We start from the raw sequence: 115,343 nt of genomic DNA, 5'->3' as shown, positions 1-115,343 counted from the left end.
ATCAAAAAATCAGCAGCATAGACCATGCGATAAGTAGTCGCTCACTTCGCCTCAAATTCAAGCTGCATATGGTAGCAAGCCTACTTCTACTCAATCGCATTACTGCGGCCAGCGATTTACTCAATGAGTGCGAAGAACTGAGTATTTTGGTGAGTGACAAGTTGCTCACAGCTCAAATATTGCTTTACCAAGCGAAAGTTCTGCGCGCTAAGAAAAAATACCATGAAGCGCTACGCTGTCTGTCTAAGGTTCAATACCCAGCCAACAGCACTCAAGCAAGCTGGCTTGCGACCATGACTCGTCTAGAGCTCGCACATTGCCTAAGTGCAACCGGCAAGCAAGACTACGCGAGCATGATTTTGTCTAGTACAGACAAACGCGTGAAAGCCTACTCGTCGCCAGTACTTGCGAAGCGATTCTACGACTCTCTGAGTGATGTGTGTATGAATCAAGGGCGTTTTCAAGAAGCGCTAAGCTATGAGAAAAAAGGCTACCGAATTGAAACCGATCTGATGAAGCAGATCCCGATCAGTGAACTCGGTGCAAGCCAGCTACGCCGCCTGTCCCGTTTTGAGTTACAACTCAAACTCATTCTCTCTGAACAAGAGAACAAAGAGCTCAAAGAGACAACTGAACAACACAAGAATGCGGTGGCTCAGCTTCAACAAGACGTGTTCACTGATCCATTGACAGGGTTACACAACCGTCGCTGGTTAGATGTAAAACTGAAGGACATGCTGCTGCACGATACCTCTTTCGCACTGATGGTTATCGATATTGACCACTTCAAGTCTATCAATGATGAACTGAGTCACTTAGTGGGTGATAAAGCGATTGTTAGTGTGTCTCAAGAGCTACGTTCATACTTTAAGTTTAGAGGTGCATCGTGTGTCAGATTTGGTGGAGAAGAGTTCCTCGTCATTCTAGAGAACACTGATCTTCCTAAAGCAGAAATGCATTCTGAAAATTATCGAGAGCGTATCTTCCAATTCGGTTGGCATGATATACTTGGGGAGCGCGGTTTGACCGTGAGTATCGGTATCACTTTGCATCGTGACGGAGAGAATACTCAACGTACCTTCTACCGTGCCGATAAAGCGCTATACCGAGCTAAAGCCAACGGCCGTAACCAAGTGTGTACAGAGTAATGGCATGTCACTCTGTAGCTCTGTAGCTCTGTAGCTCTGTAGCTCTGTAGCTAAAGCCAACATCTTATTGATAAAAGAACAAAGAAATTCCCGCAAGGGCGGCAAGCGTGCCGATGATACTTTGCTTTGACACCTTCTCCCCTTTCAGCGCATAAATCACCAAAATAAAGACCGGGCTGGTCGCTATCAACGTTTGTGCAATCGCAGGGTTAGCATTTTTCAGCGCCACTTGTTGAAGCCATAGAGCGAGAAACGTCCCGACAAAGATTGCCCCTAATAACCAAAGTTTATCGAGCTTGGTCATTTCCCATAAATCTCTTTTTATCGATGAATACGGCTTCTTTTCAACGAAAGGGATAATCAGCATCACGGCAAACACGCCGATCGTCAGGCGAATCAGTGCACCTAACAATGGTGGAATGTCGCCCGCCACTAACGCGTAATGAGAAATAACCACACCAGATGCCTGACAGACACTCGCCACAAGTCCATAACCAATGCCACCCCACTGTGCTTGGTCATTCGATTCACCGCTCGCCGATTTTGATGGCTGGAAGACAACGAAGGTCACCGCCAATGTTGTAATCACGACACCGAGCCAGCTTTGCACTGTCAATACAGCACCAAGGAACATTAATGCCAGCACACCAGAAAGAGGCGGTGCTAAAGACTCCAGTAACAGCGTCTTATTGGCGCCGATTCTTTTCAACGCCGCAAAATAGGCGCTATCTCCAATCGCAATGCCAATCACACCTGAAATTGCCAATATCAGAAAATGGTTGGTACTCAGTTCAAACTCCGGCATCGGGATAAGAGGCATCACCAGCAACATCATCCCTGACGCCACCACACCCTTAACAATGTTCAATTGCATCGCAGAGAAGCGATGTCCAAATTGCCCATAGATCCATGTCGCACATGCCCACACAATTGCAGCGCCAATGGCCGCCAATTCACCTATATACATCCGTATTTGTCCCTTGTGGTTATGCCCGTCATTTAGAATCGTAGCTGCCATCATTTCAGCTTAAATACCAACCAGAAAGCCGAAATAGCCTCTTCAAACGCGATGAGAATTTATAAGATTCATCAATGCTTTTATTCGCATTAGAAGCGACAACACATTATTTTCAACTCGGTAAATCATTTTTATAACAATTACTTGGATGATAGCGTAGTATATTTATAACTAATATCTAACATTACAAGGATCTGTTATGTTTTTAGACTACTTTGCACTCGGTCTACTGATTTTCGTAGCATTGGTTATCTTTTACGGCATCATCGTTATTCATGATATTCCCTATGAAATTGCTAAAGAACGCAACCACCCTCATCAAGATGCTATTCACGTCTCAGGCTGGGTTAGCCTATTCACCTTACACGCTATCTGGCCCTTCCTTTGGATCTGGGCAACGCTGTGGCGTAAAGATCGTGGTTGGGGCTTCGCTAAATTAGAAGAAGAACAACACGATATTCATCATCGCGTCGATATTCTCATCGATCAAGTGAGTACCCTTCAGGAAGAAATCGCACAGCTCAAGCAAGCTGGTGCTGGACAAAACAGTCCAGAGAAAGAGACAAACAACGTTCAAGATCAGGAGGCTAAGTAATGGATTTACTGCTGATAATGACCTACGCGGCACTTTGTATCACCATCTTCAAAGTATTTAATATCCCGCTCAATAAATGGACAGTACCTACCGCCGTTCTTGGTGGTGTCGTCATCATAGGTACTTTGATCCTACTGATGAACTACAACCACCCTTTCACGCAAATTGGTAATCAAGTTTACTCAACAACGCCAGTCGTTTCAGGCGTTAGGGGTAAAGTTATCGAAGTGCCAGTAGAGGCAAACAAACCTCTGAAGGAAGGGGATATTCTTTTCAAAATCGACCCAGTTCCATTCGAAGCTGAAGTTGCAAGATTAGAAGCTAAAGTAAAGGAAGCAAGCCAAGGTGCGCTTGGAATGGAATCTGAAGTGGCTGAAGCTGAGGCTGCAAAAATCAAAGCCATCGCAGAGAGAGATAAAGCCCAACGTGAATTCTCTCGTTACAAGCGCGGTTATGACAGCGGAGCCTTTACCGAGCAACAATTAGATACTCGCAGACAAGCTTACAAGGCATCAGAAGCTGCCGTAAAAGTGGCAGATGCTAATCTAGAACAAGCAAAAATCGCCTTAGAGTCTGAAATTGGTGGCGAGAATACAGCCGTTTTAAGCTTACTGGCTGAATTGCGTAAAGCTCAGTTTGATTTAGAGCAAACCGTGGTTCGAGCTCCCACTGACGGATACGTTACGCAACTAGCATTGCGCCCAGGCGTTATGGCAGTGCCGCTTCCTTTAGCTCCTGTGATGACCTTTGTTCACACAGAAGAACAATTCTATACCGCTGCGTTCAGACAAAACTCCTTACAACGCCTGCAACCGGGTTACGAAGCTGAGTTCTTGTTTAGAGCATTGCCAGGGAAGATATTCAAAGGACGTATTGATGAAGTGATTCCAGCTATTGGTGAGAGCCAATTCCAAGCTAGAGGCGCGCTTCTAGGTACTGATGCGTTGCGTACCAGTGGTCGTGTGTTTGTTAAATTGAGCATCACAGATGATCTGTCTGACTACCATTTACCTATGGGCACCGCGGTTGAAGTTGCCGTTTATTCTGACAGCTTCACTCACGTGTCTATCATGCGTAAGGTCCTTATTCGCATGAAGAGTTGGCAAAACTATCTATACCTAGACCACTAAACGGTCGTAGATATGTGACGAACCCGCTTAACACATTGTTAAGACGAATGAAAAAGCTAGACTCGCTCTGGCTTTTTTGTTGCTTGATTAACCGTAAAATTGCACTTTTTACACGATATTTCGGTGTTCAGATGGAATTTTAGACATCTAGACACTTACCTTCCCTTATGGAAGGGTTCTACTGTATAATGCGCGCCTTATTTTTTATATTTGCCCAAAAAACGTTCTCGTTGAGACGCATATTAATAATGGCGAATATTCGTTCTTTATTAAGCTTTATCTTTCAGTATTCGAGGTTATCTATGAACTTTTCAGCTAAAACAGTGGTCGTTATTGCCATTGGCGCGGCACTGTACGGCATTGGTGGTTTACCTATGTTTGGTGTCCCAGTGTTTGCGAACACGACATTGAAACCAGCGATGGCAGTCCTAGCACTGTTTTCTGTTTTGTTCGGCCCAATGGTTGGCTTCTTAGTTGGCTTTATCGGTCACTGGGTAACGGATCTGTTCGCAGGCTGGGGCGTGTGGTTAACTTGGGTACTAGGCTCAGGCATCGTAGGTATGGTTATCGGCTTATTCCCTATGATGACTAAGAACCGTCTTCAACAAGGCGAACTGCCAATGAAAGATTTTGTATTGTTCGTGATACTGGCCCTTGCAGGTAACGTTGTAGGCTATGGCTGCTCTGCGTTCCTCGACACCATCCTATACGCAGAACCGTTTACTAAAGTATTCACTCAACTGTCTATCATCGCAGCGGGTAACACCGTTCTGATCGCTGTTGTGGGCTTCCTGATCCTAAAATCAGTCGCTAAACGCAATAAACAAAGCCGCAACCTAACTGAGGCATAAGCGATAATGACTATAGCATTTTCGAACTTCTCTTTTAGATATGAGTCGCTGGACAAACCGACGCTAAAAAATATCAATCTAAGGATAGAGAAAGGAGAGAAAATCGTCATTATTGGACCAAGTGGTAGTGGTAAATCTACCCTAGGTCAGTGTCTCAATGGTTTGATACCTCATGCAATCAAAGGTGAGGTAACAGGCTCTTTAGAGATAAACGGCAAGAATATCTCTGAGTTTTCGATGCACGATTATACCGAGCAAGTCGGCACCGTATTACAAGATACTGACAGCCAGTTTGTCGGTTTGAGTATCGGTGAAGATATCGCTTTCGCACTCGAAAACCAGTTGATGTCGAACATTGACATGTACCCGTTAGTTAAGTCGACGGCAAAAATGGTCGACCTAGCAGACATGCTTGAGCGTTCACCTCATGACCTTTCTGGTGGTCAAAAACAGCGAGTATCGTTAGCGGGCATCTTAGTTGATGATGTTGATATATTGCTGTTTGATGAGCCTCTAGCGAGCCTTGACCCTAAAACCGGCAAGGCAACGATTGAGATCATCGATCAGCTGCATAAAGAAACCAACAAGACAATCGTGATTATCGAGCACCGCCTCGAGGATGTCCTACATCGCGATATCGACCGCGTGATCTTAATGGAACGTGGTGAAATCGTTGCTGACACGACACCCGATGAAATCTTGGCTTCTGAATTACTTGATACACACGGTATTCGCGAACCGCTTTACTTGTCGGCGCTTAAGGCGGCAAAAGCCCCACTAACCAGCGAAGACAAACTGTCAAATCTCAAGGCTTTAGACTACAAAAGGTTCCGTCCTGCTGTTCAAGCATGGTTTGCTGAGCGCCCTGCCCCGGTAGCAGAGAAGCAGTACCCACCTTTACTCGAAGTTCATGGTCTAACTTATTCTTACGACGGCGAGAAGAACGCTCTCGAAGATGTCAGCTTCAAGATTGGCAAAGGTGAGTTCGTTTCGATTCTAGGCAAAAACGGTTCGGGTAAATCAACCATCACTAAACTCATCATGGGTGTGATCGATGCCGATTCAGGCTCTTCCTATCTAAATGGTGAAGACCTATCTGAACTTTCTATCTTTGAAAGAAGCCAGAAAGTCGGTGTCGTGATGCAGAACCCTAATCATATGATCTCGCATCATATGATTTTTGACGAGATTGCTTTTGGTCTTCGTAACCGCAATATTGCAGAAGAGCGGATCACAGAAAAAGTAGAGCATGTTCTTGAGCTGTGTGGGCTGAGCAAGTTCCGCCACTGGCCGATCGAAGCCCTGAGCTACGGCCAGAAAAAACGTGTAACCATCGCTTCTATCTTAGTGCTGGAACCTGAGCTTCTTATCTTGGATGAACCGACTGCAGGTCAAGACTACCGTAACTACACATCCATGCTGGCATTCATCCAAAAGCTTAACCGTGATTTGGGTATTACCGTTGTGATTATCTCACACGACATGCACCTCGTTCTCGAGTACACCACACGTTCAATCGTAATCGCAGACAGCAAGTTGATTGCCAATGCAGCGATGACGGAAGTATTTAGTCAACCATCACTTCTAGAACGTGCAAATCTTTGTACCACCAGCATTTATGAACTCGCGACTATGATGAAAATCGACGACACCAATGCGTTCATGCAGTACTTCATCGACTACGAGAGAAGCGCTCAATGAACGCATCAAAAGTAAAATTCGGCATCAATTACATTGATACAAAATCACCGCTTCATGCACTTAACGGCATCACCAAATTTGCGCTCTTCTTAGCTTGGGTAACCGTGGTCTTAACTACGTTCGACCTAAGATTGATTGCACTGCTTATTGTGAGTGGTTTATACCTGCTAAAGCTGACCAATGTGCCTGTACGCGTATATAAGCCTTTGTTATTAGGAACGGCGAGTGTATTAAGCCTAAATGCTCTGTTCATGTATCTACTGGCTCCACAACAGGGTCCTGAACTCATCGGCAGTGAAACGTTATTGTTGACGCTTCCTGGCAATTATTCATTGAGCCAAGAGACACTGTTTTACTTGGTGACCGTGACGCTCAAATACATGAGTATGTTCCCGATAGCGCTGATCTTTGTCTTCACAACGCACCCAACTGAGTTCGCAGCAAGCCTCAACCGTATCGGAGTTCCTTACAAAATTGCTTATGCGGTGAGTCTAACCCTGCGTTACTTGCCTGAGGTTAAGAAAGACTTCATCAATATCATGCACGCCCAACAGGCTCGTGGTGTAGAGCTTTCAAAGAAGGCTCCCCTAATTACTCGAATCAAAAATGTGGCTAAGGTTCTAGGCCCGCTCATTTTCTCTAGTTTGGACCGCGCAGACGAGATCTCTAACGCAATGACGCTACGAGGTTTTGGTCGACACAAAGCACGCACTTGGTATAGCTATGCACCTTTGAAACGTATCGATTTTGTTTGTTTAAGTGTCATCGCTTTTATCGTGGTGTTAGCCATTGCGAAACGCATTCTAGAGCCGCAGTTATTTTGGTATCCGCTCTAATCATCTGAATTAGCAAAGATAAACAAAGACTTTAAATAACACACCGCTCAACAGGGCGGTGTTTTTGTTTATGCCAAAATCTGATTGATAATTGAACCAATGACACAATACTGACTATATTTAACGATAAATTGACTAGTTATTTACCCTTGGAGTTTGAGATTTAATTCAGAAGCTCTTAATATACTGTGTTTACAGAATGTTACACTCAATAGAGATTTGTAATGGCTCGAATAACTCAAGTACAGAAATTAGAAAATCAAAAAAACTACGATAACATCGTACTAAACCTTTTTCTGGCTGAAGGACATGAAGCACTAACTTATGCAAGGATTGCTCAAGAAATTGGCATTAGTTTAACGACGCTTCAGGGCTATTATCCGTCGACCCGCGCTATTCGTTCAGTACTTCACGAACACATGCTATCGATCGTTATAGACAGTCTAGACTTTTCATCAGAAGCGCTCTTTATCCAATCTTGGCAAACCGCTCTAGATAATGAGCAGTTTCGATACGTGATTAAATTGATGTTTTTCCATGCTTCGCAAATAAAGAACCCTGAGCAATTTAATCTCAGCTCAAGCGGTGAATTTCGTGAAAAGATGTTTGATAGTTTTGGCAACGACTCAGTTCGAATCCTTGAAATGGTAGTCGGACGCTCAATGTTCTATCTCACCAACTTCAAGTAACACTAGCCAGCTTACTGAAATAGAAAAAGGGAACCCTAGGGTTCCTTTTTTAGACTTTCAGAAAAGTGAGCAGCGATGACCTGCTCAACTTATAGACCTAATTTAGCTTGTAAAAAACGGTCGATAACGGCGGTAAGCGTAGCTCAATCGAAGTGTCTAATCCTTCGCTTTCTACTGATTCAATCTCAGCTGTCTGCTTCACTTCAAAACCGCTGCCTGCATAATCCACAGAGTCTGTGTTCAACAGCAGTGAGTACTCACCTTTTGCAGGAACACCTAAACGGAAATGCTCATGAGGCACTGGTGTAAAGTTAGAGACAATTAATACACGCTCACCAGACTCACTGATGCGCTCATGCGCTAAGATACTCGCTTCTGCAGAATCCTGTAGACGCCATTCGAACCCTTTCGGATCAAAATCAAGATCGTGCATTGCAGCTTCAGAGCGATACAGGTTATTCAGGTCTTTCGTTAAACGTTGAACACCTTGATGACGTTCGTAATCCAGCAAGAACCATTGCAGTTGGTCGTCATGATTCCATTCGGCCGTCTGACCAAATTCTGCGCCCATGAAGTTCAGCTTCTTACCCGGCTGCGCATACATGTAACCCATATAAGCACGTAGATTTGCCGTTTGCTGCCATTCATCACCCGGCATCTTGTTGTGGATAGAGCCCTTACCGTAAACCACCTCATCGTGAGACAGAGACAATACATAGTTCTCACTGTGTGCGTAAACCAGTGGGAAGGTAATCGTATCGTGGTGATATTTACGGTTGATTGGATCTTCTTGGATGTAAGACAAGCTATCGTGCATCCAACCCATGTTCCACTTAAAGCCAAAGCCCAAACCACCCATGAAAGTGGGTGCAGAAACACCTGGGAAAGCGGTCGACTCTTCGGCAATCGTCATCGCATTCGGGAAGTGCTTGTACACTTCTTCATTCATCCACTTAAGGGTTGCGATTGCGTCATAGTTTTCGTTGCCGCCGTCGGCGTTCGGAATCCATTGATCATGGCTGCGCGAGTAATCGAGGTACAGCATCGAAGCGACTGCATCAACACGAATGCCATCAATGTGGAATTGCTCGAACCAGTAGAGTGCATTAGAAACTAAGAAACGACGAACATGCTCTTTGCCTAAATCGTAAATGTACGAGTTCCAATCTTGATGCCAACCGCGACGCGGATCTGGATCATGGAACAATGGTGTACCATCGAAGTTTGCTAGGCCGTGATCATCACTTGGGAAGTGAGCTGGAACCCAATCCAGAACAACGCCAAGACCTGCTTGGTGACATTGATCGACGAAGTATTTGAAATCATCCGGAGAACCAAAACGACTAGTCGGTGCAAATAGACCAACAGGCTGATAGCCCCAAGAACCGTAGAATGGGTGCTCTGAAACTGGCATTAGCTCAACGTGCGTGTAGCCAAGGTCCGTTAAGTATGGGATCAGCTCTGCCGCAAGCTCGCGATAATTTAAGAACTCACCTTCAGCGTTACGCTTCCAAGAACCCGCGTGCAATTCATAGAACGAAAGCGCTTCTTTACGCTTTTGCGTTACAGGGCGATTTTGCCATTGAGTATCTTGCCACTCGTAACGAGCGTGATCGTAAGTCACGGATGAGAACGATGGGTATTGCTCAGAGTAGAAACCCCATGGGTCAGCTTTGTGTGGTAAGCCTTCGCCATTGGGTCCTTTTAATTCAAACTTGTATTGAGCGCCTTCTTCCAGTTCAGGAATGAATAGGCCCCACATACCATAATCTAGGCGTTGCATTGGGTGGCGACGACCATCCCAAGCATTGAAGTTACCCACCAAGCTTGCCGCAGTTGCATGCGGTGCGTACACCAAGAAACGCGTACCTGAAATCGTCTGTCCATCACGCTCTAGTGTAATAAACTGAGCCCCCATGTGATGATACATATCTTTCGGTGTATGAAGATCTTCATAACTCGCGTACAGATCGTGGTATTGGTACGGATCATCGATGATCTGTTCTACGCCAGCCCAATCAACCGCAAGCTTATAGTGAGTGAAACGTAAGTCTCTGTCTTGCTTAAGAATGAAACCACTTTCACCCTCTCGCGCTAACTCAATACGAGGTTCCTTTCCAACAATCAATTCGACTTTATCTGCCCCAGGAATCCACACACGTAATGCACCTTGCTCAGAAGGTAGGTATGGCCCTAAAAACGCGAATGGGTCTGTGAAACAAGCCTGTGATAGTTGGGTATATATTTGTTTTTGCTTTGAAATCGAACTTAGTTCCAAAACGTTTCTCCCTAACCAAACATCCAAAAAACATAATACAAAAATGCCCGCTATTAGTGCGGGCAATATAACGACGGTTTATTCTACCAGATGAGCATTCATTATTGAGTGACCGAGGTTGTAGTTTCGTACGGCGTAAGCAAAAAACCACCTAATTTCAAGTCACTCAACGTCATTACTTACCTGCTTTTTCTCGAACGTCAGTCAGCTTAGAAGCGATACGATTAACGCCTTCGTGAGCAAATATTTCGTCCAAGTTCATTGATAGTTTACGACGCCAGTTAGGGTACTCATCAACCGTGCCAGGAATGTTTACTGGCTTATCCATCTCTAGCCAATCTTCTAGCTGAACGCTCAGTAGTGTTGAACCACCAGCCGCCACGTGCAGTTGAAGTGCCTCAGCAAGGTAAGAGTCCATCGGTACTTGGCTCGCATCGCGGCCCACACCTTCTGGTAGGAAACCATGCCACGCTACAGAATCTAAGATACCTTGCTTGCACTCTAGACGGTCATCGAACAAGGTTTCTAGTTGTTCTGCATCTGGGTATAAGCCAATATCTTGGCCCATTTTCAGGTCATCACAGTGCCAGAAGCCACGAAGCGTTGGCATATCGTGGGTACACAGTGCCGCCATCGATTGTGATGCATAGTGTTTTGGTGAGATGAAACCACCGTCGTCTTCTGATGTTTCGAAGAAGAACACTTTGTAAGAATGCACGCCAGCATCTGCAAGGATGTCGACGATTTCATCCGGCACCGTACCTAAATCTTCACCGATAACGCTACATTGGTAACGGTGAGATTCAAGCGCCAGAATAGACAGCATATCTTGTACTGGGTAGTAGATGTACGCGCCCTTAGTTGCGTTCTCACCCTTTGGAATCCACCACAAACGCAGTAGACCTAAAACGTGGTCAATACGCAGTGCACCACAGTGCTTCATGTTTGCACGAAGTAGCTTGATGTAAGCGTCGTAGCTTGTTTCTTGAAGCACTTCTGGGTTTAACGGAGGTAGACCCCAGTTCTGCCCCAAAGGACCAAGAATATCAGGTGGAGCACCAATGCTCGCATCCATCACTAGGTTGCCTTCGTCAGCCCAAGTCTCGCTGCCTGAATCTGCAACACCTACTGCTAAGTCACGGTACAGGCCAACAGCCATGCCCTTCTCTTCAGCAAGAGACTGTGCATCGTTGATCTGGCAATCTGCTAGCCATTGCAGGTACATGTACAGATGAACGTTTTCTAGGTTCTCTTTGATGTACTTTTGTGTCGCTGGGCTGTCGAATGTACGGTACTTCTCAGGGAATACTGGCCATCCCCACATGCCAGAATCTTCTGCATGCAGTTCACCATGCAGAGCATCAAACGCCGCTTGATGCATCAGGCTATCGCCACCCTCTTCTACGAAGGCTAAGAACGCTTGTGCACGGTCGCTGTTTTTGTCTAGATGACGAGTCTTAAATTCTGCGAATAACAGAGGCAAGATGCTCATCTTAAGCTCAGACACTTCGGTGTAGTTTACCCAGTGAGCTTCACGCGCTTTTTGTAGACGCTGTTGGAACTCTGCGCTGCCTACCGTTTGTTGTGCTTCAGCACTTAATGCAAATTCAGGTACTGAACTCACATCAATGTATAGGATATTCAACCAGCGACGAGAAGACGGGCTGTATGGGCTCGCACCTTCAGGGTTCGCAGGGAACAATGAGTGAATCGGGTTTAAACCGACAAAGTCACCGCCGCGAGACGCGATATCAGCAACCAACTGTTTTAGGTCACCGAAATCACCAATACCCCAGTTGTGCTGAGTTCTTAGTGTGTAAAGCTGAACACTTGGTCCCCAAAGCTTTTTGCCTTGCTCAATTGGAGACTGCTTGAAACACGCTTTTGGCGTAATGATCAGAGTCATCTCGTAAGGCTTTTTACGGCGCTTACGGCTCACAATTAGCTTGTGATAACCCCATGCCAAATCACTTGGCAATGCAAACACTAAAGGGCCACCCTCGGCACGCTCATCACGAACGACTTGAGATTGAAGATAGCCTTCGAGTACCTCTCCTTGCTCGGTTTCTAAGCGCCAGCTGAACTCACTTTCACGAGCACTTACACCTAAATTAAGCGCCACTTCTACTGGCTCACCGTCACGCAAGACAAGAACTGGGTCTAGTACATCTTTTTTGTGTTTTCTTTCTGCTGACTTAAGCAGTGCATCATCGCTGCTTGTATCGTAGCCCAACGAAGCCAATAGAGACGTGATCGTCTCGTCTGATACTTGTGCTTCATCGCCCCACGCACTAACGTAACTGTCGGCAATGTTTGCCATTTCTGCGACTTGTTTTAATACGGTCTGTTCTTTCATCGCTCTCTCCGAAAACGTTCTGACGCTTTCTATTTTGTAGGGTTGTTAATTTAATTTTTACTAATCAATTAGCTTGTGACAATCGGTTTGTAAGCAGCTTGTTTATAAACGAAACCTTTAAGCCTTTCGTTTGCTCACAAGCTAATTGAGCCAAGGCAGAAACTGCCTTGGCTACTTTGGAAGTATTAACGGTTAACCGCTTCAAGTTTCCAGATGTTGTTCACGTAGTCGCGGATAGAGCGGTCTGATGTGAACTTACCAACCAATGCTGTGTTAAGAATTGCTTTCTTAGCCCAACCTGCTTGGTCTTTGTATTGCGTGCCCATGTCTTCGTGCGCTTTCACGTAAGATGCGAAGTCAGCAAGACATAGGTAAGGGTCACCACCGTCTAGCAGGCTATCAAACGTTGCACGTAGAAGACCTGGTTGACCTGGAGTGAACTCATCGCCAGTCAGTAGGTCTAGAGATGCTTTCAGTAGTGGGTCTGCATTGTAGTAGTCGTATGGGTTGTAGCCTTGAGCTTTCAGTGCTTGAACACCATCAACGTCTAGGCCGAAGATGTAGATGTTTTCATCACCCACTTCTTCACGAATCTCAACGTTTGCACCATCCATCGTACCGATAGTTAGCGCGCCGTTTAGAGCCATCTTCATGTTGCCCGTACCTGATGCTTCTTTACCAGCCAATGAGATTTGCTGAGAAACGTCTGCTGCAGGGATAATGATTTCAGCCATGCTTACACGGTAGTCAGGGATGAATACCACTTTAAGCTTGTTGCCGATGCGAGGATCGTTGTTGATCTTCTCTGCAATCTTGTTAACTGCGAAGATGATTTCTTTCGCTAGATGGTAACCCGGTGCTGCTTTCGCTGCGAAGAAACATACGCGAGGCTCACACTCGAAACCAGGTTCGTTAAGAATACGGTGGTACAGAGATAGAATGTGTAGCAAATCTAGGTGCTGACGCTTGTATTCGTGAAGACGCTTGATTTGAACATCAAAGATAGCGTTAGTATCTAGCTCGATACCCATGTTCTCTTGAACCCAATCAGCGAGGCGCTGTTTGTTTTCTTTCTTAACAGCCATGAACTCTTTTTGGAATTTCGCGTCTGTTGCAAACTTAGCGATGCCTTCTAGCTGCTCAAGTTTTGCAGGCCACTCAGTACCGATCTTGCCAGTAATTAGCGCAGATAGACCTGGGTTACAGAACTTCAACCAACGACGTGGCGTGATGCCGTTCGTTACGTTAGTCAGTTTACCTGGGAAGATTTCGTTGAACTCAGGGAACAAGTCTTTCTTAACCAGTTGAGAGTGAAGCGCAGCTACACCGTTTACTTTGTAAGAACCAATCACACATAGGTTTGCCATGCGAACCATACGGTGGAAACCTTCTTGGATGATAGAAAGCTTCGCTTGCTTCTCACCGTCACCAGGCCACATCTTGCGAACTTCCTGCATGAAGCGGTGGTTGATTTCAAAAATGATTTCCATGTGACGTGGAAGAAGACGGTTGATAAGTGATTCAGACCAAGTCTCTAGTGCTTCAGGAAGTAGTGTGTGGTTCGTGTATGCGAACGTGTGAGCACTGATTTCCCATGCTTGATCCCAAGATAGACCTTTCTCGTCAATCAGGATGCGCATTAGCTCAGGAATCGCGATTGTTGGGTGCGTATCGTTAAGCTGAATCGTTTCTTGCTTAGGCAGATCTTCTAGAGAGAAACCTGCTGCTTCGTGGCGACGTAGAATATCGCGAACCGATGCTGCTGAATGGAAGTACTGCTGCATTAGACGCAGTGTCTTACCTTTCTCGTGGTTATCGTTCGGGTAAAGAACCTTAGTGATGTTACCTGCATCGATTAGCGAGTGTTGCGCTTCGAAGTAATCACCGTTGTTGAAGCTCGCTAGTGAGAATGGTGCAATTGCCTGACATTCCCAAAGACGCAGCGGGTAAACCGTGCTTGACTCGTAACCTACGATTGGTAGATCCCAAGGCATTGCTTTTACTTCCATACCTGGAACCCAAGTACGAACTTCTTTACCGTCGATGAATTCAACGTCTACATGACCGTAAAAACCAATGTGTTGTGCTAGTTCTGGACGAGCAACTTCCCATGGGTAACCTTCAACACCGCGCCATGCGTCAGGTGCTTCTTGTTGGCGACCGTCTTGGAAAGACTGTTTGAATAGACCGTACTCGTAGTGAAGACCGTAGCCTACTGTTGGGTATTCTTGAGCGGCACAAGAATCCATGAAACAAGCAGCTAGACGACCAAGACCACCATTACCTAGTGATGGGTCGCGTTCTTCTTCTAGAAGGTCAGTTAGGTTTTGACCTAGCTCTTCCATTGCATGAGTGATCTGTTCGTAAAGACCCATGCTGATCAGGTTGTTACCTGTTAGACGACCAATCAAAAACTCAAGTGATAGGTAGTTAACGCTCTTCGCGTTCTTAATTTTTTCATCATTTTCAGTTTCTAGCAGGTCAAAAGTCGTTAGCTCTGCAAGAGCACGACCCATTGCTAGATACCATGAACGGCTGTCTGCTGTTTCAACGGTTGTTGCGTAGGTTGCAGATAAATGTTTCTTAACACTCTCTTGGAATGACACTTTATCGAAAGTTTTTTGCTGAGTTGGTTTCATTTCAGAAATCTCGCTTTTAATAGTTCTAATTCATCTGTGACATATCGTGCATGGTCACCATAAACTAAACATCCTCCCGCTAATGCAACTGACTAGGAGTAGATGGGAGGGCGTAGGGGGCGTACCGACTTAGGGTTAGTGATCTGACTCTCATGTTCTGACTACGAACAAAAACTTGGAGTGACTAAGATCACAAGCTCCCGTTCGATAACTTAACTTCAATTGATGTGACTTTTATTTAACCAGATTAAAGTCATTGTCAAATCTGATATTCAGATCACGAAAATAATTTCCAACTCTCATCTTTTGCATAGATTCCCGTGTAGAGATGAACGAAGTCACATTCACAAACCAACCCGCAACGTGAGCAAAGTCTCAAATAAAGGGCGTAGACACCCAAAAACATGCAGGAGCGCAAGGTTTCTGAGGAGGATCATAGTCGGTAACGTTTGGCTTCACGTAATATGAGTAAAGACTTAAGTAATTAGGCTAATGTCATTGGAGTGCACTCAACGATAGATTGGGATATTCCAGAACATAGCCACGGAATAGGTGTAAAACTTCGATATGTGGATCCCTTCGAAACTGACTCGTCCCGGCCGCTTACATAATGCAATCCTACGACCTAGGGTTCTCGATCTGCTTCACAATGCAGATTGCTATAAGCTAGTACTGTTCCGCTCTCCAGCTGGATACGGCAAAACCACCATGGCTGCCCAATGGCTGGTAGAAAAACCTAATGTAGGTTGGTACAGCATCGATGATAGTGATAACGATGCCTTCCGTTTTATCAACTACCTACTTCAATCCCTTAATAAAGCGACGCAAAACGCCTGCCCGAATGCCCAAAAGCTGGCAGAGAAACGACAGTTTTCATCGTTGCATTCTTTATTAAGTGAAGTGTTTGCTGAGATGTCTGAATTCCACCACGAGTGTTTTCTGGTGTTGGATGACTATCATTTGGTCAACAATGACGACATCCACGAAGCCATGCGCTTCTTCCTCAAACACATGCCCGACAACCTAACGTTGGTAGTCACCAGTCGTGGTACGCCACCACTTGGTACAGCAAACCTGCGCGTTCGTGACTTAATGATCGAATTAGGTAATGACTCGTTGGCGTTTGATACCGAAGAAACCACACGCTTTTTCAACCAACGCGTAGCCGACGGCATTGATGACACGACCGCAGACAGTATTTGTAGTTATGTAGAAGGTTGGCCTTCTGCATTGCAACTTATCGCGCTACAAGCACAACACCAAAAACGCACTCTTGCACAGTCAGCAGAGTCGTTCTCTCACTTTAACCACGCTCATCTTTGGGACTACTTGGTTGAAGAAGTATTCGACCTGCTAGACAAAGAAACCCGACAGTTCTTGATGCAATGCTCTGTGCTTGATCACTTCAACGATGAGCTTGTGTGTGCACTTACACAGCGTGAAGATGCGTTAGGTATGATCGAATCACTCAACCGTTTTGGTTTGTTCATCTACCCTCTTGAAGGTGAAAAGAACTGGTATCGCTTCCATAACTTGTTTGGTGAGTTCCTCGCACATGAGCGCCAAGCTCGAATTCCTCAGCAAGAAGCAGAACTGCATCGAAGTGCTGCAAAAGCGTGGATCAAGCAAAACACACCACACCAAGCACTACGTCACGCACAGCGCGCTGAAGATCCAGAACTTATCATTCAAATCCTGACTGAACATGGTTGGCCGATGTTCAACCAAGGTGAGCTTTCATCTTTAGAGATGGCGATCAAGCAACTGACCACCGATCAACTTTACAGTGAGCCAAAGCTTTCGATGTTGCGTGCTTGGCTTGCACAAAGTCAGCACCGTTATGACCAAGTGGGTACTTTGTTGGAAGAGGCTGAGACTCAATATCAAGCTCGAAATATTGAACTCGATACTCAACAGCAAGGCCAATACAACGCCTTACGCGCACAAGTTGCCATCAACAGCAATGAGCCTGAGAAAGCATTGGAATTGGCTGAGCTTTCTTTGAGTCAGTTGAACACCACCGTTTATCGTAGCCGCATTGTCGCCACCTCGGTTGTAGGCGAAGTGAATCACGTAATGGGTAACCTAAGCCGTGCGCTACCGATGATGCAACAAACTGAAAAACTGGCACGTCAGTATCAGGTTTATCATCAGGCTCTGTGGGCGATTCTGCAACAAAGCGAAATCTTGATTGCTCAAGGTTATGTTCAAGCTGCATTTGAGCTACAAGACAGTGCATTCAAATTGATTGAAGAACATCAGCTTCAATACGTGCCGCTGCATGAATTTTTGCTACGTGTTCGCGCTCAGATCTTCTGGTGTTGGAACCGACTAGATGAAGCGGAAGAGTGTTGCTACAAAGGCTTAGATATCCTTGGTCACCACTCTCCGAGTAAACATCTGCACAGTTACTCTATGCTGGCTCGTATTTCATTGAGCCGCGGTGAGATTGATAAAGCGTCGAAATTTATCGACCAGATTCAGCACTTATTGCGTCAATCGACTTACCACGTAGATTGGACAGCGAACGCTTCTCTATCTTTGATTCTGTTCTGGCAAGTAAAAGGCGATAAAGAAGCAATACGTGATTGGCTGAGTGTGGCGGTTCGACCTGAATCGGCAAGCAACCACTTCTGCCAACTTCAGTGGCGAAACATCGTTCGTGCTCACATCATCCTTGAGCAATACGAAGAAGCCGAAGAAGCGCTGACTTTCCTTAAGAGTGAAGCCCAGCGTTCGCACCTGATTACCGACACCAACCGCAACTTGATAGTTGAAGCCGTGTTACGTACACAAATTAACGATGAAGACAGCGCACGAGTACTACTTGAAGAAGCGCTTCATATGACTAACCAAACCGGTATGGTCGGTAACTTCTTAGTAGACGGTGGGACAATCGGGCATATCTTGGATAAGTTGAGCAACAAACCTGGCTTAGGTGATTTAGAGCGTCATCGTGCACAACAAATCATGAAGGATATCTCCACCACCCAGCGCAGTCGCTCGGTGCACTTCGATGAAGACTTTGTTGAGAACTTGGTTAATCACCCGAACATTCCTGAGCTTGTGCGCACTAGCCCACTCACTCAGCGTGAATGGCAAGTACTTGGTCTGATCTATTCAGGATTCAGTAATGAGCAGATCGCTCAAGAACTCGATGTAGCGGGTACTACGATCAAGACTCACATCCGTAACCTTTACCAAAAGCTCAACATTGCTAACCGTAAAGAAGCAATCAGCACAGCGGAGAACTTGCTGCAGTTGATGGGGTACTAAAACGGATTCGAGATTGATTCGAGATAACATAAGCTAGTCACCGATGGTGGCTGGCTTTTTTTTCATCTGAAATTCAGAGCCTAAAAGTATCGGGGCGGGAATAGAAAAAGGAGAACACCAAACGACAGGCAAAAAAATAGCCAACCGCAATAATCGCGATTGGCTCTATATATTTGTGAACAAATCATAAGTTCACTAACAACGTCAGTTGGCTAGGTGACCCTCGGCTTAAGAAGGGTCAATGTACATAATGCAGTTAGCGTGCCAACTTTTATTCGACGTTTTATAAGCCCTGCATCGCATAAAAACCATGAATTTATCATGCGAATTGCAAAGTGCATTTGCATAATGCAACCAAGATGCAATATCGATAAGAGATCAGTTTCATCGCTGCTCTTAATGACAAATCACTAAGTGGTTGTTATCTAAATGTTAGGCAAATATTCACTTCAACTTATTGCCTTACAATTAATAGAGTAATAAAAGCCCTTCCCCAAAAGCATATTCATACTTTTTTTACACTAAAGTTTGTATACTGCACAAAATCATCCTCAACTCTATGAAGCAATGAACTACTTAAGTACTTTTTTCAAAGGCATGGCAATGGGCGCAGCAGACGTTGTTCCTGGCGTGTCGGGCGGAACCATCGCATTCATCACTGGTATCTACGATACGCTGCTAGAAAGCATTCGAAGAATTAACCCTAGCGTACTTGGCTTATGGAAACGCGAAGGCTTCAAAGCCGCGTTTAATCACATCAATGGTTTCTTCCTAATTTCACTGTTCGCAGGCGTATTCACGAGCATTGCAACATTTGCAAAATTGATTTCTTGGTTATTAGTCACCCACCCCGTTCCACTGTGGTCTTTCTTCTTTGGCCTGATCTTGGTCTCGGTTTTCCACATTCTTAAGCAAGTAGAAAAGCGCGATATGATTCGTTTCGTGTTTTTGCTGCTTGGCGTTGCTTTCGCTTACAGCATTACCGTGCTTAAGCCGCTGCAAATGGAACCGACCAGCATCAACGTTCTCATTGCGGGTGCGATTGCTATCTGTGCGATGATTTTACCCGGTATCTCTGGAAGCTTCATTTTGCTATTGATTGGTATGTATGGCCCCGTGCTTGGTGCAGTTAAAGAGTTCCAAATCGATGTGCTTGCGCTATTCCTTAGTGGCTGTGTGATCGGCCTACTGACTTTCTCGCACGTACTCTCTTGGTTACTGCGTTCATTCCGCGATTTCACATTAGTGTTCTTAACCGGTTTGATGATCGGTACGCTGCCTAAGATCTGGCCTTGGAAAGAGACCATCAGCTGGCGCACAAACTCAAAAGGTGAACAAGTTCCTCTGATTCAAGAAAACCTATCTCCGTTTGATTTTGAAGCGGTAACCTCTCAGCCTTCTCAGTTAGTCATGGCGATTGTGATGATGTTTGCTGCGATAGCCTTAGTTTTAGGACTAGAGAAGTTCGCAGAACGTAACGCTGACTAATCATTCAGCCAACTTCTGGAAAGCGTCTAGAACGGATAATGCTTAGAAATACTAAGCTCACTTCTCGATTAAACAGACAAAAGCGAAGCCAATGGCTTCGCTTTTTTAGTTCTACCATACGCACAAAATTGCTTTTTGATACAAGCACGTATTGAGGGGTATGATAACATCGCCGCTCTTATAAAATTAGATGAGAACACGACATGCACTCTGCATTAAAGGTTGCTGCTCTTGGGATCGCTCTCGTGGCAGGCTTTTATGGACCGCAAGCAATTCAGCAGTTTAAATCAGCGATGGAGCACTCAACTGCCGACGTCAACTTGGATGACTACTGCATGCTTTCAACCACATCATGTGAGCAAAATGCGGTGGCTATGACACTCGATAGTGAGACGGCTCAACCTCTGGTCCCAACAAAAATCAAAGTGGTGTGGGAAGACTCAGCCTCTGACACATTAATGCTGTCGCTTACTGGCTTGGAGATGGAAATGGGCTCGGCACGTTTTCAATTAAAGCATATTGGCAACAATACCTATGAAGGTGACGTGATTTTACCTGTGTGCACCATGGATAAGATGACTTGGCTTGGTGAACTCACCGATGGTGTTGAAACCGTAAACCCTGCAATAAGGATGGCAAGATGAGTAAGAATTGGTCGTTAGCATTAGTGGTAGCGTTTGTACTTGGCTTTGGTGTCAAAAGCTATCTTGATGGGCAAAACGAAGCTCAAGAGCAACACGCTGCAAAGCAAGAATTCTCTGCAACAACCCTTTTTGGTAAAGATAACCAACCAACGGAAATCTTTGACCAGGCCGATGACAGAATTCGCATCGTTTACTTCGGTTTCACACGCTGTCCAGATGTGTGCCCTACCTCACTAGCAATGTTAGCCGGAGCGCTTAACCAGGTTTCTGATGAAGCAAAAGCCAAGATTCGTCCGATGTTTGTTTCTCTCGATCCTGAACGTGATGCCGCTGAAGCCTCGTATGAATACGCGCAATACTTCCACCCGATGATGGAAGGACTAAGTGGTCCATTGGATGTCACAACCACGCTTGCACACAACTACGGTGTTATTTTCAGAAAGACCAAGCTTGAAGGTTCAGAGTTGGAATACACCCTAGACCACAGCTCATATTTTTATTTTTTAAAGCCCGACGGCACCTTGATTACCAAAGTGCCGCACACGTTGACGCCAGCGCCAATTGTTGAGGCTATCAACAAGCTGACGCAGTAAAACGTAAAAACAAAGAACTTACTCAATAAAGTTCAAAAAAAGTCAGGTCCCAGACCAAAAACATAAAAATTAAGGACAACAACATGAAGTTAAAAGCACTTGCTCTAGCAGGCTTATTGCTCACCCCTTTTGCTCAGGCTAGTAGCGATATTATGGTTCATGACGCGTACGCTCGTGCAACACCGCCTTCAGCAGTGAACAGCGCGGTATTCACCACTCTGATGAACCATAGCGATAAAGATCGCGCTATTGTTTCTGCAACAACACCTGCAGCAGGTAAAGTAGAACTTCATGATGTAATCATGGATGGCGATGTTATGAAGATGCGCCAAGTTCAAGAGATCACAATCCCTGCAAACGGTGAAGCGGTACTTAAACCTGGTAGCCTACACATCATGTTGTTCGACCTAGCAAGCAGCCTAAAAGAAGGTGAGAAAATCGAGATGACACTGACTTTCGCTAATGGTGAAACGCAGACCTTCGACGCACCAGTGAAGAAAGTGATGAGCGGCATGAAAAAGATGAACCACGACCATCATTAATCGTATTCACAATTGAGAAAATAATTTAAGCCACGATGACTTCTCGCCATCGTGGCTTTTTGTTAAACTGAGCGCGATTTTTATTCAAAGCCTGAACACATTAATAAACCAAGGAGAATAGAAGATGATTGTAATGAACACACTAAAACTGGCAGTAAAAGTAACGCGTTAATTTGTTTGGTTAATCAAACTTAAACACCGACATACCAACTTATCGTCATCCATTGACGACCGCACACTTTTACCCGGTTTACTGTTGATCGTAAGTGATCAATATCTGCATGCCTGTAAGCATGACTCAATCCGGGGTCCTATCTATTTGAATTCGACCCAAGCTCAAACATTTTTGACGTCTCGACGCTTTTTGATCTGACCAACGCTTTTCGATCTCATCAACAATCTGAGGTCTTACAAGACGTTAATGCTCTCATGAGAAAAGAAAGCTCGCACGTCTGGGTAAATAGACATGAATTCACAAACTGCATTTTCTCATCCAATGTCACTTCAACAACTTGGATGGCAACCTGTATTCCAACAACAACTGACACTCGAAGACTATGACCATTCCGTCATTGCTCGTATCGTCGCACATCACCGCAGTGGCTATACCTTAGCGTCAGAGCAAGGTGAAATTGTTCTACCCATCCATCAAAACCAACCGGCAATGACCGTTGGAGACTGGGTGATTTTAAACTCTGATCTACAATTCGACCGTTTACTAGACCGTCAATCGCTCTTCCGCCGTAAAGCAGCAGGCAGTCGCGTCGCAGAACAATATATTTCAGCCAACATCGACACGGTTTTTATCGTGGTTTCGTTAAATAACGACTTTAATCTAAGCCGCATCGAGCGTTATCTCGCTCTCGCTAATAAAGCGCAAGTTGAAGCCGTTATCGTACTCACCAAGAAAGACTTGTGTGACGACTACCAAGACAAAGTACAGCAAGTGCAAAGCTTAGATCCGATGCTGATGATCGAAGCCGTTAATAGCCTAGACCAAGACTCGACTCAAGTATTAGCACCTTGGTGTAAAACGGGCAAAACGGTGGCTTTGATGGGGTCGTCTGGTGTTGGGAAATCTACACTGGTCAACTCGCTGCTTGGGGAGACTCAGCAAGCCACGGGAGGCATTCGTGAAGACGACAGCAAAGGCCGACACACAACGACGTCACGCTCACTGCATTTACTGACATCGGGCGGCTTACTGCTTGATACTCCAGGAATGCGAGAGCTGCAACTTGCAGACTGCGCCGAGGGGGTAAGTGAAACCTTTTCTGATGTCGAAGAGTTAGCCATGCACTGTCGTTTCTCTGATTGCCATCATGAATCAGAACCTGGATGCAAAATACGCAAAGCCATTGAGAGTGGTGAGTTGTCTGAAAGACGATTTAATAACTATCAAAAGCTATTGCGAGAGCAAGCCAGAAATGGTGCCTCATTGGCAGAGCAACGTGCTAACAGTAAGCAGCTTTCGAAGATGTACAAAACCGTACAATCAGAAAACCGAAACATTAAAAAAGCGACTGACTAAACCAATCAGGTTAATCACAATACGCTTTATTTAAACGACTAAGCCCCACCGTGTTAAACACGTGGGGCTTTTTGTTTCAATTTGGTCTTAGTGTGACTATTTAAGCACACAATGTTCTTACCAATAGTCGTTTACATTTCCAAATTTACAGTATATTGAGTCTATTAAATGTCACTTTGTAGATTTATAGCTCAATCAAAACACATTAATTTAACATTTAGCTCTAAAAACACCACGTAGCGCAAACAATCACCCTAAAAGTAAACTATTCCTAGACACCCACTTAGATCCCGCTAATATGACCGCCCATTCCACTAGTGTATAGTCGGATTTGGTACAACTTTATAAAAAGATACATCACTATAATAAATTAACAATTGCAGGTATTTTATGCAAAATCACAACATGCTCGCCCGCATCGCTCGTGGAAATCTCGTTCTACAGATCCTTGCTGGTATTGTTTTCGGTGTCGTTCTCGCCATGGTTTCTCCTTCAGCAGCTCAAGACGCAGGCCTACTAGGTAGTCTGTTTGTTGGTGCTCTGAAAGCTGTTGCCCCAATTTTAGTATTCATTCTTGTTGCAGCTTCTATCGCAAACCAAAAGAAAGGTCAGCATACTCATATGCGTCCAATCATTGTGCTTTACCTGATTGGTACGTTCTCTGCTGCACTGACTGCTGTAGTACTGAGCTTCATGTTCCCAACCACTTTGACACTGGTTGCTGGCGCTGAAGGTGCTAACCCTCCTCAAGGTATCGCGGAAGTTCTTCATACCCTTCTATTCAAGCTTGTAGATAACCCAGTTAGCGCGCTAATGAACGCGAACTACATCGGTATTCTTGCTTGGGCAATCGGTCTTGGTCTTGCACTGCACCACGCATCTGCAACAACCAAAGCGGTTTTCGAAGACCTTAGCCACAGTGTTTCACACATTGTTCGCTTCATTATCCGTCTTGCGCCATTTGGTATCTTCGGCCTTGTTTCGACAACATTCGCAACAACGGGCTTCGATGCACTAGCAAGCTACGGTCAACTGCTAGCGGTTCTACTAAGCTCAATGCTGATCATTGCACTTGTGGTTAACCCACTGCTTGTATTTGCAAAAACAAAACAGAACCCATACCCACTTGTACTGCAATGTATTCGTGAATCTGGTGTAACGGCATTCTTCACTCGTTCAAGTGCTGCAAACATCCCAGTGAACATGAACCTTTGTAAAAAGCTAAACCTAGACGAAGATACTTACTCTGTATCTATTCCTCTAGGCGCAACGATCAACATGGCGGGGGCTGCAATCACTATCACTGTGTTAACACTTGCTGCTGTCCACACAATGGGTATTGAGATTGATATCTTCACTGCAATTCTACTAAGCCTTGTTGCTGCAATTTCAGCATGTGGCGCATCGGGTGTTGCTGGCGGTTCACTACTGCTTATCCCACTAGCATGTGGTCTATTCGGTATTTCTAACGATGTAGCGATGCAGGTTGTAGCGGTTGGTTTCATTATCGGTGTGATTCAAGATTCAGCTGAAACAGCGCTTAACAGCTCAACAGACGTCGTGTTCACTGCGGCTGTATGTAAAGCTGAGCAAAACAAAGCTTAATAAGCTCTTAGGCTTAGATATTAGCTTTACTTTAGCTCTAAGCTCTAAGCTCTAAGCTCTAAGCTCTTAAAGCAAATAGCACATAAATAAAAAGGGAAGCATCAGCTTCCCTTTTTGTTGTCTTGAGTATCTCGATTAGAGCTAAAACGACCTATCAACCGTACACAACCAATGAGTGCAATTTACTGGTTTCTGTTCCAGTTAGACTGACTGAAATCTAGAGGATCGCTATTTGGTGTCGCTTGTCTCTCTGTTGATGCTTGCTCGGTATTAGGTTGCTGGCTGTAATCAACATTCGTATCTTGAGCACTCGCCGTTTGTGTATCTAAATGGCTCGCATCTACATTTAGCGCCTCACCTTCTTCATCAGACGCTTCTTTCACTTTCTTCGGAATCGGTATATTACGCTTGTAGAGCTTATTGAGCGCTTTAATGATTGAGTGCTTAGTGATTGCTTCTTGGGTCAGCTTAGTCATTATCGGCTTAGTCAGAGCCTGTAAGCCCACGACGGCATCCACACCAAGCTCCCCGCCTACTTTATCTCTCAAATGTTTGGCTTCTGAGTAACCAAAATGAGCTGATAGGAATAACCAGATATAAGCGATGGCGTTGCCGTGTTCACCATGGTCGATCCAAGCTTCGCCTGCTCTAAACATCGCTTCTGCACTGTTCTTTTCTGCGGCTGTCTCAAACCAGTAAACAGCCTCACCATGGTTAGGCTCAACACCCACACCGTTCAAATAACTCATACCGAGTTTGATCTTGCCATCTAGGTTATTTTTTTCAGCAGCCTTTTGGTACCACTCGACAGAGCTTTCAGCTGAGTAGTCTGGGTTTTCTTTATCGAGACACCAGTCACCGATAAACAGCATCGCTTCGGTATTACCACCAGCCGCAGACTCTTCAATATAGGTATAACCCTTAGGGATGTTCTTATCGGTTCCACGACCAAAGACGAGCGCTTTGCCCATCTCGAATTTCGCCGATACGTCATTGTCTAAAGCAGAGATTGCTAACTGCCAAAAGTTGGCTTTCTCTCTTAAAATCAGGTCTTCTTTACGCTTCATACTTAGGCGCACAATGCCGTACATGCCATTGATATTATCGAGTTGCGCCGCTTTGTCGTACCAATACAGAGCTTCCTTAATATTGTTACGTTCCGCTTCTTTTGCCAAATACAGAATCGACGGTACATGGCCGGTTTCGGCTTTGAAGTGACGCTCTTTTTGCTCTTGTATGCGCGCTTTTTCAATCGCTTTTCGGTAAGCGACAGCACGAGCCTTACGTTCTTGTTCCAAGCGCTGCTTTCTTAGCGATAAAGAGATCAGCCACACGGCGACAAGTATTAACGAAAGAGCCGTCGCACCAATTGCGATTCCCATTGTACTCATAAAATATTTTAACCTAACTCGGTTGATACCAGCCTCGGTGTCGAGGAGTTATCAACCTATAGTGAATGTTTCGAATTACAGGGAAAAGCGCCGTTATTAAAACGTTCCGCCCTAAAATGAACTCAGTTCAGTATCTCAGGAATACATAACGATAAAAAGTCTACTTAGACCTCTCCGTATGCACTCCATAAATGGTGTGATCTTGCTTCAATATCGATTGCTTATGAAGACTACCTTTCACCATAAAATCAGTAGTAAAGGGAATGATTTTCCACTCTCTCTTACATTTATGGTTAGGTAAGCTGCCCATAAATGTATGCCAACTCAGCGACCGTTTTCGCAGAAAACTTCTTCATCAAACTCGCTCGGTGGACTTCCACAGTTCTCATTGCGATGCACAACTCATCTGCTATTTTCTGGTTACGCTTACCGTCGATAATTTGTTTGAGAATGCCTATCTCACGCTCGGTTAACGACGCGTACGCTTGGCGATACACGTTCATGTGTAAGTGCTTTTCTGAAGCGTCCAAACCTTGTTTGATCGCCTCAGCTAACTCATTACCTTTAACTGGCTTTTGAAAAAAATTCACCGCGCCGGCTTGTAAGGCTTCAACCGCCATTGGCACATCACCATGCCCCGTCAGGTAAATCACCGACAGTGGGCTCTGCGCTTTCACCATCAACTCATGAACTTGCTGCCCTCTCATCTCTGGCATTCGGCTGTCTAATACCACACAACCCGGTGCACTCAAATCCACCGAGTCCAAAAAGCTGAGCCCATCTTCAAAAGCTGACACAGTGAAATCATGCTCTTCTAATAGGAACACCAACGAGTCGCGCATTGACTCATCGTCATCAACCACATAGACAGGAAGCCTTTGATGAAGTTCAGACATAACAAGATTCCTTATGAATCGTTTGAAAGAGAGAAAGGCAATGTCACCGCAACATGACATCCATGTGGGCTAAGTGAGGTGATCGTCATTTGACCACTGTGATCTTCAATAACATCTTGGCAAATCGCGAGCCCAAGCCCCAAGCCATTTTCTTTGCTGCTCACAAAGGCTTGAGTCACTTCTTGTTCAGTGAAATCTAAGCCCGTTCCGTTATCGATAATCGACAACATTATTTTATCCGGTTGATACTCGGTAATCACTTTAATTGTCGCTGGCTCACTGTTTTTGTTATCAATATCAGACGCAGCGCTTTGTTCGCGATGCTGCTGTGCATTACACGCGTCCGTTGCATTGTTGATCAGGTTGACAATCACCTGTTGCAAACCCACAGGGTCAATATTTAGTTTAATAGGCTTACCTACGGCATAGCGTTCAATGGTTATCTTGTGCTTCTGTAATCGGAATTGCAGTAACTCAATGGTGTCTGTAAGCAGCTGCTCGATATCGGTCTGAGACTTCTCTGATGAGCGTTTTTTGATCATGTTTCTCAATCGCTGGATGATTGCATCTGCACGGTCCACTTGTGACTGGATCTTCTCAAATACAGGCTCTATATCAGTCAGCGGTTTGTTCTTCGAAATCCGCAGTAAACCACCTTCACTATAGTTACGAATCGCTGCCAAAGGCTGATTGATCTCGTGTGCTAAGCTGCTTCCAAGTTCACCAACCACAGCTATGCGCTGTGAATGTTCTAACTGTTCGCTCTTAGTTTTCAGCTTGTGTAGCGTGGCTTCTAACTGCTTTTTGCTTCGGCTGAATTTGTATTCCAACCAAAAGTGGTAAGCATTCAGTAACACCACCAGAATAAAGAACGCCCATGCCCACTGCTGATTGTACTTGAGCCAGATTAACGCTTCTTTCCACCAAGGTTGTTGCAGTGGGTGCATGTCGAGTTGTTGATAAAGCTTGTCTATCGAGAGCAAACTTTGCGGTGACGTCCAACCCGATGCATTCGCTGCAATGGCCGGTGCACTGCTCTTAGGCATCGCAAATAACACCTGACTCATCTGCTTAGCCAGTGCCGAAGAAGCCCGCTCTGTTTTAGCGAACGACCAATTGGGGTACAACGGCGTAGACACTTGGCATCGGAATCCTTCTGGTGCTTGATTCTCGATAATTCGATATTGTCCCGCCACCAGCAAACCTTCACTGATCATGTTCTCAACTAAACAGCTTGGTACGACAGCCGCTTCAATATGTCCTTCACGCAGTTGATACAAACTGGCGTCGATCGGGAAACCTAAAAATTGGGTGTTAGAGAAAAAGTGGTTGGGATTAAGCCCTTGTTGCATCACTTGATAACGCATTGTTAGATAGCCACCGAATGCATTTTCAGATACTGCCGCAATCGGCTTACCGCTTAATTGTTCGAGCGAGATATAGGGTGACATTCTTCTTACCACCAAGGCAGAACCAATACTTCGGGAATTACTGATGCTTCGATCTTCGAAGTTATGGCTGGTCATGGTCGCCATCCAAGACAGGTCATATTGACGACCTAATCGAACCGCCTGACCCGGGTTGGTGATGACAAAGTCGACCTCAACACCTTTTACCGCATCAGCCATCTCTTCTAAGTTGAAAGGCTTGAGAACAAAGTGTTTGCCGGGAATGCGCTCCGACAACCAATCCATCGTCGGCTGCCAACGCTGCTGCGCGGAAAGCTTGCCTCGAATAGCCAATACACCGACCTCAATAACCTGCTCCGACTCAACAGTGCTTGTCGTTGTAATCTCTTGATCCGTTTGAGCGGCTAAACACATTCCTGCGGTTAAGCTCAACCAACAAAGGCTAACGATTGATATTAGGTTTCGGACTGTCACTAAAATCTCTTTCTCCACACTGACGGCATGTCCACACTGACGGCATGTCCACACTCAAATAACGCATTGACGACACGTTAAATAGAGCCTTTAAACAAAGCATAACAGCTAGATTGGTAAAACCACATTTGTTCTAGATCAACTTTGATCTAGGTATGTGGAAATCCACAATACCCCACGTACGCACAAAATCTGACAATGAGCCCAACAGATAGAATACCCATTTATAGGTACCAACATGGACTCATTGAAAAGACGGTTTCTCAGCCAATTCGGCAAGGTTTCCGCTGGTGCTGCGCTCATTCCCATCACCGGAATCAACACCGCAGTCGCAAGCACAGACATTCGAAATAACAACCAACCTGACCGCAAAGGCGAAGTAGGTAAACGCTACGCCATGGCGGTTGATTTACGTAAATGTGTTGGCTGTCAGGCGTGCACTGTTGGCTGTAGCGTTGAAAACCAAGCGCCAATTGGCCAGTTCAGAACCACCGTAAAACAGTATGAAGTCTCCCTTGATGATGGTTCGACAGCTCAACAAGACGTGAAGTCATTCATGTTGCCTCGTCTGTGTAACCACTGCGACAACGCTCCCTGCATCAAGGTTTGTCCTGTTCAAGCGACCTTCCAACGTGAAGACGGCATTGTGATAGTCGATAACGAACGTTGCGTAGCCTGTGCTTACTGTGTTCAAGCCTGCCCTTACGACGCTCGATTCATCAACAATGACACCCTTACCGCAGACAAATGTACCTTCTGTGCACACCGCCTTGAAGACGGCTTATTGCCCGCTTGTGTCGAAACCTGTGTTGGTGGCGCGCGCGTTATTGGTGACCTCAAAGATCCAAACAGCGAGATCAACCGCCTGCTTAATGAAAACCAAAACGACATCAAGGTGCTTAAGCCAGAGCAAAATACCAACCCACATGTTTTCTATATCGGCATGAACGAGCGTTTCGTTAGCCATATCGAAGGTCAACCTGCGATTTATGATCCAGCCGCCATCGATAACTCATCCTCTAGCAAACAAGAATTGGCAATAGCGACACAAGGCAAACAAGGAGAGACAGCATGAATATCACTGAGGTGTTAGTTCCCGCTCAAGAGATCGCTTGGCTACCGTGGGCGGTTCAGTATTTCTTCTACATAGGTTCAGCTTACGCGGCGGCTATTCTGTTTTTGATTGCACTTATCTTCAAAAACTCTACCAGTCACCAATTCCGTTCTGCCCTTGTGCTTGTGATGGCCATTGGCGCGATTGTTGGACCATTAGCCCTCACTGGTGACTTACACCAACCGGGACGTGCGTGGCACTTCTACGCTCACATCACACCTTGGTCATGGATGTCATTGGGCTCTCTGTTTCTTCCTCTGTTTTCTGGTCTGGCTGTAGCGACTGCTTGGGTTTACCTACGTGATGACATCGCACAGCTCAAAGAGAGTGAAAACCCACTTCTAAAACGCTTGTCTTGGTTAACACTGGAGCAATGGCAAGTATCGACAAAAGTGATGATTGCATTAGCCACTGCAACTGCATTATCAGGTCTAAGCATCGCACTTTATACCGGTGCAGAGATTGCGATTTTGGCGAGCCGACCACTTTGGCATCAACCGGCTTCTCCGTTGCTTTGGTTTACGACAGCGTTCTTTGCTGCAACGGGTTTAACGCTGTTGATTTGGGCTCTACTGCCTTCAAGCAAGCCAAGCTTAAAACCAACAGATCTCGCTCTGGTACAAAGAACTATTACCTTAACGGGTGGCCTTGCGATCATTCTTACGTCGATTTGGGCATCTAACCATGGTCATTTCAACCTGTATGAGAACGACGCTTGGGGTATCAACCTAGGCATCATGACCACCAGCATTTTGCTGTGCATGATCTTAGTGCTGCCACTACAACGCCTATCGCAAAGTAAGCTAGGAATTATCGGTGTTGCGCTTGCGACTATAGTTTCTGCATGGGCGGTACGTTGGGTCACCATGATGGAAGTTCAAACCATTCCACGTTTTGATGTGGGTGCATTCCCTTATGAATTGCCAATGGGTAGCTCAGGTCTACTTGGCATTATTGGTATGTGTGGTCTTTGGTTAGCACTTGCGTTGTTTGCTTCTGAAATCGTGTCTGCTGGATCGACAAGAACAACTGGCTCTGCGACAAAAACAGAATCTAAGCCAAACCAAAAAACATCATCACCACTTAACCGCTCACATAGCTTGTAGTCTGAGGAATCATCATGGATAACAAACGTCGTCAATTTTTGAAAACAGGCCTTGCTGCCGGTGGTGTTGGAGCTTTTGCTGCAGGTTATGCGACAACCACAAAGCACATGGTTCACGGTGCTATCGACGGCACCGCAGGTAAGAAAACCAATCACATCCATCACGGTAATTCGTTAGAGACGGAATACAGTGTCGATGAGCAAGGTAAGATCTCGCCGAATCCAAACCAACGCGTTGCACCATCAATGTGTTTTGGTTGCTGGACACTGTGTGGCTTGCGTGTACGAATCGATAATCGCAATGACGAGATCTTACGTATCTCAGGTAACCCGTATCACCCGCTATCAAGTGACCAACAGATCCCATTCAAAACGCCTGTAAAAGATGCCTACATTGGCTTGTCTGGTGAATCTGGTATCAATAACCGCTCGACTGCCTGCGCCCGTGGTAATGGTATGTTAGAGATCCAAAACAGCCCATACCGAATCACTCAACCGCTCAAACGTGTCGGTAAACGTGGTGAGGGAAAATGGGAACCGATCAGCTACGAACAACTTATCTCTGAGATCACCGAGGGTGGTGACTTGTTCGGAGAAGGCGAAGTTGAAGGCTTGCGATCGATTCGCGACATCGAAACACCACTTGACCCAAACAACCCTGAATACGGTCCAAAAGCGAACCAGTTATTGGTGACTAATGCCGGAAATGAAGGCCGTGACGATATCTTGAAGCGCTTTGCATTTAACAGCTACGGCACACGCAACTTTGGTCACCATGGATCTTACTGTGGCTACGCGTTCCGCGCGGGTTCTGGCGCGATCATGAACGATCTGGACAAGTTCTCGCATTTAAAGCCAGATTTCAACAACGCAGAGTTCATTCTTTTCATCGGTATGTCTCCGGCTCAAGCGGGTAACCCGTTTAAGCGTCAAGCAAGACAGCTGGCTGAGGCTCGTACTAACGGAAAACTCAGCTACACCATTGTCACTCCAAGCCTTCCGGCAGGATCTTCAAGCCTTGCAGCGGGCGATCGCAACAACTGGCTGCCGATCAAGCCGGGCACTGACTCAGCATTAGTTCTGGGTATGATCCAGTGGATCATCGAAAACCAGCGCTACAATCACGACTTCTTGTCTCGCCCAAGTGCGCAAGCGATGAAGAAAGCAGGCACCACACACTGGTGTAATGCATCACACCTTGTGATCAGCGACGAATCGCACCCACAAAATGGGCGTATGCTTCGCGCATCGGATATGGGTTTGCTAGAAACAGGCGAACCGATGTCTGACGATGACGGATTTATCGCCCTAGATGTGACAACGTCACTATTAACATCACATATTCAGGTGAATGAAGCGGCTCTGTTCGTCGATCAAGATGTAGAAATCGATGGTCAGACTGTTCGCGTTAAATCTTCTCTGCAAAGATTGAAAGAAGAAGCCTTCAAATATGACCTTGCTTACTACAGTGAGCAGTGTGAAATCCCTCAAGATCAAATTATTGCACTTGCGAAACGCTTCACGAGTTACGGGACAAAAGCCGTCGTCGATACTCACGGTGGCAACATGCACACCAACGGCTTCTACAACTCGTTCTCTATCCTAATGCTGAACGCGCTGATCGGTAACATCAATGCAAAAGGCGGGGCGATGGCGAAAGCAGGCGGCTACCCGACTTCGGTTGCAGGCCCACGCTACGACTTTACTAAGTTTAAAGGTAAGACTAAGCCTCAAGGTGTGTTCTTGTCCCGCAGCAAGTTCCCGTACCAAAAAACCAGCGAATACAAACGTCGCGTTGCCGCAGGCGAGTCACCTTACCCGACACGTGCGCCGTGGTACCCAATCTCAGCACCGCTTTTAACTGAGCACTTATCAGCTGCGATTGATGGCTACCCTTACCGAGCAAAGGCATGGATTAACCACATGGCGAACCCACTTTATGGTGTTCCGGGTTTAGACAACTTGCTGGGTGAAAAGCTTAAGGATCCAAAACAGCTTGGTTTGATCGTCTCTATCGATGCCTTCATCAATGAGACCACAGCGTTATCGGATTACCTCGTGCCAGACACAGTGACCTACGAAAGCTGGGGCATGGCAACACCTTGGCATGGCGTTGCAACTAAAGCGATCACCGCTCGCTGGCCGATTGTCGAACCTAAAACCTCACGCACTCAAGACGGACGTGCCATCAACCTAGAGAACTTCTTTATTGATCTAGCGAAAACGCTTGGCCTAGGTGGCTTCGGCGACAACGTAATCAAAGACAGCCAAGGCAACTGGCACGGTATCCACAGTGCGGAAGATTTCTACCTACGCTCTGCGGCTAACTTAGCATTTGCAAAAGGCGGCGTGCCGAATGTCGATGCGGAAGATATTGTTTGGTCTGGTCTAGAACGCCTAGTGCCTGTGATGAACAAAACGCTCAAGCCTGAAGAGATGCTCAAAGTAGCGTATATCTTTGCGCGTGGCGGTCGTTTCGAAGACGCAACCAATGCCTACACCAATGAAACCATGAAGTACAAATGGATCAAACCATTGGCTATCTGGAATGAAAAGCTCGGTACTTCTCGCAACACCATCAGTGGCGAGCAATACATGGGGTGCCCGACATGGTATCCACAAAAACTGGCAGACGGCACACCTTTGGCAGAGCAGTTCCCAGCAAAAGAGTGGCCGTTCACCCTGACTAACTTTAAGTCCAATATTCACAGTGCGGTCTCTAATTTGTCACCACGCTTGGAATCGATTAAAGGAGTAAATCCGGTTTACATCCACCCGCAAGACGCTTCTTCTGTGGGTATCAAAACCGGTGATGTATTTGCGATTGAAACACCGAGCTCAACCACACATGCGTTGGCGATGGTGATTGATGGTATCAAACCGGGAACATTAGGCTTTGAACACGGCTTTGGTCATAAAGAACTCGGTGAGCGTGCGCACTGGATCGGTGACACACAACAACCTGTGAAGATGAAGTCAAACGATGGCGTTAACATCAATGATATAGGCTTGATCGACCCGACCAGAGAAGGAAAAGGCGTGATGTTGGATTGGGTTGTGGGCGCAGCAGCAAGACAAGCGCTTCCGGCTAAAATCTACAAAGTCTAGACGTTCAAACCTCCCCTATTTCAGTCAAATCAAGACTGAGCACAGTAGAGCAACTTTGTCATTCGAGGTTGCTCTTCTTTTTTAAGCTATTCAACGCCCGACCATCAATTCTTTACATCACTTCCCTGCAAGTTTCTCACCTAGCCCCATCAAGCGTCTATGCTTATACAATCGGTGCCATAAAGAGCCTTAACAAGCAGTAACACCGAGGCGAACATGGCAGTTCCCTTGCACTTCGTTAACGGCAGTTGGATTCGCTTATCGAAATCCACATCAATACCACCATGGTGATTAAGGTTATTAATGTGAGACTTACCTCAAGTTCCCAGTGAATTAATGTGGAAATCCACAATAGCGCGAACAACCAATTATGTCGAAAATGCGTGCATTACAACCAATAGCGACGCCTCATGATTAAGCTGAACATAAAAACTCAAACTCTAACGCTTTGCATCGCTGCTCTGGGAAGCCTTTCTTTATCCGGTTTTGCACAAGCAGCACCCAATCCAATGCCAGAAGCCGCAGAAACCTGTAGCGGCTGCCACCAAGCCGACGGGAAAGGTATGCCCAACATCGCCCCTATGCTTGCAGGGCTCAATGCTGATTACCTCGAACATCAGCTTGTTCTGTTCTCAAGTGGTGAGCGTCAAAGCGCGATCATGAAGGGCATGGCTGATGGTGTGTCTGATCCTGCGATTCGTCGTGAAGTTGCAGAATACTTCGCTTCACTACCTTCGTACGACTTCACCGATTTAGAACAGCGCGGCTCACAAGCCGATATCGATAACCCGTATCGTAAACTTGTATTCCAAGGCGATTGGGATCGAAACATTCCTGCTTGTGCAACCTGTCATGGACCAAGTGGTATGGGCGTTGACAAATTCCCTCGCCTAGCGAGTCAGCACGCCGACTACATTCAGACTCAGCTCAACGCTTGGAAAAACGGCACTCGTAAGGGTGATGATTTAAACATGATGGGCAATATCGCCGGCAAGTTAACCGACGATGAGATCAAAAACCTCTCTTACTATTTCGCATCTTTCCGATACTAAAGGGCTCGCATGAAAACATTACTTCTAATTACCGCAACCCTTGCCTCTGGAATCGCTTATGCCGAAGGTGAGTTGCCCGATCGCCAAACCGAACTGCCCGCCGTTGAAAAAACACAAGATAATAAATATCTGGTGCCACGCGACTTGGTAGATATTCCTGATGGGGAATTTGGCGACAAAGTAAAACTCGGCTATTCCCTGTTTGTCGATTCACAACAGATGCGTGGTACATTCGTCGGCAACGAACAAAACTGTGTAAACTGCCACATGCAAGCGGGCATGAAGCCTAACGCAGCACCTCTTTGGGGTGCGTACATGGCCTACCCTGCGTATCGTTCCAAGAACGACAAGGTAAACAGCTACGCAGAACGTATCCAAGGTTGCTTCACCTACTCAATGAATGGCCTGCCACCGGCCGAGGGTTCGAAAGAGATGGTCGCACTAACGGCTTATTCATACTGGCTGGCGATGGGCGGAATCTTGGATAAGAACGGTATGCAAGATACACCCGTTCCTGAGATTAGCGATGCCGACTTACAAGTCGGTGGTAAAGCAGAAAGCTTCCCTCTTCCTGAAGAGCTGTTAAGCAAATACCCGATCGATGATCGCAGTAAATTGGCAGGGCGTGGCTACCCTAAGATTGATAACCCTGAACAAGAGCCGTCAATAGCGCGTGGTGAAAAGGTTTACCAAACCAGCTGCCAAACCTGTCATGGTCAAAATGGTGAAGGCATTAAAGGAGCAGACGGACGTTCATACTTTCCACCATTGTGGGGTGAAAACGCGTATAACTGGGGTGCAGGTATGCACCGCGTGAACACCGCAGCCTACTTCATCTATGAAAACATGCCGCTCGGAAAGAGCCAGCAGCTTTCGATTCAGGATGCATGGGATGTGGCTGCATTTGTGAATAGTCATGAACGCCCGCAAGATCCTCGATACAAAGGTGATGTTGCCGGAAATTCTAAGCGTTACCACAACCACCAAGGCTACTATGGCAAAGAAGTTGATGGTCATGTACTAGGTACCAAAGCTTATCCGAGTGGTAAAGAAGTGATTCATGAGCATTAATAAGTATTAGTGAACATGAGCCGTTCACGCTAGCTATAGCTAAGCTTTACATTGTAAATCAGTTATAGTCGGAACAATAAAAAAGGAGCCAGATCGTGTGACGATCTGGCTCCTTTTTTATGTTTGAACGATTATAAATCTAGCTAACCTTGCTGCATCTTCTCCCAAATGGTCGGAGAGCCGATATAGTCTTGAACCGTAGTAATGAACTCTTTAACCAGTTTGGTCTGCTTACGGTGCGGATACACAGCGTAGATTGCGGTATCAATCGTCGAAATCGGGTAATCCGGAAGCAAAGTAACCAAGCCCAGCTCTTTCATTGAGGCATACAGATTTGATTGATCTAGGAAGCCATAACCTAAGCCATCTTTTACGCAAGAGACCATGGTACGTACATCACTCACCTTATAGTTGCCACGAATCGTCAGACTCTGGAAAGTGTTGCCATGCGGCTCTTCACTGATACGCAGATGATCAACCGTCATATCACCATTGGTATAAATCACAGCAGGTAACGCGAGCAAATCTTGTGGCGTTTTAGGTTCACCATGCTGCTTCACAAAGTCGTTCGAGGCGACCAACATAAAGTTACTGTCGGCAATCTTCTTCGCAATCAAGTTCGATTCCACCAGCTTGCTAAAGCGGAACGCGATATCAAACTGCCCGGCAATGATATTGGCGATCTTATCGTCTAAGGAAAGTACGATCTGAACATCTGGGTACTTTCTCATGAACTGAGTGATGATAGGTTGCAAATATTGCTGCCCAAAATAGATCGGTGAGGTAATTCGCAGCACACCTTTGGGTTCTGACTGGTATGAATCTGCAATGCCTTGGATCTGATTGATGGTGTCTTTCAGCACATAGGTTTGTGCGAGAATATCTTCTCCCGCCGACGTCAACGAAAACGAGCGTGTAGAGCGGTTCAGCAACTGAACACCTAAATCTTGCTCGAGCTTTTTGATCTGTTTAGAGAGCGATGAGTTGTCCATATCGTGCAAGGTTGCCGCTTTGGTAAACGACCCTTGTTGAACCACATCTAAAAACAATAACAACTGATTGGTATTTGGCACTGCGCCTCTCCTGAAATAAAACTCGACTAGCGTTCGTCTTTGGGGGTGTCCATCACAACCATAGTCGTAATAGATTGCACCTGAGCACATTCCCCAAGCACATCGGCATGAAACTTCTTATAGCCCGGTAGATCTTTGGTTTCTACCCTTAGCAAGTACTCATTAGCACCGGTAATGTTGTGGCACTCCACTACCTCTTTTTCCATACTGACGTGTTGTTCAAACTCCAGCTGAGCCGCTTTGCTGTGGCTTGATAAACCAATCGAAACATAAGCAATAAAACCGACCCCCATCAGCCCATTATCCAGAACCGCACGGTAACCTTGAATTATTCCTTTACGCTCAAGATCCTGGACGCGTCTTAAGGTCGCAGAAGCCGACAAACCAATTCGTTCTGACAGCTCAATGTTGGAGATTCTGCCGTCCAATTTAAGCTCTTGCAATATCCTTTCGTCAAATCTATCCATAAGTACTTATTATTGTGCAATTAGTGATAATAGATGAAATAAAAGCACATAATTGCCTCACTTTCCACCTACTATGTTTCTCAACACGTGAAAGTCATGACCGGTCAGTCACTTCGTCCATTTTTTTGCTGGAGAACCATAATGCCTTTAGAACAACTTAGCGCACTTGCCTTGTTTGCGTTCGTCTCAACCTTCACGCCGGGTCCAAATAACATTATGCTCATGACATCAGGAGCAAATGTTGGCTTTGCCCGCACTATTCCGCACATGCTTGGCATTGCTCTAGGGTTTGCTGCCATGTTGCTGCTGGTTGGTTTCGGCTTGATGGGCGTTTTCAACGCATACCCAGTGACGCACCAAATATTGAAATACCTAAGCCTTGCTTACCTCGTGTACCTTGCAATCAAGATAGCATTGAGCGGCAAAGCCAAAAGCAGCGAGGCTTATAAGCCAATGACCTTCATCGGCGCAGCAAGTTTTCAGTGGGTGAACCCTAAAGGTTGGTCGATGGCGCTGACGGCGATATCCGTTTATAGCAGCGGCAGTTCATGGTGGGAACTTGCGATCATCGCCGCTATATTCACGCTAGCGAACCTACCTTCAGTGACATTCTGGACAGCGGCAGGTAAACAACTGCAACACTGGTTAACAACACCAGTCCGTATCAAAAGCTTCAACTACGGTATGGCCGGCTTGCTTCTAGCCTCAACGATTCCGATGTTGTAACCAGATAATTTCCCTATGATGGTTAGTAAGTGATTACTAGCCATCAATTTACAAGTATCCAATAACCTCGCTAAGCCAACGCCCAAATGTCGCCTGCCCGCTCGGGGTTAACGTCCACGCAAACGCTGCTACATTAATTACCACTGTCAGCCAATAGATAAATCTGAACGGCTGCTTTTGCGTTTTATGACGCAGCTTATCTTGAGCGATCAACGCCCCTAACCAACCACCAGCAACAGAAAAAGTATGCAGGGTTTTCTCTGGCACGCGCCAATTGCCATTGATTGCTGCTCGCTTGTCCTTCGCGTACACAAAAAACGTCATCAATCCGACGACTAAATACCACATAAATAGTACTTTCGAACTTTCCGTAAACAACACAGACACCGCTACCAGAACAAGATAAGTGATAACGATTTGAATAGATGAAGACAACATCAACTCCTTTTGGGCAACAGCTCACATACTGTAGCAATTACGCCCTGTAGATTTTGATAAGGATGAGTAAGGCATATTGTAATTCGGTTAGCCTGCAAAGAATAAACAAGCCCTTTCATCCCTACATAACATGATGGAAGTTAAAGGAATTATAAATATGTACAACCAAAAGTACGCCATCTACCAAGTTTTTACGCGTTTATTTGGCAATAAAAACACCCAACATGTTCCGTGGGGCACAATCGAGCAAAATGGCGTCGGTAAGTTCAGTGATTTTACCGACAAAGCGCTGTCTGAAATCCGCAAACTCGGTATGACTCATATTTGGTATACCGGAGTGCCACATCACGCCATCATCAATGATTACAAACATATCGGGATTTCAGACGATCACCCGAGCGTAGTGAAAGGCCGCGCAGGCTCACCTTATGCGGTAAAAGATTACTACTCAGTCAATCCAGACCTCGCTGAGAATCCTGATCGCCGTTTGGAAGAGTTCGAGGCACTAATCAAGAGAAGTCACGGCAATGGTTTAAAAGTGATCTTCGATATCGTACCGAATCACGTTGCGCGTCATTATAGAGGCTTAAATAACCCGCAAGGCGTCAGTGACTTCGGCGCTCAAGATGACACAACGCTGGAATACCACAGAGACAATAACTTCTACTACATTCCTAACAGCACCTTTGAATTACCAGACATAGAGCCCGCCTTTACGCCGCTAGGTGGTGAACAGCACCCTAGCCTAAGCTCCCCGTTTATCGAAACACCAGCCAAATGGACGGGTAATGGCTCACGCTTAGCTAAACCTAATTTCGACGATTGGTATGAAACCGTAAAGATTAATTACGGTGTGCGCCCTGACGGTTCAAAAGATTTTCCTGAGCTACCCAAAGACTATGTACAGCGTGACCACCTAGACCATTACCACTTCTGGAAAGGCGTGGATGTGCCAGACTCTTGGATTAAATTCCGAGACATCGCCTTGTTCTGGTTAGACAAAGGCGTTGATGGATTCCGTTACGATATGGCTGAAATGGTGCCAGTTGAGTTTTGGAGCTACCTCAACTCATCAATAAAGATGAAAAACCAAGATGCCTTTTTAATGGCTGAGGTGTACCAACCTCATTTGTACCGCGACTATATTCACCTAGGAAAAATGGACTACCTGTACGATAAGGTTGATCTTTATGACGCCCTCAAAGCCATCATGCAAGGTAAGGCTTCAACGGCAATCATCCCTGAAATCCAACATCAACTGATGGATATTGAACATCACATGCTGCACTTCTTGGACAATCACGATGAGCAACGCATCGCTTCTCCCGAGTTCGTTGGCAATCCACATGTCGCAAAGCCTGCGATGCTAGTCAGCGCGTTATTGAGCAGTTCTCCAACCATGATCTACTGTGGGCAAGAAGTCGGAGAACCCGGTGCAGAGAGTGCAGGCTTTGGACTGCCCTCGCGTACATCAATCTTTGACTACATCGGCGTCCCACAACACCAGAAATGGGTGAACAACGGTGCCTTCGATGGCGGGCTATTAAACGATAACGAAAGGCAACTGCGCCATTTCTATCAGAAGGTCATGAACTTTTCGCTTGAGCACTCTTCAATGATGGGGCTGTACCTAGACTTACACCAGAGCAATAATTTGAGTGATTCGGTTTACGCATTTCTGCGCTATAACGAACAAGAGCTGACCATCGTTGCTGCAAATTTCAACCAACATGCCACCGAGAATATTCACCTAGAGATTTCACATGACGTCATTCAAAAACTCAAATTAGTTGATGGGCGTTACATACTCAATGAACACATTGAAGGCATAGCGCAACAAGTGTTGGACATTAAGAACAGTGTTGGCAATTTTAATATTGAATTGAAACCGCTGGCGTCTTTGGCTTGGGTATTAAAAACTGAATAATATAGAGAGGGTAACACCCGAAGTTAGTCAAAATATATAATTACTTCGGGTGTTGGGGGTCTGTTGCTACTTTTTATTGACTGCTTTTACAAAAACTTCTTGTGCGCCTTCAATACCCAATGCTTTTGCTTCATCTAGTAGGCTCAGAGCTTTTGGAATATTGTCTGCGTCTACGGCTGCTTGAATTGCATTATGGTAGTAAGTTTGTGTTTCTGGTTGAATTGTCTCAACCTTAGCAACTGCTGCTGGTTTAGCGTTAGATTCACTGCTGGAACCAAATGAGAAGAAGCTCGCTTTATCAATCGTAACTTCTATTTTGCCCACGTTAGCATTTGGAATTGGGATATCTTTTACTTCTGGTAAATAGTTACCACGGCCTTCTGCGTCTAAACGAGCAGGATGGATCACATCAGTAAAACCGCCAACCTCTTGCTGGTCAGTGTAAACCACTAAGAAAACCGAATCTTCTGTACGTGGTGGGAAAAACTCTTTTTCGGCAACAAGTCTATTGCCCAAATGCATTCTAGGCCTCTTATATTCAAAGTCGCTTTGGCCGTAGCTTTCTAACTCTTTACCATTTTTATCGTAGATTACTGCACGTGGGACAAAGGCTGTATCTCCAATCAAACTAGAAATTGTCAATGAATACTCGCCGCGATTCGCTGGAAGCTCAACTGCAACCACAGGGCTATTAATCGATTGATAGTTCAGGTATTGGCTTTCTGGCGTAACATCAAAAATTACAGAACTCGGTAATTTCATTGCTGCAAACTGAAGTCCAGCAATAGAATTTACTTGTTCAGCCTGCGCCACTTGCACTTGTTCGACTACTTGTGCAGATTGACAACCGGCCAACGCAACACAGCCGCTCAACATTAGAGCTTTAAAATACATAACCCTTCCTTCTTGTTATTTTTTTAAGAAATTTACTAACTTTAATTACCACAAAGAGAACTATTCACCTAGGGAACGATCAATTTATTTGTACATTCCTTAAAAAAATAGCCGACGCGAGCCGGCTATGAATTAGGACAGTTTAGGATTTGTTAAGCTAAGTGTTTACCACCAAGCTTCTACTTGGATACCAGCTACGTATTCAGTATCTTCATTTGTACCAAATGCGTTGTCATTTTCAGTATCTAGGATGTAAGAACCGTAAACACGGATTTCAGGACGAGCCCAGAAGCTGTCACCCATAGCCCAAGCTTGAGCTACTGTGAATTTAGCGTTACCAAAGTCTTCTACACCAGTACCAGCGCTGTTGATTTTCTCACCAGCATTGTAACCAGCTTCAAATACTGTGCGCATTGTGTCGTTCCACTTGTACATTGGACGAGCCACTACAGAGTACTGATCGATGTCTTGCTTAGAAGCACCAATTTCAGAACCAGCTAGGTAAGCAAGTTGGTGACCCATTTCCCATGATTCGCCTAGGTTCATAACACCCCAGTTGATCAAACGGTAACCTGTTGCATCATTTTGGTCGCCTGAACGGTCGTAGTATGCGCCAGCACCCCAGAAGTTAGCCGCTTGTACGCCGTAACCGTTGGTACCGTACTGTAATACAGTTTGGTTAAAGCCATTATCCATACCTTGGTGGATAATACCTGTAACTAATAGACCATCATCACCTTTCACTGATTGGCCATCAGTAGAAGTAGCGAAGTTGTATGCCATTGCAACTTCTAGAGAAGCGTCAGACCAAAGGCCAATGTTAGCTAAACGAACATCAGCAATGTAACCAGTTACATCTTCAGATTCTTTACCAATTACACCCCAAGTAGGCGCATCGCCTGGATTCGTACCAGCGACCCAACCGTACTTGTCTGTGTCAGATGCTTGAGAACCATTATCTTGAATCAATGCTACAGATAGTTTCTGGTCACCAAGTGATAGGTTTTCAATACCGCCACCTGTTCCTGAAGTATTCAAGAAGTAGAAGTCAGTGATGTGGATATCTTTACGTTGGTAGTATGTTTTACCAGCCCAAAGCGTTGCTTCTTTGTCAGAAGAAATTAGGCCCTTAGCCTTAACAGCGAACTGAGCGACGTTGAAGTCGGCATCTTCCCAACCATTTTCGCCTGGAGCACCAGAAGCAATCATTGATTCAAGGCGCCAAGTTTGCTCACCTGTTTTTAGCTCTTCAGAAAAACCAAACTCAGAGTAGTTGTCGTTTTCATTACCCAGACGACCAATACCATTTTTATTAACAGATACGTCACCTGAACCACTAGCACTAATACCAGTACCAGCACGCATGTAACCATTAAAATCTACAGCGAACGCAGAGCCAGCAGCTAATGTAGTTGCCACTGCAGCAGCAATCAAACTTACTTTTTTCATTCTTAACTCCATTAAGGACGATTTATTTTAGGTTTTTATATTTTTGCTCTCTTGCGGCAACCAAAGGCAGTAATGGTAGTCGTAAGATAGAGAGGTTTAGGGTTTCCCCTGATTCGTTTCAACGGAGCCAATATTAAGAGGGGATGACAAGTTTGACTTCCTCCACCCCTAAGTTAATTAAGGGGGACTAGAGGGGAGTAGAAAATATACAGAACGGTGTTTTAAAGAGGTAGATCACTTAATCTAGGAGGAGTAGACAGCACACAGATCTAATTATTCAGCATAAGTGAGATCTACTTCAAATATATAATTTGAACTTCATCGATGAATTATTTTTTTAACCGTAATTATTCTGTGAAGTTGCTTGACCTTACTGTGACAAAGCTTTTTACTTATAGTTCACTGATGTCGATAAACGAACAAGAAATCAAGCAATGACTAGAACGCTCGCTCGCCCTTATCCACTAGGCGCAACGCTAGGTAACACTGGCTGTAACTTTTCAATTTATTCTCCTGACTGTAAATCTCTCTCTCTCGCTCTTTTTGACGAGAACGACGAATTCACCACTTATAAATTGGAAAATGAATACGCTGATATCAGATATGTCTTTATTGATGGTATTAAAGCTGGACAAAAATACGGTTTCATTGCAGCAACGGACAATGGCCCTATCCTGCTTTCAGACCCGTATGCCAAGGCAATAAGCGAACCGCTCGATTACGTCACGCCATATACCAATGAAAAAAGCTTTGCGATGGCGAAATGTGTTGTTGTTGATGACACCTTCGATTGGCAAGATGTAGAAAAGCCACGCATTAGCCGTGAAGATACTGTTCTTTTTGAAACGCATGTAAAAGGCCTATCTCAACTCCACCCAGAAGTGGCTGCCAATACTAAAGGACGCTACTTGGGGTTAGTGAGCCCTGAAATGCTTGCGTTCTACAAACAACAAAATATCAACTCTCTACAGCTTCTACCCGTTGCTGCGTGCATGCATGAGCCTCATCTCTTGGACATGGATAAAGTGAACTATTGGGGTTACAACCCATACTTGTTCATGGTGCCAGACCCACGCTACGCAGAAAAAGACGCCGTCAATGAACTCAAAACCGCAATTCGTGAACTTCACCGAAATGGCATCGAAGTCATTCTAGACGTGGTGTACAACCACACGGCAGAAGGTGGCGAAGGTGGCACTACCTTCAACCTCAAAGCGCTAGATAGCCGCTACTACATTAAACATGGCTGCCATTACGCGAACTTTACGGGTTGTGGTAACACAGTTGACCTCACCCACCAGCCTGCACTCAACTTAGTGATGGATACGCTTCGCTACTGGGTGAGTGAGTTCCAAGTCGACGGCTTCCGTTTTGATTTGGCTGCAACACTGGGGCGCGAAGGTGACAACTACAACCCTGAGGCTGCATTCTTTAAAGCTGTGGCTCAAGACCCTGTACTTAAAGAAACAAAGTTGATTGCAGAACCTTGGGACATCGGCCCGAATGGCTACCAAGTGGGTAATTTCCCGCTAGGCTGGAATGAGTGTAACGACAAACTACGAGACATCACTCGTAGCTTCTGGCGTGGTGACCAAGGCTACCTAAAAGAGTTTGCAACCCGTTTGATGGGGTCACGTGACATCTACAGTGCAGCGCACTGGCCTTACAAATTAACCGTCAACTACATCACTTACCATGATGGCTTCACCATGCAGGATCTTGTGTCTTACAAGCATAAGCATAACGAAGAGAATGGTGAGAACAACCGCGATGGACACGGTGACAACCGTTCTGAAAACTACGGTGTTGAAGGTGAAATCGAAAACCTGTTAGTGATCGCGACGCGTGAAAAGCAGAAACGAAACTTCATGGCGAGCCTGCTGTTTGCTTTTGGTATTCCTCATATTTTGACGGCCGATGTGTTATCTCATACTCAAAAAGGTAACAATAACGCATACTGCCAAGATGGCGTGACCAGCTGGCTTAACTGGGAAGATTCAGAGCGAAAGACTTACTTCAAGACTTGGTTATCTGAAATGATCTCTGCTCGTCAGCAATACATGGTGCCTTTTATTAAGGCATTCAGTGGCGAAAAGCGTAACTCGAACCGCATCTTCTGGAGCCGTGTCGATGGCACACTTATGGAACATGATGATTGGAACCGCTTAAGCTCAGTAGCTTTGCATTTAGGTATTGGTAAAAATGGCGACGAGTTGATTTATCTGATCAACCAAACCAATGCGCCAGCACGTTTCTCGTTACCTAATGATCGTGAACAAAACTGGGTAACCATCTGTGATACCAACTCGCGAAACGTCAAACCCGGTCATGCTGAAGGTGAAATGTTGTTGTCGCCTACTTCGATGGCAATTTTGCACTACTCGCCAGATAAGACTGATTTGATTAAAGCAAAAGCTAAGTCAGCTTAATAAAACGCCGAAAACCATAGAAGCCAGTTATATTTGTAGCTGGCTTTTTTGTTAGCTGAATATCACAAAACTCATTTATCCATATGGAATCATTTGCATTGATGTGGTTAATGAAACTGTTTAGTATTGCCGTACTATAAAAATGAATCTATAACGTCTTTGGATATCATGGCTTTACCTAAAACATTAATTCGGCTTTTTAAACCATACATTATTTTATTAACTGGAGGGATGCTCTATCTTGCTGTGGCTCAGCTTGAAAAAGTAGAAACAGCAGCAACAGAACAATCATCATCAAACATTCGTATCGCAAGCTCTACCATTCGTTCCAACATCGAAGCCACATTCGGCAAACTCTATTTTTTAGAAACCAGTCTAGGCTTACCTAAAGCGGCACCAATCGGTGACAAAAAATTCAGAGAATTGAGTGATAATATTCTAAAAAGAACGCCAAACTTCTCCGATATCGTTCGATACCAACCACAATCCCAACAATATATATCAAGTCGTGGATTACCTCTTTCCCATGAACAAATCGACTCCATAAAATGGAACTCAATAGACAGTGTGGTTGAGGATTTCTACATCTCTTCGATTTACCAAAAAGCAGATGGTCGTTGGGTATTCGCAGTTAAACACACGGCGGAAAGATTAAATGAAGAAATATGGATTGAGTTTGACCTTTTGCATACAACACAAGGATTAAGAGACTTAAAAACGCTTAATCATGGCTATGTGTTTGTGGTAGACCGAGCAACAGAGCGACTGGTCTTCCACCCAGATCCAAAACGTATCGGAACTAAATCAGTCAGCTATCACGCAGGTATCAGCCATCAACTCTCACAAGGTGAAACCGTCGGTAAGCACGAATACTACTATCAAGATAACTTCAAAATATCGGTGTTTGACGCTGACAACAGCTTGAACTGGGTATTCATCGCAGGCACCGATCGCCACGACATCTTAACCAGCTCACACCAATTTACGCTAACTGGCTTGGTACTTGGTTCACTGCTTCTATTGTGGATTGGCGCAAACTATTTGGCTTATCGTTTGAACGTGTCCTTGTCACAACTGAATAAAGTCGATGACCTTGTAAGCTTTAAGCGAGAGTTAAAATCCATACTGGATAGCTTTACCTACCAAAAAGGCATTCAATTCTGTCTCTATCAACCTGAGAACCACTCATTCAGTACCATCGACTATCACGGAAACAAGTCAACGGTACATTGTGACAAAGCCCTTGCAGAGCGATTTACACCGGACACCATGGCTTACCGAAGCGGAAAGTACGCAGACCCATTAGCGTGTAAACTCAAAATACACCAACGCCATTACTGTATTCCTTTGCACTCTCGTCAGCAGTTGATCGCAGTGCTCTATGTGAACGCAAACTTGCCGATCAGCCAGAGTATTCTGCGAATGATCCGAGATTACACTGAGGTATCTTTGTCTAACTTACTGCTTCAACATCAATTGAGTAGCAAAGACCTGATGACGCAGTTAGACAATAAAAGCAGTTTCAGCATCGCCATCGAAAACTACGCGAGCGAGTCCGACACCTATGTCGCACTGCTTGATATCGATAACTTCGACCACGTAAACCGTGCCTACGGTGAAGCCGTAGGCGACAAGATGATCAAGCTGACTGCAGAATCGATACGCTGTTACTTCCCCAAGCCAAAGGGACTTTGCTTGGCACGTGTTGGAGGAAAGGAGTTCGCGGTATTATTCAAAGCCAATGATGTGAAAGATGCAAAATTCCAGCTAGACCAGTGCAGAGTCGGAATCGCGGAGAAAACCATCGTCACTCCAGATATCACCTTATCACTAGGGGTTAGTGTGGGGTACTCGCAAATAGAAGGCGAAACAAACTCAGCTTTAGCGCTGGCGGAACAGGCAAAGCTTATAGCGCAACAGCTTGGTAAGAACCGAGTGGAAGGCCATATCAGAGCCGTTGCCAAAGCATCGTAAACCTATACTTACATTTCTGTAGCCACTACAAAGCACCTAGGATTCACACCCGAGGTGCTTTTGTTTTTCTAGAAAGTCATTACAATGCGCCTTCGATAAGACAACATCCCTTTTCTAACGACGCGAACCTTATGAAGCTAAGTAACCGACTGCAAACTCTCCACTCCCTTGTCAGCAATGACTACCAGCATATTTGGGACTGTTGCTGTGATCACGGCTTTTTGGGTGTTCAACTATTGTCGGATAATAAAGCGCCTCAGATTCACTTTGTCGATATTGTCCCGTCTTTGATGAGTGAGCTTGAAGGAAAGCTAGCGCGCTACTTTCCACAAAATAACATAGCCGAACAAACGGTTAGCAGCCAATGGCAAGTCTACTGCATGGATGTCGCCGCTATCCCGCTTGAGAAACATACAGGCAAACACCTAGTTATTATTGCGGGCGTCGGTGGCGATCTTACTCAAAAACTCGTTGATGATATTCATCGTCAACACCCAGACAAAGCGATCGACTTCTTGCTTTGTCCGGTGCATCAGCAATTCGAATTGAGAAGCCATTTAAAGGCGCTCAATTTTGGTCTTATTGATGAAGTGTTGATTGAAGAGAACCGTCGTTATTACGAGATTTTATTGGTGAGTAATAGCCGCGGTGGTTCAGAAAAGAGCAAAGCCGTTAGCGAGATATCAAACGTCGGTGACAAGATCTGGACACCAAGTTGTGATGAACAAGTGAAGGTATCACAGCAATACAAAGCCAAAACATTGCAGCACTACTTGCGCATCCATCAAGGACAAGAGAAGCAAGGGAAACCGAGCCAAGTGAAGCATATCATTGAAGCATACCAAGCTATTTAACAGTAGTAAGCACTAACTTTATCGCTTACCTTTAATACCGCCAATTCAATAAAAAAGCCGACAGTTCAATGAACTATCGGCTTTTTTGATGCTATTGTTTGGTTTGATCTTACTGCTCTTGCTTCTTATTAATCGTATCAAGCCCATCCATCGTTTCAGCCTCACGGAGCGTTTCAACCCCATAAACCGTATCAAGATAGGCGTCTTTCTCTTTCCACGTGTTATTCAACCAACTGTGGAAACGGCGCTTAAACGCTTTATCTTCAAAGTAATTACCGTTTACGTTCTCGTCCATCGGATGCAGTTTAATACGCACCACGACCTTGGTCATTTTGCCTTTTAGCATGTCTTCAAACGGAGAAGTCTGGTTTTCTGGATAAGCCAGAGTGACATCAACAATGCCATCTAAGATTGGTCCCATTGCCGATAATGCAAATGCTACACCACCAGTTTTAGGCTTCAATAGGTGTCGGTAAGGTGTTTTCGCGGTCGCCAGTTTCTCGTGATTGGCACGCGTCCCTTCAACGAAGTTAACCAAGGTTGTCGGCGCTAGCTTGAACTTAGTACACGCTTTGTTGATTGCATCGAAGTCATCATTACGACGCTCTGGGTTACGCAGCAAAAACTCACGCGAGTGACGTCTCATGAAGGGCATATCTAACCCCCAACATGCCAACCCAACAAAAGGGACATACAGCAGTTCGTACTTAAGGAAGAACTTAGTCATCGGCATCTTGTCTTTCAAGATAGAAGACAAAATCACGATATCCGCCCAGCTCAGATGATTCGACATCATCAAATACCACTGTTTGGTCGAGATATCTTCCCCGCCTTCCACTTGCCACTCGATGTCATTGTTCACGTTCAACATCCAAAGGTTGAGCGAAGCCCAACACCAAAATGTGAAGTTAGCTAAACGAGTACACGACTTCTGCACAACAGAGATTGGCAGAATCAGTTTGATGAGGCCAAAGAAGCTCACGGTAAACGCAGTCATTGCGGTATTGATGGTCACGAACAATACGTTCAAGGCCATACGAAGATTATCAAGCATAAAACACGGCTATATTGAGATCGAAAGCCGCCATTATACTCATCTGCAAAATATTCTCTTTAGTAATTGGTTGAATACCCTAGGGGTCAAACCACTGCACTAATTTTGCTTGTATCTAAAGACCAATTCATCGTTCTTAATCAACAAAATCAACATCAAAAAACACCACCAGAGTCATTTGGACTCGAATTTAAATAAGTCCATTTGACATGATTCCAAATTATTTTCACCACAAACCCAGTATTGATAAGCATTCTCATTATTGGCATGGTACATGCAACTCCAAAATGTAAATAGTTGAGTATCCTTAATGAGATAACTTCTCTACGTAAAGGTGATGATATGACAGATATTCCTCATGGTTTGGTAACCGGCAAAGTCTTAAACAAGACGGAATGGACAGATCAACTGTTCTCACTTCAAGTCAGTGCTCCTGTCTCTCCCTATCAGGCGGGTCAGTTTACGAAACTTGGCTTGCTTAACAATGAGGATGAGTTCGTAAGACGCGCCTATTCGATGGTGAACGCGCCAGAGCACGAACAAGGTCATCAACATCTGGAGTTTTTGATTATTAAGGATCAGAACGGTCAGCTTTCACCTCAACTTCATGAGTTGAAGGTTGGCGATGACATCTTCGTCGGCAAAGACCCAAGTGGCTTTATGACCTTAGATGAGATCCCAGAGATCGTCGACGATCTATGGATGCTTTCAACCGGGACCGCGGTTGGGCCTTTTATCTCAATGCTCGAAAGCATGCAGATACAGCAGCAAAACGGATCTGAATCTGAAAAAGTCGCCTCGTTCAAAAACCTTGTACTGGTTCATGCCGTAAGAACAGAACAAGACCTGACTTATCGAGACCGTATCGCTCAACTCGTTCATCACTTCCAAGGGAAACTACAATATGTTCCAATTATTTCTAGAGAATCAGTCACCGGAACTTTGCGCGGACGAATCCCAAGCTTGTTACTTGGAGGCGACCTTGAGCAAACCGCGTCTGTCGCTTTCAATCAAACCCGCAGTTTTTTCTACCTTTGTGGCAATCCGCAAATGGTTCGTGACACGAGCGAAGCGCTAACTAGTTTAGGTTTCGAGAAGCACTTACGCCGAAAACCCGGCCAATTCAGCAGCGAGAACTACTGGTAAATAATAACCACCACCCGTTAGAAAGAAGCACAGAAATACAGAAATACAACTTTCAAAGAACAGTTAGAGAAGAGGTTTTATATGAGTCATTTACGTATTCCGTCACACTGGAAAATTCAACGTTCCACACCATTTTTCACCAAAGACAACATACCGGCAGCGCTTCTCAATCATCACAACACCGCTGAGGGTGTATTCGGTCAGATTTGTGTAATGGAAGGCACGGTCACCTTCTACGGTTTTGCCGATGCAGAAGCGACAGAACCAGAAAGTGTTATCACAATCGAAGCTGGGCAATTTGCCACAAGCCCACCTCAATATTGGCATCGAATAGAGCTTAGCGACGACGCACAATTCAACATTAACTTCTGGTCTGAAAAAGAGACCAAGAAGATGTTCAACACCCGAAAGTAAGATCCAATCAATATTGATGAACTTATAAGCAAGCTGCCTCGTACTGTGATTTTTAATGTTCAAGAAGTGAAGATAAAAGACCAAATAACCATAGTAATTACAATGACTAATGGTGATAGACAAGAGAAAAAAACTCTAGCACACTGAGCAGAGTTGTAGGGCATGTTGACCTATCGAGCTGATTTTTGCAGCCGTTTGTGGGTTATTTATACAAGGCAGAGAATTCGACGTGTAGCTCGCCTACATGAGAATTCGATAACGCTGTAGAAAGGAACCACAAACACTGCCCGAAGGGTTCGGCTAAAATCGTTTTACTCTTTGTTGAGAGGGTTTTGCTTAGAATGACTAGGCGGCAAACCTCTCGTCGCGATTAAAACGATTTTATCTCGAACAAAACTTAACCGCGAAAGGTCAACATGCCCTTGTTTTAATCCCGTTTCAGAGAATGAATCAGTGGGTTATTTATATTTTAGGTAAGAGAGGAAGCCATGCTCAACATTGCTTTTTTTAGCTCAAAATCATACGACGAAAAATCATTCGAACTGGCAAAAGGCGAACTCAACGCTGAGTTTCATTTTCACGATTTTCGACTCACCACAACAACAGCAAAAATGGCGCACGACAACGAAGTGGTTTGTGCGTTTGTAAACGATGACCTATCGCAAGACGTGTTCGAGATTCTTGCTCAAGGCGGCACCAAGCTGATCGCGATGCGCTGTGCGGGCTTTGACAAGGTCGACCTAGACGCAGCCAAAGAGTTTGGTCTGCAAGTGGTTCGCGTTCCGGCTTACTCACCAGAATCGGTAGCAGAACACACTGTTGGCATGATGATGTGTTTGAACCGTAAACTACACAAGGCATACCAACGCACTCGTGATGCGAACTTCTCTCTTGAGGGGTTAGTTGGCTTTAACTTCCACGGAAAAACAGTCGGTGTGATTGGTTCAGGTAAGATTGGCCTAGCGACAATGCGAATTCTGAAAGGTTTAGGCATGAACATCCTATGCTACGACCCATACCCAAACCCGTTAGCTGTTGAATTAGGCGCTAAATACGTTGAACTCGACAAGCTTTACCAAGAGTCTGATGTGATTTCTCTGCACTGCCCGATGAGTAAAGAGAACTACCACTTATTGGATGCAACGGCATTTGAGAAGATGAAAGATGGCGTGATGATCGTCAACACCAGCCGTGGTGAACTACTGGATTCAACCGCTGCGATTGAAGCGCTTAAACAGAGTAAGATCGGTGCGCTTGGTCTTGATGTTTACGACAACGAGAAAGAGTTGTTCTTCCAAGACAAATCTAACGATGTGATTGTCGATGACGTATTCCGTCGCCTCTCTGCTTGTCACAATGTATTGTTCACAGGTCACCAAGCTTTCTTGACCAAAGATGCGCTGTTCAACATCGCCAATACAACGCTCACCAGTGTCGATGCTTTCTTTGCTGGCAACACCAGCGGCAACGAACTTGTTTAATAACAGATTGAGTTAACAGCAGGCTGAGTTCAAAACAAACTAGGTCTACAAATACAAAGCCACGCTATTCCTAAGTGAACAGCGTGGCTTTGTCGTTTATCCAGTATTCTAAAAACGTTCCTAGACGCAGAAATGACAATCTTCGGTATCTAAACCATACACGCCTTTTCGAATGGCAAGGTGCTCTTGACCGGCTTTTACGCCCATCTCGTAACCTGCATTAAGAGTACTTTGATCCATAGTTAAACGCTTAACCGCGAAGGCTTCCGGTGGCGCTATCACTTTAATGGTCGCATCTTTGGGTGGATTACGAATGAACTCCAAAGACTGGTTGTAGTTTTCAGCACGCACCGCCATCGATTCTGCAATGTTAGGGAATTTCTTTAATAGCTTTTTCAGCATCCATTGGTGCTTTTGAGGCTTCATTCGGTAACTTAAAGGATGAGAAAGAATCACGGTGATGTCTCGCGCACCGCGACGGTATGCTTCGCGAACCGGAATCGAATCCGCGACACCACCATCGGTATAACAGCCACCAGAGAAACACGGTGTCTCGCGGTAAGCGATAGGTAAAGCGGTTGTTGCTTCAACCACATTAGAAAGGTTCTCTGGCTTAATGTGATAGTAATCAGCACTGCCCGTATCCACATTAGTCACAGCAGCAATCAGTGGGATACTTGAAAAAAGCTCACCACAATCGAGCGGATAACGTTGATTGGATTCGTTCCATAACCATTTAACGTCCACTAAATTACCACCTTTGGCAAAGCGAGCAGGATTAAAGAAAGTTTTATCCGTCGCCATTGTGGTGATCACATCATAACTACGTTTTGGTGCATGAGATAAGTAACCAACCAGATTCGACACACCTGCAGATACGCCGATGGCAAAGTCATAAGGACGGAAATCGTCTTGCATGAAGGCGTCTAAAACTCCGGCAGCAAAAATGCCTCTCATTGCTCCACCTTCAACGATTAATGCGCTCTTATTCATCTCAAACTCTTCTACTTTATAAACTGATAGTCGTAGAATAATCCGATCACTCTTACAAAGATAATGGGATAGATTTATCAATTCGATAGGTAAAAACTATCAATGTGGATTGTTTTATTTTTCAATGATTTAGGGTTGCTTGATATTCAGCGAGATCAAAAAAGGCCATCGAGTAATTCACTCAACGGCCTTTCAATTAACGAATCAAGATGATTGATTACGACTTAAATTCGCTCACATCGATTTCAAGCAGTTTACCAATGCCTTCACCGTATGCAGGGTCGGCTTTGTAACAGTGTCTTAGGTGACGCAATTGAATCTCTTTTGGTACGCCGCCTAGGTTACGAGCAGTGTTATCAAACAGAATCGCTTGCTTCTCTGGTGTCATTAGGCGGAACAAGTCACCCGGTTGCGAGAAGTAATCTTCATCTTCGCGGTGATCCCAGTGTGCTGCTGCGCCATCTAGGTTCAGTGCTGGTTCAGCGAAATCTGGCTGCTCTGCCCACTGACCTTCGTTGTTTGGCTCATAACCTAATGTGCCACCGAAGTTACCATCGACACGCATCGCACCATCACGGTGGTAGCTATGTACAGGGCAACGAGGCGCATTCACTGGAATGTGCTGATGGTTAACACCCAAACGGTAACGTTGTGCATCACCGTAAGCAAACAGACGACCTTGCAGCATCTTGTCTGGAGAGAAGCTGATACCTGGAACTACGTTCGCCGGGTTGAATGCCGACTGCTCAACTTCTGCGAAGAAGTTTTGTGGGTTACGGTTTAGCTCGAATTCACCCACTTCAATCAACGGGTAATCTGCATGAGGCCAGATCTTAGTCAAATCGAACGGGTTGTATGGAACCTTCGCTGCATCTGCTTCTGGCATCACTTGTACTTTCAACGTCCATTTCGGGAAGTCTTGGTTATCGATGCTGTCTAGCAAATCACGTTGGTGGCTTTCGCGATCATCACCGATCACTTGTGCCGCTTCTGCATCAGAAAGGTTCTTAATACCTTGCTGAGATTTGAAGTGGAATTTAACCCAGAAACGTTCGTTATCAGCGTTGATGAAGCTGAACGTGTGGCTACCAAAGCCGTGCATGTGTCGGTAAGTAGCCGGGATACCACGGTCACTCATTACGATAGTAATTTGGTGCAGAGCTTCCGGAAGAGAAGTCCAGAAATCCCAGTTGTTTTTCGCGCTACGCATGTTGGTGCGTGGATCACGTTTCACCGCGTGGTTTAAGTCAGGGAACTTAAGAGGATCACGAAGGAAGAATACTGGCGTGTTGTTACCCACCATATCCCAGTTGCCTTCTTCAGTATAAAACTTCAATGCAAAGCCACGGATATCACGCTCGGCATCGGCAGCACCACGCTCACCCGCTACTGTTGTGAAACGTGCAAACAAGTCGGTTTTTTTACCTACTTCAGAGAACAATTTTGCCTTGGTGTATTTTGTGATGTCGTGTGTAACGGTAAATGTGCCGTAAGCACCTGAGCCTTTCGCGTGCATACGACGCTCTGGAATCACTTCACGATCAAAATGGGCCAATTTCTCCAAGAACCAAACATCTTGAAGAAGTTGAGGACCACGTTTGCCCGCAGTTTGAACATTCTGGTTATGAGCAACAGGACAACCCGCAGCTGTAGTTAGTTTTTTACTCATCATCAATTCCTTATTACCTTTTAGGTGCAGCATCTTTGTTGCACCGCCACTTCTGTATGGTAGTTATTCATCACACAAAACCACGCAGTAACTAAGGATATAGAATAAGCTTGAATCAAAGTAAAATATAATCGTTTGTAATTATCGTTATCATGGACAAAACCTATCAATTTAATGATCTAAATCATAATCATAATCATAATCATAATCATAATCATTCAATATTGATAGTAATATTTACAACATAACAATCAATAAGTTACATGGCATTACAAGTTAATCCCACGATTGTTCGAGTCTTATCAAAAATCGCTATTTTTGTGATATTTTGTGACCTAACCGTAAAGTCGCTGCAATATTTCTTGCCGTTCTCGTCAAGTTGATATCAGCCTCTTGTAGTACTTTTTCTAAAGTTTGAGGTGATCTTACCGTCCCAAACAAGCTGTTCATCTCACCATACAAGGCTTCGACTTCTATTCCTAAAGAACCTGCAATCCCTATGGTCGGAATACCTTGTAAACTCGCACGTTTAGCAATCCCATAAGGCGTTTTTCCTTGCAGAGTTTGGTTATCCATTTGCCCTTCACCGGTAATTACAAGATCTGCGCCTTTCAATACTTCATCAGCTTGTAAAACATCAAGCACCATCTCGATACCCGGTTTAATCTGCATGTTAAACAACAATCCAAGCCCCATTGGAGCACCACCCGCCGCGCCATAACCCTTACGCTTGTGAACAGAGTCATCACCACGAGTACAACCTTGAGATTCAGCTACTTGAGCAAAATTCTCAAGCGCCGTATCAAGCATCACAACTTGTTCTGGGCTTGCGCCTTTCTGTGGGCCGAATATATGGCTGGCGCCGTTATCACCACACAATGGATTATCAACATCGCACGCCACAATCAATTCGATATCAGCACAGCGCGAATCTAAGCCGGTAAGATCTATTGATGCGAGCTCTGCAAGTGCAGCACCACCTCGGCCAAGCTCTTGTCCATTCCTATCGATTAATCGACCACCTAGAGCTTGAACAATACCCGCACCACCATCATTAGTCGCACTGCCACCCAATCCAAGAATAATCGTTTGAGCGCCCTGTTCTATCGCTTCCAAAATCAATTGCCCAGTACCAAATGAAGAAGCCAACAAAGGGTTACGCTGCTCTGGCGCTAACAAATCCAAACCTGATGCCGCAGCAATTTCAATCAATGCCGTTTTGTTCGGGTTGCTATCGGATGGCTCAAGCATCGCCCATTCAGCATTAACCAATGCGCCCAACGGACCTTCCACTTGATGTGTTCGCTTCTGCCCCGCTAATCCTTGCAGTAACACATCCACAGTCCCTTCGCCGCCATCGGCCAGGGGTAAAGTCACATAGTCAGCGTCAGGGAAGATTTCACGAAAGCCCTTTTCAATACACGCCGCCACCGATACAGCCGATAAAGATTCTTTAAACGAGTCTGGTGCAATAACAATTTTCATACTGATAGATCCAAAAGATTAGTAATTTTGATGAGTGTCCGATCCAAAAATGCCCCTATTGAAGATCAGCAAGCTAATCAATTAATAGGGGCAGTATATAAAGGTAAGTAGTATTAGTTAGTAACGGCTGTCTTTACTTGTGATTTCTCTTTGCTTTTTAGCCATACAAATACAGCGCCTAGGACCGCAATTGGAATAAGTGGGTCGATCAACGTACCGCCTTTACCAAACACTAAGTTTAGAATCATGATGATGCTTGCACCAATCGCCCATGCGATGGTTGAAGACACAGACCAGATCTTAATTTGGTCAGCTAGTTCAGTAATACCTAACGTACGGTTGATGATGTGGAAGTATGAATCGTTCAAATGAGAGAAGCCAACCGGACCTACCGCACATGCAAGTGCTACGAATACTGGGTCTAGACCTAACGTTTCAACCAATGGCAGCGTCATCGTTGCTGCAACCATCATTGATGCCGTTGCTGAACCTTGGATTAGACGAAGCATTGAAGCAATTGCTAGTGGTACAAGTAGAGGTGGAATACCGCTGCTCGCAATAGCTTCGGCTACTTGAGGGCCAGCACCTGATGCTTTAAGTACTGCACCCATTGCGCCACCACAGCCAGTTACCACAAGAATTAGACCTGTAGTAGACAGAGCATCATCCATAGAGCTAACCATGTCTTTGCGCTCAATATGACGAGTAAGACCGTATAGCGCCATAAGAACACCGATACCAACAGCAACCACTGGGTTACCAATCAACGAAATAACGTTGTGCATTGCAGTGTCACCTTGACCAACAAGCGTGTTGATTAGGATGAATGCGATTGGCAGCAGAATTGGACCGAATGATAAAAAGTTACTTGGTAGCTCTCTGTCATCTGTTTCTTTCACTTTCTCAAGGTTTGCCCAATCAGCTTGGTTAGTAATCCATGTCTCACCGTTTGGTACGCGGTAGTACTCGTTACCTACTCGACGAATATAAATCATAGAAAGAAGCATCATAGGGATAGAAACCATCAAACCCCATAACATGTATTCACCTAGATCTACACCCAGAATTCCAGCCACAGCAACTGGACCCGGTGTTGGTGGCACAAGTGCGTGAGTGATAAGCAAGCCAAGCGCTAGAGTCACACCTAGGCCAACCGCTGACTTCCCCGTATCACGTGAAATTGCGCGAACAAGAGAATGCAAAATGATGTACGCAGAGTCACAGAAAACTGGTATAGCGACAAGCACCCCTGTAAAACCTAGCGCTAAGTCTTCACGACCTTTACCACACAGCTTTACAAACGTTTTTGCCATTCGAACAGCGGCTCCAGAGCGTTCGAAACACGCGCCCATGATAACGCCGAACGCGATGATCAAACCAATACCACCAAGCACGCCACCAAAACCAGCTTTAATTGCATCAATCAACTCTGTTGGCGCCATACCCGCAAAAAGACCCATGATGATACTTGCAATAACCATAGCAAGTGCGACTGGGATTCTCGTTTTAATAATCATACCCATCATGGCTAAGATGCCAATTACGATGCCTATCAGTGCTCCATCCATTTTTATATTCCTTTTGTCTCTTTCTTCATTTTTATGAAAATTGTAGGGTGGTGCATATAGGTGATATCGGGATCACCTATTGCACTTTATCGTTATGTGTTGGCTTACCTGTAAGCCGTGTTATCTAAATCAGTTTTTACTTTTATGGTTCGTTACATATAAACGCCATTCACACCGCGCTATAAATAACTTTTTACCCAGCCAAGCCCCTCTTCTGTCGTGCCTCTTGGGTTATATTCACAACCAATCCAACCTTGGTAACCTGAATCATCCAAAACACTAAACAAGTGTGGGTAGTTCAGTTCGCCTTCCGATGGTTCATGCCTTTCTGGTACAGAAGCAATTTGGATATGACCGGTATAAGCAGCCACTTCACGAATCAAAGTACTTAAATCACCATCCATGATTTGCGCGTGATAAAGGTCGAGTTGCAGCTTCACATTTGGCCTATCGACTAACTTAATCAGTTCGACAGCGTCACGTTGGTGAGCAACGAAGTAATTAGGAACATCACGGCTATTTAGCGGTTCAATAATCAATTCGATGTTATGCTCAGCAAACTTATCTGCGGCAAAACGAATATTTGAGATAAAGGTTTCAACGTGTTGCTGCCTCGTGAAATTCGCATCATGTAGACCCGACATCGCGTGAACTTTCTTGCAATTCAGCGCTTTAGCGTACATAAGTGCCGTATCAACGCTGGTTTTAAACTCTTCTTCACGGCCAGGAATCGCTGCGAAGCCACGCTCGCCTGCGTCCCAATCACCTGGAGGCATGTTGAACAGCGCCTGTTCAAAACCAAATCTCTGCATTTTTGCTGCAAGCTCTTCGGCCTCAAATGCATAAGGGAATAGGTATTCAACAGCTTTGAAACCGGCTTGGTGTGCTTTTTCAAAACGCTCTAGAAATGGTACTTCTGTGAATAACATCGTTAAGTTTGCTGCGAACTTAGCCATTATTTGCCTCTCCCTTTTAAATCCATCACTTCTTCGTCCGTTAGGTAACGGATATCATTCCCTTTCAATAAGAATGCTAATTTGGCGGTCTCTTCTAGCTCTTCAGCGTTATCAACGGCATCAACAAAGTCAGTGCCTGTTACTACTGGGCCGTGGTTTGCTAACAAAAATGCTCGATAATCACCTGCTCGTTTTGCCAACTCTTCAGCGATTTGTGGGTCACCCGGACGTAGGTAAGGAATGACTGGTAACTCGCCAATTCGCATCACGAAATACGGTGTGAAAGCCTTAATCGCGTTGTTACGATCCAACCCTTCAAGGCAAGACAACGCGGTAAGGTAAGTAGAATGCAAATGAACAATGGCATTGCATACAGGATTATTACGGTAAATCGCTAGGTGGAATGCCGCTTCTTTAGAAGGCTTCTTACCTGAGATGTGGTTGCCATCGATATCGACAACCGACAATTCCTCAGCGACAAGGCGACCAAATGAAGAGCCTGTTGGTGTTGCTAGAAAATGCCCATTAGGTAATTTGATAGACAGGTTACCTGCACCACCAGTGGCGTAACCTCGTTCGAACATTGAACGAGCGAGCGTGACCATTTGCTCTCTTAACTGCTGCTCGTTCATCAAAACTTTACTCATTTGAATCTCGCTTATGAAAAGAATGATTGAGCTTTAGCGAAGAAGTTTTCATCACCAAAATTGCCCGATTTTAGCGCTAGTGATAGCTCACCTTCGACCGATTTAACCCAAGGCACACCTGGTGCGATTTGAGGACCAATATGAAAACCTTTCACGGCTAGGCTTTGCGTCACGACGCCTGATGTTTCACCACCAGCAACGATGAAGTTTTTCACGCCATGTTGTTGTAGTTTGATAGCGAGTTGACTAAAAAATTGTTCAACGGCGTGGCTTGAAGCTTGTGCGCCGTACTCTTCTTGAATTGCTTTTAGTGCGGCAGCATCTGCGGTTGCATAAACCAAAGGAGCAAACTCGCCTTGGTTATTGGTCATCACCCAATCGAACACTTCATTGGCGTATTGATCATTGGTTAAGCAAGCCTTCACATCGATAGCAAAGTGAGGAGCAAGCTGCTTGTATACCGCAACTTGTTGGTTAGTCATCACTGAACAAGAACCAGAGAACACAACGGTTGGTGCTTTGACTGGGCTACCGGCATGTTTTGCATCACTTTGATCAGCAAGATGTTCTGTCCAGTTTTTAGCGATACCAGCAGCTAGGCCTGAACCACCTGTGATTAGTTTCAAAGATTTAGCCGCTTGACCTAACGTCACCAAGTGCTCTGCATTAAATGCGTCTACCACGGCGTAGCGACTACCTTGAGCTTTGAGTTCGTTAAAACGAGCGGTAACCGCATCAGCGCCCTGTTCAATCGTTTGAAAGTTAACTAAACCGGAAACACCTTCTGATTGTGCGTCCATCATTCGAACCACACTTGAATCCGTCATTGGTGTAACAGGGTGATTACGCATACCTGAATCACTCAATAACTCACCAAAAACAAACAAGTGACCGTTGTAAACCGTGCGACCATTTACTGGCAATGCAGGGCAAACCATAGTGAAAGATTCTCCAAGTTCAGCCAAAAGTGCATCTGTTACGGGACCAATATTGCCCTCAGCGGTACTGTCGAACGTTGAGCAGTATTTAAAGTAAAACTGTTGGCAGCCTTGAGATTGAAGCCATTTAAGCGCAGTAACCGAATCCGTCACCGCTTCGTCAACTGGGCAAGAGCGAGATTTAAGGCTGATCACCACAGCATCTGCTGATGTGTCAAACTCTCCCGTTGGAATCCCATTCAGTTGAACAGTGCGCATACCGTTTTCAACCAAGAAACCAGCAATGTCTGTTGCACCTGTAAAGTCGTCTGCAATAACACCTAATAACATGATTATTTCTCCGCCTTTGACGTATTTACACCTGGTAGATCAATACCTTGGAATACTTTAATCACTGCGCTGTCATCTTCTTGACCAAAGCCAGCATTGCTCGCGCTAACGAACATGTTCAGTGCAGCACTTGATAGCGGGAGTGGGAATTTCAGGTCTTGAGCGGTATCTGATACCAAGTTCAAATCCTTCACAAAGATATCAACCATAGATTTTGGAGAGTAATCACCATCGACTACGTGCTTCATGCGGTTCTCGAACATCCAAGAGTTGCCCGCTGCATTCGTAACAACGTCGTACATCAAATCAAGCGGAATGTTTGCGCGTGCGGCTAGTGCCATCGCTTCAGCGCCCGCAGCAATATGAACACCTGCTAGTAACTGGTGGATAATCTTAACGGTCGCACCAAGGCCGATGGCCTCACCGATGTTGTAGACTTTAGCTGCAGTTGCATCGAGTACAGGAGCCAATACTTCGAATGTACTTGTCGAACCTGAAGCCATGATGGTCATTTCACCGACTTCTGCTTTTACTGCACCGCCGGACACTGGCGCATCCAGCATCACAAGATCATGTTCAGCAAGCTGAGCTTCGATTTGTTTCGCGTCTTCTGCTGAGATCGTTGCCGAGACCATAACTGGCGTGTTAGATCTTAGTGCCGCCGCAAGACCAGTCTTAAACAGTACCGTGTTAACTTGAGCTGCATTCACAACCAATACCAAAACTGAATCAAGTTTGTCGGCAAACTCAACCGCACTTGTCGAGACCGCTTTTGCGCCATATTCACCCAAGGTTTCAAGCGCTTGCGGATTCAAATCGAAACCATATACATCAAGCCCTGCACGCACGCATGACTTCGCTGCGCCCATGCCCATAGAACCTAAACCGATAACACCAACAGATTGAACTTCATTCATAGCAAGATGCCTTTCACGTAATTATTGAATTCTAGATTTGTTAATTCTTGTTTATGTTTGTGATTATATGTTAAGCAATCGAATGCGACTTAGTGATAAGTCACATTTTTAACAAAAGTTAACACAGTTGAGTAATTTAACCCTTTCGAGGCATTAGATAAGGGTAATTTCGGCAGCAATCACAGTTCTAATTGCTATTTCACAACAGATATTCACAGATATTCACAAAACAGCTAAAGATTGATAGGATGATGAAAAATAAGAACATAGAAGAAGAATCATGATTCCAGCGGAACGTCAGAGAACCATTTTGTCACTATTATCACACCAAGAAGTGATCAGTATTTCTGAGCTTGTTGAGCACTTAGAGGTGTCTCATATGACCATTCGTCGAGATATCGTAAAGCTAGAGACATCAGGGAAAGTGATTTCAGTTTCGGGTGGCGTTCAGCTGACTAAAGCACTTCACAGCGAATTGTCACACGACATCAAGGTAGAACAGCAAGCAAGCGAAAAAGCTCAAATAGGTCAACTAGCTGCTCAATTGGTTCCTGAGTATTCGACTATCTACTTAGACGCTGGAACAACCTCTTTGGAGATCGCTCACCAACTTGCAGGGCGAGATGATCTGCTTATCATCACCAATGACTTCGCGATTGCCGCATACCTAATGAACAGCACACAATCTGAGATTTACCATACTGGTGGCAAGATTGACCGTGAAAATCAATCGAGTATTGGGGGAAAAGTAGCTGAGTTCTTGGCAGGGATGAATATTGATATTGCGTTTATCTCTTCTTCATCTTGGAATCTAAAAGGGCTCTCGACACCTTGTGAAAATAAGGTATTAGTCAAACAAGCCATTGTTCAAGCAGCTCATTCAAACTATCTGATTTCAGACTCAACCAAATACGGGCGTATCGCTACTTTCCACGCCTTAGATTTAAGTGCGCTTGATGGCGTGATCACCGACATTGATCTTTCGAGTAGTGTGATTGATGAGCTTCAAGACAAAGGCATCAAGGTCATTAATTCGTAACGGATCCCTCATCAAATTTCAGGCTCACCAACCAAACATTCAGAACCTGAATACCACAACTCCAAAACCATCTATTTATCTACTCGATAAAAATAATTCTTACAATTAAGCGTTTATATTCATTAATAATATTGGCGGCGGGCGGCATAATAGCCGCGAATCCTTTTAACGAGTTTGGTTATGTTCTACAAGCGTCTTTTGGTATTGGCTTTACCGCTTACTTTTGTGTTTTCCACCCATGCTGAAACGTTTGGTGAGCGAATGGCGCGCATCGAACAAGAGAATGTACTGGCGAAAACCATGAGTGAAGAACAAGTTGAATTGATACAAAAAGTCGTACAGACCAACCACTGCGCTAAAGTGGCGTTAACTCATCACCAACGTATTTTGGGCCAATATAAGGTTGAGACGTCTTCTTCTGAGTTATTCGTAAAATGGCGTCAACTCGGTAAGCAGTTAGACGCTCAATACGAGACAGATTACCCCGGCTACCCTAAGCACGCTTTTCAAGAATATCCTGCGGCGTCAGGCAAAGTCGATGGCTACCTTTTTGCTCTAATCGACAATGGTTTAAACGAGCAATCGTGGATCGCCAAAGAGTTTAAGCAGTGTAAAAAGAATAAGCTGATATCCCGAACCTAAGCTCTAGTCTACTCTGGTTCGAGAGTACTCACTCACATTGGCTCTAATAAAGTAAGAAAAAACCTTCATAACCGCCAATTTCTATTTCACTCACATAGTCACCAACGTTACCGTTAGCATCAACAGGTTTCATTGGAACATCCAACGCAATGGTGAGTTTTGACGTTTCATAAAAGCTCGGATTCTTACCGTGGAAATCCGTACGATACAACACACGACCATTGCTAAACTCTCTCGCTAACACCATGTCCTCAGGACCACCAGCAACCACCTGATTTTCAGATTGATACATAAAGTACGTGAACGTCGGTAGAACGTGCGTCATACCGTTGGGCAGATCAGCATGCACCATTTCGTTCATCGAGGCATCGCCAACGACGGTGTAGTCAGCGGGCTGAGGTGTCGTTGTCGAAAGCATCAAAGGAATCGGCGCAAAGCCTTGTGGGATCTGATGACTCGGCTCTCCCAAATCAACGGCCAATAACGAACTTGGTTGGTAGGCGATGTTTTTAGGGACACCTCTTTGCCAGAAAGTGTCAGCCGTCGTATTGCCACTTCCATAGACGTAACCATTGTTCCACTGATTAAAGTAGCTATGTTGAGCGTGTCGATTGAGGTGGTAGATCGCTAGCGTCGAGTATTGGTCTTGCTTCCAATTCTCTTCACTATTTCCAAGATACTGAACTCGCCCATAACGCGTTGTCGCCTGAAAAATAACACTTTGTCCATTATAGGCGAGCGCAGAATTATCCCAGAATTTAGAGATCCCCGAGTAACCACTAAACCCAGTAGACGGAAAAATGTAGTGCTCGCGTAAATATAGAGATCCCGCTTCGCTAAGATGAGACTGTCCATTTCGACCCAGCAAGTTCGCGGTTCCGATATTCAACCCAATCGACGCATCACTTTCTAAAGCTGATAGATTTTTCAGAAACGCTGAAAATTGTTGCTTGTAGAGATCATCCGCTTGATTCGAACCCGCAACAGCTCCTAACTCTTGAACATGCCCGCCAGAGTGAACATAGAACTGATTCGCACCAATAAGCTTATTTGTGTCGTCGTTGTACGCACCATTCAAACCTTGGCTTGCCCAGCTTTGCTTGTAGTAGCGATGAATAGCAGATAGATAATCCGCGTTTGCGACGTTCGTTAGCGACCAAGATGAGTTAGCGCTCCACATTCGACCAAATGGCACCACTCTTGATTCCCAACGAAAACGCGCTGTCGCGTTCCTATTAGTTCGATTTCGATACTCGCTTGGCGACAAGTAGTTATCGCCATCTAGGTCTGCAGACACATCAAAACCGCGGATTTTTCGCCATTGGCTGATAGCATTGCCGTCTAGCGTTGTAGTCGGAGCGTCGGTTAATTTGACGGTTGGAAAACTGTTCTTGAGTTTGACTTCTTTTAAACGCGGCCTGTCGCCGGCGTTCTCACTTTGCCAACGAACTCTTACAACGTATAAGCGCCCACCATCTCTCAAAAAGGTGGAGCCAAAATACTGGCCGCCGCCATAACTCGCACCACTGCCATCATGAGTCGTGGCTCTTACCCAGTTATCCGGAAGGTTCCAGATCACCGATTGGTTTTTGGTCATATTGAGCGTTTTGTCTTTCTTTACGTCGAGCCTTTCCCACTGTGAAACCCTTCCCTGAGAATCAATAGCTGTTGGATATTCAATCCAAAATTCTCCGCTGCCAGCAAACTGTGAGAACTTAAAGGTCAGCCGTTCGAACTGCTCAGCATGATAGACATACAAAGCCCCACCCTGTTCGAAATTCTCAAACACATCGGCATCCCACGGAGGCTCTTGATACAGCCAAAAGCCAGCATGGTCTTCACTGGCTGTATAACCCAAGATCATAGGTTTTCGGTTTAAAAGGGTCTTTTCGCCGTGAGTTTTATCAACTTCGGCAATGACAGTATCTTCAGAAAAGTGCAGGAAATAGTCTTCGAAATTGAGGCCTTCTAACTCAGCTTGGTTACGGAGATCGTTCTCCAACCAACCCGAGTTCATCGCCATGACTTGGTTGTACATATAACCAATTGTCGTAGCCCGCTCATTGTCGGCTTTGTCGGCATAAGCTCCGAACACAATATCACTGTTGGAAATTTCCCAATCAATGACGGCATTCGCAGATAGTGGGGAGCCCGAAAGATCGACACCCGCTTCATGTTGCCCTGGCAGCACAACTGCTGTACCAACAGCAAAAGCGTAGCCAGCGATTAAACATGACGGTATGAGTGCGAGCAGCCCAGAAATGTAGGTTTTCATGATTCAAATTTCCTAATCGATACTGTCATGCCTTAAATCGCAAGACGAAAAGTCAGCCAACTTACGTGTCAATTTAGGAATCAAAATACGAAAAAAGTATCGACTACATGGCAGCATTGTTCAAGTGCTCGTCTGTCTTGTTTCATCGGTGGCAAGTAAAACGAGCAAATGCCGATTCAAAATCAATCCATTAAGGAAAAGATAAATTTTTATGATTTTAATTTTATTTGGAAACCAAGTTTATCCGGCTAACGAGAAATCAGCTCAGATTTTCTCAAAATGAGAATAATACGGTTTGGAAGATGGGAAGTTATCAGAGCCTAGAACTCAGAGCATGACTTGGATTTGCTGTATCGAATCTCAGTTTGAGCGCCACAATGTTGAAACTCAATTTGGATAGGCTGTCTAAACAAGAACGATGACAACGCTCCTTAAAGCCTCTTGTTCCACTTCCCTTGATGGTCACGGTCGCAGTTTTCTTGCGTATCGTAGCTCACATACTTATCGATATTCTTCAGTTGAATTCCAACTTGATTGAACGCTTGTTGGATAGCCCCTGAGACACTTTGCTTGCCTTCGCCACTTAAGAAGTTCGTTCTATCCTGATTGGTATCGAATACACAGACAATTTTCAAACTTTGCGGAAAAGAGGAGAAGTTGACCGAGTGAATCACCCACAAAAAACCATCGAAGCCTTTCAGCGTGTCTTCACAAACGTCAGTTAACACGTCTCTGATTTGATTCTCGATTTTCTTATCTGATTTACGCATGCGGCAAAGGTCCTATTTAACACCTTAAAAAATAAGGTTTTTCGGTCAGTTTAGTACTACCTGATATTGGACACTGTGGCGGTTTCAAATGCAAAGTATTTATTGGGGAGAGTCGACTGGAAGATATAGGAAAACACCTCATGTTTGATAGCTTACGAGGCGATCAAACATGAGGCGAATATAGAATTTACGAAGATGTTAGCTCGCCGCTTGTTCCCAATCAGTCAGTAACTTCATGATCACGCGAGAGTCTTGGTGGGTTGCCATTGGCGCAGCAAGTTGTGTGTCACCTCGCTCGACTGCTTGGCGGATATTACGCACTTGATAATGGAAGCCATCGCCTTGCGCTTCAACTTTCACTTCACGTGTCGACGTCTCATAGATCTCTACCGTAAACGTATTTTCTGCAGTCGGTAACCAAGGGTTAGTATCTAGCGTAATACAGCCTTTGCTGCCTAGGATCGTGAAGCCATGCTTTAAGCCGTGATCTTCAGCAGTATGGATTTGCGCGGTAAAACGGTCATTGAAACGCATCATCGCCGACGATTCACAGATATTGCCATCTTCGCCTCGTCGACCGATTGCTGATATCTGCACACCATCGAACACACTCTCGCCAAATTGCTGCTGCGCGACAGAGTGAATCAGCGACATTGGGTAGCAGCCAAGGTTGTACAACGCGCCTTTACTTGCAGGGTTCACGAACTGATCAATCGCCGCAACGTAGGAACCTTGAATTGAGCGCACTCCGCCAATCTCACCTGTCGCTAATTCCTGATGAAGTTTTGCAATCAGTGGATGGTTTAGATACATCAAACCTTCAGCAAAGAATACGCCCGCTCCTTTCACGGCTTGTAAAGCTTGCTCGGTTTTTTCCATATCTACCGACAGAGACTTCTCACACAAGATCGCTTTGCCTTTTTGAGCCGCTTTAATCACATACTCATGATGGACATGGTTTGGCAGAGCAATGTAGATAATGTCGACCGACTCATCTTCAATCAAGGCTTCATAGCTGTTGAAGGTTCGTGTTGGTTGGTATTGGGCAGCAAACTCGTTAAGTGTTTTTTCAGTACGACCAGCAACGGCATACAACTCGCTTTGAGCATCGCCTTTAATCGCATCCGCCATTACGCCTGAGATAAAGCTAGTTCCTAGGATTCCCCATTTCATGTCTTAGATCTCCTGCTCTTGTGTTTTGATAGGCCCACGCTGTGTTTCAAATGCTTGCACTAATTCCGTAATATCACGCTCAATAAACGCTTGGGTATGAGGCATACCAAAGTGCTGATTAATCGCTTCACGGTTTGCGTATTGCTCAAGCAAGATCACACGATCGCTTTGGTTTTTATCATAAGTTGCAATTGCTTGTAGACAGCCCGGCTCGCTTTGCATGTCTAAACAAAACTGTTCGATAGCTTCGATCGCAGCAGCTCGTTCTATGTTGGTTTTGATCTTAAGTTCGGCAGTAACAAGGATGGTTTCATTCGTTTGAGGCATTTCACGCTCTTATTTTAGTTAATTATCGGTTTGCCATTAATATAATTAACCCCTAATAATTGATAAACTCACGTTTTGTTTATTGTTTATCAACCAAGAGTGTTCAATGGATAAGTTAACCAGCATGAAAGTCTTCGTCTACGTAGTGGAACAAGGCAGCTTTCGTAGCGCCGCAAACCACTTCAACCTGTCGGCAACCATGATAAGCAAACATGTCCATTCCTTAGAAGCCAGTTTGAAGTCTCAGCTGATCCACCGTACCACGCGTAAGCAATCGTTAACCGATTCAGGACAACTTTACTATCGTGAGTGTAAGCGAATTCTCGAAGACATCAGCAATGCAGAGAACCTGATTCAAACCTTGGAAAACCAACCGCAAGGCACGGTAAAAATTAACTGCCCAGTTACCTATGGAAACAAGGTGCTTGCTCCTATCGTAGCCAAATTCCTTGCACAACACCCAACCATCAACGTTGAGCTGATGTTGAATAATGACCTTGTCGACCCTTATTCATCCGACATTGACCTGATTGTGCGAATTGGCGACCTGTCCGATTCAAGCTTGGTCGCAAGGTATTTAGGGGATTATGAGATGTGTTATTGCGCCACACCCGCATACCTAAACCAACATGCTGAAATCAGAGTATTGGAAGACTTGGCGCAGCATCCATCGCTTGGGTTCAGTTACAGCAGCCAAGCCCCTCACGCCACACCGAATAAAGAACGTGTGCGCTTGATGTCGAATAATGGGGATGTGTTGCGATATGCCGCTCTACAGGGCGTAGGCGTGTTATTGCAACCGACTATCTTGGTCGCAGAAGAGATTAAACGTGGCGCGCTATTGGAAATCCTACCCGGCATGGCGCCGTTACCAAAGCCGATTCACTTGCTCTACAAAACCAAGCAACTGTCCTTGAAGAACCGAACCTTTGTCGAGTTTTTGTTAGCCGCTCTTTCTGAGTAGCTAAGCGCTTTCTAAACAACAAAGACCGCTAGACTGTTTGCCAATGGCTCATCAAGCGTTTACCAAGATCAAAAGGTGTGGAGTTATGGACGATCATCTCATCACATTGGTTAAACACCATAAAGTGCTTTAGTTCTTCGCATAAAGCGTGAATCAATGACTCATGGGTTTTAACTCTGTCTTCAACAACCAAGTTACGAATATTGAGTAAACGGGTCTTCCTGTCGACCTTGCAATCCATTCGCGCCACCAGCTTACCTTGCCACAGAATCGGTAAACTAAAGTAACCAAACTGGCGCTTGGCCTCAGGCACATAGCACTCTAGGAGGTAGTCAAAGTTGAACAATGATTGCATTCGCTTTCGTTGAATCAGCAGGTTATCAAACGGAGACAGTATCTTAAGCTTGGTTCTGGAAAGAGGTTGATTCAGCAGATCAAAAGCACCTGGCAGGACATAGTAATCAGAGCCTTGAATATCTACTTTCAGAACCTGTTTATCTTCAAGCATCTGTTGGAGTGTTTTCTGAATCAGAGGCTTTGTGTTCTTGAGCAGGTAGCTCATTTCCGACGCTATTCCAACTCCGTTAGCCTCTAAGTAACGTGTTATCAGATGCTCGATGTACTCTTGTTCAGTCGGCTCAGAGGTATCAATTCCGCTCGGCAAAACTCGCTCGGTAAGGTCATAGACCTTATGAAAGTTCACTCGGTTTGGCACCATTAAATCGCCTTGCATGAACAAGGTTTCTAATGCTTGCTTGGCCGGTTTACCGCCCCACCCTCCGGGGTTTGGCCTATCCCCTTCAAAATCTTTCGCCATCAACGGCCCTTCATTCTCAATACGTTTGAGAACATGAGCCATCAGTGCGTCATCCTTTTTATACCAATGCTTGAGCTTACCGCTCGCAAAGCCATTCTTGCGATGTAGGCTGAAACGGTAGTCTCGCATGGGTAAATACGCGGCGGCATGCGACCAATACTCAAACACCTCTCGACGCTCTAACAACTTATCAAGATGGTTAAGTTGGTAGTCTTGATTGCGATTCCACAACGTATGATGGTGGGCTCGCTGAATCACGGAAATGGTATCAATTTGCACATAGCCAAGGTTTTCAATCGCAGACAACGTGTTCGCCAAAGCACACCCATTGCGTTGCTTTTTAGGGGGTAATTTCTTAGGCGGAAGCTTTTGCGAAAGCAATACCAGTTTTTGCGCTTGAGTGAGTGACAACGATTCCATGTAATTCAGACTCTAATTGATACCAATGATTGGCTTATGATTCAGCAATAAGCTCTTGAAGGATCTGCTTGTAGGTTTCTAGTCTGCGCGCCTGTCACAGCACTCTTACGATTGAACACCACAGTAGGAACTGCAGAGATCCCCATGCGTTGCCATTCAAACTCTTGCGCTTCAATTTGCTTCAAGTTGTCGGTGTTCTTTAGGCGCTTCAGTGCCTTCGTTGCATCTAAACCAACAGCTTCAAGCTCTTGTGCGATAACCTCAAGATCAGACAGATCTTTCTGCTCTGAAAAGTGAGCCGTAAAGAAGCGTAGCTTTAACTCAGTCTGTTTACCGTGCGCTAGAGCAAAATCGAGCAGCACATGTAAGTGGCGTGAATTCACCATTCTCATGCTGTCATAGAAATTGAAATCGAACCCAACCGCTTTGCCACGAGCCGCAAGCTGTTCACGTGAACGTTGGCTCTCTTCCGCACTAGAACCGTATTTTCTCATGATATGGTCACGCAGGTTTTCGCCCTCTTGCGGCATGTCAGGGTTAAGCTCAAACGGCTGCCATTCAAGTTCAATCTGGTCTTCTAAACCAAGTTCCGTAACGGCTTGCTCTAAGTTTTTGTAGCCGACCACGCACCAAGGGCACATCACGTCAGAAATAATATCAAGTTGAAGTTTCTTGCTCATCATCATTCCAAATATCGTTGCTAAGGCGTATCCAATTCAAACTGAATACCCATCTTTCTGATTAGACTACAACATGCTGAACACTCGTTCAAATTTAACTCGATGAACCAGTAGCCAACAAAAAAGCCAACTCATATTCACGAGTTGGCTTTGATAAAAATCGGATTGAGCTTAACCGCGTTACGCTAGCAGTTTCTCAAGTACTTGGAATACACCCGCATCGACGTTACTTGGCGCGCTAAAACGAGCGATCTCTTTCAACTTAGGGTGTGCGTTTTCCATCGCGTAAGAGTGGTAGCTCTCTTTAAGCATTTCGTAGTCATTAAGGTAATCACCAAAGCTCATGGTCTGCTCGTAAGTGAAGCCTAATGTGTTTTGTAGATGTTTAATCGCCGCGCCTTTTGACGCCTCAGCGTTCATCACATCCAACCAAATTTTCGCACTCACAACCACTTGGTAGTTCTCACCAAACTTGGCATTAATGCTTGGGTTCACTTTCTCTTGTGAACCGTCGAAGTGACAGATAGCGACCTTGATGAAATCGTCTTCTACCGCCAGTAAGTCTTCTACTTGCTCACGGCGGTGGTAGTACTTAGAGATCTCCGCTAGAGCACGCTCATCTTTGGTTTCGATGTACGCCGATTTCTTACCACATAGCACCACATGCGCGCCTTCAATAGCTCGAGCTTCTTTAATGATCTCTTTGATGGCAACGGTATCAAGCAAGCAACTGTAAAGCTCTTGGCCTTTGTGCATCACCAATGTGCCGTTTTCAGCAACGAACATCATGCGATCTTTTAGCGGAGCAAAGGTTTCCATCAGGCTGTAGTACTGACGACCCGATGCCGCAGCAAAAATAATATTTTGAGCTTCTAGTCGCTCATAAAGATTGAAGAATTCTGGGTCTAACTTTCCGTGTTCATTAAGCAGAGTGCCGTCCATATCAGCAGCGATAAATTTGATGTTCTGTTGTGGCATTTCAGGGCTTACCTATAAGTAAAAATTAAAGTGACAATTAAAGTGACAATTAAAGTGACAATTATGATTTTTCGTTATCTTGTGTAACGGTTCTGCGTTCGATTATATCGTTAGAGTAGTCAATGAATGCAACGCTTTTCGGTCGATTTCTTTGTTTAAATCTAAGATCTTGTTTATGCGCAATAAGGGGGTGAAAACAGATAAGAAAGCGAGTATCAGCTTAACTAAAACGAATAATTTAATATGCCAATTTAGGCCGACTTTTAAATTTCGCGTTGACCAATAAAAGAAATAGGCTTACTATCAATCGTCTTTTAACGATTAGTAGTAAGTGAGTCCACTAAGTATGACTGCAACATGCCAAGCAACAGATAGCTGTTCTCTACCTCTTCCGCCGAGTAATGCTGAAGCAGAAAAAGAGATGGCTGTGTTAGCAAAAGCACTCGCTCATCCAGCGAGAATTCGCATACTTAGTATCTTGTCCGCTTTAGAAAAATCGGGCGGCTGCTTGAACAGTGACCTGGTAAGTGAATTGGGTTTAGCTCAATCAACGGTATCAGAGCACTTAAGAATATTGAAAGCCTCAGGTTTTATTACGGCTGAGTCGATTCCGCCGAAGATGTGTTACCGCATCGACCGCGACAATATTCAACGCTTCGAATCGGTATTTAACAGTATTTTAAAATAGAAGTTCACGCTTGAATGATTGGCTTTGATGGCCTTTACTTTTAAGCGTGTTTTTTTGCCACAACCAATCGTTTTTCGACGATTTACGATATCAACAAAGAGAGATTATCATGAAACCAAAGTTAGGTTTTCTAGATCGCTACTTAACACTGTGGATTTTTATTGCCATGGGCCTTGGTGTATTGCTTGGCACCCTATTCCCACAGATCGAACAGTGGAACGAATCTATGTCTGTTGGTACCACCAACATTCCGCTTGCGATTGGCCTTATCTTAATGATGTACCCACCTCTGGCTAAGGTTAACTACAACCTACTAGGCACCGTGGTAAAAGATAAGAAAGCGATCAAGCTATCTTTGATCATGAACTGGCTTGTTGGTCCAATTCTGATGTTTGTATTGGCACTGACTTTCTTGGGTGACCATCCAGGTTACATGGTCGGCGTAATTCTGATTGGTCTTGCTCGTTGTGTGGCGATGGTTCTGGTTTGGAATGACATCGGCGGCGGTAACAAAGAGTACGGCGCGGCATTGGTCGCTCTAAACAGTGCATTCCAAGTGGTGAGCTACAGCTTTATGGCGTGGTTGTTCATCAGCGTTCTTCCACCAGTATTTGGTTATGAAGGCATGTTGGTTGATATCTCGATGATCGACATTGCACACAGTGTACTTATCTACCTAGGTATCCCATTCTTAGCGGGCTTCCTAAGCCGTAAGATCCTTGTGTCGATGAAAGGCGAGCAGTGGTACAACGACGTGTTTATTCCACGTATCTCTCCAATCACACTGATTGCTCTATTGGCGACTATCGTTCTGATGTTCAGCCTAAAAGGCGAGATGATTGTAGAACTGCCAATGGACGTATTGTTGATTGCGGTTCCACTGACTATCTACTTCACAGCGATGTTCTTCATCAGCTTCTTCATTGGTAAGAAGATGGGTATTGAATACGACAAGAACGCATCAATTGCATTCACAGCGACTGGTAACAACTTCGAGCTAGCGATTGCCGTTGCTATCTCAGTATTCGGTATCAACTCAGACCAAGCGTTTGCCGGTGTTATCGGTCCACTGATTGAAGTACCTGTGTTGATTTACCTAGTGAACGTGGCGCTTAAGATGAAAGACAAGTATTACAACGGACAGACGGTTAAATCTAGCATCTAGCATCTAGCATCTAGCAGCAGATTAGAAAAACTAAAGGCTTACCTTTCGGGGTAAGCCCTTTTTATTTGTCTTTCGTTTATGAAAGATTAGTCGAGCAAGGTTTTTAGGTTATCTTCTAACCACAGTAAGCCCGGCCCTTTCATCGCTTTCTTTGAAATCACCAAATCGACAGGAGGCGACCATGTTTTGTGGTCAAACGAGACGTTAATCTGGTTAAGCTTTCCCTGTTGAATCTCATCTTCCACCAAGTAACTCGGCAAGTACGCCCAGCCCACCGAGCTATGTACGATCATCTCTTTGATTGCGACAAAACTGTTCGCCCACCACACCTTGCCTGCGACCACCGGGAAATGGTCAATCACCTTACCTTTGTTACCTCGTAGAATAAGCTGACGATGAGAAATAAAATCAGGCAACTTGGCAACTGACACTTCAGCTAAAGCATGATCTGGATGACACACGGCAACGAAAGGCAGGTTACCAATAAAGCACGGTTCAGAGTCGGCATGGAAAGCGAGGTCGGTAAACATCAGGCCGATATCTGCGCGGTCTTGTGACACCAGGCGGTTCACATCGGTACTCGCCGCAGCCATTAACTCAACTTCAGTAGCTGGGAATGTTCGGCTGAATTTGTCCAACACCTTAGGTAGTGAAGGAAGCAACAAGGCATCGTCTAAAGCGATACGCAGTAGCCCTTCCTCTTGATTATTGATGGCATTGACTGATGAGTTGAGATCTTCCACCTGCAGAATAATCGCTTTGACCTGCTTGAAGATCTGCTGACCTTGCGCCGTCAGCGTTGGTTTGCGTGTCGAACGATCAAAAAGCTCAACATTAAAATCTATTTCAAGATTACTGATGCCTTGGCTCACCGCCGACTGTACCTTACCCAAATGACGAGCACTGGCAGAAAATGACCCTAATTCAACGGCATACACAAACATTTTCAGTTGTTCAATGTTGTACATTCGGTTTCTCCCAAAACTTACTATCACTATATGTGATGCTAACTATCTTTATATTATCACTTGAGAAGATATTATCTAGCCAAGTCACTAGCCCATCGGCGGCTATTTAATCGTAAAGAGAGTTAGAAAAATGTCACATAAAGAACGCATGTTGCACATGGTGCTATTTGAATTGGTTGCTTTGGTTTTGATGGCAGGGCTTGCAACCTATGTTACAGGAAATGGCGCAGGTGAAATGGCAGGCTTAGCGCTCGCAATATCATTGATAGCAATGGCTTGGAACTACGTTTACAACTATGGCTACGACAAAATTTACGGAACAGACCGAAGCAAAAGAACCACGAAAACACGTATCTTGCACGGATTAGGTTTTGAACTTGGCTTGATGACAGTGACTCTACCTGTCTTGATGTGGGTTCTACAACTCGACTTCCTAACCGTACTGATCATGGACATCGGCCTAGTTATTTTCTTCGTACTTTACGCGATTGCGTTCAACTGGGCATATGACTCGGTTCGAGATCAATTGGTAGCGAAAGGAAAAGTGGCAGCTCTGGTTTAGAGCCCCAGTTCGTAGCATGTAACTAGAACAAACACCTAAATTGAAACTGCCAAACTACAACTTAGTTGGCAGTTTATTCATTTATGCATATAAGCTCATTGATTAACGCCCTTGTTACATAGCAAAAACATCACACAACCCTTCCTAATTAAGTCTAATTATCAACCACTCACGAAGTAGCATCACAAATCCAAACATAAACTCCTCGTACCAGTTGTGCATCCGTTTACATACAGGTAGTTTTAGCGACCTCGAAACACATCCATTCGAACAATGACGTTCATGCGAGCGTCTTTTCCGAGCAAAAGTGTTCGGATTAACATTTCAAGTGACTTTAATTAACAATTTTATGCTCAAACGCTCACTTTTAATGTTCGTTTATTTTCGAGTTCGCAAATTTATGCACAATACACGTGCTAGATAAGCAAAACTAAAAAGGACTCGAACATGACAACAAACAAACACCCTTCTTTATTTGGGCAATGCTTAGCCGAATTTATCGGTACAGGGTTGCTCATATTTTTTGGCGTTGGCTGCGTGGCAGCACTGGTATTAACCGGTGCAACATTCGGACAATGGGAAATCAGCATCATCTGGGGCTTCGGTGTTGCTATCGCGATTTACTGTACTGCTGGTGTTTCTGGCGCACACATTAACCCTGCAGTGACCATCGCACTGGCAATGTTCCATGGCTTTGATAAGGCGAAAGTAGTGCCTTACATCATCTCTCAGCTACTTGGCGCATTCTGCTCTGCTGCTTTGGTTTACAGCCTGTACAGCAACCTATTCACTGACTACGAAATCGCGCATAACTTCGTTCGTAGCAGCCAAGACGCACTATCAACCGCTGGTATCTTCTCGACTTACCCACATGCTTCACTCTCTTTCTTCGGCGCTTTTGCTGTGGAATTCGTGATTACAGCTGTGTTGATGTTTGCCATTTTGGCGCTAGGCGATGAGAACAATGGCGCATCTCGCGGCGCGATGAACCCTCTACTGATCGGTATCCTTATCGCGGTAATTGGTGGCTCTTTAGGTCCACTGACTGGCTTCGCAATGAACCCTGCTCGTGACTTTGGACCAAAACTTTTCGCTTACTTTGCAGGTTGGGATTTCGCATTGAGCGGTGCTCGTGATATTCCTTACTTCATCGTTCCAATTCTTGCTCCAATTGCTGGTGCGTGTTTTGGCGGTTGGTTGTACCCACGTGTTATCGGTGCTTACCTACCAGTAGAAGGCCAAGGCTGCACAATTCCAAACCAATGTGAAACAGCAGAAGAAGCTGAACAAGCTCAAGCTTAATCCCTAAGCGACCCTACATTTACTAAAATATAAATAACAAAAGAAAAAGGATTCTTACCATGACCGAGCAAAAATACATTGTTGCCCTAGACCAAGGCACCACAAGCTCTCGCGCTGTAATCCTCGACCACGATGCAAACATCGTAAGCTCTTCTCAACGAGAATTTACTCAAATCTATCCGAAAGCGGGTTGGGTTGAGCATGATCCAATGGAAATCTGGGCAACTCAAAGCTCTACATTGGTTGAAGCACTTGCTAAAGCAGGCATTCGTAGCGACGAGCTAGCGGGTATTGGTATCACTAACCAACGTGAAACCACCATTGTTTGGAACAAAGAAACAGGCAAACCGGTTTACAACGCAATCGTATGGCAGTGTCGCCGTACAGCAGACATCTGTGAAGACCTAAAAGCACGTGGCCTAGAAGACTACGTACGTGACAATACTGGCTTAGTCCTTGACCCGTATTTCTCAGGTACAAAAGTAAAATGGATTCTAGACAACGTTGAAGGTGCTCGCGAAGACGCTGAAGCGGGTAAATTGCTATTCGGTACGGTTGATACTTGGTTGGTTTGGAAGATGACTCAAGGACGTGTACACGTTACGGATTACACTAACGCGTCTCGTACTATGTTATTTAACATTAACGACCTATGCTGGGATCAAAAGCTACTTGATGAGATGGGTATCCCTTCATCAATGATGCCAGAAGTGAAGCGTTCTTCTGAGGTTTACGGTCAAACAAACCTTGGTGGTAAAGGCGGTACTCGTATCCCAATCGCGGGTATTGCGGGTGACCAACAAGCTGCACTATACGGTCAAATGTGTGTAGAAGCTGGCCAAGCGAAGAACACGTACGGCACGGGTTGTTTCCTTCTGATGAACACAGGCCAAGAGAAAGTAACCTCGAAAAACGGTCTATTAACAACACTGGCATGTGGTCCTAAAGGTGAACCTGCATACGCACTAGAAGGTGCGGTATTCATGGGTGGTGCATCAATCCAATGGCTACGTGATGAGATGAAGCTACTGGCTGGCGCAGAAGATTCTGAGTACTTCGCAACTAAAGTAGATTCTTCAAACGGCGTTTACGTGGTTCCTGCGTTTACTGGTTTAGGCGCACCATACTGGGATGCTTACGCTCGCGGTACAATTGTTGGCTTAACTCGTGGGGTTAACTCTAACCACATCATCCGTGCAACACTGGAAGGCATTGCTTACCAAACTCGCGACGTACTGGACGCGATGCAAGCGGACTCTGGCATCAAGCTAGCAAACCTACGTGTTGATGGCGGCGCAGTAGCGAACAACTTCCTAATGCAATTCCAATCAGACGTGCTGGATACTGAAGTTCACCGTCCTGAAGTAACGGAAGTAACGGCTCTGGGTGCGGCTTACCTTGCTGGTCTAGCGGTTGGTTTCTGGGACAGCATTGATGAGCTTCAAGGCAAAGCGGTTCTAAACCGTACCTTCATGCCACACCACGACGAAGAGAAGCGTAACCGCCGTTACAAAGGCTGGAAGCGTGCTATCAAGTGTGCTCAGGTTTGGTCTGAACTGCACGATGACGACGAAGAGTAATACTGAGTATTCAGTTAGTCACTATTAGCTAGATACTAGTCGTTAACTGAGCTGAGGCGTTCGAATAATCACTTTCACGTCGATTGGATTGTTCGAACCTCAGTAAACGAAACTAAAAAGAGCACTATTTTGTGCTCTTTTTAGCGTTTCGGGCTCAAATTTACCGCTCTGAGCACCGTTTTTGCGGTTTAGACACGATTCCTTACCATCATTACTTCTCTCTCTTCGTCAATTCGAGCACAATAGCGCGAGTTTATATTTTCGATTTTGACGCGCTAGAGCCTTTGGCGTGCAGGGAGTGGTAAGTTAAGTGAAGCAGATACCAAGACACCAGCAGATTGTAGACCTGGTAAAAACACAAGGATATGTGAGCACCGAAGAGCTCGTTGAAAAGTTCGATGTCAGCCCACAAACCATCAGACGAGACCTCAATGAACTGGCCGATAGCAACAAAATTCGTCGCTATCATGGTGGTGCAACCATTCCTTTAAGCTCGGAGAACACCTCTTATAACACGCGTAAAGCGCTTAACTTCAACGAAAAAGACGTGATCGCCGACGAACTGGTTAAGCACATCCCTGATGGTGCAACCCTATTCGTTGATATCGGCACCACGCCAGAATCGGTGGCACGCGCACTCAACAAAAACCACAAACAGCTAAGAGTCGTCACCAACAACATTAACGTTGCCAGCATCCTTCTGCCGAACCCAGAGATCAAGGTTATCTTGGCGGGCGGCGAAGTGAGAAACCGCGACGGCGGTATCGTGGGTGAAGCAACACTCGATTTCGTTAAACAGTTCCGCCTTGATTTCGGTATCTTGGGGATCAGTGGTATCGACTTTGACGGCTCACTGCTCGATTTTGACTATCATGAAGTTCGAGTGAAACAAGCCATCATCGAAAACAGCCGCAGTATTTTCTTAGCTGTCGACCACACTAAGTTTGGCCGTAATGCGATGGTTAAACTTGGTAATATCTCTCAGGCACACATGGTATTTACTAATAAGCAGCCGCCGGAAGAGATTCTCAACATCCTTAAAGATTCAGACATTCCGTTAGAAGTCATCGATACCGCTCAGCCTTCAACAGCAGGCGAATAGCCCCTGTAAGCCAAGCTAGATTAAATTGAGTTGAATTGAGTTAAGCTCTCGCATTCATGAGCAATCCAAAGCCAGTTCTATTGATAAACACTTATCGATAGCTGGTTTTTTATGGTTCATCGCGGATTAGCGGGAACTAAAAACAAAAACGGTAGTTAGTGATATGGTTTAGTCGCCAAACAAAAATCATACACAAACTACGTTTCCATACCGAATCCTACTTTTCTATCTTCATTCTGGGAAAGTTCTAAAATAGTAAAGTATCACCAGACAGCATCACTTATTATCCTGACTCTTAAACTAACTCTGAGGCTAAATGCCCTTTTGGTCTTGAGGCCGAGGCTATCCATGAGTATCAATGGCGTCATGTAAAAGAAGCGATGTTGCTCGGTGTTCCTGTTGAACTTTCCGTTCAAATTCGAAGGATTAGGTGCCGTGAATGCGGCATAAAAGCAGAGGCAATTTAAATACACAGCAAGACAGCTATCTTACAGAAATATTGAATATCAATAAGGACTTAATGACCACTTATATACTCGGCTCACAACTCAAAGAGCTTTGGTATTGTGAATCAGAAGCGCATGCTAAGGGGCTCTGGGAGGTGTGATGGGCAAAAGTACAAGAGAGGAATTAAGCCATTGAAAGAGTTCACACCAAAACTGAGCCACTATCTTCACGGTATTATAGCATCGGCAAATTATCAGCTAAACACCTACACCCTAGAAGGGATAAACAACAAGATAAAACTAATCAAGCGAATGAAGTATGGGTATCGAGATACAGACTACTTCTTCTTGAAGATAAAAGCGGATTTCCCCGGAAAGCCGCAATGAATGCAAAAAAGCCGCCCAAAGGGGCGGCCAAAACTCAACGTTTTATAGGTAATTCTTAGAATGCGTACTGAGCACCCGCACCAACAACAACGTCGTCAGAAGATGCCGCCAGTGTACCAGATGCAGACCAACCAGTGTCAACAAAAGAGTGAGCAACACCGATTGCTAGAGCAGCCTCAGAGCCCGCGTAACCAACACCCGCGCCGAATGCGGTCATGCCGTTTGCAACCATTGGGCGAGCGTTAACTGTCGCAGCGTTCAAAGCTTGAGTTTGGTCGATGCGAGTATCTAGACGGTCAACCTCAGAGAATAGAGTGTCGATGTCTGACGCGTTTTGGTTGCCTAGAGCGTAAAGCTCATCGATTTGGTTTTGTTGTACTGCCGCTTGTTGTGCAGCCGCTTTACCAGATTCAGTAAGTGATGAACCTGATTCAACCATTTGTTTAACTGCTTCTGCTGCACGTTCAGGATCAAGACCAACAATCGGTGCATCTTCAATAGGTGCTTCAAGATCAGGTGTTTTCTTCAGATCGCGTTCTTCTTTGTTTTTAGCTTGTTCAGCAACAGCGTATTCTTTAAGTTCATCAACAGTCATACCATGTGTTTCACCTGTTTCTTGGTTGGTGAAAGTAACGATTGTTTCACCGTTCGCATTTTGGTATGCGTTGAAGTCCATGCCGCGTTTGTCTGCTGCATCAGCAATCATTGCTGTTTTTTGTGAATCAGTCATTGCTGCGAATTTTTCTTGAACAACTACTGTTGCGTGTGCAACAACTTGGTCACGACCTGTGATTGGCTCAACGATTGGCATATCTTCGATTGGGTCAACAGGGTCATTACCGAACTGTGTATCACGTTTTGCTTGACGCTCTTCTTGAGCCTTTAGCATGTACTCGCTGAACTCTTCGTTAGTAACAACATAGGTAGAACCATCAGATTTAGTGAAAGAAAGCATTTGAGTACCGTCTACGTCAACAACGTTAGCACTGATACCTTGCTTTGCTGCTGCGCTAGTGAACGCCTCTAGCTTATCTTCGTTAGAAGCTGTGTTCTTGAACTCTTTTACCGCATCAGTAGCGGCAAGCTTAATGCCCTCTGGTGTGCTGTAGTCGTGCTCGATTGGTTGTAGATCACCATCATGTGGAACACCAACATCAATCGGGTCAATACCACCGTGATTACGACCGTACTCAACAACGTACTCTTTGAAGTTGTTTAGTTGCTCGATATCTTTAACGGTGCGCTCATCTGTATCACCACGGTGAATTGCTGAAAGGTTAATTTCTTTCTGGCCTTTCTTACCTTCTTTGATGTAGATAACAGTATCACCGTTTTCTTCACCAAACGTTAGAGGTACACCATTTGCTTCAGCCCAAGCTGTAACCATATCAATCTTGCTTGCTGTATCATCAGACTCTTGAACCGCTGAATAAAACTCATCCCAAGATTGATAATCGTTGCGATCGAAATCTGACGCCACTGAACCAAAAGATGCTGCTGCGATAAGTGTTGCTAGAATTGTGCGTTTCATATTCATTTTACCTATAAATATTTAATTAAGCGTATATATACGCATTGAGTTTCAAAAAAAGGCCAATTCAATTTGGCTTTAACTCGATGTCCGCTTCGATGGGGTGTATTATGTACATATACCTATTACAGCACAACCTTTTTTTAGTATAAATACGAATTAATTTTTAATACATTGATTTATATTGAAAAATAGCACTATGCTAAATACAGGTTTTATACTTGCCATTGCATTTCGCGTGTCATGTTCTGAGATAATGCGCCTACAAGCCAGTTAACTCCATTGATGGTTTGCGCGTTTGTGTTCTCTGCGAGTGTGCTATGGAATAACATTCTAGCCACTGAGGAAAGAAGCCACAGCTCTGACCCAAGAGTCCTCGAAAGCTTGCGGGCTTGATATATCTAGAATCGCCATCATGCGAGGAAATACTCGTCCATGTAATGTCTAAGCTCTCACGCGCCATTTCTGCAACCCGTCCGTAGGGTGCCGCGTCCCATCCCTCAGTCATGAATTTTGGAAATGTGTAAACAAAATTTAGGGCAGTACAAAGCAAAGAAAAACTTTCGGAGTCTTCGTTTTATTCGCCCATGCCGACTAATAGCCTCATTTTGTCGGGGTGCGTCTGGGGTTCGGACGTCGTTTAGGGCTCAGGCTCCGGGATGGTTTCCGGAACGGCTACGGGTTGAGGTGCGGCTAACTTCAAAAGCTGTAAAAGTCTTTCAGTTGTCAACGTGTCACCTCGTCGAGAGATAGACGTCACCATGTCGAAAGCGTGAGCGTCTAGTTTCTCGATGGCCATACCAACGATTAACAGGTCGAGATTGCGCGAGACTTATCGCCTTTACTCAAGCTGCCGACATACGACAGGATTACTTTTTCACTCGCTCGCCGTCGATTAGGGATTGTGGAGCCTTGTGTTTAGCCATTATCGCTCCCCCTTTAACTTTTCTATTTCTGCGTTTGATACGTGAACGATAGTCAGAACATAGAGTCCAAACATTTGAACCTCTGCTTTTATAAGCAGAGGTTTTTTTATGCGCAAATCACATAAAACGCGCATAAACGAAAATAATAAATGACCGCAAACGAAAGTTAATATAGGATTCAATTATGTTCTAAAATGCTCGTTCGCTCAGAAAGAGGTCAAAACCATGAGTGCTCAACAAAATAATTCAAAAAATAGTACATCTTCAACTCTAGACTTAATCGTGATCGGCGGCGGCATCAATGGTGCAGGCATCGCGGCAGATGCAGCAGGTCGTGGTCTAAACGTTGGTTTATACGAAGCAAATGATTTCGCCTCTGCGACATCGTCTGCAAGTTCAAAACTTATCCACGGTGGCTTACGTTACCTTGAACACTACGAGTTTCGTTTGGTTTCGGAAGCACTGGCCGAGCGTGAAGTATTGCTAAGAAAAGCACCTCATGTTGCTCAACCAATGCGTTTCCGTTTACCTCATCGACCATTTTTACGCCCAGCTTGGATGATCCGCTGTGGCCTATTCCTTTACGATAACTTGGGAAAACGCACCACGCTTCCTGGTAGCAAAACAGTGAACTTGGCGAAATCAGGTTTACTAAAGCCAGAGATGAAAACCGGTTTCGAATACTCAGATTGCTGGGTAGATGATGCGCGTATGGTATTGCTGAACGTGTTAGCGGCGAAAGAGAACAACGCAGAAGTTCGTAACTACTGCCGAGTTGAAAAAGCACACCGTGAAGGCGATGTTTGGCATGTAACGATTCTTGATGTGATGACAAACCAACGCTTCGAGCGCAAAGCAAAAGCACTTGTTAATGCAGCAGGCCCTTGGGTGAAACAGTTCTTCGATGATGGTTTAGAACAGGCGTCTCCACGTAACATTCGTTTGATCAAAGGTTCACACATTGTTGTGCCGCGCATTCATGACGAACCACAAGCGTACATTCTGCAAAATAAAGATAATCGTATTGTGTTCATGATCCCTTACCTAGACAAATTCTCGATCATCGGCACTACTGACCTTGAATACAAAGGTGATCCGCGCGAAGTGGCTATCGACGATGTAGAAGTGGATTACCTGATTGATATCGTTAATCAGCACTTTGTTAAACAGCTTGGCCGTGAAGACGTGGTTTGGACATACAGTGGCGTAAGACCGCTTTGTGACGACGAATCTGATTCACCACAAGCGATCACCCGTGACTACACATTGGAATTGGACGCAGAGCTTGATCAAGCACCACTGCTTTCGATCTTCGGTGGCAAGTTGACCACTTATCGTAAGCTCGGCGAAGCGGCACTTAAGAAGCTTGAGCCTCACCTAACCAACATGGGTGCACCATGGACAGCGAACGACACGCTTCCAGGTGGTAACTTTAGTTGCAGCAGAGAGCAGCTTGCGAAGATGATCCACACTAAATACCCTTGGGCATCTGAAGCGTTGTTACTTCGTTATGTGACTCAATTTGGTACTTACACGTGGAAACTACTGGAAGGCGCAAACAGCGACGCTGACCTAGGCATCCAATTCTCAAGCGAAGCACATGGCGTTTATCAAGTTGAAATCGATTACTTGATCAATGAAGAGATGGCGATGACTGACGAAGACATCTTGTGGCGCAGAACCAAGCTTGGCCTGTACATGAGCGAATCCGAGCAGCAAGCAGTAACGGATTACCTGAAAGAGAAACTACAAAGCAAGGTAGTGAGCTTTTCTCAAGTAGGCTAACCCCACCAGCCTAAACATGGTTCAAGAACATACTTAACAACGAAGCTTAGCGTCCCCCGCGCTAAGCTTTTTTATTGTCTGCTATTCCGCTCAGCTTGAGACTTTGTTCACACCTCTATTTTCAACAAAAACTAAATAGTGTTTTATTAATCCGGTTGATTATCAACTTCACAAAAGGTTGCTATTCTTTATTTCAACGAAACAACACATTTAAAAACGCTCACCATGTCAGCGCTTTAATAAGGAATCTATTCCATGCAAAAAGTTATTCTGATCACAGGCTCTACCGATGGTATCGGCTTCGAAACGGCAAAAGTACTTATTCAACAAGGTCACCACGTTTTATTGCATGGACGTAACCCAAGCAAACTCAAAGACGTAGAGCAGCAACTTGTGGCTATCTCTGCTGAAGCGAAAATTCAAAGTTATGTGGCAGACTTGTCTGTTCTGGCTGATGTGGATGCGTTGGCTGACGAAATAATTGCTGAGCACGATAAGATTGATGTACTGATTAACAACGCCGGTGTGTTCAACACTCCGAACCCAATCACTAAAGACGGTTTAGATGTTCGTTTTGTTGTGAATACCATTTCACCATACCACCTAACTAAACGTCTGTTACCTGTGCTCGATGCATCTAGCCGAGTGGTGAACCTGTCTTCAGCGGCGCAAGCAGCAGTGAACATCGAAGCGCTAGAAGGCAAGAAGTCAATGTCTAATGGTGACGCTTATGCACAAAGCAAGCTTGCGATCACTATGTGGACTCGTGAAATGGCAAAAGAGTTAGGCTCTACAGGGCCAATGGTGGTTGCGGTCAACCCAGCTTCGTTACTAGGTAGCAAGATGGTGAAAGACGCTTACGGCATTGCAGGCGGCGACCTAAGCATAGGTTCTGATATTTTGGTTCGCGCATCATTGTCTGATGAGTTTGCACAAGCAGGCGGTCAATACTTTGATAACGACAACAACACATTTGCAAACCCGCACCCAGATGCGATATACGGCGACAAGTCGCAGCAAGTTGTCGCTAAAATTGAAGAGATCATCAAAGCGACGCTTTCTTAATCACGACGACTCATGCTGAGTTGATTTACAAATCTCAATAAAAAAGCCCTGTGTTTCTAATAAATTAACTTAGAAACGCAGGGCTTTTTCGTACAACGTTTGTCTCTACGTTTATTCCCAATACGGCGGGTTACCATAATATTCAGAGAAGTAGTCAATGAAGGCTCTCACCTTTGGCGCAAGTAACCTTGTGCTTGGGTACACCGCCCAAATCGCAGGCTCTGAGGTTAATGGGTAACCTTCTAATATTTGAATCAGTTGACCGCTTTTCAGTTGTTCATACGCACACCAATTTGACGTCACCGTGATACCCATACCACCTGAGGCTGCGTCACGCAGTGCTTCTCCGTTATCTGCCCTGAACGATCCCGATGCTTTAATCGTCTTAGACCCACTTTCAGTATTGAAGGTCCAGTTTTCTAAACCAATTAGGCTAATACACTGATGATCGTTAAGATCTTGAGGTGTGGCTGGCTTACCGTATTTGATTAAGTAATCAGGCGATGCGCAGACAATACGTTTGTCTGTCGCAAGTTTTCGGGCGATCAGTGTCGAGTCTTTCAGCTCCGAGATACGAATTGCGATATCAAAGCCACCCTCAACAACATCCACCATCGAATCTGATAGCCTGAGATCGACTTTTAACCCAGGGTAGCGTTCTAAGAATCCAGGTAAAGCAGGCACAAGATGCAAACGCCCAAAAGACGCAGATGCGGTAACTCGCAGCGTTCCGGTTGGAGAGTCACAGCCGACACCAACCGCCGATTTGGCAGCATCGACGCTCGATAACACCTCTTCAGCATGAGGCAAGAACGCTTCCCCCTCTTCGGTTAAAGAGACCTTACGAGTGGTTCTGTGAACCAAGCGAACGCCTAAATTGTCTTCCAGCTTACTGATGTGTGAGCTTGCAACAGCAGGTGATAAACCAAGCTCTTGCCCAGCCATGCTGATGTTATGTGTGGAAGCTAAACGAACAAACAATTTGAGGTGTTCAATATTCATGAGATTACCAATAAAATCTTAAAAATCGTGTGCCAGTAACCCTCATTATGCGTCATTCACATAACAATACAACGTATTAACTCAGTTGAATTGTGATGATGCTATTGAGCCAAAACGAAAAAAACTCCCGAAGGAGTTTTTTGTCTAAGTCTGCAATTCGCCATTTAGCTAGTCAGCAAAATTACCCGCTCACTAGCCAGTTAAACGTGCATGCAGTGCATCTTTCAGTACAGAACGATCATGTTTCAGTTGGTGCATCGAGCCGTCATCAATGGGTGAATCTTTCAGCTCAAGCTTACGAATCTCTTTATCAAGGTTGTCGTACGTTTTCATGTCTGCTGCAAAGCCATCGTCAGTTTTAACAAGCTCAGCAATTTTATCTTTCATTTCAGGAAATTCGTGAACAAGAGAATGATTTTCACCTAGCATAGAAACCTCTTAAGTTGAGTAAAGTGATTGGGTTAGTCTTAAACACATTCATTATTAACCTTAGCAAGTGGTTCAAATAACAAATGAGATCCAGTACACAGCATAGAATATAGACAATTCAGATTCACAAATTTACAACATGTACCTAGAAAATGGCTTTGTTGATTTTGATCAATCTCCATAACAAAAATCACTAGCAAGGTCCTTTAAACAAAGAACATCAAGCTCCTTGTTGATATTAGGTGTTTATACGTTATAGTAACAAAAACAATTTGGAGAAAGAGAATGGCACGCATATCTGCAAAAGAGAAAGAAGAGAAACAAAAGAAATATGACGAGGTTGTCTTTAACATCTTCATTACTGAAGGTTGGGATGCAATCAGCTATGGACGTATAGCCAAAGAAGTCGGGGTGACAGCTTCATCACTACAAAATTATTATCCTCGACTGGTCGATTTTGGCAAAGCATTGCAGGGTCGCGTCTTCCCAATGGTCGCACATCAATTAGATTTCTCTTCTAAAGAGGCATTTGTGTCCTCATGGGATGTCGCAATCCAAGGTGGAGGCTTATTTCCTTCATTGGTGAGAATGCTCATTCAAAGTGCTCTGGAAGCCGAGACTAGCCCGCAGACAGTTCAGGGTATCATCCGACTAAAAGGCATTTTAGGTCAGCACATGAGTCCAGAAGACGCAGATTCGGCAATAAAATCCGCGTTAGGCACAACTATAATAACCCTTATGAATCAATAAATTAAAGTTAATATATTAAAATGATTCAAATTTCTTTCAAAAAGCACTTGCCTTTATTAATGCATATACCCAGAACTCCTTCCCATCTAAACGGAACGACGTTGAGACAAAATCTGTAGATTTGCACGAAGAAATCAAAGATATGAGCCTAGATCAGAAATTCGCTGATTACATTCGTGGCAACAATGGCGAGATTGCTGGCCACATTCCTGATATTGAGTCAATTCCAGGCGAAGATGATGGACCAAAACTACTAGGTGACGTAGTTGGTAAAGTTCGTGATGCTATAGTAGAAGCTGGTTACAACCTTGGCGAATCTGGTCAAAATCTAACAGAATCAGGTAAAGCAGCAGTACAACAAAACCAAACTTATGAGCTTTACGCTATCGGCAACAAAAAAGCTCCAACAGTTAATGCTCGCCCAATGGTGACAAACGGTATGACTGCATTCGACGCAGGTGTTGGCTACACTGGTTCTGAAGCAACTCAAGCAATCGGTGTTGCGCACAGCTTTGGAGATACATGTTGGTCCGCTTCAGGTACTGTTGCAGCTTCTTCTGACAATTCAGTACTAGGTGCGAGCGTTCAATACGCATTCTAAGAGTTACCTATAAAACACAAGTTTTAGCCCCTCGAAAGAGGTTTTTTTTCGTTTATGGCAAATAAAAGCCTTTTGAGAACACAAGGCTTTACAGGAGTAACTCTTTATTAGAGCAGCTGAAAGGGGGTTTCCACAAAAGGAGATTAGCTGCTGCACCCCTGAGTATGAACTCGATTCATGTCGTCACCGACTTGTGCTTCTTGAGAGCCCGTCGATTGGCATCCTGCCACGAATAACAGCGTTACAGATAAGATAAGCAATTTCATAATAAATCCTCTTTCGGTCATGACTAAAGCATAGTGCTTAAAAGCGCAGATACCTCAGCCATTAACTAAAACCTTACCTGTTGATAAAGCCTTGGTTAATGAACAAAGCATCGCTTCATTAATTAACGACCTGCTTTTGTACAAAAAACTTTCACTCAACTGAATAAAAATCGCACAAAAACTAAAAGAGGACTGCTATGGAGCTAAGAACAAGAGCTAGAAGTTAGTCACTCGTCGCCAAACGTACTGCCGCTTCTGCATGAATGGCTGTGGTATCAAACAGGGGTACATCGGTATGTTGTTGCTGAATCAGTAGGGCGATTTCAGTACAGCCCAGAATAACGGCTTCCGCACCTTGTTGGCCTAGCTTCTCAATGATTTGACGGTATACATCTTGAGATTCTTCTTTTACTTCACCTCGACACAGCTCTTGGTAAATGATGTTGTGCACTTTCTCTCGGTCACTCTCATCAGGAATCACCACATCGATACCGAATTTTTTAGTCAGGCGGCCTTTATAGAAATCTTGTTCCATGGTGAAAGCCGTGCCGAGTAATCCGACTTTCTTCACTCCTTGTTCCAGCAGCTTCTGCGCCGTGGTATCAGCGATGTGCAAGATAGGAATCGTGATCTTCTCTTCGATCTCAGGAACGACCTTATGCATGGTATTGGTACAAATCAGAATGAAATCAGCGCCGCCCTTCTCTACCGATAAAGCCGCTTCCGATAAGATATCCGCCGTCTCAGCCCAGCGACCTTGATGTTGAAGCTTTTCTATCTCATCGAAGTTCACGCTGTACATACAAACCTTTGCAGAATTGAGCCCACCAAGGGTCGCTTTAACGCCCTCGTTGATGGATTTGTAGTAGCTCACTGTCGACTCCCAACTCATACCACCGAGCAAACCGATCGTTTTCATTTTTCTATTCCTTTAATTTCTGACTAACTCGATTAAAGCGCCATGCGTTGGGGATTTATAGTACGTTCTTGCTGAAAATGAGACGAAGCCTTCGCTATTTCGCAAAAAAGGCTCGAATTAAAAATCCAAGCCTTTGTGGTTTTGACCAAGGGTAAACGTGGCGTTAGTACACCTCACACCAATCGGATTTCATGTCGATCAGTGTCCAATCCTCTCTGGAATTCGCCTCATCTACGCTTTATCCAACTTACCAACGTGAGACTTACGATCGTACTGCCACTCTCGTTCGGCATCGGTATGGTGAACAATCATTGCCATTGAGTTGGGTTGGCTCGTTGCCCATTGCATCATCGCTTGATCACCGTCTGAGTTACCGACCGCTAAAATCGGCTTCTTACCGATAATATGCTGAATGTTGGTGACCTTTCCTGCTTTGTCATCGATGGTCAAAATCGACGAGTCTTTGGTCACCGTTGGTTTGCCATCGTTGTAGCTGTAGTTGTATTTAAGAGCACTACCGATGATTTGCTCTGTAGGAATGTTGTAAGTTTGTGGAGCCCACGCCCTCATGAAATCAACGCCTCCGCCCGACACAATATAAGTCTTAAAGTCATGCTCTTGCAGGTAGGTCAGCATCTCTTTCATTGGCTTATAAGTAAGGTCTGTGTAGGCTTTGTTGAAGCGTTTATCTTTTGCTGCCGTCAACCATTGCTCAACGTCTTGCTGGTATTGCTCAACAGTCATACCAGAATGTGTCGCCATGACGATTTTCAATAACCCTTCTTCACCGCTGCCCAGAACGCTCTCAATATCATCTTCAAGCACAAACTTAAACGGTGCTTCTGTTTTCCACTCAGGGTGTTCTGGCGCCATTTCTTTTACACGGTCCAACGCAAATGCCAGTTGGAAGTAATAAGGTTTTTCTGACCAAAGCGTACCGTCGTTATCAAATACAGCGATGCGATCTTGAACCTCCACGAACGTATCAGACTCAGCTTTGGTGGCTTGTCCAACAAAATCGACGATAGCGGATTTGCTCTCGCTATCTTTCCATGAAGGCAGCAAATTGGGGTCACAATCTTTAGCAAAAGATGAGAAAGAGAGGCTAGATAAAATCGCAACGGACAAAAGGGTCATTTTCTTCATAGCACTACCATGTTGTTGAATTACTTGTAGGGTTTAATTCAATTCATCCTAGTTGGTCTACTCTGATTTTCCACTTATGAACACTATAACCAATACTCATGTTGGTATTAGGGCTGTCGTAAGAAAGAGGATTAGCCTCACAGCCAACCCTCGTTTTTAATGCCAGATAAAATGCTTAAAGACTCGGTGGAGTTCCCTCACCATTGGAAGCAATCGCATCAATTTGCACCAAAGCGCCCATAGGGATATCAGAGACACCGATAACTGTGCGCGCAGGCAATGGACCGTCAAAGTAGTGCATGCAAACATCATTGAGCACATCTAAATCAGCCATGTCTCTCAATTGGATATTCAGTTTCACGATGTCATCCATGACATGACCAACGCTCTCAACGACTTCTTTGATGTTATTCAGGCACTGCATTGCCTGCTCTTTTGCACCATTCGCAACAATCGCTCCAATTCTTGGATCCAGCGGTAATTGAACGGAGATATTGTTGTAGTGTGAAAAGGCCACAGTTTGCGTTGAAAAAGGGCTGATTGGTGCAGCTTTGGTATTGTTCGCTTTGATTACAATCCCGTGTCGGTCTTCAACCGCTTGTGGCGGAGTGCCATCACCGTGTGACACGGTCGCATCCATCTGTACTAACGCTCCCATTGTTAAGCCTTCAACCACCGTCACCGAGCGTGCTGGCATGTAGCCGACAGCCCTTGCAATCGCGGAATCTGGAAAGAAAGTGGTATACACTTCATTGACGGCAGCAAGGTCATCCAAACTTCTCACATGGATATTAACCTTCACAATGTCATCAAGTGGAACATCAACATTTTCCAGTATCGATTTGATGTTTTTGAGGCATTGAATCGCGTGCTCCTTTGCTCCACCAGCAACGATGCTACCCGATTGCGGATCAATCGGTAGCTGAGCTGAAATGTGATTATAGTGAGAGAGAGCCACCGTCTGAGTCGATAAAGAACTGACTGGTGCGTGTTGGGTATTTCTTGCGATTTTAACTAACTCACAAGCTGCTTGAGGATAAGTACCTTCACCATTCGAGATCACGGCATCCATTTGTAAGTGAGCGCCTTCGAGCGGTAAATCGGCTACAGCGAGTGTTGTGCACGTTGGTACGTAGTGTTGGAAAAAGGACACATAGATTTCGTTAACCGCATCGATATCCACTATATTTTTCAAGTATATATTCACTCTCACAAGGTCGTGCATGCGGTGTCCGATACTCTCCACAATCGCTTGAATATTTAACAAACACTGCTTGGTTTGATCTTCCAAAGAGCCTGAGATCAAGCCGCCCGTTTTTGGATCAATCGGTAATTGAGCAGAAAGGTTATTGTAGTGTGAGAATGCCACCGATTGTGTTGAGAAAGGGCTCAGCGGTGCATCTTCAGTGTTTCTTGAAACTTTAATAATATCGGCACTCATGTCGATATATCTCCTATTCGAGTATTGATGTCAGATAGAGCCGATTGGCCGCAGGTTTACCGACATTTCAAAATAAAAGGCACAAAAATAGCCGAACCAATAAATCGTGATAAATATTGGTTCAGCTTAATTCGAGCATCACAGTGGAGGTTCTTACGCCCCTACAAATAAACCTCTACAGCGTGCTTAGGAAGCTACTGATTTTTTCTTCATGATGCTTAACGGTTTCTTGCGTTGGGATAACCGCATCTTTATGTGTGAAGTACACTAAAATCGCCATCTGAGCAGTGAGTCGGTTTTCTGCTTCATCGAACGCCACTGAGTATTCACTTTCTAGTGCGCCGCGAGTCACTTCTTCTTTGTCATTCGCTGGTAGGCAGTGCAGCAACATTGCGCCTGGGCGAGCCTTCGCCATTAGCTCTTCGGTGATCACGTAGTTAGGCATGAATGCAGCAAGACGCTCTTCCTTCTCATCCATTTGCGTCACCCAGTAGAAGCTATCGCCGTACACCACATCACAGTCACTGATACGCTCTACATCATCGGTAATTTCAATCTTGCCACCAGATTCTTCACAGAAGTTCAGCGCCATGTCGATCCACTCTTGCTCCATGTGGTACTTCTTAGGACCAATTTGCTTGAAGCCCATACCGTACTTAGCACACGTCAGCATCAGTGAACGGCACACATCCGTCGCGTCACCCATGAATGCTAAGGTGAGATCAGACAGCTTACGTCCATCAGTGATATGTTCTCTGATCGTGTAGAGATCCGCTAGCATTTGAGTTGGGTGGAAACGCGTATCAAGGCCGTTGATTACTGGCACTGTCGACATTTCCAGTAGGCCATCGAGTGTTTCAGGGCTATTGGTTCGAGCCATGATGATGTCGCACATACGTGATAACACACGAGACGTATCATCAATCGACTCTTTACCACCTAAGTGAATGTCTTTTGGAGATAGGAATAGTGCGTGACCACCCAGTAATGTTGCCGCCACCTCGAAAGAAACGCGTGTACGAGTCGAACCCGCTTCGAAGATCATCCCTACTGACTTACCTTTGAACAGTGGTGGAATTGCGTTGTCTTTGCGCGCCTGTTTCAGATGAGTCATCAACTCCATCATGTTGTCCATCTCTTCTACAGAGAAATCTTTCATGGAAACCATGTGCTCTAGGTTTGCTTTGTTTAGTTCAGTTGCGCTAGAAGAAGGTAATTTCATAATAAGTTCCTATTTTTCATAATTTTGTGCGCGGCTCTTTCAAGTTCACTTTCATGGCAATTTGATTTTGAATACCTGCCATCACTTTCAAGAACCGCTACGTTTGGGATTAAATATTGGTGTTAACGACTGTTCTCAGTCTTTAGTTGTTATTAGGTTTATCGTTGTAACTAAACTCTTGGTACTTGTTGGGTGATGCAGTGGATATTGCCGCCACCTAACAAAATTTCTCGAGCCGGGACGCCGTTCACTTCGTAGCCTGGATAAATGCCTTCCAAGATCCCGATAACATCGTTGTCGTAGCGCTTATCCAAAAGCGGCAACACAATTTGGTTATTGGTAATCAGGTAATTGGCATACGACGCCGCCAAACGTTCACCCGCTTCTCGCTCCATCCCGTCTGCGATATCAATGCCTGCTGCCTCTTCTTCTGTCATGAATAGAGGGCCAGGCATTGGCAGCTTATGTACTTTTATCTGACGGCCTTTGGCATCGGTCTGGCTGGTGATGTAGTCATAGGCTTCTTTGCTGATCTCATATTGAGGATCATTCTTGTCATCGCACCACGTCAGAACCACTTCACCCGGCTTCACGACATGAAGGATATTGTCGACGTGACCATTGGTTTCATCGTTGTATAAACCACGAGGCAGCCAAATTACCTTCTCAACATTGAGGTGTTCGCAAAGTACTTCAGTCAGTTCTTCTTTGCTCATATCTGGGTTGCGGCTTTCGTGTAATAAGCACTCTTCTGTTGTGTAGAGCGTGCCTTCGCCATCAACATGAATTGAGCCACCTTCTAGTACAATTGGAGCGCGGTATCTGGAGTCACGAATGGTTTCACACATCTTTTGTGCGACTTGGTTATCGCGATTCCACGGTGAATACAAACCATCGACAAACCCGCCCCATGCATTGAATTCCCAATCCACTCCTCGGCGTTCACCGCTGTCATCAACAACATAAGTCGCACCGATATCACGCATCCAAGAGTCATCAGTCGAGATTTCCAATACTCGAATATCCTCTGGTAAACGAGATACTGCGTTATCGTATTGGTCTGAACTCGCGAGCATGGTGACTGGTGTTGTATGGCTGATCTTGGTAGCAACGTCTGCAAACACCGCTTGTGCTGGTTTTGCCCCATTGCGCCAGTTGTCGGTGCGCTCTGGCCAAGCCATCCAAATCTCGCTGTGTGGCTCGTGTTCCCCTGGCATTCTAAAGCCATCATGTTTTGGAGTAGTCTCAATCAATTTTTTCATCGTTATGTCCCCTAAATTATGCTTGAGCTTCTTTTTTATCTTGCGTATCGGCTGTGTCGTTATCGTCCGATCCTTTCTGTTTCTTACGCTTTAGAGCGCCTAGTAGAATCCATTCACCAGCGAGGATGGTGGCAATCACGCCAATCAAAACAGGTCCTGTGTATCCCCAATCAGCAACGGTGAGATCAAGAGCCTCGGGGAAGATAAATAAAATCACGGCTTGAAGGATGACGAAGAAACAAACAATGGACATCACCCACTGAGCCACCATACCACCAGGTACTTTGAATGGGCGTTCACGTTTACCATCAACCACACGAAGCTTTAGGTATGCAGGGAACATGAACAGGTAAGGAAGTAAGAAAATGCAGCTAGAGAAGGCAAATATGGACCAGAACAGATCATCATTACCCTGAGCAAACAGTGCGTAAGACAAGATAACGACCGTTGATACGGTACCTGTGATGTTGTTTGCACCAACTGGAGAACCTTTCTCAGATACTTTCGCGACAGGCGCTGGAAGTTCACCTTCTTGAGCGGCTTCAGCTGCAGCTCGGCTCGCACCCATTGTCCAGCTCACCATGTTGCCGATAAGCGTTAGCAGAGCGAAAGTACCGAAGATGTACACCATGGCTGTACCAAACACGCCAGCACCGAAGAGTGTTTTGAATGTGTCGATAAGACCAGACACTAAGCCAATGCTTTCAACAGGAAGCGCCATCAAGATGCCTACCGTACCGAAGATGTATAAGAAAGCGGTGATACCGATAGAAAGGAAGACGGCCTTAGGCATGTCACGAACATCTTTCATTTCTTTAGTCATGGTCGCAACCAGTTCAAAACCCATTAGGTTGAACACAATCGCTGGTAAGAAAGAGACCGCAGAATCCAATGAAGGCATCATAGCTGGCAACGTAAATTCGTTAGCAACGCCGTTTTTCATTGCATAGATAAAGCCGCCCACACCCAATGTACTGATCACAACAATTTTTAATATTGCACCAATATTCGTGACCCACACACCGATGTCGGCAGACACATTACAGATCCAAACCGTTAACCACGTCAGTAATATACAGATGGCGATTTGCCCCCATAAAGACAGACCTGGCATAAAGAGTTCGGCAAACATCCCTGCAAACATGATGTATACCGCAGGCATCCATAAACCAACGTTAATCCAGTAAAACCACGTTGTTCTGACTGCCCATTTAAAATTGAATGCTTGTTTTACCCAATCGTATATCCCACCTTCACCTGGGTAGGTGGTACTCAATTCGGAAGTAATTAAGCCATATGGAATGACAAAGAAGACCAGCATTAACACCCACCAACCAATGGCACTGACACCAATACTGGCTGACGCGGTTAATGTGTCGACCACTAAAACTGCACATAGTGTAAAGAGTGCAATTCCCGTAACCCCCATTTTTCCTTGCGTTTCGTTACTCATCTCTTAGCTCCTTAATCTCTAATTCGGGATTAATTAAACGGCAAAGCGATGAAGTGAACTGGGATGAAAATTGAATATCGGTTTTACACAAACGAATTCGGAGCAAAAACAAAATAAACTCAACAAATATTAGATTTATAATGCTAAAAGTCGGAATACTTGATTTTGGTCAATAACCATTCGATTAATAAATACATTTTCCATTTCAAAACCAAGATCACATATCTAGTTAATCTATAGATAATTAAGGCTTTCTGTGACATATAGGCGACTAAAAACATCAAATATTAAGCACAAATCGAATTGTGATTTTTATCCCCACGACACCGACAATATTTAAATACAATTCAAACCAACTTATTTGCCAAGAGCAAAATATTATTTGGAGAATTAAACATGTCGAAGCCTATTATTGTTGTTGCTGTCGGTGGGAACGCTTTACTACAACGTGGTGAAGTAATGAGTTGTGAAAACCAAAAAAAGAGCATCGCGCAAACCGCCAGCTCTTTGGCTGAACTCAGTAAAGACTACCGTTTAGTGGTTGTGCACGGAAATGGCCCTCAAGTAGGGCTACTGTCATTACAGAACAATGCTTACAAAGATTGTCCTCCTTACCCATTTGATGTCCTTGGAGCTGAGACTCAGGGAATGATTGGCTACCTTATTCAGCAAGGGTTGAACGCTGCGATTCAAGACCGCTTTACTACGACAATTCTGACTCGCATTGTGATTGACGAAAACGACCCTGCGATCTCCGACCCAACCAAGTTTATTGGCCCTGTCTATACAGAAGAACGAGCCAAACAACTCGCAGAAGCCAACCAATGGATTGTGAAACCTGACGGCGCACACTGGCGTCGTGTGGTTCCATCTCCTTCGCCAAAAGAAGTGCTAGAAATAAAAGCCATCAAAGACTTGCTAGAGAAAGAGCACCTAATTATTTGTGGCGGTGGTGGCGGAGCTCCAGTCGTCGAAAAAGATGGCGCTTATGTGGGCTTCGAAGCAGTAATCGACAAAGACATGACAGCGGCTCTTATCGCAGAAGAAATCGGCGCAGAACATTTACTGATCCTCACTGACGGCTCTCATGTTTGTTTAGATTGGGGAACCCCAAAGGAAGAGAAGCTTGAGAACGTGTCAGTTGAACAAATGAAAAAGTACACTTTCCCAGCCGGTTCTATGGGGCCGAAGGTAGACGCATGCTGTCTTTTTGTTGAAAAGACAAAACAACACGGACACATTGGTGATCTATCTAGCGCGTTAGAGATCATAGAAGGTAAAACGGGGACACATATTAACGCCTAACATTGGGCTATAATGTTTTATATAAATAAAGGGTAATAAAGTCTAAGTTTTGATATTTCAATTGGAACTTTGCTTGAAAACCCTTTATGTTTTTTGTGTTCCAAATAACAGTGAGGATCATTAGATGCGCAAAGTAACCACCGAAGAAAAGTTAATTCGAATTCATGATGCTGTTGTGCAACTAATGGAACGCCGCGAAGCTACTGATATTTCAATGTATGATGTTGCTAAAGAGTGTGGAATGGCAACATCCACGGTTTATCATCACTACCCAAATATAGAGAACTTATTCCATAATCTATTAGATGACGTTTTTATTGATTTCGACTCTCTGTTAGGTAAATGTATCGATGCCGAGCATGTTAATCATTGGACTGACATCAACCGCATGATTGAAACAGCGTATGTTAATTATTACAACGATCACCCTATTGCCAAAAAGCTTATATTAGGTCGTCATACGTTCACGGAGTTAGGTCATGCAGACACCGAGAATGACTTAATCCTTGGTAAAGAAGTAGAAACGATTTATCGACAGTTTTTTGATGTTCCTCAGTTACCACAATCCATCAATGTCTTCGCTATCTCACTGCAAGTCGCAGATAAAATATACTCGTTATCTTATCGCCAGCATGGTTGCATCACACCAGAACTTGCCAATGAAGCTATCCGACTGACTGAGTCTTACCTTCAGCTGTATATTCCTCATATCTGTCAAAGAACAGAACCCAACATGCTGCATACGCATTAAGAGAAGCTGTAATCCCGATAACGTCTTGCCTTTCTATTTTCGCTTGATGACCTGACTAAACTCGCTGACCAAACAAAAAAGCAGAACTTCAATTTCTCAAAGTTCTGCTTCAACAATCCATTACTTCTTACGCTCTACGCTTTTTGAAGGCGTGCCAGCCGGCGCTGAGAATTGTTTTTACCACCACACTTAATGCGCTTAGTTTAGGGTCGGCGTTCTTGCCAGAGGCGATGCGCCACATCTGATGTTCATACCAAACCAGCCCGACCATCGCCATCTTGTCTAAAGCGGGTTTTCCTGTGGTTGGCACCGTTAGTGGCATGCCGTGGCTAGGGTCTTCGATTAACTTGTTAGGGAAGTCAGGATCAACCGCCATTGTGCGTGCAATACCAATAAAATCGGTCGCCGAGGTGTTTAATGCTTCATTCATTGCTTGCGCGGTTCGGAAACCACCCGTGACCACCAGCGGTGTGCTGACGAGTTTTCTCGCCTTCACCATGTAATCCATAAAATACGCTTCACGCTTTACCGTGCTGGCTTTGATTGGCTCAGTTTTGCTTTTCGACCCCATCATTGATGGGCTTTCATAGGTGCCGCCGGAGATCTCAATCAAGTCGATACCGTTATCACTCAATGTTTGTACAACCTGCATCGACTCTTCTTCAGTGAAGCCACCTTTCATGAAGTCGGCGCTGTTGAGCTTAATCCCGACGGGGAAATCGTCACCGACCTCTTTTCGAATCGCACGATAAACCTCAAGCACAAAACGAAGTCTGTTTTCGAGTGAGCCACCCCATTTGTCTTGGCGTTGATTGTGTCTCGAAGACAAAAACTGACTGACAAGATAACCATGAGCACCGTGAATCTGGACACCAGTAAAACCCGCTTGTTTTGAAAGCTTTGCACTCAGCGCGAATTTATCAATGATTGCGATTATTTCCGTCTCAGTCAGAGCTCGTGGCGTATTAAAGCCTTTTTCTAACCCGCGCTCTAAAGAGATAGCTGAAGGGGCAACCGGGCTATCACATAAGAACTTAGGGATTTGCTTACCTGGGTGATTCAGTTGCATCCATATCTGCGAACCATTCTGTGTTCCGGCTCTCGCCCACTCACGAAATACGGTTAAGTCACTGTGCTCATCCAACACAACGTTTTTAGGTTCACCAAGCGCCCCCCTATCGACCATCACGTTACCCGTCATGGATAGGCCAATTCCTCCTTGAGCCCAACGCTGGTAAAGCGTGACTAAACCTTGCTTAGGGTTATGATGTTTATCACCTAGCTGTTCACTCATTGCCGATTTGAACAGGCGATTTTTGATCACTTGGCCATTAGGAAGAGAAAAAGGGTCGTTGAGGCAGATCGGATTCATGCGTGTAGTTACTTTCTTGGGTTTATATATTGCGTCCAGTATGCCCTATTTTATCCGACAGTTCTGAGCATTTAACGCCTATTTCGAAGCAAGTTTCGCTCAATAAAAAATGCCAGCGGCATGGCAGCTGGCATTAATCGATAATAAACAAAACCTTAATCAGGTGATTTAATGCATCACTTTATCGCGGTTTTTTGACCTTGGTGAACGGTGTCGATTTCCATTTATCGGTTCTTACCTCTTCACCGGGCGTGTAGATGCGTAACACTGAATACCATTGGTGATCCGGGATAGGTAAGAAGTTAGGATCATCTTCATGCCCTTTTACGTCGCTACTCATGTAAATGGTGTAGCTGCCATCAGCATTAGGCGTTAGCGTTCTGTCTCCACGGGAATGACGGTTTAAGTCGTTTTTCTCCATCAATCGGGTTTCACCACTGTAGGCCGTGTATGACCAAAAACCACCCTCTTCTAGCGGTGGCGCATCGAAGGTCACCGTGTAATCATACTTACTACCGTCGAGCGCACCACCTTCACTATCAAAGAAGTCGCCGCTGTACATAGTGTGTTTTGCAGGCAACCCCCATTGGCCCATTAAGGTGCCGTAGGCGTGTTGAAAGCTTGGAACCTTGGTCATTTCATCGCGAGTGCCTAATACGTCACGTGAATCATCAAAGCCCGCATTAATGATTCGTTCCAGTCCGTCTTTTTGACCAGACTCGAGCATACTAAGCTGCTCTGCCGTAAATGGATGATTGGTTTTGCCTAATTCAACATCTCCTAAGCCAATGAACTCGAACAGTTCAAGCAGCTTTTGGTCATGCGTCTTCATTGTTCCTTCAGACAAAATGAAATTGGTTCGTTCGACCCAATTAGAATCTTCAGGGTCTGGATACTCGCGTTCAACAGGATCTGGCCCTTTCTGACCTAAATATTCCGACAACGTCCTAATATTCCATTGATCCATTAACTTTTGAGCAGTTGCAGAATCGTCACCGCCAAGGTCCATGATTCGACCCATCATTTTGACCAGCGGGAGCTCGACATAGATGACTTGATCGACACTCGCAGGCACTTCACCTTTCCACCCTTCAACTGCATACATGAAACTGCCGCCTTTTGTGCCTCGTTGTGGAGAGCCAAAAGCCGAGTCAGTAAAGTGCTGCATATTCATGGTATGGAACAACCAGTATCGATTGTCATCATGGTCTGGAATCGTAACGATGACAGGCTCTGCTGCTAGGTCCATCCAACCCATCAAATGTAACGTGTCATTGTTAATCGTCGGGTGCGCAGTGTAAGTGTCGTCAGCAAGTATTCGAATATTTTGGAATCGATTCAAAGGGTAGTCTTGCTCAACCACGGTTTTGTAAAAGTATTTGTAGGCTTCATCTATCGAGTACGCGTACTCATAGGCAAGTTGTGCCAATAGCTGATTATCCTTTTTGAGCGACGCTAAACTCGCCATCTCAATGGGTAGAGTTTCCGTCTTGATCCCCATTGCTGTTTTTGTTGCCACAGATGCGCTCGTCGCGTCCACGGATTGGCTTGCGAGTACCGGAGACGGAAGTGCAACCATGAAAGCACAAGTCAGTGCTGCCGCAAGTATGTTTTTTTTCATCATTTAATGTCCTAACTAAAAACGAGTACGGAAGGTGATCCAAGTGTTGTTGTCAGTATCACCACTAAAAATGATGATGTTGTCACTATCGACCTTGTAGCCCAGCTGCATTTCAGCAGAGAAATCTCGAGTGTTCTCACCATCCAATCCGTAGGTGTATTGGGGGGCGAGTAGAAGATAAAATTGGTCAGCAAAATCGTACTTTAGATAGTTGATACTGCTGATGATTTGCGTGTCCTCAAACTTATTATTCTCCTCCCACATTTGTCCGTACGTTATGGCGCTATAGAGTTTAAATTTGTCGCTTAACTTGAATGCTTGCATCACACCAATAGAGGCGTAGTTCGATGTTAGATCGTCGTTGGAGAAGTCGTGTCCAGCATCAACAAATAAGCCGGTGCCCGTTTTCTTATTGGGTGTGAAGAATCGTGCTCGATAGTTTTCAAAGTTGTTTTTGCCTTCCAGCTTACCCAACACACCCCAATCGCCACGATTCACGCCAAACTGGAAGGTAGCGCCAAGCCCTTTATTGCCCGCAATAATTTCACCTCCCGTATAAACAGCCATTGGATCAGCCATGTCACTGGCAGGTTCTTCTTGAGCGGAAACACTAAATGCAAAGGGGATAAGCGCAAAGATAGAGAGTGTAAAAGTGGAAAAGGTGCCCGTGAGCAGACGTAACGGTTTCTTCATATTATTGTCCGATAGTAAGGTGCGCTTGTTACAGCACACCTTGTATTAGTCGTATTTGGCGTTAGTCAGCAACCACTGATTTGTCTGCCATACCAATACCACCGGCTTTCTGTCTTGGTGGAAACGCTTTGAGTGACTTCTGATATTCCGCCGCTGATTTTTGCAGTTTTGGTAATACCCAAGACTTCTCTTTCATCCATAAGAACCAACCACGAGTATCAGGGCTACGCTCGTAAGGATCAGCCTTGATGTTGATGAGCATTCCTAGTGGCCACTCTTCAGGAGGCGCAATCCACTCCGTTTTGGTTTTTAGGTGCACTTTCCAATCATCCACTCGGAACGCATTCAAATCTTGCTCGTTGTAGAAGAAGAACTCATGACGTTGACTCGGCTCGCCTTTGGTCAACATATCCAGCTGGTTATAACCATCCAAGTGGACTTGGTAACGCTCGCCGTTTAACTCTTTTCCATCAAGCAGCTCTTGCTTAATGTCGCCTTCACCCACTGCAGCCATAATGGTTGGCACCCAGTCTTCAGATGTCATGAAGCCATCGGTGTATTCACCTTGAGGGATTTTATCTGGCCAGCTGACCAACATTGGCACACGGAAACCGCCATCCCATGTCGTGCCTTTTTGTCCTCTGAATGATGCAGAGCCGGAATCAGGCCAATGATCTAGGTTTACGCCGTTATCAGATGTGAAGAGAATGATGGTGTTGTCGATTTCGCCCAAGTCTTCAAGCTTATCGAGCAGCACACCGATCTGGTCATCAAGTTCGATCAAGCCATCGTAGTAAGTGTTGATTTGGCTCGCGCCTTGGTACTCCGGGCGCACGTGCGTTTTTTGGTGCATACGAGTCGGGTTGTACCACATGAAGTAAGGCTGTTCGTCATTCTCTGCTTCATGTCTATCAAGCCAGTTCGTAGCAAACTCCAAAAATTCGCCATCAACGGTTTGCATGCGTTTAGCGCCTAAAGGACCTTTATCTTCAATCGTTTGCTTTCCAACCACACCAAATCTTGGGTCTTCTTGCATGTCCACACTCTCGGTAGCAACAGTGTGAAGAACATTGCGAGGGCGACCTCTAAAGTTAGGGTCTGTTGGGAATTCCGGCTGTTCAGGCATCTCCATAACATTAAGGTGGTAAAGGAAACCGAAGAATTCATCAAAGCCGTGCACCGTTGGCAGATGACTATTGTTATCGCCTAAGTGACTTTTACCGACATGCACGGTCGCATAGCCTTTGTCTTTCAACATTTCGGCTAGGGTTGGATCTTCTTTTTGAAGGCCAAGTGAAGAGCCCGGCTGACCGACAGACGTTAAGCCTGTTCGGAAAGGGTATTGACCCGTGATAAAGGCAGATCGCCCCGCAGTAGAACTGCCTTGTGCGTAGTAATCGCTGACCATCATGCCGCGTTCGGCAATTCGATCAATGTTCGGCGTATCCACCGCGCCTAAACCACGGTGGTAAGCAGACAGATCCGTTGGGCTCACATCATCGAGCATGATGGCAACCACGTTGGGTTGGCTCGCTGCGTGTACATTGACGCTCGCCAGTACCGAAAGCGCCAGAGCGGATTTAACAAAAGACTTATACATTTATAACCCTCATTCACTATGAGTAAATCGCTGAAGTCACAACGAAAATTGTGCATGTCTCAGCGAACCATTGTTGAGGTAAATGGTATAAGAAAGACGCCAAAAATGGCTTGATAGCCACTATTACGATTCTTAATAGTGGCCGTTAGAAAGGGGAGTTATTTAAAGGGAATAGTAGCGTGATGCTAGGATTGAATAATCGACGTGATTTCTTTTTGAAGCCAATCCGTGAACGGATTATTGCGGTTTGCTTGATGAGTAAACAGTGCCAATTCTCGACGATAGGTATCTTTCAATAGTTCCGGCGGTAAATCGATACAACGATAAGAGTGATCAAGCAAATAGCGGCATTTCGACGATGTTACATAGATGAAGTCGCTGTCCTTAACGACTTCTAGCATCAAATTCATATTGTTGCTTCTGAGCCCGATGTGTTTATCTAAGTCGTATTTTTTGATCAACATTTCCGTCTTGGTCGGCTGAATGTAACCAGGGATCATATTGATACAGAGTGGGTATTTCAGAATGTCCTCAAGGGAATTGCCTTGAATTGGGTGGTCAGCTCTTAGCACCAACATGAACTTATCAAAACCAACTGGCCGTTCAGTCAGGGTTTTATTGACGTCCATAGGAAGATAGCTCACTCCCCAACACATTCGGTTGGTCTCTAGAGACTGGACGCCGTTATCTAACCAAGGTGAGCATTGGAACGTCACTTGCGGCGCTTCTTTGGTCAGCTTTTTGATTAGTGGCACACCCACTGGGATCAACAGCGGGGAAGGCAACATGATTTGAACCTCCCCTCTTAAATCTTCCAAGCCCCACTCATCATTGGGTATATAAAGGTTGTCTAGTTGCTCTAATAGCAGGGGCAAGGTTTCGATAAGCTTCAAGCATTTTGGGGTGGGTTCAAGCCTTGCTTTATCTCGAACAAACAACTCATCATCAAATTGTTCTCTGAGTTTACGAAGCATGACACTGATCGTCGGCTGACTTACGTTCAAGGCTTTGGCTGCACTCACCGTTTGACGAGTTTCATTAAGCACCAAAATGAGCCGTAGTAAGTTTAGGTCTTTGGTCATGCCCTACTCCAAATGATTTAGAAAAGTGGAAAGTACGCTGGCGAATACCCTTTTTTCATCGCTTCTACCATAGGCAATAATTTGGGTAATGCGTGACGAAAAAACATCTCATACCCTTGGCATAAATGATTCATCGGACTGCCATCTTCGGTTGTTGCTATTCTGTTTTTAGGACAACCACCTTGGCAGAGTTCAACAAAATCACAACGTCGGCAAGTGCTGTTTAACTCATCATATTTGTTGGTGCCAAACGCGATTTGTTCTGGTGAGCTCGCCATAGTTGCAAGCTTATCACTGTTCATGGTACCCAATTGATGATCTTGATACCCATAATGGTCACAACTGTAAACATTGCCGTCATGCTCAACCATTAATTGCTGTCCACAAGTCGCGCTGTGATGACACATTTGGCTTTGGTAGCCCATCAACACCATTAAACAGTTTTCAAAAAACTGGATATACACTTTACCGACATCATTGGCACTCCATGCATCAAACAAGTCGCAAAGAAATTGCCCCCATTGCTCCCCCGTTAACGACCAGTCGTGCCCTGTTCGCCTGTCCAACTCATGATCGATACAAGGCTGAAACTGCATGTAACCACTGCCATTTTCAACCAAAAACTGATAGATCGTTTTACCGTGTTTGTAGGTTTTATTGTTCACGACCGTTAACGTATTAAAATCAACATTGTGCTTCTTTAGATAAGACATCCCACGCATTGTGCGTTCAAAAGACGACTCGCCATTTTTGTCGATCCGAGCGATGTCATTCAGAATATTGGGCCCATCGATACTGATGCCCATCATGAAATTGTGTTTAGCAAAGAAACTCGCCCAGCGATCATTAATCATGGTTCCATTGGTCTGCATCGTATTCACGACTAGCTTGGTTGTCGCTTTGCTTGCCTGCGATTTCATCGCTGCCTCATAGAAATCGAGCCCTCTTAACATAGGCTCGCCACCATGCCAGATAAAGTCCACTTGCTGATCTTTCATTGGCTGCGCGTCGATATGAGCACCGACAATTTGCTCCATCATGTCCAAAGACATTGAAGATCTTTTATCAACATCTTGTCTATTGAGATAATAGCAGTAGCTACAATCCAGATTGCACTGAGCTCCTTCTGCTTTAATGAATAAGCTAAAAGGATAAGTAGATGTGTTCATATCGATTCCCGTACTTTTTTGCCAACATATCAACCGAAAATCAATCAAACAATAGCGCCCCAAGCACCCTACCTGCACACGTCGTAGAGTCGCTTCACCACCCTAAAACAATGTTAATTAAAACAAATACTTGAGGGGTGAAATTAGACTATTAACATCCTTAATATCGGCTATTACACTCCTTAATCTCACTTGCTCATATGATAAATGCCGAATTCTGTTCCTACGATCTAAGGTGTTCCATGAGAAAGCTCCTCTATAAGAAAAGTGTACTGACCAGTTTAGTGTGTTCTTTGTCCAGTATTATCGCGATGCCATCCCTTGCCCAACAATCTATTAATCCTGAAGAAGAGCTCGCTTACAACCTCGGTGTTCAAGCATTTATCTATGGTACAGGCCCATTAACCGTGGCAGCGGTTAGGCAAACGACCACATCTGTTGATGCGCCGATGGACAATGCCATGGCACCATTGAATGAGATGGGTAAAACACGCGTTCTATCCGGGCCTCAGGATAGAATTGTGCCTACCGTCAACAACGATACGCTCTACTCACAAGCTCACTACGATCTGGATTTATCGGGCCCAATGGTGATTGATATTCCTCGCACCGACAACCGTTACTACATTGTTCAGTTATTGGATGCTTACTCAGATTCGATTGAAGATCTGCACGTGAAGAATGTCGGCGACCAAGGTTCAAAAGTGCTTTTGGTCAACAAAGGATGGGCTGGCGAAGTGCCAGAGGGGATTGATCGTGTCGTAGAGTCTCGCACTCCTATGGTTTGGTTAATTCAACGAACGGGCGTGTTTGGCGAGCAAGACCTCAATGACGCGTTGGTTACTCACGATAAATTCCTCAGCTACCCACTTGATCAGCTTGGCGCAGAGCATGACATCGTAGAACTTAAAGCTTCGACAGGTCGCATCCCACCCATGGCGAGGCCTGAAGGGTTAGAGTGGTATTCGCTAATTGACCGTGAACTACGTAAAAACCCGATTCCAGAAGATGCTGCCATCGTTGATCAATTCCAGCAAATTGGTATTGGAGGATCGACCCCCTTTAACCCTGAATCACTAACTTCAGCACAGAAAAAAGGGCTAATGCGCGCGATTGAGTCTTCACAACAGATCATTCAATACGCAGGTCGAAGCATCGGTGATGTCAATAATGGCTGGTCGATGATGTACGAGGGTGGCCGTTACGGAAATGATTATCTGAGCCGAGCGAGCATCAATATACGTGCGGCTGGTTTGAATGTGCCAGAGCGAGCACTCTACCCAAACAGATACACGGACTCGAATGGCGAGCAGCTGTCGGGAGACAATCAATATCGAATGACCATGCCTGCCGATGCACCCGCTGACGCCTTTTGGTCTTTGACCATGTACGACGCTAAAAACCTGTTCATGGTTGAGAACTTCATTCAACGTTACTCCATCTCAACCAATCGTAAAGATGAGCTGAAATACGCAGAAGACGGCACCTTGCCAATATGCATTCAATACGTAAAACCGTCCGATCCAACGTGTAACTGGCTGCCAGCCCCTCAAGATGACTTCTATCTTCACATGCGCCTGTATGAGCCAACTCAAGCCGTTCTCGACAATGAATACCCACTGCCACAAGTTGAAAAACTCTAACCCCAATTAGGTCGATCAAGTCAATTGCCACGGCGTTCTTAATGTTCGCTCGTGGCAATTCGTTTTATCCCTAAATACATGACTCAAACTGCTAGCAACATAACTCATACACTGAAAATAAGGTTCTATTCTTGAAAACACCTTTCATCACACTGTCTCTGTTAGTTACAGGGATAGTCAGCTCTCTCGCTCACGCGGGAGGGTTAAATCTATCTCAGATTGCGACAACCAAAAGCGTCGGCACGGCAGGCACAGGGAACGTCACCGCGAACGATGCATCCGCTGTGATCACCAATGCTGCGGGGTTATCGGCTATTGAAGAAAGCGCTTGGATTCTCGGCGTTCAATACCTCGATGTTGAAACCACTTTTGTCCGTGACGATAACTCGGCTTCGACCACAGGAAGCAGCGCCGATGTTCTCCCTCACCTGTCTTACGCATCAAGACTCAATGACCAATGGGTCGTTGGCGCAGCATTGCACGCGGCAGGCGGTACTGGCGTCGAATACTCACACGGCGTTGGCGCACACCCCGCTTTATTGATCAAAGAAAACAGCATTTCGGCACTCAACTTAACGTCGTCATTGTCATATCAGGTCAATGAACAACTGTCTCTTGGTGGTTCTTTAATATTGCAGCACGCAGCGCTTGAGACTCAAGCTTTGAACGGTCGCGAACTTCAAGGAGATAGCCTTGATCTAGGGTTCGGCCTGAGTCTCAATCACCACATCAGTGACAACACACAATTGGGTGTCAGTTATCAGGGCCAATTTGATCACGACCTTTCCCTAGATAACGCCAACGTTTTTGGAATTAGCTCTGAACTGACGTGGGTTCGAAGCTTAAACTTAGGGTTGAAACATTCATTAAATGAAGACTTAAACCTTCTACTCAGCTCCAACATGGAGACATGGCAAGATTATGATGACAAATACTCAACCACCTACTCTCTTGGGATTGGTGTGGAATATGCATATGAGGATTGGTTGCTGTACAGCGGGCTGAGCGGTGACACGAGCCCTGTAAGTAGTCAAAACAGAGATGTGTTACTCCCGCTCGATAAACAGTGGCGTATCGGATTCGGTGCTGAGAAGAAGATATCCAATGACTTACATCTTGGGTTGAGCTACCAATACCAAGATTTAGGCCATGGTGAAATTAATGCTGACTCAGGACTATTTCAGCCTTCTGGCAGCTATTCGACCAACAGAGTTCACTTCATCACTTTGTCTCTTCGCCATTAAAGCGAACTCTTAAGCGTTCCATTCTAGCTTCTAACTTCTAACTTCTAACTTCTAACTTCTAACTTCTAACTTCTAGCAGGAAACGGTACGAAAAAAGGATTGGCTGTGACAGCAATCCTTTTAAATTCATGAATATCATTCCGCCAACCAGAAAGGCTCTAACGCCCTTTACGCTCATGGTAATTGTCGTTATTGTGATTCTCTACGTCATCATCACAAGGACTGTCTGAGAGTTATGAACAGCACGATTAAAACTATTCTGGGGCACCGCTCCATTCGTCAATATACAAATCAACCGATTGAAAAAGCACAACTTGATGTGATTATTCAGGCTGGCCTCGCGGCTTCATCATCGAGCTTACTGCAGGCTGTTTCTATCGTGAGAGTGACAGACAAAGAGAAGCGCAAGTTGCTAGCTGAATACGCAGGCAACCAAGCTTACGTTGAGAATGCGGCTGAGTTTTTAGTGTTCTGTATCGACTATCAACGCCACGCTCAAATCAACCCTGAAGTGAAAACCGACTTTACTGAACTGACCCTGATTGGCGCGGTCGATTCGGGCATCATGGCGCAAAACTGCATGCTGGCTGCTGAGTCTCTAGGTTTAGGTGGCGTATACATTGGCGGGTTACGTAACAGCGCACAACAAGTCGATGAACTGCTAGAACTGCCACAACACACCGCCGTATTGTTCGGAATGTGCTTAGGTCACCCGGCACAGCAACCAGAGGTGAAGCCTCGCCTTCCAGCTCACGTGGTGATGCACGAAAACCAATACCAACCGCTGAGCCTAGATGAAATTGCCAGCTACGATGATTCAATGCAGAGCTACTACGCAAGCCGTTCAAGCAACCAAAAGCAGAGTAGCTGGTCCCAGCAGATCACGCAAAAACTGTCTGGCGAATCTCGCCCGCATATCCTGCCTTACTTAAACAGCAAGCAGCTGACCAAGCGTTAAGCCGTTAAGCCGTTAAGCCGTTAAGCCGTTAAGCCGTTAAGCCGTTAAGCCGTTAAGCCGTTAAGCCGTTAAGAGCTTGCAACAAACCACAGCAAACAACAGTACAAACAAAAATGTCAGCGTAATATACGCTGACATTTTTATTTATCCGGAGGCGGCTAGCTTACAGATATTTCTCAATCGGTAACAACTGTAGGAAACCTGATTGCATGCGTTCCCACTTACCCGTTTCTGGTTCGCTGTCCCAGCTTTGATCGCCTGAATACCAATACACATCACCGTCTTCCAGTTCCAAACGCCAGCTATTGTCGTCACTCATTGCTTGCTCAATAGTTTTTGCTAACGTTTCAGCAATCTCTTTATTCTCGATGATCAAAACCGATTCAGTATTGAGGTAGGTAGAACGCAAGTTGAAGTTAAATGAACCGATGCTCGCGATGCTGCGGTCGAATACGACTGATTTTGCGTGCAAGCCATAGGCCGTCTCAGGTGCACATTTAGACACGTCTTGAGTCGATGCTTCACACAGCTTGGATTCTGGTTTTAGCTCAAACAGGTCGATGCCATGCTCCAACATGTCGTAACGTCTGCCCGCATAAGCGGAGTGATTAGTCACCAGATCATTAGACGCCATAGAGTTCGTTAGCGCTTTTATCTCAACGCCCTTGTTGTTCAATACCTGCCACTCTTCAAGCTGACCATCATCGAATACAAGGTAAGCGGATTCCAGCAAGATCTCTTGTTTCGATTCGCTCGCCAGTTTTCCAAGAAGGATCGCGGTTGCTTTCGGTTCATCGGTATTATCTGAGTCATCAGGGACGGGCTGATCGTAAACAAAGCGCGCATTCACCCATGTCATCTCACCAATCACCTCTTTCAGTAAGCTATCCGCAGCCTTACGATCTAATGGTAATTCAGGGTAATTTTGATAATGCGGAACGACAATATTATCTATCTTTGAGAGATCAGGTTGCTCGTCATCACCCAGCATATCGACAGGGTAAGACCAACGGCTGTTCCAGTATTCAACAAAACTGGTTTGGATGGTGTTAACTACCGAGCCCATGACTAATACATCGCGGTCTCGGAAATTGATTTCATCAGAAAGGTCAAAATATTCATCACCGATATTACGGCCGCCAACCACAGACAAAGTGCCATCGACGGTAAACGATTTATTGTGCATACGGCGATTTAAGCGAGAAAAGTCACCGACAAAGCTCAGCCATTTACTGAAGCCACGGCGTGTTGGTGTTGGATTGAAGATACGAATCTCGACGTTCGGGTGCGCATCCAGTGCCGACAGCAAACCTTCACGTTCGTTGAGGTTGATATCATCCAGCATTACACGAACCTTCACACCGCGCTCGGCCGCGGCTAACAAACGACTGGCTAAGTAACTGCCCGATTCGTCAGAGTTCCAGATGTAGTATTGAATGTCGATGGTGTGCTCGGCACTTTCGACCAGTGCTAATCGCTGTGCCAAAGCATCCCAACCAGACTCTTGCAGACGAACCGCAGTAGTGCCTTGATCTAAAGCTTCAGGCTGAAATTCATTGGTTAGAACCGATAAAGAACTAGGTGCAGGAGAGGTTGGCGGTTCTGTTGGATGATCGATGCCTTCAGGAAGTGAAGAACACCCACCTAAAACGGCGATTAAGATTAACGTTAAACTGATGCGTTGGAGCACAGGCATGTATCTGACTTCCTTTTCACGATGGCGTCTTTAGAAACTTTCCGGACAGCTTTTCAATGAACAAGCTATTCCGATCTATTCATTGATTATTACTGCTAAAGCCTGAAATTTATAGGTAATTATCCAGTATAAATTTAAAGGTCAGTAAATTGCCTACAGATCACTTAAGTTGAGTGAGTGCCAAACAGTATAAACTCAGCGGCTTTTCGACCATTTCAATGGTGAGTTCAGTTCGGTCTGGGTTGCAGTTCAACGCCAAAGCGTAGCCGTGTAAATAATCCACCAGCAAATCCAACGCGTTTTTGGTTTGCTCATCGGTTAACGCTAACGGGCTCAACACCGCTTCAAAGCGTTCACTAAATACTTCCATTGGCCCGAGGGATTTCATGGTCAATAAGGTCTCTAACAAGCCTCTATATTCGTTGAGCATCGACAAGTAACTCACACTGAGCCGATATAGGTTATCTTGCCAGTCTTGATTCAGCTCTGGCTGTGCCACTTCTTCAATCAAAGAAACTGTGATTGCCTCAAGCAGATCGTTTTTGTTTTTGAAGTAATAGTATATAGCCATCGCATCGACCCCGAGTTCCGTCGCGAGCCCTCGAATACTTGGCACTTTGCCACTCTCTCGCATCATGCTTTTAGCAATAGTGAGAATTCTCTCGGCGCTGAGTTGGCTTGACCCACTCTTTGGTCGACCTCGTTTCTGATCCTTGACAGTCATACCGTCACCTTTTAAACTTTATTTCTACACTGTAGAATATTTTAATTTATTACTGTGTAGATGCCAAGTTTCTCATCGATATCGGAGTTAAAAATGTCAAATATTGTATTCATCGCAACCAGCCTTGACGGTTACATTGCAGACAAGCAAGGCGGCTTAGATTGGCTGCAAGCGAATCCAAATCCAGACGGTGACGACATGGGTTACAACGCCCACACCGATCGTATCGATGCACTGGTCATGGGACGAAATACAATGGATATGGTGTTGAGCTTTGGTATCGATTGGCCTTACAGCAAGCCAGTCTATGTACTGAGCAACACTTTAAGTGAAGTACCTCAAGACCTTGAAGGTAAAGTATTTCTGATGAAGGGCGAGCTTAAAAAGATTGTCGCGGATTTGAATAACAAAGGCCTAAAGAACTTGTATATTGATGGCGGCATCACCATTCAAAACTTCATGAAAGAAGACCTGATTGATGAGCTGATCATCTCGACCATTCCAGTCTTACTTGGTGGTGGGTCTCCGTTATTTGGTGACTTAGTATCTCCCGTCGATTTTACATTGAAAGACGTCACGACGTACCTTGATGAGATAGTGCAAACTCATTACTTACGTAAGCGCTAGAAAGCCTTAGCTACACAGTCAGATAATAGCTTCTAATGTTCTCTAAACTTATTCGGCTTATATTCTATTGACAATATAAGCCGACATTGACACTCTATAATGCTGCGTTGATTTTACCGCACTAACTGTAATGCAGTTCTAACTTTTTAAGATAGGTAAAATATGAACTTCCCAAGTACTCTTCCAGCACCTCACAAAGCACTTCTTATCAAAGTGATTGATGTCCTGTCTCAAGACCCTCGAATCTGTGGTATTGCCGCAAGTGGTTCTTTTGGTTCTGATTCTATGGATAAATACAGCGACTTAGATTTTGTCATCGCGGTAAACCCAGCCGACTACAACAGCGTGATGCAAGAACGATTCGGCATCCTTGACCAGATCGGTGGTAAAGTCGCCGCCTTCACGGGCGAACACGTAGGTGAACCACGTTTAATTGTGTCGATATTCGGTCCTGAGCCAGTGCACGTCGATTTCAAATTCGTCTCTCTGCCAGACGCAGCAGCACGAGTCGATAACAACCACGTGTTGTGGGAGCGAGACAGCTTATTAACCGACGTATTCTGTACAGCAGAACCAGATTACCCTCAGCCAAACCCGCAATGGATTGAAGACCGTTTCTGGATCTGGACTCACTACGCTGCAACAAAAATTGCTCGTGGCGAATACTTTGAGACCATTGAATTCTTATCATTCCTGCGTCAAAACGTATTGTCTCCACTGGCACTAAAGCAGGCGGGTTTAACGCCCTCTGGCGTGAGAAAAATTGAAGCACGCTTGCCAGAATTTGCACAAGAACTCGCTAAAACCGTTTCAATGCCAGAACGTGATGCGTTGATTCCCGCTTTAAACCAAGCGGTAAAGCTCTACCTAGAATTAAGAAGCAACGAGCAAGTATCTGTAGATGAACATGCTCAGTCGTTTTGCCTTCAATACGTACAAGACGAATTGAGCTAACGCGACTAAAAATGCAGCAATCAGTCTGGCTCAATTGCTAATACACCTTAAACGCCGAAAGTATGAAAGCTATCGGCGTTTTCATTTTTGCGCATCAAAAGCTCCCTCTCACTGGCTTTCAAATCCTTCTTATTCATCTCTCTGCACTAACGCCTTTCCTATTAAAAGCCGACCTAAAGTAGTACCCTTTATCGTCTCTCATTCTTGATGGTAGCTGGATATTATGAAGCTTTTGGTCGATCGCACTGGTGAACAGTTTTTAGAAATTCTGCAAGAATCTGGAGACACGCTGACGGTTCAATTCATTACCAATGAAGGCAATCGAAAGGGTAAGCCGTTCCAAGATAACTTGAGTGGATTGTTCCTCACAGGGTGGAAGCCGCGCACCACTTCAACCGCCATCGGATTAGAACGCTTTAAGCAAGGCAAACTTGAAGATCCCAAAGTGAGTTTCGCATTGCACCAACTCTATCCACTCGGTCGAGACGTAAAATTACCTTCTGGAGATGTAGCGACCGTTGCCAGCTACGCCAATACCCACAGTGATGGCTACTACATGTATGTACGCCTTAACGATGAGTTAAAACGCCTGAAGATGACGCCAGAATGGGAACTGCTTCCTTCTGTTGTAAGACTCGCTCTACCATATTACCCAGCCCCACGAAGCCAACAAGAACTCGACAACATTGATGACTTTGATTCTTGGGCGGGAGGGTTCTAACACTCCTCACCTACGCCGAGTAGCACATAATACCCAAGCTATTATCAATTATTTTTTGAAAATAATTCAAATGTAGCACTGTTTATCGTTTCAAATATTCCTACTATTATTTATCCATCGACACAGACTGCAGCTCAATGGACAAAGAGTGGCGCTGTATACACAGACAAATCACCATTTCGGTGAAAAATAATATAGGTACGAACATGACTCAGCTAACTATCGTCGCAAACATCGTCGCTAACGAAGACAAAATTGAATTGGTTAAAGCAGAGCTGCTAAAACTGATTGATATTACTCGCGCTGAAGAAGGCTGTATCAACTACGACCTTCACCAAGACAATGAAAACCCAGCACATTTCACTTTCTACGAAAACTGGACATCACGTGAACTTTGGCAAACACACATGGGTAATACCCACCTTGCTGAATACATGGCAGCAACCGAAGGTAGTGTTACGTCATTTACACTTAACGAGATGACTAAGATCGCTTAAGTGTGAATAAAAGCTAGCTACGAGCCTCCAAGTATCCAGCCCTACAGTCTTTACTGTGGGGCTTTTTAGTTACTTTTGTTTTACCGTTTTTCTTATACAATGGTCTCTTATCCCCTCTGAAAATAGGCTCCGAGCTAATCACTTTATGCTGATCACTGAAGATGATATTTACTATACATCACATATCCTCGACTTCTTATCTGAAAACGGAGAAGCCTTGTCCTTTCGTAAGCA

General features: G+C 45.0%; 95 protein-coding genes and 3 pseudogenes (2 of these 98 running past the window's edge). 51 read left to right on the top strand and 47 right to left on the bottom strand.

From position 1 onward, the window contains the following. Positions 1-1,148, top strand: partial view of a GGDEF domain-containing protein gene (locus tag HRQ85_RS03090; RefSeq protein ID WP_172378673.1) — the 3' portion only. Its footprint begins 433 nt before the window's first position; 1,148 of the gene's 1,581 nt are visible here — the last part of the coding sequence; its start codon lies off the left edge, out of view; the stop codon is at positions 1,146-1,148. 64 nt (positions 1,149-1,212) lie between these two features. Here the strand turns inward: HRQ85_RS03090 and HRQ85_RS03085 are convergent, their stop codons facing one another. Next, entirely contained in the window at positions 1,213-2,115 is a 903-nt protein-coding gene (locus tag HRQ85_RS03085) for a DMT family transporter (RefSeq protein ID WP_172379334.1), read from the bottom strand. Between the two features lie 250 nt (positions 2,116-2,365). On the opposite strand from HRQ85_RS03085, the gene HRQ85_RS03080 reads away from it, so the two are divergent. From HRQ85_RS03080 to HRQ85_RS03055, 6 genes are all read left to right on the top strand, one after another. Continuing rightward, complete coding sequence (locus HRQ85_RS03080) at positions 2,366-2,761, top strand: DUF3302 domain-containing protein (RefSeq protein ID WP_172378672.1); 396 nt, start codon at positions 2,366-2,368, stop codon at positions 2,759-2,761. Beyond that, complete coding sequence (locus tag HRQ85_RS03075) at positions 2,761-3,891, top strand: HlyD family secretion protein (protein ID WP_172378671.1); 1,131 nt, start codon at positions 2,761-2,763, stop codon at positions 3,889-3,891. The genes HRQ85_RS03080 and HRQ85_RS03075 overlap by 1 nt, the downstream gene beginning before the upstream one ends. Before the next feature lie 302 nt (positions 3,892-4,193). After that, complete coding sequence (locus HRQ85_RS03070) at positions 4,194-4,742, top strand: ECF-type riboflavin transporter substrate-binding protein (protein WP_172378670.1); 549 nt, start codon at positions 4,194-4,196, stop codon at positions 4,740-4,742. A 6-nt stretch (positions 4,743-4,748) separates the two neighbouring features. Next, entirely contained in the window at positions 4,749-6,443 is a 1,695-nt protein-coding gene (locus tag HRQ85_RS03065) for an ABC transporter ATP-binding protein (protein ID WP_172378669.1), read from the top strand. Then, entirely contained in the window at positions 6,440-7,279 is an 840-nt protein-coding gene (locus HRQ85_RS03060) for an energy-coupling factor transporter transmembrane component T family protein (RefSeq protein WP_172378668.1), read from the top strand. The genes HRQ85_RS03065 and HRQ85_RS03060 overlap by 4 nt, the downstream gene beginning before the upstream one ends. 224 nt (positions 7,280-7,503) lie before the next feature. Next, a complete protein-coding gene (locus tag HRQ85_RS03055; protein ID WP_172378667.1) occupies positions 7,504-7,968 on the top strand; it encodes a TetR/AcrR family transcriptional regulator in 465 nt (154 codons plus the stop codon). Positions 7,969-8,065: 97 nt separating this feature from the next. Here the strand turns inward: HRQ85_RS03055 and glgB are convergent, their stop codons facing one another. From glgB to HRQ85_RS03040, 3 genes are all read right to left on the bottom strand, one after another. Then, positions 8,066-10,246: a 1,4-alpha-glucan branching protein GlgB gene (glgB, locus tag HRQ85_RS03050; protein ID WP_172378666.1), complete on the bottom strand. Its 2,181-nt coding sequence runs from the start codon at positions 10,244-10,246 to the stop codon at positions 8,066-8,068. A gap of 175 nt (positions 10,247-10,421) precedes the next feature. Then, positions 10,422-12,602 (bottom strand): 4-alpha-glucanotransferase, encoded by a 2,181-nt coding sequence (gene malQ / locus HRQ85_RS03045; RefSeq protein ID WP_172378665.1) that lies wholly within the window; start codon positions 12,600-12,602, stop codon positions 10,422-10,424. Between the two features lie 185 nt (positions 12,603-12,787). Continuing rightward, positions 12,788-15,241: a glycogen/starch/alpha-glucan phosphorylase gene (locus HRQ85_RS03040; RefSeq protein WP_172378664.1), complete on the bottom strand. Its 2,454-nt coding sequence runs from the start codon at positions 15,239-15,241 to the stop codon at positions 12,788-12,790. Between the two features lie 567 nt (positions 15,242-15,808). Here HRQ85_RS03040 and malT point away from each other — a divergent pair. The 7 genes from malT (at position 15,809) to sstT (ending at position 24,920) form a co-directional block, all read left to right on the top strand. Further along, the gene (gene malT, locus HRQ85_RS03035) at positions 15,809-18,517 is read left to right on the top strand and encodes an HTH-type transcriptional regulator MalT (protein WP_172378663.1); all 2,709 of its coding nucleotides are present in this window, start codon (positions 15,809-15,811) and stop codon (positions 18,515-18,517) included. Positions 18,518-19,084: 567 nt separating this feature from the next. Continuing rightward, complete coding sequence (locus tag HRQ85_RS03030; protein WP_172378662.1) at positions 19,085-20,005, top strand: DUF368 domain-containing protein; 921 nt, start codon at positions 19,085-19,087, stop codon at positions 20,003-20,005. A gap of 203 nt (positions 20,006-20,208) precedes the next feature. Next, a complete protein-coding gene (locus tag HRQ85_RS03025; RefSeq protein WP_172378661.1) occupies positions 20,209-20,649 on the top strand; it encodes a hypothetical protein in 441 nt (146 codons plus the stop codon). After that, a complete protein-coding gene (locus tag HRQ85_RS03020) occupies positions 20,646-21,242 on the top strand; it encodes an SCO family protein (RefSeq protein ID WP_061016338.1) in 597 nt (198 codons plus the stop codon). Before HRQ85_RS03025 ends, HRQ85_RS03020 begins: the two co-directional genes overlap by 4 nt. A gap of 83 nt (positions 21,243-21,325) precedes the next feature. Beyond that, a complete protein-coding gene (locus HRQ85_RS03015; RefSeq protein ID WP_061037950.1) occupies positions 21,326-21,784 on the top strand; it encodes a copper chaperone PCu(A)C in 459 nt (152 codons plus the stop codon). A gap of 466 nt (positions 21,785-22,250) precedes the next feature. After that, positions 22,251-23,315: a ribosome small subunit-dependent GTPase A gene (rsgA, locus tag HRQ85_RS03010; protein WP_172378660.1), complete on the top strand. Its 1,065-nt coding sequence runs from the start codon at positions 22,251-22,253 to the stop codon at positions 23,313-23,315. A 390-nt stretch (positions 23,316-23,705) separates the two neighbouring features. Then, entirely contained in the window at positions 23,706-24,920 is a 1,215-nt protein-coding gene (gene sstT, locus HRQ85_RS03005; RefSeq protein ID WP_048609829.1) for a serine/threonine transporter SstT, read from the top strand. Positions 24,921-25,102: 182 nt separating this feature from the next. Here sstT and HRQ85_RS03000 read toward each other — a convergent pair whose 3' ends face one another. From HRQ85_RS03000 to HRQ85_RS02990, 3 genes are all read right to left on the bottom strand, one after another. Continuing rightward, positions 25,103-26,311 carry a tetratricopeptide repeat protein gene (locus tag HRQ85_RS03000; protein WP_172378659.1) on the bottom strand — a complete coding sequence of 403 codons (1,209 nt, stop codon included), beginning with the start codon at positions 26,309-26,311 and terminating at the stop codon, positions 25,103-25,105. A gap of 293 nt (positions 26,312-26,604) precedes the next feature. Further along, the gene (locus HRQ85_RS02995; RefSeq protein ID WP_172378658.1) at positions 26,605-27,207 is read right to left on the bottom strand and encodes a response regulator transcription factor; all 603 of its coding nucleotides are present in this window, start codon (positions 27,205-27,207) and stop codon (positions 26,605-26,607) included. 11 nt (positions 27,208-27,218) lie between these two features. Further along, a complete protein-coding gene (locus HRQ85_RS02990; protein WP_172378657.1) occupies positions 27,219-29,090 on the bottom strand; it encodes a sensor histidine kinase in 1,872 nt (623 codons plus the stop codon). A gap of 238 nt (positions 29,091-29,328) precedes the next feature. Here HRQ85_RS02990 and dsrO point away from each other — a divergent pair, with 238 nt between their 5' ends. From dsrO to HRQ85_RS02965, 5 genes are all read left to right on the top strand, one after another. Beyond that, positions 29,329-30,165, top strand: coding sequence for a sulfate reduction electron transfer complex DsrMKJOP subunit DsrO (dsrO, locus tag HRQ85_RS02985; RefSeq protein WP_172378656.1), 837 nt, complete (start codon positions 29,329-29,331; stop codon positions 30,163-30,165). Then, positions 30,162-31,310, top strand: a complete 1,149-nt coding sequence (nrfD, locus tag HRQ85_RS02980; protein WP_172378655.1) for an NrfD/PsrC family molybdoenzyme membrane anchor subunit — start codon at positions 30,162-30,164, stop codon at positions 31,308-31,310. The genes dsrO and nrfD overlap by 4 nt, the downstream gene beginning before the upstream one ends. 14 nt (positions 31,311-31,324) lie before the next feature. After that, positions 31,325-34,417 carry a tetrathionate reductase subunit A gene (locus HRQ85_RS02975; RefSeq protein ID WP_172378654.1) on the top strand — a complete coding sequence of 1,031 codons (3,093 nt, stop codon included), beginning with the start codon at positions 31,325-31,327 and terminating at the stop codon, positions 34,415-34,417. Positions 34,418-34,827: 410 nt separating this feature from the next. After that, a complete protein-coding gene (locus tag HRQ85_RS02970; RefSeq protein WP_048610546.1) occupies positions 34,828-35,469 on the top strand; it encodes a c-type cytochrome in 642 nt (213 codons plus the stop codon). A 9-nt stretch (positions 35,470-35,478) separates the two neighbouring features. Continuing rightward, complete coding sequence (locus HRQ85_RS02965; protein ID WP_172378653.1) at positions 35,479-36,540, top strand: c-type cytochrome; 1,062 nt, start codon at positions 35,479-35,481, stop codon at positions 36,538-36,540. A gap of 143 nt (positions 36,541-36,683) precedes the next feature. Here HRQ85_RS02965 and HRQ85_RS02960 read toward each other — a convergent pair whose 3' ends face one another. Both HRQ85_RS02960 and HRQ85_RS02955 read right to left on the bottom strand, forming a co-directional pair. After that, the gene (locus tag HRQ85_RS02960; RefSeq protein ID WP_004732134.1) at positions 36,684-37,613 is read right to left on the bottom strand and encodes a LysR family transcriptional regulator; all 930 of its coding nucleotides are present in this window, start codon (positions 37,611-37,613) and stop codon (positions 36,684-36,686) included. Between the two features lie 26 nt (positions 37,614-37,639). Then, positions 37,640-38,080, bottom strand: a complete 441-nt coding sequence (locus HRQ85_RS02955) for an Lrp/AsnC family transcriptional regulator (protein WP_009845852.1) — start codon at positions 38,078-38,080, stop codon at positions 37,640-37,642. Between the two features lie 141 nt (positions 38,081-38,221). On the opposite strand from HRQ85_RS02955, the gene HRQ85_RS02950 reads away from it, so the two are divergent. Beyond that, positions 38,222-38,806, top strand: a complete 585-nt coding sequence (locus tag HRQ85_RS02950; RefSeq protein ID WP_102456268.1) for a LysE family translocator — start codon at positions 38,222-38,224, stop codon at positions 38,804-38,806. A 48-nt stretch (positions 38,807-38,854) separates the two neighbouring features. On the opposite strand, the gene HRQ85_RS02945 is transcribed toward HRQ85_RS02950, so the two are convergent. Beyond that, positions 38,855-39,244 (bottom strand): DUF1294 domain-containing protein, encoded by a 390-nt coding sequence (locus HRQ85_RS02945; protein ID WP_172378652.1) that lies wholly within the window; start codon positions 39,242-39,244, stop codon positions 38,855-38,857. A 157-nt stretch (positions 39,245-39,401) separates the two neighbouring features. Between HRQ85_RS02945 and HRQ85_RS02940 the strand changes: the two genes are divergently transcribed. Further along, a complete protein-coding gene (locus HRQ85_RS02940; protein WP_172378651.1) occupies positions 39,402-41,171 on the top strand; it encodes an alpha-amylase family protein in 1,770 nt (589 codons plus the stop codon). A gap of 66 nt (positions 41,172-41,237) precedes the next feature. Here the strand turns inward: HRQ85_RS02940 and HRQ85_RS02935 are convergent, their stop codons facing one another. Next, positions 41,238-42,065, bottom strand: a complete 828-nt coding sequence (locus HRQ85_RS02935) for a MalM family protein (protein ID WP_172378650.1) — start codon at positions 42,063-42,065, stop codon at positions 41,238-41,240. A gap of 165 nt (positions 42,066-42,230) precedes the next feature. Then, positions 42,231-43,514, bottom strand: a complete 1,284-nt coding sequence (gene lamB, locus HRQ85_RS02930) for a maltoporin LamB (RefSeq protein ID WP_050651007.1) — start codon at positions 43,512-43,514, stop codon at positions 42,231-42,233. 434 nt (positions 43,515-43,948) lie between these two features. Here lamB and glgX point away from each other — a divergent pair, with 434 nt between their 5' ends. From glgX to HRQ85_RS02915, 3 genes are all read left to right on the top strand, one after another. Next, positions 43,949-45,943, top strand: coding sequence for a glycogen debranching protein GlgX (glgX, locus tag HRQ85_RS02925; protein WP_172378649.1), 1,995 nt, complete (start codon positions 43,949-43,951; stop codon positions 45,941-45,943). A gap of 231 nt (positions 45,944-46,174) precedes the next feature. After that, on the top strand, positions 46,175-47,917 hold the full coding sequence (locus HRQ85_RS02920) for a sensor domain-containing diguanylate cyclase (RefSeq protein ID WP_172378648.1): 1,743 nt from the start codon (positions 46,175-46,177) through the stop codon (positions 47,915-47,917). A gap of 131 nt (positions 47,918-48,048) precedes the next feature. After that, positions 48,049-48,771, top strand: coding sequence for a tRNA (adenine(22)-N(1))-methyltransferase (locus tag HRQ85_RS02915; RefSeq protein ID WP_172378647.1), 723 nt, complete (start codon positions 48,049-48,051; stop codon positions 48,769-48,771). A 109-nt stretch (positions 48,772-48,880) separates the two neighbouring features. Here the strand turns inward: HRQ85_RS02915 and HRQ85_RS02910 are convergent, their stop codons facing one another. Beyond that, on the bottom strand, positions 48,881-49,825 hold the full coding sequence (locus HRQ85_RS02910; protein WP_172378646.1) for an acyltransferase: 945 nt from the start codon (positions 49,823-49,825) through the stop codon (positions 48,881-48,883). 342 nt (positions 49,826-50,167) lie between these two features. Here HRQ85_RS02910 and HRQ85_RS02905 point away from each other — a divergent pair, with 342 nt between their 5' ends. The 3 genes from HRQ85_RS02905 (at position 50,168) to HRQ85_RS02895 (ending at position 52,866) form a co-directional block, all read left to right on the top strand. After that, positions 50,168-50,971, top strand: a complete 804-nt coding sequence (locus HRQ85_RS02905) for a ferredoxin--NADP reductase (protein ID WP_172378645.1) — start codon at positions 50,168-50,170, stop codon at positions 50,969-50,971. Between the two features lie 81 nt (positions 50,972-51,052). Beyond that, positions 51,053-51,385, top strand: a complete 333-nt coding sequence (locus HRQ85_RS02900) for a DUF1971 domain-containing protein (RefSeq protein WP_172378644.1) — start codon at positions 51,053-51,055, stop codon at positions 51,383-51,385. A 488-nt stretch (positions 51,386-51,873) separates the two neighbouring features. Further along, positions 51,874-52,866 (top strand): 2-hydroxyacid dehydrogenase, encoded by a 993-nt coding sequence (locus HRQ85_RS02895; protein ID WP_172378643.1) that lies wholly within the window; start codon positions 51,874-51,876, stop codon positions 52,864-52,866. Between the two features lie 120 nt (positions 52,867-52,986). On the opposite strand, the gene HRQ85_RS02890 is transcribed toward HRQ85_RS02895, so the two are convergent. The 8 genes from HRQ85_RS02890 to ltnD form a co-directional block, all read right to left on the bottom strand. Next, positions 52,987-53,859, bottom strand: a complete 873-nt coding sequence (locus tag HRQ85_RS02890) for a patatin-like phospholipase family protein (protein ID WP_172378642.1) — start codon at positions 53,857-53,859, stop codon at positions 52,987-52,989. Between the two features lie 217 nt (positions 53,860-54,076). Further along, on the bottom strand, positions 54,077-55,528 hold the full coding sequence (locus tag HRQ85_RS02885; protein WP_048609850.1) for a catalase: 1,452 nt from the start codon (positions 55,526-55,528) through the stop codon (positions 54,077-54,079). A 312-nt stretch (positions 55,529-55,840) separates the two neighbouring features. Further along, on the bottom strand, positions 55,841-57,013 hold the full coding sequence (locus HRQ85_RS02880; RefSeq protein ID WP_172378641.1) for a glycerate kinase: 1,173 nt from the start codon (positions 57,011-57,013) through the stop codon (positions 55,841-55,843). A gap of 113 nt (positions 57,014-57,126) precedes the next feature. Further along, a complete protein-coding gene (locus HRQ85_RS02875; protein WP_050620404.1) occupies positions 57,127-58,581 on the bottom strand; it encodes a GntP family permease in 1,455 nt (484 codons plus the stop codon). 179 nt (positions 58,582-58,760) lie between these two features. Further along, positions 58,761-59,537, bottom strand: a complete 777-nt coding sequence (otnI, locus tag HRQ85_RS02870; protein ID WP_172378640.1) for a 2-oxo-tetronate isomerase — start codon at positions 59,535-59,537, stop codon at positions 58,761-58,763. After that, positions 59,537-60,184, bottom strand: coding sequence for a 3-oxo-tetronate 4-phosphate decarboxylase (gene otnC, locus HRQ85_RS02865; protein WP_017086591.1), 648 nt, complete (start codon positions 60,182-60,184; stop codon positions 59,537-59,539). Before otnC ends, otnI begins: the two co-directional genes overlap by 1 nt. Before the next feature lie 11 nt (positions 60,185-60,195). After that, the gene (gene otnK / locus HRQ85_RS02860; protein WP_102442334.1) at positions 60,196-61,452 is read right to left on the bottom strand and encodes a 3-oxo-tetronate kinase; all 1,257 of its coding nucleotides are present in this window, start codon (positions 61,450-61,452) and stop codon (positions 60,196-60,198) included. A gap of 2 nt (positions 61,453-61,454) precedes the next feature. Beyond that, a complete protein-coding gene (gene ltnD, locus HRQ85_RS02855) occupies positions 61,455-62,369 on the bottom strand; it encodes an L-threonate dehydrogenase (RefSeq protein ID WP_172378639.1) in 915 nt (304 codons plus the stop codon). Between the two features lie 280 nt (positions 62,370-62,649). On the opposite strand from ltnD, the gene HRQ85_RS02850 reads away from it, so the two are divergent. After that, positions 62,650-63,408 carry a DeoR/GlpR family DNA-binding transcription regulator gene (locus HRQ85_RS02850; protein ID WP_017072299.1) on the top strand — a complete coding sequence of 253 codons (759 nt, stop codon included), beginning with the start codon at positions 62,650-62,652 and terminating at the stop codon, positions 63,406-63,408. A 180-nt stretch (positions 63,409-63,588) separates the two neighbouring features. Continuing rightward, entirely contained in the window at positions 63,589-64,050 is a 462-nt protein-coding gene (locus tag HRQ85_RS02845) for a hypothetical protein (RefSeq protein ID WP_136982427.1), read from the top strand. A gap of 43 nt (positions 64,051-64,093) precedes the next feature. Here the strand turns inward: HRQ85_RS02845 and HRQ85_RS02840 are convergent, their stop codons facing one another. From HRQ85_RS02840 to HRQ85_RS02825, 4 genes are all read right to left on the bottom strand, one after another. Further along, a complete protein-coding gene (locus HRQ85_RS02840; RefSeq protein WP_172378638.1) occupies positions 64,094-66,325 on the bottom strand; it encodes a hypothetical protein in 2,232 nt (743 codons plus the stop codon). Positions 66,326-66,756: 431 nt separating this feature from the next. Next, the gene (locus tag HRQ85_RS02835) at positions 66,757-67,095 is read right to left on the bottom strand and encodes a Fis family transcriptional regulator (protein WP_172378637.1); all 339 of its coding nucleotides are present in this window, start codon (positions 67,093-67,095) and stop codon (positions 66,757-66,759) included. A gap of 198 nt (positions 67,096-67,293) precedes the next feature. After that, positions 67,294-68,268, bottom strand: coding sequence for a Gfo/Idh/MocA family protein (locus HRQ85_RS02830; protein WP_172378636.1), 975 nt, complete (start codon positions 68,266-68,268; stop codon positions 67,294-67,296). Positions 68,269-68,271: 3 nt separating this feature from the next. Further along, positions 68,272-68,595 (bottom strand): putative quinol monooxygenase, encoded by a 324-nt coding sequence (locus tag HRQ85_RS02825; protein WP_172378635.1) that lies wholly within the window; start codon positions 68,593-68,595, stop codon positions 68,272-68,274. Positions 68,596-68,701: 106 nt separating this feature from the next. Here HRQ85_RS02825 and HRQ85_RS02820 point away from each other — a divergent pair, with 106 nt between their 5' ends. Beyond that, positions 68,702-69,559: a LysR substrate-binding domain-containing protein gene (locus HRQ85_RS02820; protein WP_172378634.1), complete on the top strand. Its 858-nt coding sequence runs from the start codon at positions 68,702-68,704 to the stop codon at positions 69,557-69,559. A 28-nt stretch (positions 69,560-69,587) separates the two neighbouring features. Here HRQ85_RS02820 and HRQ85_RS02815 read toward each other — a convergent pair whose 3' ends face one another. The 3 genes and pseudogenes from HRQ85_RS02815 to HRQ85_RS02805 all read right to left on the bottom strand — a co-directional run bounded on the left by HRQ85_RS02815 (position 69,588) and on the right by HRQ85_RS02805 (position 72,454). Continuing rightward, positions 69,588-70,796 (bottom strand): winged helix-turn-helix domain-containing protein, encoded by a 1,209-nt coding sequence (locus HRQ85_RS02815; RefSeq protein ID WP_172378633.1) that lies wholly within the window; start codon positions 70,794-70,796, stop codon positions 69,588-69,590. 34 nt (positions 70,797-70,830) lie between these two features. Next, positions 70,831-71,476: pseudogene (locus HRQ85_RS02810) on the bottom strand (DsbA family oxidoreductase). Positions 71,477-71,656: 180 nt separating this feature from the next. Beyond that, on the bottom strand, positions 71,657-72,454 hold the full coding sequence (locus HRQ85_RS02805) for a Cof-type HAD-IIB family hydrolase (protein WP_172378632.1): 798 nt from the start codon (positions 72,452-72,454) through the stop codon (positions 71,657-71,659). 346 nt (positions 72,455-72,800) lie between these two features. Here HRQ85_RS02805 and HRQ85_RS02800 point away from each other — a divergent pair, with 346 nt between their 5' ends. Together HRQ85_RS02800 and arsB are read left to right on the top strand one after the other, a co-directional pair. Continuing rightward, complete coding sequence (locus HRQ85_RS02800) at positions 72,801-73,142, top strand: ArsR/SmtB family transcription factor (protein WP_172378631.1); 342 nt, start codon at positions 72,801-72,803, stop codon at positions 73,140-73,142. A 109-nt stretch (positions 73,143-73,251) separates the two neighbouring features. Then, positions 73,252-74,307 (top strand): ACR3 family arsenite efflux transporter, encoded by a 1,056-nt coding sequence (gene arsB / locus HRQ85_RS02795; protein WP_172378630.1) that lies wholly within the window; start codon positions 73,252-73,254, stop codon positions 74,305-74,307. A gap of 86 nt (positions 74,308-74,393) precedes the next feature. On the opposite strand, the gene HRQ85_RS02790 is transcribed toward arsB, so the two are convergent. After that, complete coding sequence (locus HRQ85_RS02790; protein ID WP_172378629.1) at positions 74,394-75,275, bottom strand: LysR family transcriptional regulator; 882 nt, start codon at positions 75,273-75,275, stop codon at positions 74,394-74,396. Positions 75,276-75,405: 130 nt separating this feature from the next. On the opposite strand from HRQ85_RS02790, the gene HRQ85_RS02785 reads away from it, so the two are divergent. From HRQ85_RS02785 to HRQ85_RS26480, 5 genes and pseudogenes are all read left to right on the top strand, one after another. Next, on the top strand, positions 75,406-75,837 hold the full coding sequence (locus HRQ85_RS02785; protein ID WP_048610473.1) for a PACE efflux transporter: 432 nt from the start codon (positions 75,406-75,408) through the stop codon (positions 75,835-75,837). 447 nt (positions 75,838-76,284) lie between these two features. Continuing rightward, the gene (locus tag HRQ85_RS02780; protein WP_172378628.1) at positions 76,285-77,139 is read left to right on the top strand and encodes an MIP/aquaporin family protein; all 855 of its coding nucleotides are present in this window, start codon (positions 76,285-76,287) and stop codon (positions 77,137-77,139) included. Between the two features lie 59 nt (positions 77,140-77,198). Then, a complete protein-coding gene (glpK, locus tag HRQ85_RS02775) occupies positions 77,199-78,719 on the top strand; it encodes a glycerol kinase GlpK (RefSeq protein ID WP_123285491.1) in 1,521 nt (506 codons plus the stop codon). A gap of 310 nt (positions 78,720-79,029) precedes the next feature. After that, positions 79,030-79,821, top strand: coding sequence for a DeoR/GlpR family transcriptional regulator (locus HRQ85_RS02770; protein ID WP_172378627.1), 792 nt, complete (start codon positions 79,030-79,032; stop codon positions 79,819-79,821). Positions 79,822-80,028: 207 nt separating this feature from the next. Continuing rightward, a pseudogene (locus HRQ85_RS26480) lies at positions 80,029-80,654 on the top strand (ISL3 family transposase). A gap of 55 nt (positions 80,655-80,709) precedes the next feature. Here HRQ85_RS26480 and HRQ85_RS02760 read toward each other — a convergent pair. Next, positions 80,710-82,185: a YadA C-terminal domain-containing protein gene (locus HRQ85_RS02760; protein WP_172378626.1), complete on the bottom strand. Its 1,476-nt coding sequence runs from the start codon at positions 82,183-82,185 to the stop codon at positions 80,710-80,712. A gap of 1,151 nt (positions 82,186-83,336) precedes the next feature. Here HRQ85_RS02760 and glpD point away from each other — a divergent pair. Together glpD and HRQ85_RS02750 are read left to right on the top strand one after the other, a co-directional pair. After that, positions 83,337-84,896: a glycerol-3-phosphate dehydrogenase gene (gene glpD, locus HRQ85_RS02755; protein ID WP_172378625.1), complete on the top strand. Its 1,560-nt coding sequence runs from the start codon at positions 83,337-83,339 to the stop codon at positions 84,894-84,896. 255 nt (positions 84,897-85,151) lie between these two features. Further along, on the top strand, positions 85,152-85,961 hold the full coding sequence (locus tag HRQ85_RS02750) for an SDR family NAD(P)-dependent oxidoreductase (protein ID WP_172378624.1): 810 nt from the start codon (positions 85,152-85,154) through the stop codon (positions 85,959-85,961). A gap of 111 nt (positions 85,962-86,072) precedes the next feature. Here HRQ85_RS02750 and HRQ85_RS02745 read toward each other — a convergent pair whose 3' ends face one another. Next, positions 86,073-86,963, bottom strand: coding sequence for a LysR family transcriptional regulator (locus tag HRQ85_RS02745; protein ID WP_172378623.1), 891 nt, complete (start codon positions 86,961-86,963; stop codon positions 86,073-86,075). Between the two features lie 192 nt (positions 86,964-87,155). Next, positions 87,156-87,392 carry a YdcH family protein gene (locus HRQ85_RS02740; protein WP_017067743.1) on the bottom strand — a complete coding sequence of 79 codons (237 nt, stop codon included), beginning with the start codon at positions 87,390-87,392 and terminating at the stop codon, positions 87,156-87,158. 285 nt (positions 87,393-87,677) lie between these two features. Between HRQ85_RS02740 and HRQ85_RS02735 the strand changes: the two genes are divergently transcribed. Beyond that, entirely contained in the window at positions 87,678-88,142 is a 465-nt protein-coding gene (locus tag HRQ85_RS02735; RefSeq protein WP_172378622.1) for a TetR/AcrR family transcriptional regulator, read from the top strand. A gap of 142 nt (positions 88,143-88,284) precedes the next feature. Beyond that, positions 88,285-88,743, top strand: coding sequence for a hypothetical protein (locus HRQ85_RS02730; protein ID WP_172378621.1), 459 nt, complete (start codon positions 88,285-88,287; stop codon positions 88,741-88,743). A gap of 143 nt (positions 88,744-88,886) precedes the next feature. On the opposite strand, the gene HRQ85_RS26370 is transcribed toward HRQ85_RS02730, so the two are convergent. The 7 genes and pseudogenes from HRQ85_RS26370 to HRQ85_RS02700 all read right to left on the bottom strand — a co-directional run bounded on the left by HRQ85_RS26370 (position 88,887) and on the right by HRQ85_RS02700 (position 96,452). Beyond that, positions 88,887-89,009 (bottom strand): hypothetical protein, encoded by a 123-nt coding sequence (locus tag HRQ85_RS26370; protein WP_282449629.1) that lies wholly within the window; start codon positions 89,007-89,009, stop codon positions 88,887-88,889. A gap of 223 nt (positions 89,010-89,232) precedes the next feature. Next, a complete protein-coding gene (locus tag HRQ85_RS02725; protein WP_172378620.1) occupies positions 89,233-89,928 on the bottom strand; it encodes an aspartate/glutamate racemase family protein in 696 nt (231 codons plus the stop codon). Between the two features lie 163 nt (positions 89,929-90,091). Next, positions 90,092-91,074 (bottom strand): annotated as a pseudogene (locus tag HRQ85_RS02720) (HAD family hydrolase). A 175-nt stretch (positions 91,075-91,249) separates the two neighbouring features. Continuing rightward, on the bottom strand, positions 91,250-92,515 hold the full coding sequence (locus HRQ85_RS02715) for a RidA family protein (RefSeq protein WP_172378619.1): 1,266 nt from the start codon (positions 92,513-92,515) through the stop codon (positions 91,250-91,252). Between the two features lie 175 nt (positions 92,516-92,690). Beyond that, a complete protein-coding gene (gene argF, locus HRQ85_RS02710; RefSeq protein ID WP_017078525.1) occupies positions 92,691-93,737 on the bottom strand; it encodes an ornithine carbamoyltransferase in 1,047 nt (348 codons plus the stop codon). 170 nt (positions 93,738-93,907) lie between these two features. Further along, entirely contained in the window at positions 93,908-94,999 is a 1,092-nt protein-coding gene (aguA, locus tag HRQ85_RS02705) for an agmatine deiminase (protein ID WP_046223242.1), read from the bottom strand. 16 nt (positions 95,000-95,015) lie between these two features. Further along, positions 95,016-96,452 (bottom strand): APC family permease, encoded by a 1,437-nt coding sequence (locus tag HRQ85_RS02700; RefSeq protein WP_172378618.1) that lies wholly within the window; start codon positions 96,450-96,452, stop codon positions 95,016-95,018. 396 nt (positions 96,453-96,848) lie between these two features. Between HRQ85_RS02700 and arcC the strand changes: the two genes are divergently transcribed. Together arcC and HRQ85_RS02690 are read left to right on the top strand one after the other, a co-directional pair. Further along, the gene (gene arcC, locus HRQ85_RS02695; RefSeq protein WP_172378617.1) at positions 96,849-97,757 is read left to right on the top strand and encodes a carbamate kinase; all 909 of its coding nucleotides are present in this window, start codon (positions 96,849-96,851) and stop codon (positions 97,755-97,757) included. 124 nt (positions 97,758-97,881) lie between these two features. Next, positions 97,882-98,508, top strand: a complete 627-nt coding sequence (locus tag HRQ85_RS02690; RefSeq protein WP_050643423.1) for a TetR/AcrR family transcriptional regulator — start codon at positions 97,882-97,884, stop codon at positions 98,506-98,508. A 127-nt stretch (positions 98,509-98,635) separates the two neighbouring features. Here HRQ85_RS02690 and HRQ85_RS02685 read toward each other — a convergent pair whose 3' ends face one another. From HRQ85_RS02685 to HRQ85_RS02660, 6 genes are all read right to left on the bottom strand, one after another. After that, a complete protein-coding gene (locus HRQ85_RS02685) occupies positions 98,636-99,880 on the bottom strand; it encodes an NADH:flavin oxidoreductase/NADH oxidase family protein (protein WP_172378616.1) in 1,245 nt (414 codons plus the stop codon). A gap of 181 nt (positions 99,881-100,061) precedes the next feature. Next, entirely contained in the window at positions 100,062-101,504 is a 1,443-nt protein-coding gene (locus HRQ85_RS02680) for a DUF1254 domain-containing protein (RefSeq protein ID WP_172378615.1), read from the bottom strand. A 12-nt stretch (positions 101,505-101,516) separates the two neighbouring features. After that, positions 101,517-102,194: a hypothetical protein gene (locus HRQ85_RS02675; protein WP_048609900.1), complete on the bottom strand. Its 678-nt coding sequence runs from the start codon at positions 102,192-102,194 to the stop codon at positions 101,517-101,519. 61 nt (positions 102,195-102,255) lie between these two features. Then, positions 102,256-103,794: a sulfatase-like hydrolase/transferase gene (locus HRQ85_RS02670; protein ID WP_172378614.1), complete on the bottom strand. Its 1,539-nt coding sequence runs from the start codon at positions 103,792-103,794 to the stop codon at positions 102,256-102,258. A gap of 185 nt (positions 103,795-103,979) precedes the next feature. Then, entirely contained in the window at positions 103,980-104,876 is an 897-nt protein-coding gene (locus HRQ85_RS02665) for a LysR family transcriptional regulator (protein ID WP_172378613.1), read from the bottom strand. Between the two features lie 17 nt (positions 104,877-104,893). Continuing rightward, positions 104,894-106,045 (bottom strand): anaerobic sulfatase maturase, encoded by a 1,152-nt coding sequence (locus HRQ85_RS02660; protein WP_172378612.1) that lies wholly within the window; start codon positions 106,043-106,045, stop codon positions 104,894-104,896. Between the two features lie 242 nt (positions 106,046-106,287). On the opposite strand from HRQ85_RS02660, the gene HRQ85_RS02655 reads away from it, so the two are divergent. The 3 genes from HRQ85_RS02655 (at position 106,288) to nfsA (ending at position 109,890) form a co-directional block, all read left to right on the top strand. Beyond that, positions 106,288-107,688, top strand: coding sequence for a DUF1254 domain-containing protein (locus tag HRQ85_RS02655; RefSeq protein WP_172378611.1), 1,401 nt, complete (start codon positions 106,288-106,290; stop codon positions 107,686-107,688). Positions 107,689-107,819: 131 nt separating this feature from the next. Further along, positions 107,820-108,932: an OmpP1/FadL family transporter gene (locus HRQ85_RS02650; RefSeq protein ID WP_172378610.1), complete on the top strand. Its 1,113-nt coding sequence runs from the start codon at positions 107,820-107,822 to the stop codon at positions 108,930-108,932. A 235-nt stretch (positions 108,933-109,167) separates the two neighbouring features. Further along, on the top strand, positions 109,168-109,890 hold the full coding sequence (gene nfsA / locus HRQ85_RS02645; RefSeq protein ID WP_172378609.1) for an oxygen-insensitive NADPH nitroreductase: 723 nt from the start codon (positions 109,168-109,170) through the stop codon (positions 109,888-109,890). A gap of 163 nt (positions 109,891-110,053) precedes the next feature. Here the strand turns inward: nfsA and HRQ85_RS02640 are convergent, their stop codons facing one another. Continuing rightward, complete coding sequence (locus HRQ85_RS02640) at positions 110,054-111,586, bottom strand: phospholipase D family protein (RefSeq protein ID WP_172378608.1); 1,533 nt, start codon at positions 111,584-111,586, stop codon at positions 110,054-110,056. 160 nt (positions 111,587-111,746) lie between these two features. Next, positions 111,747-112,310, bottom strand: coding sequence for a TetR/AcrR family transcriptional regulator (locus tag HRQ85_RS02635; RefSeq protein ID WP_172378607.1), 564 nt, complete (start codon positions 112,308-112,310; stop codon positions 111,747-111,749). Between the two features lie 60 nt (positions 112,311-112,370). On the opposite strand from HRQ85_RS02635, the gene HRQ85_RS02630 reads away from it, so the two are divergent. From HRQ85_RS02630 to HRQ85_RS02610, 5 genes are all read left to right on the top strand, one after another. Next, entirely contained in the window at positions 112,371-112,937 is a 567-nt protein-coding gene (locus HRQ85_RS02630) for a dihydrofolate reductase family protein (protein WP_172378606.1), read from the top strand. A 162-nt stretch (positions 112,938-113,099) separates the two neighbouring features. Then, the gene (locus HRQ85_RS02625; protein WP_012600111.1) at positions 113,100-113,891 is read left to right on the top strand and encodes an oxalate:formate antiporter; all 792 of its coding nucleotides are present in this window, start codon (positions 113,100-113,102) and stop codon (positions 113,889-113,891) included. Positions 113,892-114,114: 223 nt separating this feature from the next. Continuing rightward, on the top strand, positions 114,115-114,612 hold the full coding sequence (locus HRQ85_RS02620) for a hypothetical protein (RefSeq protein WP_172378605.1): 498 nt from the start codon (positions 114,115-114,117) through the stop codon (positions 114,610-114,612). 206 nt (positions 114,613-114,818) lie between these two features. After that, the gene (locus HRQ85_RS02615) at positions 114,819-115,109 is read left to right on the top strand and encodes a putative quinol monooxygenase (RefSeq protein ID WP_017062386.1); all 291 of its coding nucleotides are present in this window, start codon (positions 114,819-114,821) and stop codon (positions 115,107-115,109) included. Between the two features lie 145 nt (positions 115,110-115,254). Continuing rightward, positions 115,255-115,343 carry the start of a Crp/Fnr family transcriptional regulator gene (locus HRQ85_RS02610; protein ID WP_172378604.1) on the top strand. The gene runs 586 nt beyond the window's last position, so 89 of the gene's 675 nt are visible here — the first part of the coding sequence; the start codon lies at positions 115,255-115,257; the stop codon falls past the right edge of the window.

The sequence above is a fragment of the Vibrio sp. Vb339 genome, from assembly GCF_902751245.1.
GTDB lineage: Bacteria > Pseudomonadota > Gammaproteobacteria > Enterobacterales > Vibrionaceae > Vibrio > Vibrio coralliirubri.
Note: the sequence above shows the minus strand (reverse complement) of the source record. Positions and strands in the feature narration are given on the sequence as shown.

Excerpts from the sequence above, each read along its gene's own strand:
- HRQ85_RS03060 (WP_172378668.1), top strand. The coding sequence starts at position 6,440 with ATGAACGCATCAAAAGTAAAATTCGGCATCAATTACATTGATACAAAA.
- HRQ85_RS02675 (WP_048609900.1), bottom strand. The coding sequence starts at position 102,194 with ATGAAGAAACCGTTACGTCTGCTCACGGGCACCTTTTCCACTTTTACA.
- HRQ85_RS02890 (WP_172378642.1), bottom strand. The coding sequence starts at position 53,859 with ATGAATAAGAGCGCATTAATCGTTGAAGGTGGAGCAATGAGAGGCATT.
- HRQ85_RS02815 (WP_172378633.1), bottom strand. The coding sequence starts at position 70,796 with ATGGAATCGTTGTCACTCACTCAAGCGCAAAAACTGGTATTGCTTTCG.
- HRQ85_RS02630 (WP_172378606.1), top strand. The coding sequence starts at position 112,371 with ATGCCAAGTTTCTCATCGATATCGGAGTTAAAAATGTCAAATATTGTA.
- HRQ85_RS02895 (WP_172378643.1), top strand. The coding sequence starts at position 51,874 with ATGCTCAACATTGCTTTTTTTAGCTCAAAATCATACGACGAAAAATCA.
- HRQ85_RS26370 (WP_282449629.1), bottom strand. The coding sequence starts at position 89,009 with ATGAAATTGCTTATCTTATCTGTAACGCTGTTATTCGTGGCAGGATGC.
- HRQ85_RS03015 (WP_061037950.1), top strand. The coding sequence starts at position 21,326 with ATGAAGTTAAAAGCACTTGCTCTAGCAGGCTTATTGCTCACCCCTTTT.
- HRQ85_RS02905 (WP_172378645.1), top strand. The coding sequence starts at position 50,168 with ATGACAGATATTCCTCATGGTTTGGTAACCGGCAAAGTCTTAAACAAG.
- HRQ85_RS03025 (WP_172378661.1), top strand. The coding sequence starts at position 20,209 with ATGCACTCTGCATTAAAGGTTGCTGCTCTTGGGATCGCTCTCGTGGCA.
- malQ (WP_172378665.1), bottom strand. The coding sequence starts at position 12,602 with ATGAAAGAACAGACCGTATTAAAACAAGTCGCAGAAATGGCAAACATT.
- HRQ85_RS02685 (WP_172378616.1), bottom strand. The coding sequence starts at position 99,880 with ATGAATCCGATCTGCCTCAACGACCCTTTTTCTCTTCCTAATGGCCAA.
- otnC (WP_017086591.1), bottom strand. The coding sequence starts at position 60,184 with ATGAGTAAAGTTTTGATGAACGAGCAGCAGTTAAGAGAGCAAATGGTC.
- HRQ85_RS02885 (WP_048609850.1), bottom strand. The coding sequence starts at position 55,528 with ATGAGTAAAAAACTAACTACAGCTGCGGGTTGTCCTGTTGCTCATAAC.
- HRQ85_RS03030 (WP_172378662.1), top strand. The coding sequence starts at position 19,085 with ATGAACTACTTAAGTACTTTTTTCAAAGGCATGGCAATGGGCGCAGCA.
- HRQ85_RS02965 (WP_172378653.1), top strand. The coding sequence starts at position 35,479 with ATGAAAACATTACTTCTAATTACCGCAACCCTTGCCTCTGGAATCGCT.
- HRQ85_RS02840 (WP_172378638.1), bottom strand. The coding sequence starts at position 66,325 with ATGAAAACCTACATTTCTGGGCTGCTCGCACTCATACCGTCATGTTTA.
- HRQ85_RS02910 (WP_172378646.1), bottom strand. The coding sequence starts at position 49,825 with ATGCTTGATAATCTTCGTATGGCCTTGAACGTATTGTTCGTGACCATC.
- HRQ85_RS02700 (WP_172378618.1), bottom strand. The coding sequence starts at position 96,452 with ATGAGTAACGAAACGCAAGGAAAAATGGGGGTTACGGGAATTGCACTC.
- HRQ85_RS02780 (WP_172378628.1), top strand. The coding sequence starts at position 76,285 with ATGACAACAAACAAACACCCTTCTTTATTTGGGCAATGCTTAGCCGAA.
- lamB (WP_050651007.1), bottom strand. The coding sequence starts at position 43,514 with ATGAAAAAAGTAAGTTTGATTGCTGCTGCAGTGGCAACTACATTAGCT.
- HRQ85_RS03000 (WP_172378659.1), bottom strand. The coding sequence starts at position 26,311 with ATGAGTACAATGGGAATCGCAATTGGTGCGACGGCTCTTTCGTTAATA.
- HRQ85_RS02940 (WP_172378651.1), top strand. The coding sequence starts at position 39,402 with ATGTACAACCAAAAGTACGCCATCTACCAAGTTTTTACGCGTTTATTT.
- HRQ85_RS03075 (WP_172378671.1), top strand. The coding sequence starts at position 2,761 with ATGGATTTACTGCTGATAATGACCTACGCGGCACTTTGTATCACCATC.
- HRQ85_RS02880 (WP_172378641.1), bottom strand. The coding sequence starts at position 57,013 with ATGAAAATTGTTATTGCACCAGACTCGTTTAAAGAATCTTTATCGGCT.
- arsB (WP_172378630.1), top strand. The coding sequence starts at position 73,252 with ATGAAACCAAAGTTAGGTTTTCTAGATCGCTACTTAACACTGTGGATT.
- glgX (WP_172378649.1), top strand. The coding sequence starts at position 43,949 with ATGACTAGAACGCTCGCTCGCCCTTATCCACTAGGCGCAACGCTAGGT.
- nrfD (WP_172378655.1), top strand. The coding sequence starts at position 30,162 with ATGAATATCACTGAGGTGTTAGTTCCCGCTCAAGAGATCGCTTGGCTA.
- aguA (WP_046223242.1), bottom strand. The coding sequence starts at position 94,999 with ATGAAAAAATTGATTGAGACTACTCCAAAACATGATGGCTTTAGAATG.
- HRQ85_RS02625 (WP_012600111.1), top strand. The coding sequence starts at position 113,100 with ATGAACTTCCCAAGTACTCTTCCAGCACCTCACAAAGCACTTCTTATC.
- HRQ85_RS02830 (WP_172378636.1), bottom strand. The coding sequence starts at position 68,268 with ATGAAATGGGGAATCCTAGGAACTAGCTTTATCTCAGGCGTAATGGCG.
- HRQ85_RS02665 (WP_172378613.1), bottom strand. The coding sequence starts at position 104,876 with ATGACCAAAGACCTAAACTTACTACGGCTCATTTTGGTGCTTAATGAA.
- HRQ85_RS02790 (WP_172378629.1), bottom strand. The coding sequence starts at position 75,275 with ATGTACAACATTGAACAACTGAAAATGTTTGTGTATGCCGTTGAATTA.
- HRQ85_RS02760 (WP_172378626.1), bottom strand. The coding sequence starts at position 82,185 with ATGAAACGCACAATTCTAGCAACACTTATCGCAGCAGCATCTTTTGGT.
- HRQ85_RS02825 (WP_172378635.1), bottom strand. The coding sequence starts at position 68,595 with ATGCCTCAAACGAATGAAACCATCCTTGTTACTGCCGAACTTAAGATC.
- HRQ85_RS02735 (WP_172378622.1), top strand. The coding sequence starts at position 87,678 with ATGGCACGCATATCTGCAAAAGAGAAAGAAGAGAAACAAAAGAAATAT.
- HRQ85_RS02730 (WP_172378621.1), top strand. The coding sequence starts at position 88,285 with ATGAGCCTAGATCAGAAATTCGCTGATTACATTCGTGGCAACAATGGC.
- HRQ85_RS02955 (WP_009845852.1), bottom strand. The coding sequence starts at position 38,080 with ATGGATAGATTTGACGAAAGGATATTGCAAGAGCTTAAATTGGACGGC.
- HRQ85_RS03070 (WP_172378670.1), top strand. The coding sequence starts at position 4,194 with ATGAACTTTTCAGCTAAAACAGTGGTCGTTATTGCCATTGGCGCGGCA.
- HRQ85_RS02945 (WP_172378652.1), bottom strand. The coding sequence starts at position 39,244 with ATGTTGTCTTCATCTATTCAAATCGTTATCACTTATCTTGTTCTGGTA.
- HRQ85_RS03080 (WP_172378672.1), top strand. The coding sequence starts at position 2,366 with ATGTTTTTAGACTACTTTGCACTCGGTCTACTGATTTTCGTAGCATTG.
- argF (WP_017078525.1), bottom strand. The coding sequence starts at position 93,737 with ATGAAATTACCTTCTTCTAGCGCAACTGAACTAAACAAAGCAAACCTA.
- HRQ85_RS02655 (WP_172378611.1), top strand. The coding sequence starts at position 106,288 with ATGAGAAAGCTCCTCTATAAGAAAAGTGTACTGACCAGTTTAGTGTGT.
- HRQ85_RS02620 (WP_172378605.1), top strand. The coding sequence starts at position 114,115 with ATGAAGCTTTTGGTCGATCGCACTGGTGAACAGTTTTTAGAAATTCTG.
- HRQ85_RS02805 (WP_172378632.1), bottom strand. The coding sequence starts at position 72,454 with ATGCCACAACAGAACATCAAATTTATCGCTGCTGATATGGACGGCACT.
- ltnD (WP_172378639.1), bottom strand. The coding sequence starts at position 62,369 with ATGAATGAAGTTCAATCTGTTGGTGTTATCGGTTTAGGTTCTATGGGC.
- HRQ85_RS03065 (WP_172378669.1), top strand. The coding sequence starts at position 4,749 with ATGACTATAGCATTTTCGAACTTCTCTTTTAGATATGAGTCGCTGGAC.
- HRQ85_RS03055 (WP_172378667.1), top strand. The coding sequence starts at position 7,504 with ATGGCTCGAATAACTCAAGTACAGAAATTAGAAAATCAAAAAAACTAC.
- dsrO (WP_172378656.1), top strand. The coding sequence starts at position 29,329 with ATGGACTCATTGAAAAGACGGTTTCTCAGCCAATTCGGCAAGGTTTCC.
- otnK (WP_102442334.1), bottom strand. The coding sequence starts at position 61,452 with ATGTTATTAGGTGTTATTGCAGACGACTTTACAGGTGCAACAGACATT.
- nfsA (WP_172378609.1), top strand. The coding sequence starts at position 109,168 with ATGAACAGCACGATTAAAACTATTCTGGGGCACCGCTCCATTCGTCAA.
- HRQ85_RS02745 (WP_172378623.1), bottom strand. The coding sequence starts at position 86,963 with ATGAATATTGAACACCTCAAATTGTTTGTTCGTTTAGCTTCCACACAT.
- HRQ85_RS02835 (WP_172378637.1), bottom strand. The coding sequence starts at position 67,095 with ATGCGTAAATCAGATAAGAAAATCGAGAATCAAATCAGAGACGTGTTA.
- HRQ85_RS02680 (WP_172378615.1), bottom strand. The coding sequence starts at position 101,504 with ATGATGAAAAAAAACATACTTGCGGCAGCACTGACTTGTGCTTTCATG.
- HRQ85_RS02725 (WP_172378620.1), bottom strand. The coding sequence starts at position 89,928 with ATGAAAACGATCGGTTTGCTCGGTGGTATGAGTTGGGAGTCGACAGTG.
- HRQ85_RS03085 (WP_172379334.1), bottom strand. The coding sequence starts at position 2,115 with ATGTATATAGGTGAATTGGCGGCCATTGGCGCTGCAATTGTGTGGGCA.
- HRQ85_RS02690 (WP_050643423.1), top strand. The coding sequence starts at position 97,882 with ATGCGCAAAGTAACCACCGAAGAAAAGTTAATTCGAATTCATGATGCT.
- HRQ85_RS02875 (WP_050620404.1), bottom strand. The coding sequence starts at position 58,581 with ATGGATGGAGCACTGATAGGCATCGTAATTGGCATCTTAGCCATGATG.
- HRQ85_RS02915 (WP_172378647.1), top strand. The coding sequence starts at position 48,049 with ATGAAGCTAAGTAACCGACTGCAAACTCTCCACTCCCTTGTCAGCAAT.
- HRQ85_RS02800 (WP_172378631.1), top strand. The coding sequence starts at position 72,801 with ATGACTGCAACATGCCAAGCAACAGATAGCTGTTCTCTACCTCTTCCG.
- HRQ85_RS02850 (WP_017072299.1), top strand. The coding sequence starts at position 62,650 with ATGATTCCAGCGGAACGTCAGAGAACCATTTTGTCACTATTATCACAC.
- HRQ85_RS02660 (WP_172378612.1), bottom strand. The coding sequence starts at position 106,045 with ATGAACACATCTACTTATCCTTTTAGCTTATTCATTAAAGCAGAAGGA.
- malT (WP_172378663.1), top strand. The coding sequence starts at position 15,809 with ATGTGGATCCCTTCGAAACTGACTCGTCCCGGCCGCTTACATAATGCA.
- HRQ85_RS02750 (WP_172378624.1), top strand. The coding sequence starts at position 85,152 with ATGCAAAAAGTTATTCTGATCACAGGCTCTACCGATGGTATCGGCTTC.
- HRQ85_RS02995 (WP_172378658.1), bottom strand. The coding sequence starts at position 27,207 with ATGTCTGAACTTCATCAAAGGCTTCCTGTCTATGTGGTTGATGACGAT.
- HRQ85_RS03040 (WP_172378664.1), bottom strand. The coding sequence starts at position 15,241 with ATGAAACCAACTCAGCAAAAAACTTTCGATAAAGTGTCATTCCAAGAG.
- glpD (WP_172378625.1), top strand. The coding sequence starts at position 83,337 with ATGAGTGCTCAACAAAATAATTCAAAAAATAGTACATCTTCAACTCTA.
- HRQ85_RS02615 (WP_017062386.1), top strand. The coding sequence starts at position 114,819 with ATGACTCAGCTAACTATCGTCGCAAACATCGTCGCTAACGAAGACAAA.
- HRQ85_RS02950 (WP_102456268.1), top strand. The coding sequence starts at position 38,222 with ATGCCTTTAGAACAACTTAGCGCACTTGCCTTGTTTGCGTTCGTCTCA.
- HRQ85_RS02970 (WP_048610546.1), top strand. The coding sequence starts at position 34,828 with ATGATTAAGCTGAACATAAAAACTCAAACTCTAACGCTTTGCATCGCT.
- HRQ85_RS02845 (WP_136982427.1), top strand. The coding sequence starts at position 63,589 with ATGTTCTACAAGCGTCTTTTGGTATTGGCTTTACCGCTTACTTTTGTG.
- HRQ85_RS02670 (WP_172378614.1), bottom strand. The coding sequence starts at position 103,794 with ATGTATAAGTCTTTTGTTAAATCCGCTCTGGCGCTTTCGGTACTGGCG.
- HRQ85_RS02740 (WP_017067743.1), bottom strand. The coding sequence starts at position 87,392 with ATGCTAGGTGAAAATCATTCTCTTGTTCACGAATTTCCTGAAATGAAA.
- rsgA (WP_172378660.1), top strand. The coding sequence starts at position 22,251 with ATGAATTCACAAACTGCATTTTCTCATCCAATGTCACTTCAACAACTT.
- HRQ85_RS02975 (WP_172378654.1), top strand. The coding sequence starts at position 31,325 with ATGGATAACAAACGTCGTCAATTTTTGAAAACAGGCCTTGCTGCCGGT.
- HRQ85_RS02640 (WP_172378608.1), bottom strand. The coding sequence starts at position 111,586 with ATGCCTGTGCTCCAACGCATCAGTTTAACGTTAATCTTAATCGCCGTT.
- HRQ85_RS02920 (WP_172378648.1), top strand. The coding sequence starts at position 46,175 with ATGCTCTATCTTGCTGTGGCTCAGCTTGAAAAAGTAGAAACAGCAGCA.
- arcC (WP_172378617.1), top strand. The coding sequence starts at position 96,849 with ATGTCGAAGCCTATTATTGTTGTTGCTGTCGGTGGGAACGCTTTACTA.
- glpK (WP_123285491.1), top strand. The coding sequence starts at position 77,199 with ATGACCGAGCAAAAATACATTGTTGCCCTAGACCAAGGCACCACAAGC.
- otnI (WP_172378640.1), bottom strand. The coding sequence starts at position 59,537 with ATGGCTAAGTTCGCAGCAAACTTAACGATGTTATTCACAGAAGTACCA.
- HRQ85_RS02900 (WP_172378644.1), top strand. The coding sequence starts at position 51,053 with ATGAGTCATTTACGTATTCCGTCACACTGGAAAATTCAACGTTCCACA.
- HRQ85_RS02635 (WP_172378607.1), bottom strand. The coding sequence starts at position 112,310 with ATGACTGTCAAGGATCAGAAACGAGGTCGACCAAAGAGTGGGTCAAGC.
- HRQ85_RS03020 (WP_061016338.1), top strand. The coding sequence starts at position 20,646 with ATGAGTAAGAATTGGTCGTTAGCATTAGTGGTAGCGTTTGTACTTGGC.
- sstT (WP_048609829.1), top strand. The coding sequence starts at position 23,706 with ATGCAAAATCACAACATGCTCGCCCGCATCGCTCGTGGAAATCTCGTT.
- HRQ85_RS02785 (WP_048610473.1), top strand. The coding sequence starts at position 75,406 with ATGTCACATAAAGAACGCATGTTGCACATGGTGCTATTTGAATTGGTT.
- HRQ85_RS02715 (WP_172378619.1), bottom strand. The coding sequence starts at position 92,515 with ATGAGTGCCGATATTATTAAAGTTTCAAGAAACACTGAAGATGCACCG.
- HRQ85_RS02820 (WP_172378634.1), top strand. The coding sequence starts at position 68,702 with ATGGATAAGTTAACCAGCATGAAAGTCTTCGTCTACGTAGTGGAACAA.
- HRQ85_RS02935 (WP_172378650.1), bottom strand. The coding sequence starts at position 42,065 with ATGTATTTTAAAGCTCTAATGTTGAGCGGCTGTGTTGCGTTGGCCGGT.